Consider the following 90,983-nt stretch of genomic DNA (forward strand, 5'->3'; position numbering starts at 1 on the left):
CACGACGACACCGTGCGAACGGACGCCCGCACGCATGCGGGCCAGCCGGTGTACCTGGTGGCGCTGCCCTTCTACCACGACCGGACACAGGAGACATCGGGCGCCGTGGTCGTGGTCGGCGACCCCACGAAGGGGCAGGCCGAGCACCGTCGGCTGGTGCTGGCGGTGCTGTCGGGTTCCGGTCTCCTGGTGCTGCTGGCGGCCGTGACCGGACATGTACTGTCCGGACGGAGCCTGCGTCTCGCGGCGGAGGCGCTCGACGCCCAGGAACGACTGCTCGCGGACGCGGCACATGAACTGCGCACACCGGTGGCCGTGATGCGCGGCTCGGTGGACCTCGCGGACGCCCACCCGGAGCGGCTGCACGCGCACCTGCCGCGCCTGCGGAGAGCCACGGACCGGATGACGGACGTCGTCGACAACATCCTCACCCGCGGCCGACTTCAGGCGGGGAACCCGTTCCGTCCCGTCCCGCTGCGCCTGGACCAGCTCGTCGAGCAGGTCTGTGAGGAACTGCCGCCCTCCCGGCACACGGTGACGCCGCACCTCGACCCCTCGGTGGTGACCGCCGACCCGGAACTGGTGCGGACAGCGGTGCGCAACCTGCTCGCCAACGCACTGCGGCACGGCCGAACCCCAGGCGACCCACAAGACCGGGCCGACGTGGACGTCACTGTCAGCGGCGACACGGTGACGGTGGCCGATCGGGGCGTCGGCGTGGATCCGGACTCTCTGCCCGGTCTGCTGGTCCGGTTCCGGTCTCCCGGTGGCGGCACCGGCATCGGGCTGTCGCTGGTGCAGGAGGTCGCGACCGCGCACGGCGGAGACGTCACCGTACGGCGGCGGCCCGACGGCGGTACGGCCTTTGTGCTCACGCTGGGGCAGGCGCGCCGGCCGACAGGACGCCGCCGCACACTGCGCCGGTCCCCTGGCCGGGGTACCGCCTCATGAATTCCTCACGGTTCCCCGCTCAGGATGTGTGTGTCAGTACGTAACTTGCGCAGGAGCCCCTATGTCGAACCACGCGTCCCTACCCTTCCACCGCCGCAAGAGCACCATCGTCGCGGGGGCTGTCGGCGCGGTAATCGCCGTGGGAGCCGGTGTGACCTTGTCCAACGTCTTCGCGGCAACGACGGACGCGAAGACGGCCCCGAAGGTGGTGCTCCCCACGGCCGACGCCACGTTCGACTATCAGATCGGCGGCGCCTACAGCCCGGCGAAGGGCGTGACCGCAGTTTCACGCGACCGGTCCGCCAAGCCCGTGAAGGGTCTGTACAACGTCTGCTACATCAACGCGTTCCAGGCACAGCCCGACGCACTGAGCTGGTGGCAGAAGAACCACCCCGACCTGATCCTGCGCGACAAGGACAAGCGTCCGGTGATCGACGAGGACTGGAACGAAGCGCTCCTGGACACGTCGACCGCGGACAAGCGCACCCGGCTCGCCGCAGTGATCGGGCCGTGGGTGGACGGCTGCGCCAAGAGCGGCTTCCAGGCCGTGGAGCCGGACAACCTCGACTCCTACGAACGTTCGGGCGGCCGCCTGACCAAGGCGCACAACGCGGCTTTCGCCAAGCTCCTGGCCGGCCGGGCGCACGCTGCGAGCCTCGCCATCGGGCAGAAGAACACCGTCGACATGCTCACGGACCGCACGAAGATCGGTTTCGACTTCGCCGTCGCCGAGGAGTGCGGTGAGTACAACGAGTGCGGCGACTACGCCAAGGCCTACACGAATCGCGTCTTCGTGATCGAGTACGGCAACGGCGGCTTCAGCAAGGCCTGTTCGGGCTTCGGCACCAAGCTCGGCATCGTCCAGCGCGACCGCGACGTCGCCCCGCGCGGATCCGGTGGCTACACCTTCCGGACCTGCTGAGGCGGGAACTCGCACCTACGAGTCCGTCTGCATATCCGGCCCGGGGCGGCACTGCACCTCTGCACACGGACAAGCGGACCCGCACACCCCATCCCCACTGATGAATCCACACGGCGCGAGGATGTCTCCGCCCCGCGGTACGAGTGTGAAAGGTACGGAAATCCGAGCATGAGCAGTGATCTTCGTCTTGCCGGCGGCCGGAACGAAGTGAATGGTGAACCGGGGCTGATGTCGTCCGACTCCAGCTATTCACTCTCGATCGCCACCCCCGACGAAGTCCTCGAGGCACAGCAGTTGCGCCATGACGTGTTCGCCGCCGAATTCGGCACCCAGATGTCCAGCCTGGCCGGCGGGCTCGACGCAGACGCCTTCGACGAACACGCTGACCATCTGATCGTGCGCGAAAACCGCAGCCGTAAGGTCGTCGGGACGTACCGCATGATGCCCCCTCGATGCGCGGCGCTGGTGGGCGAGCGGTTCGGAGACCGGACTTTCGATCTCGACCCCCTGCGCCCCATTGCCGCGGATCTGGTGGAGACCGGACGCTCGTGTGTGCATCCCGACCATCGAAACGGTGCCGTTATCACTCTGATCTGGAGCGGTATCGGCCGATACATGCGAAACACCGGGCATCGGTGGCTGGGCGGCTGCGCTTGGGTCTCTCTCCGAGGCAACACGGACGCCAACCCGGCCACCTGGAAAACCGTGCGCGAGAAGTACATGGCCCCGCCCGAGTTCCGGGTCGCCGCGCTCGAGCTGCCGGCGGGCCAGGGCCTCGTTGACATCGACGTCGACGGTCTGGTCGTACCGCCGTTGTTGCGCGGCTACTTGCGGTTGGGTAGCTGGGTCTGTGGCGAGCCCGCGTGGGACCCGGATGCGAAAGTCGCTTCCTTCTATGTACTGCTTTCCCTTGACCGGATGAATCCGCGTTATCGCCGCCACTTTTTCGAGTAGCACGCCGACCGGAGACGCCCTTTAACGTGCTCCGTGTCTGTGCTGAGCTCGGCCCGCCGGATGCGCATCCGGCGGTAGGAGCGGCCGCTGCACGCGGTGCTCTCAGCCACTTCCGTCGCTGATCTCGCGCAGAAGGTCTCCGTACTCCGATGGCCCACGCACAGAACGAGGACGACCGCTCTTCGCCTCGACGACAATTCCGGGGCTGCCACCGAATCTTGGCCTGCCGTTCGGAGTTGCTGGAGCCACGGTAATGGAAAAAAGATAGAGACCGGACCTTGAGAGGCCTCGAAACCGCAACCCCCACCGCAGGTCACCATGTGTGGGAAGGTTCCAGGATTCCAATTCTTGCGCAGCGAGTAGGGCAGCAGCCTCCAGGTTGATCATGGCGCCGTCACTTACGTTGATCGCCCGCTTCCTCAGGCCACCCCAAGTCGGGCGTCTTCGGTTCGGCGTGCCACCAGTTTTCCCGGCGCGAGCCGTTCCCCACTCTCGGTGATGAAGGCGAGTTCCGCGACGGTTTCGTCGTCGAGGGTCGTGAAGCGGGGTGAGGTGCCGTCGGTTTGGGGGCGGTGGGTGCGGCCCCAGTCCGCCAGAGCGGCGATGACGACGTTCAGTGCGCGGCCCTCCTCGGTGAGGACGTATTCGTGCCTGCTCCGCTCACCCAGCTCCTGGTAGACACGGCGCTCGAAGATCCCTTTCTCGACGAGGGGCTCCAGCCGGTTGGACAGGATGTTGGGCGCGATCCCCAGGGCATCGCGGAACTCCTGGAACCGCGTCGACCCGGCCACCAACGCCTCGCGGATGATCAGTACGGTCCAGGCGTCACCCAGGACTTCGAGTGTGCGGGCGATGGAGCACGTCGAGTCTTTGCCGAGCGTCTTGGGCATGCCAGTCAGTCTACTGGATGAGTTGCACACCGCTACTCAGATCGAAGGGCGGCGCGACCCTCGCGCGGACCAGCGTCGGCCCGGTCCGCTGAGCTGGCGGTGCTCGCCGGACCGTCCCCTCCCCCCAGCCAGCAGGCCGTGGCCGACCTCAGACCGATGACCGCGGCACTCGCTCCGTCGTAGACCCGAGCAGACGGACCACCGGACAGCCCCACCGACTTCGCGGGCTCAGCGAGCCCCTACCCGACGTCGACTCCGATCCGAGCGACGCGCCACCCGTGTCCGGAATCGTGGGATGGCGGTCCGTTCACGCGGTGGGCGACGGGTCCGGTCACCCGAACACTGGAATCGCTCCAGTCAGCGCGAGGTCGTGGACACCTGGTGCCTGATGTCGTGGCAGGGAGGTGAGGTGGTGCCTGGTGTCGGTCGAGGACATGGCGAAGCGACTGCGGGACGCGTCCCTTCGTGTCACCGCGCAGCGCACAGCCGTGTTGGACGTACTGGAACGGCACCCGCACTCCGACGCCGGGTTCATCGCCCGCGCCGTACGGAACGTGATCGGGGCTGTGTCGCTCCAGGCCGTCTACGACGTGCTGGCCGCACTGGGAGAGGCCGGACTCGTGCGCAGGTTCCAGCCCGCCGGATCGTCCGCCCTGTTCGAGCTGGGTCCCGCTGACAACCATCACCACCTGGTGTGCCGCGTATGCGGTGCCGTCGCCGATGCCGAGTGCGTGACGGGGACACAGCCCTGTCTGACGCCGTCGGTCACCGCGGGTTTCACAGTCTCCGAAGCCGAAGTGGTGTTTTGGGGGCGGTGTTCGTCATGTGTCGGCACCGGCGCCGTCACCGACGACGCGTGACTTGAGCACCCGCTCCGCCCGTCAACTCAAGGAAACGACATGCCCTTTGAAGAGAACACCGAACCGCTGACCACAGCCGCGGGTGCGCCCGTCACGGACAACCAGAACAGCATGAGCGCCGGCCCCCGGGGCCCGCTGCTGCTGCAGGACCTGTGGCTGATCGAGAAGCTCGCCCACTTCGACCGCGAGGTCATCCCCGAGCGGCGCATGCACGCGAAGGGATCCGGAGCGTTCGGCACGTTCCGGGTCACGCACGACATCTCCCGGTACACGAAGGCGGCGATCTTCGGCGAGGTCGGCAACACGTGTGAGATGTTCGCCCGTTTCTCCACCGTCGCGGGCGAGCGTGGCGCCGCCGACGCGGAGCGCGACATCCGTGGTTTCGCGCTCCGCTTCTACACCGAGGAAGGCAACTGGGACGTCGTCGGCAACAACACACCCGTCTTCTTCCACCGCGACCCGCTGAAGTTCCCGGACCTCAACCGCGCCGTCAAGCGGGACCCCCGTACCAATCTGCGCGACCCCGAGAACAACTGGGGGTTCTGGACGAACCTGCCCGAGTCGCTGCACCAGGTCACCATCGTCATGAGCGATCGCGGAATCCCCAGGTCCTATCGGCACATGCACGGTTTCGGCTCGCACACCTACAGCCTGATCAGCGCCGCCGGTGAACGGCACTGGGTCAAGTTCCACTTCCGCACGCAGCAGGGCATCGAGAACCTGACGGACGAGGAGGCGGCTCAGGTCATCGCCCACGACCGCGAGTCGCACGGACGTGACCTGTACGAGGCGATCGAACGCGGCGACTTCCCGAAGTGGACCCTCTTCGTCCAGATCATGCCGGAGTCCGACGCGCACACCTATCGCTTCCACCCCTTCGACCTCACCAAGGTGTGGAGCAAGAAGGACTACCCGCTGCTGGAGGTCGGCGAGTTCGAGCTCGACCGCAACCCGGAGAACTACTTCGCCGACGTCGAGCAGGCGGCCTTCACCCCGGCCAACCTCGTCCCCGGCATCTCCTTCAGCCCGGACAAGATGCTCCAGGGACGGCTGTTCGCCTACGGTGACGCCGCCCGTTACCGGGTCGGCGTCAACCACCACCAGATCCCGGTCAACGCTCCGCGCGCCGCCAAGCTGGTCAACACGTATCACCGCGACGGGGCGATGCGCGTCGACGGAAACCAAGGTGGCGTCCCGGGTGTGGAGCCCAACAACTTCGGCCGGTGGGCCGAGCAGCCGGGCTACGCCGATCCTGCCCAGGCCGTCGGTTCGACGGCCGACCGATTCGACTTCCGGGCGGACGACGACGACTACTTCACCCAGCCCGGCGACCTGTTCCGGTCGATGACCGCCGAGCAGCAGCAAGCGCTCTTCGACAACACCGCACGCGCGATCAAGGGCGCACGAGCCACGACCGTGCTGAAGCACATCGAGAACTGCACCAAGGCCGACCCCGCCTACGGCGAAGGTGTGCGCAAAGCCTGCGAGGCCCTCGGGGCGCTCTGACGCCCTCAAAAAACGCAGTCGCCACAGCGAAGGACGGCCGGCCGTGCCCTCGCACGTGGCCCTCATGTCCGTATCTGTGGGCTACCCGTCCGTTCGGACACTTTCCGAAGCGGGACAAATGGGCGACGGTGGAGGTGAGCCGGAATGAACGATTCGTACTTCGGCCTTTCACATCGGGAGACGCCAATGACCGAGACAATCGCCGGGATCACCGTCCCGGACACCCGCCTGGTCCGTGAGGCCACCGCGCTGGTGCGCCAGTCGGCCGACGACACGCTGTTCCACCACTCCCGCCGGGTGTTCCTGTGGGGGATGCTCAAGACCGCGGTCCGCGGACGCGAGGTGGACCCCGAGCTCGCCTACGTCGGCGGTCTCTTCCATGATCTCGGGCTGACGGCCGACCACCGCACGAAGGACCGCCGCTTCGAGCTCGACGGCGCCGAGGCGGCGTACGGCTTCCTGCGCGACCACGGCCGCAGCGAGGAGGAGGCGCGCAACGTGTGGCTGGCGATCGCCCTGCACACCACGCCGGAGGTCCCCCTGCACCTCGCGCCGGAGGTCGCCGTCGTGACGCTCGGCGTCGAGACCGACGTGCTCGGCCTGGAGCTGGAGCAGATCACCCCGGAGCAGCGAGCGGAGGTCGTCGCCGCCCACCCGCGGCCGGATTTCAAGAACCGCATTCTCCAGGCCTTCTACGACGGTATGGCCGATCGGCCCGACACCACGTTCGGCACCATGAACGACGATGTCCTCGCGCACTTCGACCCCGGTTTCCAGCGCAAGGACTTCGTGACCGTCATCCGGGCGAACGCCTGGCCCGAATGACCTGGCCCGAATGAGATGATCGCCGACCGGCTCGGCACTGTCGCGGGGTCCGGGCGTCGAGGGATGCCACAGCCAGGGAAAGGAGCGGGTAACAGCATGACCGTCCATCGCGTCGCCTTCCTCGTGTTCGACGGCATGAAGATGCTCGACGTCTCCGGCCCGGCGGAGGTCTTCGCCGAGGCGAACACGCTCGGCGCCCGCTACTCGCTGCGGTACGCCTCGCCGTCCGGCGATCCGGTACGCACATCGATCGGTACGTACCTGCCCGTGGACTCGGCCGCGGCGGACCTCGACGTCGACACACTCGTCGTCTCGGGTGGTGATCTGCTCGTCACGGAGCCCATTCCGCCGGATCTGACCGAGGCCGTCCGCAAGGTGCAGGCCCGCACGCCCCGGGTCGTGTCCATCTGCACCGGCTCGTTCGTGCTCGCGGCCGCGGGCCTGCTGTCGGGGCGCCGGGCGACCACGCACTGGCGCCACGCCCGTCTGCTCGCGCGGGCCTACCCCGACATCCAGGTCGATCCCGACGCGCTCTTCGTCGAGGACGGCGGCATCTTCACCTCGGCGGGTGTCACCGCCGGCATCGACCTCGCGCTCTCCCTCGTCGAACGCGACCACGGCGCGGACCTGGCCCGTGAGGTCGCCCGCGGCTTGGTGATGTTCATGCAGCGCCCCGGCGGGCAGTCCCAGTTCTCCGCGTCGCTGAAGGGCAGCGTGCCGCGCACGCCCGCGCTGCGCGGGGTCACCGACCTGATCTCGGCGCAGCCCGCGTTGGAGCACACCGCGGATTCGCTGGCAGCCCTGGTCGGTGTCAGCACGCGGCATCTCACCCGGCTTTTCCACACCGAACTCGGCACGACACCCGCCAAGTACGTCGAGCAGGTACGGCTCGATCATGCAAAGGCACTGCTCGACGTGGGGCACAGCGTCACAGAGAGCGCCCGCGCGGCCGGCTTCGGCAGTGCGGAGACGCTCCGACGAACCTTCGTGACCCGGCTCGGCGTGTCACCCGCTCAGTACAAGGCCCGGTTCGCGACGACGCGCTCGACTCGGCAGGACCCTCGGTCGAAGGAGCGGCCAGGGCACGAGGGCGAGGTCTGAGACCCGGTCACGCGGGGAGAGAGTGCCCCGTTCAGGCAGGCGGGGACGACGCGACCCCGTCGAGCACGTTGGAGACCAGCGCGACGACGAAGTCCTCCGTCACGGGCTCGTCCGGGATGAGCATGCGGTGGTACACGGCACCCCAGAGCTGGTCGACGAGAACCTGCACGTCGACATCGGCCCGGATCTGGCCCTGTTCCCTGGCGCGCAGCAGTCGCTCCCCCGCCAGCCGCCGGCGCTCGGAGGAGTAGAGGGAGCGGAAGGCGGTGGCCAGGTCCTCGTCGGTCTGGGACTGGCCGATCAGCTCGGTGACCACCCGGCCGGCGGGCGTACGGGTCATGATGCGGGCGAACGCACGCAACTGGCTCGTGAGGTCGGCACGGATGTCACCGGTGTCCTCGAAGGCGAGGGTGTCCTCGACGGCGTGGAAGTAGCCGTCCAGGGCGAGGGCTCCCTTGGACGGCCACCACTTGTACAGCGTCGTCTTGCTGACACCGGACAGACGGGCCACCCGTTCGAAGGTCAGGTCGGAGATGCCCTGCTCCAGGAGGATCTCCCCGACCACCCTGAAGACGTCCGCGCGGACCTCGTCGGCCGGTCGGCGGCCACGCCCTCGCGCCGGACGCTCCTCGGTGCCCTCGGCCTGCTTCGTCACGTTCTCTCTCCCTCGCCCGTTCCGGGATCGGCCCCGTCCAGGAAACCGTACGGTCTCGGCGTGGTCCGGCCGCTCGCTCACCCGATGCGCAGGTCGGCGATCAGGCCGTCGCTCAGGCGGAAGACCATCGGGCCGGTGCCGTTGTAGCCGTTGCCGCTCACTCGCAGGTTCACGACGTAGGTGTCCGGATCGTCGCCCGGGTTCAGGCCGAGCAGTTCGAACCGGCTCTGGACGCCGATGTTGTCGGTGCGGTCCCAGTCCCGGATGCCGTCGTGGCCGTGGTACTCACGGCCCCAGTCGTTCAGACGGGCGTCGGCGGTGAACGCCGCGACGAAGGCCTCGGAGTCGGCGCTGTTGGTCGCGTCGATGAACGTGCGGATCGCGGAGGGCAGTTCTGTGCTGGACATGGCTTCTCTCTCTGCAATGGTCCGGATCATCGGGTGGTGGCCGGCCGCGCTTTCGCGCTGACCCGAGGACGGCGCGGCCGGATGGACACCATGGTCCTCGTCGCGCCTCAGGACTGCGATTCCTTGACGTGGAGGAGCTCTCCGAAGCCGAGACGGGTGACGAACTGCTCCTGGGCCCGGCGCAGGACCTCGTTGACCTCCTCCACCCCGGCCTGGCTGAAGTCGACCACGGTGCGGAAGGGGCGGGTGCCGGCCGGGAGGGCGAGAACGCGGACGATCTCGTCGGCCACGGCACGCGGGTGGGCGTCCACCCCGGGCGGGAACAGTCCCTCCGTGGCCTCCTCGTTGCGGGCCACCATCGCGTCCAGCGCGGCATAGGCGCGGGTGCGTTCCGCGTCACCGGCCCGGCTGGCGTTGGGGAAGTGCTCCGTTCCCTGGGTGAAGGGCCCCGGCATCACGATGGTGGTCTCGATGCCGAACTGGCCGACCTCGTACGCGGTCACCTGGGCCAGCGCGTCAGCGGCGAACTTCGACGCGACGTAGGGACCGAGGAAGGGCGGTACGACCACGGAGGTGGTGCTGCCGACGTACAGGAGGGTGCCGGAGCGGCGGGCGCGCATGTGTGGCAGGGCCGCCCGGTTGACGCGCTGGATGCCGACCGCGTTGATGTCCAGCAGCCGCTGGATGTCCTCGGGTGTGAAGGCCTCGACGTAGCCGACGTAGAGGTGTCCGGCGTTGTGGACGACGGTGTCGAGTCGGCCGGCTTCGTCCAGGACCGTCGCGACGGCTGCCTCGGCGGAGGTGTCGGACTGCACGTCGAGCTCGACGACACGGATGTCCTGTCCCTCGCGGCGGCCGAGTTCCAGCAGCTCCTCGGCGTGGCCGGCGTTGCGCCCCCGGGGGTCGCGCATGCTGGCGTAGACGGTGTGGCCGGCGGCGGCGAGCGCGCGGGCGGTGAGGTTGCCGATGCCCGTGGCGGCACCGGTGATCAGAACGACGGATGACATGGGTCTCTCCCTTAGGGATGGTTTCGGGGGGTTGGCAGGGGCGTGGTTGCGGCCGTCAGGCGAGGCCGCCGTTGGTGTAGAGGACCTGGCCGTTGACCCAGCGGGCGGGGCCGGCCAGGAAGGCGACCGACTCGGCGACGTCCTCGGGCTCGCCCAGTCGTTCCAGCGGCGTGGCCTTGGCGAAGTTGGCGACGGTGGCCTCGTCCTTGCCCTCGAAGAAGAGGGGGGTGGCGATCGGACCGGGCGCGACCGTGTTGACGGTGATGTCCTTGCCGCGCAGTTCACGGGCGAGGATCAGCGCGATGCCCTGTACGGCGGCCTTGCTGGCGACGTAGCCGCCGTACGAGGGCAGTTGGGTGCGGGTGACCGAAGTCGAGACGTTGATGATCGCGCCGCCCCGGCGGACGCGGCGAGCGGCCTGCTGGGAGACGACGAAGGTGCCGCGGATGTTCGTGCGGTGCATGCGGTCGAGGTCGTCGAGGTCCAGCGTGGCGATCGGGGCGAGGATCATGATCCCGGCGCCGTTGACTACGACGTCGATGCCGCCGAAGACACTCTCGACGGCGTCGAAGGCGGCTTCCATCTCCCGCTCGTCGGCCACGTCCCCGCTGACGGCGATGGCCTGGCCCCCGGACGCGGTGATCTTCTCGACGATGGCTTCCGCCTTGTCCCTGTTGCCGGCGTAGTGCACCGCGACGGCGAATCCGTCCTGCGCGAGCCGCTCGACGACGGCCTTGCCGATGCCGCCGGATCCGCCGGTGACGAGCGCGACACGGGTGGGGGTGTTCGGGGTGCTGGGGGTGGTGGTCATGGGTCTCTCTCCTCCGCGCGAAATGAACGCTGAGTTCATATAAGCAGAATATGAACGGCTCGTCCACATCTCTGGGTAGATTCACTCCGGCGCAGGGCTGGGGTAGGTGGTCCACGCGGCCGACCGACGCAGCGGCCCGATCGCCGCCGTACCGCCGTGGTGGACCGGGTGAACGGGCCCTTGAGTCGGGCGATGGTGCGCACCCGTTCAGCGTGTGGCCACTCAGGGGCTTCGTCTGTCGAACGGCGCAACCGCTGACCGAAGCACAGCGGCCTCCCAGCGGGCCGCTGTGCCGGTCGCGGCAGTCGGCATCCGCCCTGTCACGCCTCGAAGGTCTGCTCTCCGAGCACCTGCAGGAACTCGAAGTGCTCGGCGGTGCCCGACCCGGGCTGCGGACGGAAGATCACCATCCGATGGCCCGTCGCGGAGCCGAGAACCACGTCGCACTGGACGTCGAGCGCCCCCACATGCGGGTGCACCAGCCGCTTCCGCGTGGAACTCAGCGGCTTGACGGCCATCTCCTCCCAGTAGCCGGCGAACTCGTCGCTGGCCTGGAGGAGGTCGGCCACGAGGCTGTCCGCCGCCGCGTCCCTGCCGCGCCGTGCGACCGCGCTCCGCAGGTCCGCGACATAGTCGCGACCGATCGACTCGTGCTCCTCGGGAACGTTCAGCGCACGCGAGGCCGGGTCGGTGAACCAGCGCCACGTCACGTTGCCGGCCCGCGCCTCCCCCACGGCCCATGAGCCGAACAGCGCCTGGCTGAGCCTGTTCTGGGCGAGCATCGTGGACAGGTCGTCCATGACCTGGGCCGGCACCGTCGTCAGGGCGTCGAGCAGGAACATCATGGCCGGGTCGACGTACCGGCCGGCTCCCCCGCCGCGCGGCGGGGTGTGACCGGCAAGCCGGTAGAGGTGGTCGCGCTCGTCCACCGACAGACGCAGCGCCCCAGCCAGACTCGCCAGCATCGCCGGCGAGGGGTGGGCGTTGCGGGACTGCTCCAGGCGCTCGTAGTAGTCGACCGAGACGTTCGCCAGCAGCGCGACCTCGGAGCGCCGCAGCCCGGGGGTCCTGCGGCGGCCGCCCGCGACCAGCCCGACATCGGCCGGCCGCAGTGCCTCACGCCGGGCCCGCAGGAAGTCCCCGAGGTCGTTGTGGTCGCCGTTCATTCCTGGATGGCCTTCATTCCTTCCGAGATGTACCGCTCACCGGCCACCTCCTCGGACCGGATCGCCTCGCTGAGGTCGCTCAGCGTCCCCGCATCCAGTGTGAGCGCTGCGGCCGCCACGTTCTCCTCCAGGTAGCTGCGCCGCTTGGTGCCGGGGATGGCGGTGACACCCTGGGCCAGCACCCAGGCTAGAGCCAGTTGTCCCGGGGTGATGTCGTGCTTCTCGGCGATCGCGCGTACCCGGTCGGCCAGGGCGAGGTTGTGCGCGAAGTTCTCACCGCTGAAGCGAGGTGCGGTGCGCCGCCAGTCGTTCTGGGGCAGTTCGTCGAGCGAGCGCAGCCGACCCGTGAGGAACCCGCGGCCCAGGGGCGCGTACGCCACGAAGCCGATGCCGAGCTCGCGCACCGCATCGAGCACCCCGTTGCCCTCCACCGTCCTGGTGAACAGCGAGTACTCGGTCTGCACGGCCGACAGCGGCGCGACGGCGTGGGCGGCGCGGATCGTCTCGACGGACGCCTCGCTGACGCCGAGGTAGCGCACCTTGCCCTCGGCGACCAGCTCGCCCAGCGCGCCGAAGGTCTCGGCCACCGGCACGTTCGGGTCGACGCGGTGCTGGTAGTACAGGTCGATGCGGTCCGTGCCCAGTCGGCGCAGTGAACCCTCCACCGCGCTCCGCACGTAACTCGGCCGTCCGTTCGGGCCGCCGACGACCTTTCCGGACTCGTCCAGGGTCAGCCCGCCGAACTTCGTCGCCAGCAGGACCCGGTCCCGGTAGGGCGCGACGGCGCGTCCGAGCAGTTCCTCCCCGGTGAACGGACCGTACATGTCGGCCGTGTCGAAGAGGGTGACTCCGAGTTCGATCGCCCGGTGGATCGTCTCCACCGACCCGGCGTCGTCCCGGGTGCCGTACATGGCGGTCATCCCCATGGTGCCCAGACCCTCGACCGACGCCGTCAGTCCCTGGCTGCCGATCGTGTGTGTCCTGATGCTCATACGTGTCTCCTGTTCGGGCGGTCCCCGCCGTTCGGCGACCGCCCTGCCAGCGTGCGTCACCGGGACGCGGCTTCCAGCGTCCGGCTCAGCCCCGTCTTGCGAGGACGACGCTGGGGCGATGACGGGCATCGGCGTACCCGTCCATCACAGCTAGGAGCTGCCCGGCCGATCGGGGTCGTGGGCGGTCCGGCATGATGTCGAGGTGAGCATCATCGTCGAGTTTTTCGCGGCCCAGGATGACGAGTCAGCGGCTCTGGCTCTTCAGGCAGGGCCACGACACGCATTCGAGTCGCTCTCTTTCGGCAACTTCGACCCCGAAGAAGCTGTGGTCGAATGGGAGTGCCTGCTTGCCGGCGGTAGCTTCGAGGCACTCGTCGAAGCTGGTGAGCCTCGTCTCGTCGCCGGGCAGGACGATGACGGAGGCGTCGTGTTCGTGATCTCGCCTCGCCTGTCCGCCGCACTCGCCGAGGCCGAGGTATCCGATGTGAAGGATGCCGCTGTCGCGTGGTCCTTGCTGCGGGCGGAGGACGGTGAGGTCATCGGCACGGAGATCGCCGAAGTGATCCTGAGTGATCTCGCCGCCTTGGTCAGCAGCGCCCGACGCGAGGGCCGAGATGTCTATTGCCGGGTCACATAGGAATGCACCGGTGGAGCCGGATCGCGATGGACGCCGCGGTGGCGGTACCGAGGAAGACATAGCCCCGCTTGCCAGCGCGTGACGACCGCGCGGGACTGTTTCAGATGGTTGATCGCCCTTTCTACGGTGTTGCGTTTCTTGTAGCGGTCCTCGTCGAACCCGGGCGGCCGTCCGCCGCGTGAGCCCTTCCGCAGACGGGCAGCCTGGCTGTCGGGCTTCACGCGTGGTCTTCCCGGTCCGGACCGAGGGAAGCGGATCTTCTCCAACACGGCAACGAACTGGGTGCAGTCCGCCCGCTGCCCTGGGGTGACGAGCAGGGACAGGGGGCGGCACCGGCCGTTCGCGCTCAGGTGGAGCTTGCCCGTGAACCCGCCCCGCGAGCGGCCCAGGCCTTCACCAGCACCGGGCCACCAGGCTCTGCCATGGCGTCTCGCCCTGGTGTTCACCTTCTTCGGCCCCCCTTGATGCGGGTGCCGACGGATGAAGCGGTTGGGCCGCGGCGCCCTGGAGCTGTTGAAGGTCGCCGAGGAACTGCGGGACGCCGAGATCGAGTTGGAGTTCCTCACTGGTCCCTTAGCAGGGAAGCACGACCCATCTGGCCACGGCGCCGCCCTGTTCGCTTTCTTTGCCGGCATGGCGGAGTCCGAACGCGACTACAGCCGCGACAAGACCCTCGAAGGCCAGGAAGCCGCCCGCACGAAAGGCCAGGCGATCGGAGGCGTCAAGGTCTCCGACAAGGACATGCTTGCCACCGCCTTACGCCTGCGCGACGAGGAGCATCTCTCGCCGCGTGAGATCGCCACCCGGTTCGTGATCCGCACCGGCAAGAAGCGCGGCCGGCACCCCGCCCCGGCCACCGTGATGCGAATGCTCCGCGAGCATGACGAACGGACAGCTTCTCTGGAGCCCACGGCCTGACCTGCGGCTCGGTTCTCACCGTGTTTATTCGGCGAGAACTTCATCTACTGCCCCAACACCCGTTCCAGCGCCCGGCTGAGGAAGTCCCTGAGCCTCGGCGGCCGTCCACGGCACGTCCTCGTTCCACGGTGCTGCTTCGATCTTCACACGGGCGACGTCGACCCCTTCGGCACGTAGCCGCTCGGTCCAGACCAGCGCCGCTTCCCGCTGTGCTTGCAGGACACCATGGCCGTGCACCGTCAACATCGGCTGGTCGGGGGTCGCGCCCCGGTCGAGCACGATCCGTGTGTATTCCACATGGTGGCGCTCCGCCCAACGCCGTATGTGACCCTCATCGCCGACCACGGAGGTGCACCCCACCGTGAGATGGGTCTCGAACTCCCCTGCGAAATCTTTCACTATCGCCCCGTACTCACCTGTCTGCTCAGCAGTGACCAATCTACTGACCGCCACTGACAGAGACGGAGGCTACGGCGGCGCCGACCTGCGCTTCGTTGGCCACGTGCGTGGCTGCCGATCGGGGAGGGGTATCAGCCTGGGTGCAGAACTCTGCAACCTTGTCCTCGCACTCCTCCCAGCTCATCAACTGGGCGTGAAGGTTCGCGCAGGAGTCCGAGCCGACCACCACCGCCCCAGCCGCTCGGGCGCGCCGACAGGAATGCTTACGGCGTCTTACAGCCCGTCGAAAATGTGCGATCAGCGAAAACCCTCGCACCTTCGCGCTGACGTCCCGCCGGTCACGCTACCCGCCGACACTCCTCCCCTCACACCACCGTCAGGCTGCGCCACCCGACTCGGCACGTCAGGCATGCCCACAAGAGGTTGAGTTGCAGAACGCTACTTAGCTAGCTAAGTTGTTTTGCGATATCCAGCCATCAAGGGGACCCAACCCCCCTAACACCCCGGAGGCCCCGTGCCGCTCCTCGGAAGACGCGCCAGCTTTTGGACCGCCGGCGCGGTGGTGGCACTCGCGCTGTGGACCAGCGCCTGCCCGACCATGACCTATCCGCTCTACCAGGCCGAGTGGGGTGTCTCGACGACCACCATCACCTGGATCTTCGCCGCGTACCCGCTCACCCTGATCCCGGTTCTGATCGTTTTCGGTGACCTCTCCGACCACATCGGCAGACGTGCCTCCATCCTGATCGGGCTCGCCGCGGAGCTGATCGGTGCCCTGCTCTTCGCAGTTGCCGGCGACGTCCCATGGCTGCTGATCGGCCGCGCCTTCATGGGCATCGGTGTCGGCCTGTCGATCAGTCCCGCGAGTGTGGCCATGGTCGAGTTCAGCGCACCCGGCAAGGAGAAGCGCGCAGGCGCCATCAGCACGGCGGTATCGGCGCTCGGTATCGGCCTGGCGATGCTGGTGGGCGGCGCCCTGACCGAGTACGCGCCCTTCCCCCTGCACCTCAACTTCTTCGTCCTGGCCGTCACGATCGCTGCCGTGGCGTGCCTGGTCCTGGGCATGCCCCGCCACACCCCGGACGAGACCCGGGAGCCGTGGCGCATCCGGCCGATCGTCATTCCCCGTGGGAGTCGGGTCGTCTTCATGGCCGGCTCGATCGCGTTCGCGTCGTCGTTCCTGCTCGGGGCGATCGTGCTGCCGCTCGGCGCCAAGATCGCCCAGCAGCTCGCCGGTTCGAGCAACGCCCTGGTCACCGGCGGACTCCTGTCGGTCTTCGCGGTGTCCATCACGGTGTTCGCCCTCTTGGCACGGCGCCTGCCGGTCTGGCTCCTGGTCGTCCTCGGGGCGGCGGGGTCGCTTGCGGCGGTCTGGCTGTTCGTCCTCACCGGCGTAGTTCACTCGCTGGCGCTGTTCTTCCTCGCCTCGGCGGTGGCCGGTGCCGCCTACGCGTTCGACTTCGCCGGCGGCTTGACGGTCTTCAGCCGGTACGCCGCTCCGCATCACCGGGCCGGCATGGTCTCTGGCGGATACCTCGCCGGCTACATCGCGCAAGGTGTCGGGGCGCCCGCCCTCGGTGCCGTGGTGACCGCGCACGGGCTGATGCCCGGGCTGCTGACCGGGGCCACCGCGTTCGGTGCCTTCTTCGTCGTCGTCCTCGTCGCAGGTCTGACCGTGCTCGCTCCCCTGCACCGGCGCGGCCCGCACGCCGCCCAGCGGACCGTGGCGGCGTCGGTGGCCCAGGGAGCCGCGCCCGCCACGGACCTGGAGGTCGGCCGCCAGTGACGGCAGCATCCTGGAACGCCGAGTCGCTGCCGAGTGCTGACACCGCGCAGGAGTCCAGACGGCGCCCACGACACCCCTCCGCCGCGCGGCCCGCCGTGCCTGGCTGGGACAAAGACCCCCTTGCGCGCCGGACCCCATCACCGTCCCGCGGGGCCCAGAAGCAGGGACGGGACCCTCAAGTCGAGGCAGATCCCCGTCACTCACGCCCCGCCCACGACGGCGTCCACCCGTGTCTCCGATGACGTCCGGACGGCCACCCTCCCCCTTTGGTATAATGGTATGACATTAATCGGGCGGTAGAGAGGGGTCGGGCAATGGCGGGCGGAACGCTCATCGTCGGTGCCAGTCAGGCGGGTCTCCAACTGGCCGCGTCCCTGCGGAAGTTGGGGGACACGGAGCCGATCGTTCTCGTCGGTGAGGAGCCTCATCCGCCCTATCAGCGGCCGCCGCTGTCCAAGGAGGTCCTCTCCGGGCAGGCGGACTTCGCGTCCTTGGCCTTCCGTACTCCGTCGTACTACTCGGACGCCCGGATCGATCTCGTCAGCGGCGAGCGTGTCACCGACGTGGCACTGTCCCTCTCGGGGCAGCCGGGTTCCGGCGTGGCGACGACCGCGAGTGGGCGCACCCTGTCCTTCGACCGTCTGGCCCTCACCGTGGGTGCCGGGCCCCGGCGCCTGGGCATCCCGGGGGCGGATCTCGACGGCATCTGCTACCTGCGCGACCGTGACGACGCGGCCCACCTGCGGGGCCGGCTCGGCACCGCGTCCCGGGTCGTGGTCGTCGGCGGCGGCTTCATCGGGCTGGAGGCGGCGGCCGTGGCCCGTGCGATGGGCAAGGACGTCACCGTCGTCGAGGCCGCCGAGCGGCTGATCCCCCGGGCCGTGGCGCCCGTCGTCTCCGAGTTCTACCGCCGGGCCCACATGCGGCGCGGCGTCCGGGTGCTGCTCTCGACGGCCGTGTCCGGCTTCGAGGGTGTGTCGGGGCGGGTCGGGGCGGTATGCCTCGCTGACGGCACCAGGCTGCCGGCCGATCTGGTGCTCGTCGGGGTCGGCGTGGTCCCCCGTACCGAACTCGCCGAGCAGTTGGGGCTGGAGTGCGACCGGGGCATCGTCGTCGACGCGTGCGCCCGTACGAGCAATCCCCTGGTCTGTGCCGCCGGGGACTGCACCGTGCAGCCGCACCCCACGACGGGTCTGGGCCGGGTGCGGCTGGAGTCCGTGCAGAACGCCGTCGCCCAGGCCACGGTCGCCGCCGCCTCGCTCCTGGGCATGCCCGCGTGGACGAGGACGGTGCCCTGGTTCTGGTCGTACCAGGGCGACCTGAAACTGCAGATCGCGGGGCTGTCGACGGGCTATGACGACTACGTCGTACGGGGTGAGCCCGACAGCGAGCGGTTCTCCGTCCTGTACTACCGGCAGGGCGGTCTCATCGCCGTGGACGCCGTCAACAACCCCGCCGACTACATGACCGTACGCAAGGTGCTCACCCAGGGAGCGACCATCCCGTCGGGTGCGGCGGGTGACTTCGGAACGCCACTGAAGTCCCTCGTGGTCGCCGGAACGGACGTGGTCGCCACCCCCTGACGGGCCTTGTACGAGTGAGGTGTGAGGCCCCCGGCCTCACACCTCACTCGTTCTCCGTCGCCGCCGCCCGTCAGATGACCGCGGCTTCCAGGGACTCGGGGGCGAACAGTTCCTCGGGCTCCAACAGCCGCTCGGACAGACCTTGTTCGTGGTGGTACCGAAGGAACGTGCCGAGCGCGTCACGGTTGTCGTCGACGCCGTAGGACCAGTAGTCCCTGCCCAGCAGGTTGCGCGCCTCCTCCAGTTGCGGGGTCAGCCAGGGCAGCATGAAGCGCAGGGCAGAGGTGTCGTAGAGGTTGTCGTAGGCGGCGTTCTTGGCGGCGAGCAGCGCCTTGTAGAGCGACTGCGCGACCCAGCGGTGACGGTCGTACACGTCCCGTCTGACGACCACCACATGCATGATCGGGAAGATCCTCGTCGCCGCGTAGTACTCCTTCTCGGCGGCCACGACGTCCGGGAAGACCCGGCGTACCCGGGGGTCCCCCGCGGCGAACGGGCTGGGGACCCGGGGCGTGCACAGCGCGTCGATCTCGCCCTCGGCGAGCATGTGGGCGAGGGTCCTGTCCTCGGGAATGCGGCTGATGCGCAACGAGTCGGGCAGGTCGACGCCCGCCTTCTCGATGCGCCCGGGCGTCTCCTGCCCGCCGGTGAGGTAGCTGACCGAGTCGAACGGCACCCCGTGCCGGTCCCCCAGGATGCCCCGCATCCAGACACACGCGGTGAGTTGGTACTCCGGAGTGCCGATCCGCTTGCCCCGCAGGTCCTCCGGGCCCGCGATGCCCGAGTCGGCGTGGCAGTAGAGCGCGCCGTGCCGGAACATGCGCGAGGTGAAGACGGGCAGGGCCACGAAGGGCGAGGGGTCGGTGCGCAGGGACAGGACGTACGAGGACAGCGACATCTCCGCCACCTCGAACTCCTGGTGCCGCATCATCCTGAAGAAGGTCTCCTCGACGGGCAGCCGCAGGTACGTCAGCTCGATGCCGTCGGGGCGTACGGTGCCCTCGTCGAGGGCGCGCGTGCGGTCGTAGTCGCCGCAGGCGAAGGTGAGTTGCAGTCGTGCCATGGGGTGCGGTCACTTGCCTTTCGCCGTGAGGAGGGCGTCCAGGCGCGGGTAGACACGCCGGGCGTTGGCCTCGAAGACCTTGTGTCGCTGCTCCTTGGTGAGCCCTGCCCGGTCGACGTAGCGCTTGGTGTCGTCCCAGGCGATGCCCGTGTCGGGGTCGGCGCCCCGCACGGCGCCCAGCATCTCGGAGGCGAAGAGGATGTTGTCGGTGTCGACGACCCGGTGCAGCAGGTCGATGCCCGGCTGGTGGTAGACGCAGGTGTCGAAGAAGACGTTCTTCATGACGTGCTCGGCCGGGTCGGGCCGGCCCAGCCGCACGGCCAGTCCGCGGTAGCGGCCCCAGTGGTAGGGCACCGCCCCGCCGCCGTGCGGGATCACGAACCGCAGCGTCGGGAAGCGGGCGAACAGGTCTCCTTCGACGAGTTGCATGAACGCCGACGTGTCCGCGTTCAGGTAATGCGCGCCCAGTGCGTGGAAGTTGGGGTTGCAGGAGGCCGACACGTGGATCATCGCGGGCACGTCCAGCTCGACCATCGTCTCGTACAACGGGAACCAGTACGGGTCGGTCAGCGGCGGTGAGGTCCAGTGGCCGCCGGACGGGTCCGGGTTGAGGTTGCAGCCGACGAAACCGAGGCTCCGCACGCAGCGGCGCAGTTCGGCGCACGCCGCGTCAAGGGTGCCGCCGGGGGTCTGCGGGAGCTGGCACACGGCCGCGAAATGCTCGGGGAACAGTCCCACCACCCGGTGCACGAGGTCGTTGTTGGCGCGTGCCCACTCCTGCGCGGTGTGCGGGTCGGGCACGTGGTGCTCCATCGCGGACGCCTTCGGCGAGAAGAGCATGAAGTCGCCGCCGCGCTCGCGCAGCAGTTTGAGCTGGTTGCTCTCGACGCTCTCGCGGATCGTGTCGTCGCCGAGTTCCGCGGGTGCGGGCGCCGGCCGGGCCGGGTCCGCCAGTCGGGCCAACTGCGCGTCGCGGAAGGACCGGTGCTGCGGTGGTGCCGTCGTGTAGTGGCCGTGGATGTCAATGATCACCGAGGGACTCCGTGTGGTCGACGTAGGCGAGCCCCTTGCGTGCGAGCCGTTCGCGCATCGCGTTGACGTCGAGGCCCAGTTCACCGTCGGCGTAGCGCTTGCGCGACGCCGCCTCCTTCTCCTCCCGGGCGCGCGCTGCCTCCAGTACGTCGGCGGCGCGCAGCCGGGGCACCACCACGGCACCGTCGTCGTCGGCGACGATCACGTCGCCCGGCTCGATGTGCTGACCTGCGCACACGATCGGGGTGTTGACGTCGCCGAGGGTCTCCTTCACCGTCCCGAACGCGCTGACATGACGTGCCCAGACGGGGAAGCCCATGCGCTGGAGGTCGGCGACGTCACGGCAGCCGGCGTCGATGACCAGTCCCCGTACGGCACGGGCGGCGAGTGCGGTGGCGAGCAGGTCGCCGAAGTAGCCCGCCTCGGACGGGGAGGTGGGGGCCACGACGAGCACGTCGCCCTCGCGGCACTGTTCCACGGCGACATGGATCATCCAGTTGTCCCCGGGCGGCACGCTGACGGTGACCGCGGTGCCGGCGATGCGGGCTCCCGGCCAGACGGGGCGCAGTGCGGGGTCGAGGAGTCCGGTGCGGCCCTGGGCCTCGTGGACGGTGGCCACGCCGTGGCCGGCGAGGGCGTCGGTGGTCGCGCGGTCGGCGCGGGGCGGGTTGCGGACGACGATGCTCATGCCGCCGCCCAGGGCAGCAGGGACACGTGCACGGCGTCCTCGCCGCTCTCGCCGCCGACGGTCCGGATGGCGCGGTCGGCCTCGGCGAGGGGGAAGCTGTGCGTGCTCAGTTTCTCCAGCGGGAAGCGGCCCGACGCGAGCTGGTCCAGGGCGAGTTCACAGGAGCGGTAGCTGTGGCCGCGGGCACTCTTGAGGGCGATCGACTTCTCCGTGAGCTTCTTCAGCGGGAAGTCGGGGAACGCGGCCAGTTCGCCCTGGACGACCATCGTGCCCTCGCGTCGCTTGAGCGCGTCGATGCCCAGCAGGACGGGCGCGGTGCCGGCGCCCGCGGTGCAGTCCAGGACGACGTCGACGCCTTTGCCACCGGTGAGTTCCAGGATGCGGGCGAGCGGGTCCTCCTGTGTCACGTCGATGACGTGGTCGGCGCCCAGTTCCTTGGCAAGGGACAGGCGGGCGGCGTCCTTCGTGGTGCCGGTGACGACGATGAGGGAGGCGCCCGCCTGCTTGCAGGCGACGACCTGGGACAGGCCCTGCTGTCCCGGGCCCTGGATGAGCACGGTCGAGGCGTATCCGACGCCCGCGGTCACCAGCGCCCACTCGATGCCGTTGGACAACGGCGTGACCAGACCGGCGAGTTCGGCGGAGACCCCGTCGGGCACACGGTGGGTGACCGAGTTCCACGGCAGGTAGAGGTACTGCGCGAACCCTCCCCACAGGTGGTGTTCGTTCTCCGCCGAGGTGTAGCCGTAGCGGCGGGCGTCGGGGTTGGTGCGCCAGTCGGTGGCCTCGCAGTGGCGGTACTCGCCCTGGTGGCACCACTCGCAGCGGTAGCAGCCGACATAGTGCTCGACGAAGACGCGGTCGCCCTCGACCAGTCCCTTGCGCTCGGAGAAGGTACGGCCCGCCTTGGCGATCACGCCCACGTTCTCGTGTCCCATGATCACCGGGTCGGGGAAGGGCGGCTTCGCGTACATCTTCACGTCGGTGCCGCAGATACCGGCGACCTCGACCTTCAGCAGGGCGCCGTCGTCGGGTATGTCCGGCATCGGGAGCTCCCGTAGTTCGGTGCGGCCGGGTGCCGTCCGTACCGCCGCCAGCACGTGCTCCGCCATGACTTCTCCTGACGTTCGGGGCTGTCCACTCCGCCGACAGCATATGGACTGATGGTCTAACCATGCTACCTTTCGAGCATGGTCGTACCTCATCTCAGGACAGTGACCCGCACCCAGGGCGCCAACGAGGCCCTCAAGACCGGGGCCGTGAGACCCCGCGGCTTCCGGTTCGACTTCGAGGAAGTCCCGGTCCTCGTCCACGCGTTCCGGCGCATGGTCCGCGGGCTGGAGTTCGACGTCAGCGAGATGGCGCTGACCACCTATCTGGTGGCGAAGGCGCACGGCGCACGCTTCACGGCCGTGCCCGCGTTCCTGGTCCGCGGCTTCCACCACGGCGCGATCTTCCACGACGCCTCGTCGGACATCCGCTCCCCCAAGGACCTGGAGGGCCGCAAGGTCGGGGTCAGCCGCGGCTACACGGTGACCACCGGCGTCTGGGCCCGGGCCGTGCTCCAGGAGGAGTACGGCGTCGACCTCGACCAGGTGACGTGGGTGCTCTCGGGCGACGAGCACGTGAGCGCCTACCGGCCGCCGGCGAACGTCGTGCCGATGCCGTCCGGCGCCTCCCTCGAACGGATGCTTGCCGGGGGCGAGTTGGCCGCCGTCATCGGGCCGAAGCCCGACCTGCCCTCCGTGGCACCGCTCATCCCCGATCCGCGGGAGGCCGCCCTCACCGCGCTGCGCGAACGCGGCTTCTACCCGATCAACCACCTGGTCGTGATCCGGGACGAACTACTGGAACGGCGACCGGAGTTGGCGACCGACGTCTTCGACGCCTTCGCGCGCGCCAAGCGTCTGTACGTGGAGCGGCTGCGCGCCGGCGGCATCGACTCCCCGAGCCCCACCGACGTCATGTACCGCCAGGTCATGGAAGCGACCGGCGCGGATCCACTGCCGTACGGGATCGAGCCCAACCGGGCCGTTCTGGAGGAGCTCATGCGGCACGCCGTGGACCAGCACATCCTCCAACGGCCGCTGCCGGTGGACGAGTTGTTCGCCGAGGGCACGCGCACGCTGACCGCCTGACGGTACCGGCGCACCGCCGCACGCCGTACCGGAACCGGAACCGCCTGACCGTACCGCCGTACCGCCGTTCCACAGCCGCCCGCGCCGAAGGGACCCGCATGCGCATCGCCATCGCCGCCGACCACAACGGTCTCGCCCTCAGGACCCGGCTCACCGCCTGGCTGACGGAGCACGGGCACACCGTCGACGACCGCGGCAGCCACAGCAAGGAGACGGTCGACTACCCGCCGCTGTGCGCGGACGTCTGCCGACAGGTGACCGAGGGCCTCGCCGACCGCGGCATCGTCCTCGGCGGCAGCGGGCTCGGGGAGACCATCGCCTGCAACAAGATCCGCGGTATCCGCGCCGGCCTCTGCCACGACGTGTGGAGTGCGGAGATATCGCGCGGCAACAACGACTCCAACGTCCTGGTCCTCGCGGCGAAGGTCCTGTCGTGGGAGAGGACCGAGGAGATCGTGGCCACATGGCTGACGACCCCGTTCAAGGGCGGGGTGCACGAGCTGCGGTTGCGGCAGATCGCCGTACTGGAAGAAGGGGAACGGGCGCGGCGGTCCTGAGCCGGGACCGCATGGCTCCCGGCTCAGGACAAGGGACAGGCGTGGCCGCGTACTTCCCCGCGCGGCTACGCCTCCTCTTCGTCTGGTGCCGTCCCCCGACGTCTAAGGCACCGCCGACAAGAACTCCATGATGCGTGCCGGTGCCGACGTCTCGGTCTGTTCCGCCACCGGCACGTCCCAGTACTCGCTGTGCGGGAGGCACTCCTGCAGGTACCGGGCGGCCGAGGGCGCGTGCGAGGTGTCCTGCCCGGGGACGACGAGGGCCGGTACGTCGAGCAGGAGCAGGTCCTCCGGCTCGGGTCCCGGAACGGTGTCCCGGTCGAACAGCAGCCGGGCCGTGCCGCTCACCATCGTCCGGTAACGACCGGGATCGGTGCGCGCGTACGCGGCGGCGAACTCCGGGTCGCGACGGATCACCTGGGCCCAGGGCCCGACCCGGGGGTCCTTGGTGAAGCCCGCCTCGGATTCCCGTACCAGGGTCACGACCTGGTCGAGGCCGTGCTCGTCCACGTGGGCGAGGTGGCGCTGGAACCGCTCGTGCTGCTTCATCCGGTACCGCACACCCCCGGCCGGCGAGTACAGCACCATGCTCATCACACGCTCGGGGTGGGCCACCGCGACGGCCGCGACGGTGGAGCATCCGACGCAGCCGCCCATCAGGTGTGCCCGTTCGATGCCGAGGTGGTCGAGGAGGCCGATCCCCTGCCGGACGTAGTCCGCCCAGGAGATCCGCTCCAGCCGGCCGCCGGAACCGCCGGACTCGCGCCGGTCGAAGGTGACACAGGTGAACTTCTCGGTGAGGTGGTCCAGCAGCCGCAGCCGCCGGTAGACACCCACCGTCCGCCAGCTCTCCAGGCTGGAGTCGAACCCGCCGGGCGAGAACATCAGCAGGGGTGGTCCCGAACCGGCGACCTCGTACCGGGTGGGTATCGCGTCGATGACGGCGGTGGGCATGCGGGTGGCTCCTCTCGTGGGGCGCCGGCGGTGGCGGGTCAGGTCGCCGGCGGGACGGGTACACCGCCGGCGACCTGGCGTGCGGCCCGCACGTCGGTGGCGTAGGCCGTGATCGCGTCGAGCGTGATCCGGGCGACGTTGGCGTAGGTGTCGGGCGGGTCGTCCAGGGCCGACGCCGCGTAGCCGATGGCCGCGTGGGCCATGCGCATCCGTCCGTCGAGCCAGGGGCCGCCGCCGAAGCCGCCGACCACGGGGATGGAGACGGCCTCGGCGACGGCGGCGCCCACCACCGGACCGGAGTTGGTGAAGTTCAGCAGGGCGGCGCCGGCCTCTTCGAGTTGTCTGGCCTGGGTGATCAGGGCCTCCCGCATCGCGGCGGGCACCTGGTCGGCGGCGGAGGGCACGGCGTTGTACTCGACGCCGTAGCGCAGTGCCGTCTGCGGGGTGATCCCGAACTGGGCGAACACCGGGACGCCCGCGCGGGTGATCGCGGTGACGGCCTCGGGGAAGTCGGCGGCCCCGTCCAGCTTGACCAGGTCGACCCCGGTCTCCTTGACGAACCGGACGGCCGCCCGCACCGCGCTGTCCGTGCCCTCCTGCAAAGGGCCGAACGGGAAGTCGACGCAGACCAGGGCCCGTTCGACGCCCCGGCGTACCGCCCGGGCGACGACGATCATCTCGTCCATCGTCACCTCGAACGGGTGGGAGTGCCCCCACAGGTTCACGCCCACCGTGTCGCCGACCGAGACGAGGTCGACGCCGGCCCGGTCCACGATGCGCGCGATCTGGTGGTCCCAGGCCACCACACCGACGATCTTCCTCCCTTCGTCCTTCATCCGCTGGAGATCGCGCAGCGTGACCCTGTCGGACATGTGTGGTCCTCCTAGACCCTGAGCGCCGTGAGGAGTTCGAAGGCGTCGCTCTCGTCGGCGGTGAGCAGCAGTACGCGGGCGTACGGTCGCAGCGCCGCGACGGCGTCGTCGGCCTCGAATCCGTCGCCCAGGACCACCCCCGCGGTGGTGATGCTGCGTTGCCAGCAGATCCGGCCGATGGCGGCCGCGGCGGCCCGGCCGCCGTCCTCGGTGGCGAGGACGACGACCACGTCGGTGCCGGTCAGCGCGTCTTCGAGGGGGGTGATGCCGCCGTGCAGGCCGTGCAGGAGTCCGTCGGTGTCCCGCAGGCCCGTCGCCGTGTAGAAGCGGGCGTGGGCCCAGGGGCGTTCGGCGAGTCGGTGCGCGACCGCGACCGCCCTGTCGTCCAGGGCGATGACGCGGGCGGCGCGGGCCGGGGCGATCGGTACGTCGATCCGGAACCGGGATTCGCTCGCGGAGGCCGCCCGGGCGCTCTCGCTGAGCGTCGTCGTGGCTGGGGTCGTCATGTCAGACCGACGCCTGCGGGACACCGGGGTTCACCTTGACCGCGTCGCGGCAGGAGTCCAGGAACGACTCGGCCTGCGGCAGGACGACGGCCGCGGAACGCACCCGGTGGTGCTCCGGGTTCACACCGGGAGGCGTGACGCCCTCGTCGCGCAGCGCCAGCGCGGACCTGCGCAGCTTCTGGCGGGCCTTGATGATCCCGCTGTCGGCGGGCACGAGCCGCTCCTTGCTGCGGTCCACGACGGGCCCCATGCTCTCCTGGAGCGAGGCGTCCTGCATGGCGATGCCGGCCACGCCGGAGTAGGTCTCGCCGCGCTTCTGCGCCTCACGGTCGATCAGGTAGTCGTTGTCCATGTTGGCGACCGGCCTGAAGGTGCCCGGGATGGTCCGGGTGTGCACACCGTGGCCGTCGATCATGGCCTGTCGCTCGGTGTCGGTGAGGGCGCGCACGGGGTGGTAGTCGAAGGAGTACGTCCAGCAGTTCTCGTCGTCGATCGGCACCCAGAAGTGGCCGTGCACGGGGTGGTCGCCGCGGGGCGGGACCATCGTGAAGGCCGGCATCACCCAGGGTGTGATGCGCCAGTAGTAGGTGCCCTCCTCGGCGTTGCGGCGGGCGCCGACGAAGAGTCCGCCGTCGCTGTCGGCGACCTCGAAGAAGGGCTTGGTGTCCTTCATGTTGTATTCGTTGCCCTTGGCGCCCTTGAAGAGGGGGTCGGTCTTCAGGCCGCCGGAGTGCAGGAACGTCACATGGCTGGAGTCGATGCCGCCCTCGAAGGCCTGGAGCCAGTTGCACTGCTGCCAGCGCTTGGAGGTGTAGGTCTGCTCGGCGGGGACGTGCACCCATTCGAACTGCGGCAGCGGCGGCTGGGTGGCCCGGTCCCCCATGTAGGTCCACAGCACGTCGCCGATCTTGACCAGCGGGTACGACGTGAGCTGCACGTTCTGGCAGAAGCTGCTGTTGTCGGCCTCCGAGGGGACCTCGGTGCACTGGCCGGTGACGTCGTACTTCCAGCCGTGGTACGGGCAGCGCAGACCGGAGCCCTCGTTGCGTCCGAACCACAGGGACGCGCCGCGGTGGGCGCAGAACTCGTCGATCAGGCCGTAGCGTCCCTCGCTGTCACGGAAGGCGATCATGCGTTCCGACAGGAGCTTCACCCGCACGGGCGGGCAGTCGTTCTCGGGCAGCTCCTCGGCCAGCAGCGCGGGGATCCAGTACTGGCGGAACAGCTCGCCCATCGGCGTGCCCGGACCGGTCTGGGTGAGCAGCTCGTTGATGTCTTTTCTGAGCACAGCCGTTTCCCTTTCGGATACCGACCCTCCGGCGGGTCGTGAGCATCGGTGCCGGACGGTTCGTCGTCGTCCGGGTTGCCTGTTGTCAGGGCTGGTCCGGGGGGATCTCGACGGTCAGGCCGCCGAGTTCCGGGGTGACGCCGATCTGGCAGGACAGACGGCTGGTGCCGCGGCGTTCGGCCACGGCGAGGTCGAGCAGGTCGTCCTCCATGTCGCCGGGCGGGCCGACGAGCGGCGCGAACTCCTCGCGCACCCAGACGTGGCAGGTGGCGCAGGACAGGTTGCCGCCGCACTCCGCGACGATCCCGGGGACACCGTTCTTCACCGCGGCCGCCATGACCGAGTCCCCGACCGTCGCATCGACGGTGTACTCGGGACCGTCGGCGCCGACGAAGATCACCTTGGGCAAGATCCCAACTTCCTCTCGCGATCGGCGGAATCCATCGCGACCTGGCATGCCGAGGAAGCCATGTCCGCGCTGATGGTCTGTCCATTAGACCAGAATCTCGGAAGTCGAAACAAGAGACCGGACGCGGGTTCACAATCAGCGGCATGCGCACCCTGATCCTGCTTCGCCACGGCGAGAGCGAATGGAACTCCCGGAACCTGTTCACCGGCTGGATCGACGTCGACCTGACCGCGCACGGCGAGGAACAGGCCCGGCTCAGCGGGAAAGCCCTCAGCGCCGCCGGCCTCCTCCCCGCCCGCGTGCACACCTCCGTGCTCACCCGCGCGGTCCGCACGGCCGCGCTCGCCCTGGAGGGCGCCGGCCGCCCCCAGGTGCCGACATCACGCCACTGGCGACTCAACGAGCGGCACTACGGCGCGCTCCAGGGCCGCGAGAAGGCGGAGGTCCTGCGCGAGTTCGGCGAGGAACGGTTCCACCGGTGGCGCCGCTCGTACGACGCCGCCCCACCCCCGGTCGCCGAGGGATCAGCGGGAGACGTCTCGAACGACCCCCGCTACGCGGGCCTGCCCCTCGGCCTCCTGCCCCGCACCGAGTCGCTCGCGGACGTCACCGCACGGCTGCTGCCCCACTGGCAGGACGTGATCGTTCCCGATCTGCGCCCGGGGCGTACCGTCCTGGTCGTGGCACACAGCAACTCGCTCAGAGCCCTCGTCGCACACCTCGACCGACTGACCCACGAGGAGCTGCCGAAGCTGAACATCCCCACCGGCCTGCCCCTGCGCTACGACCTCGACGAACACCTGGTCCCGCTGGTCCGGGGCGGCCGGTACCTGGACCCGCAGACGGCGGCCGCGGCAGCCGACGCGGTGGCCCGGCAGGGCGGCGGACGGCTCCGCACACGTCGTTGACGCCCACCAGGGGTGGACTTATGGTTCTACCAATTCCAACCCCCTCCGGACGCATCCACCTGGTGCGTCACAGAGCCGACCAGGAAGGGCCCCATGGCCAAGGATGCGATCGTCAACGACAACCTGGCGGCGAAGTTCGCCACCGAGAAGGACTCCCCCTACACGCGCTGGGTCGCCGCCGAGGGGCTGGACATCATCGCCGCGCACTACGTGCCCGACCTGCGCACGGTCGAACTGAAGCCGTGGGAGCGGCGCGGTGGCCGGGGCGTGTTCATCAACCACGAGGCCACCCGCACCTCGAACGACTGCTACGTCTGTGAGATACCGGCGGGCGGGAAGCTCGCTCCGCAGCGGCAGTTGTTCGAGGAGATGATCCTCGTCCTCGACGGCCAGGGATCGACGAGGGTCTGGAACGACGCCGGCGCCGAGACCACCTTCGAGTGGCAGGCCGGCTCGATGTTCGCCATCCCGCTCAACGCCAACCACCAGCACTTCAACGGCTCCGGCAACAAGACCGCGCGCTTCGTGTCGTCGACGAACATGCCGCCCGTCATCAACCTCTACGAAGACCCCGACTTCGTCTTCAACACCCCGCGCGACTTCCCCGACCGATTCAACGGCGAGCCCGAGTACTTCTCCCCCAGGGGCGAGCAGAAGGGCCTGCTGCTCGACACCAACTTCGTCGCCGACGCGGTCAACCTGCCGCTGATCGAGGCCAAGGAGCGCGGCGCGGGCGGCGGCCACATCCGCTTCGCCATGGCCAAGGGGTCGATGAACAGCCACATCTCGCAGTTCCCCACGGCCACCTACAAGAAGGGGCACCGGCACGGGCCGGGCGCCCACGTCATCATCCTCTCCGGCGAGGGCTACAGCCTGATGTGGCCCGAGGGCGAGGAGCCGCGCCGCTACGAGTGGGGCCCCGGCACCCTGATCGTGCCGCCGAACATGTGGTTCCACCAGCACTTCAACACCGGGGCCGAACCCGGCCGCTACCTCGCCTTCAAGCACGAGGTGGTCTCCGTGCGCAACGCCCAGGGCGTGCCGAAGGCCTGGATCAGCCGGCGCATCGGCGGTGACCAGATCGACTACGCCGACGAGTCGCCGTACGTGCGGGAGACGTTCCGCGACGCGCTCGCCAAGAACGGCATGCAGCCGCAGATGGACGCCGTCTACGAGGCGGAGCTCGAGACGCTGCCCCCGGAGCCGGGCAGGACCGACTCCGTCTGACATCCGTCGTCCGCAAAGGAGCGGGACCGTGCGGCACACCGAAGAACACATCCACGACGGCGGGGCGCGCACGGTCTACTCGGCCCACACCCCCGACCACGACCACACCCACGACGACGAGCCGACCGGGACGTTGCGGGACAACCCGATCTGGCAGCAGGACAACGTGACGCTGCACAGTGTCGGGATGGACATCGGCTCCTCCGGCACCCAGGTCGTCTTCTCCCGGCTGCATCTGCGCCGCCTGGGCGAGGACCTGACGAGCCGCTACCACGTGGTGCGCCGCGAGACGCTGCACCGCTCCCCGGTCGAGCTCACCCCGTACGCCGACGACGAGTACATCGACGCGGGCGCGCTCGGTTCGATCATCGACACCGCCTACCGCGAGGCAGCCGTGGCGGCGGCCGACGTGGACACCGGCGTCGTCATCCTCACCGGGGAGGCACTGCGCCGCCGCAACGCCGAGGTGATCGCGGGCATCCTGGCCGAGCGCGGCGGCGAGCTGGTGACCGCGAGCGCGGGGCACCACATGGAGGCCATGCTCGCCGCTTACGGGTCGGGGGCGGCGAAGGCGTCGTACGACACCGGGCAGCGCATCCTGAACGTCGACATTGGGGGCGGGACCACCAAGCTCGCGGTCCTGGACGGCGGCCGGGTGGTGGCGACCGCCGCCCTGCACATCGGCGGCCGGCTCCAGGTGGTGGACGACAGCGGGCGCATCGTCCGTCTGGACCCGGCGGGCGCCGCGCACGCCGCCCGCGCCGGGTTCACCTGGAAGGTCGGCGACAGCGCCCGGGACGACGAGGTGGAGCTGGTCGCGCAGTCGATGGCGAACGCCCTGATGGACGCCCTCACCGCCGACCCGCTGCCCCCGCACGTACGGGACCTCTTCCTCACCGACCCCCTGGGTGACACCGGTCCGATCGACGCGGTGATGTTCTCGGGCGGGGTGGCGGAGTACGTGTACGACCCGGAGCGCACGCACTTCGGTGACCTCGGCCGGCCTCTCGGGCGTGCCCTGCGTCGGCGGGTGGACGCGGGCCGGTTGCCGTACCCCCTGCTGCCCGCCGGGGAGCGCATCCGCGCCACGGCACTGGGTGCGTCGGAGTTCAGCGTCCAGCTCAGCGGCAACACCGGGTACATCTCCGATCCCGACGCGCTGCTGCCGCGGCGCAACCTCCAGGTCGTCCGGCCGGTCCACGAACTCCCGGAGACGGTACGGGCGCGGGACGTCGAGGCGGCCGTACGCAGCCGCCTGCTCGCCCTCGACGTGGCACAGACGGGCGTGGACGTAGCCCTGGCCCTGTCGTGGAGCGGTCTCCCCAGCCACGAGCGGCTGCTGCCCTTCGCGCAGGGTGTGAGGGACGCGCTCGCCGACCGCACGGCCCTGGGCAACCCCCTGTACGTCGTGCTGGACGGGGACGTGGCCATGACGCTCGGCAGGCTGCTGCGCGAGGAGTTGGGGGTCACCGCGGACCTCCTCGTCATCGACGGGCTGAGCCTGCGGGACTTCGACTACGTGGACATCGGGCGGGTGCGTTTCCCCTCGAACACGGTCCCCGTCACCATCAAGTCCCTCGTCTTCGGGGACGACCCCCGCTGAGCGCTCCGCCGCTGGTCAGCGGCACCGGTTACGGTGCCTCCTGAGCCGGCCGGGTGAACCGGCCGAACCCGCGAAGTAACAATGAAGTAAAGCTCTTGTCCGATGGTTAGACCATAAGACCACACCTGCTGTTCTATGCAGGGTACGAGCCGACGGAAGGTGTTCACCGATGTGCGATCACCGTCCGTCGAGCACCTGGACGGAAGCGAACCCCGGTCACTTACCCGCCGGCTGACACCTGGCCGACCCTCCCCCGGTGACCACGCGTCGCCACCCGGGCGAACGCACCCTCCCCCACAGCCGCGCTCCTCCGTCCGCCCTCCGACCCGTCCGCTTCCTCCAAGGAGTGTGCGATGCGTCATGGTGTTCACCCCGCCGGCCTGCTGGCCGCCGGTCTCCTCCTCACCGCCTGCGGCGCCTCACCGACGACGGACGCAGCCGGATCCGCCCCCGACAAGAACCCCTACGCCGCGTACGAGTCCCTCACCGGCACGGAACGCACCGACAAGCTGGTCGCCGACGCCAAGGACGAGGGCGGTGTCCTCGACCTCTACACCTCCAACACCGACATCCAGGACCTCGTCGACGGCTTCCAGAAGGCCTACCCCGGCATCAAGGTGCACGCCTTCCGCGCCAACTCCGAGACGGTCCTGCAACGCGCCCTCCAGGAGAACCAGGCCGGCAAGCCCCAGAACGACGTCATCGACACCAACGACCTCGAACTGCGGGCACTCGACTCCCAGCACCTGCTCCACCCCTACGACGGCCCCGCCGCGGCCGGACTGAGGGACGCCGCGAAGCACCTCGGCGGCTGGACGGCCGAACGCTTCAACGCCTTCGTCGTCGGCTGGAACACCGACGAGGTCGGCAAGGGCGAGGAGCCCAGGGACTTCGCCGACTTCGCGGACCCGAAGTGGAAGGGCAAGCTGGCCGTCGAGGTCGGCGACTGGGACTGGTACGCCTCGATGCACACGTATCTGACCGAGGAGAAGAAGATGAGCTCCTCGGACGTGGACGCCCTGTTCAAGAAGATCGCCGCCAACGTCAAGGTGACCAAGGGCCACACCGTGCAGGGCGAACTGCTCAGCGCGGGACAGTTCGCCGTAGCCCTGTCGGTGTACAGCCACACCATCGACAAGGCGGCGGCCAAGGGCGCGCCGGTGGCCTGGCGGCCCGTCGTCGAGCCGGTGATCCTGCGCCCCAACGGCATCGGACTGATGGCCAACCCGCGCCACCCCGCCGCGGCCATGCTGTGGACCGACTGGGTCCTCAGCGACGGCCAGAGGATCATCGCGGACTCCCTGCGCATCCCCGCCGCCACATCGGTGCCGGGCTACAAGGATCCGATCCCCGCCGGCACCACCACCTACAGCCTTTCCAAGAGCGCCGAGACCGACACCAAGAAGTGGAACGCCGCCTACGACGCCCTGCTGCGCGGCGTCCCGGCGGCGGGCTGACCCGCACATCCCCTTTTCGCCTCTTTCAGGAGAGCACCGCATGAGGACCCGTATCACCACCCTCGCCGTGGCCGGACTGCTGGTCGCATCCGTCACCGGCTGCGGGGGCGCCATCTCGACCGCCGCGTCCAACAGCAAGGCGGACGGCGTCTACGCGCAGATCGCGAAGCTGCCCCAGGACCAGCAAGTGGCCAAGGCCAAGGAGCTGGCCGGCAAGGAGGGCAGGACCCTCTCCCTGTACACCTCGATGACCGCGGACATCGCGACGCCGGTGGCCAAGGCCTTCCAGCAGAAGTACGGCATCCGGGTCAGTGTCTTTCGCGGCAACTCCGAGACGGTGCTCCAACGAGCGCTCCAGGAGGGGCAGGCCGGCAAACCGGGCGCCGACGCGGTGGAGACCAACTTCCTCGAGATGACCGCGCTCTCCGGCAACGGCATGCTGGTGCCCTTCAACGGCTCCGCGCTCGACAAGGTCGAGAAGACCGGCCGGTTCAAGGACTGGACCGCGAGCCGGCTCAACGTCTTCCAGCCCGCCTGGAACACCGACCTGATCAAGCCCGGTGACGAGCCGCAGAGCTGGGAGGACCTGGCCCTGCCCAAGTACAAGGGCAAGCTCACCCTCGAGATCAGCGACAGCGACTGGTACCAGAGCGTCACCGAGTGGTGGCTCGACCACGGCAAGAGCCAGGCCGAGGTGGACAGGCTGTGGAAGGCCATCGCCGCCAACGGCAAGGTGGCCAAGGGCCACACGACGATGATGCAGTTCCTCACGGCGGGCCAGACACCGCTGGAGGCCATGAACTACACCTACATCACCGACCGGGCCGAGGCGGCGGGCGCTCCCGTCACGCACCTCCCCCCGAACGGCGTGTCGAAGATACCCGCCTTCGCCCGGCCCAACGGCGTCGGCATGATCAAGGGCGCCCAACACCCGGCCGCGGCCTGGCTGTTCTACCACTGGCTCCTCACCGACGGGCAGAAGGAGCTGGTCAAGCTCAAGCTCACCCCCTCGACGAAGGTCCCCGGCGACAAGAGCCTGAACGGACTCACGCTCGCCCCCTTCGACGTCAAGGCCCTCAGCTCGAAGTCCGGCACCTGGGACAAGAAGTACGACGCGCTGCTGCGCGGCGTCGGCACGGTGGGGAACTGACCGCCCATGACACTCGTACCCACTCCCACCAGGTCCCAGGGCGACGGCCCCGGGCCCGGACCGGGACCTGCCCTCGGCCTCGCACCGGCCGAACGGACCGCGCCCGCACGCCTCCTGCGGATGGTGCGGGGCCTGCTCTCCTTCCAGGGCCTGCTGGTCGGCGGCGCCGTCCTCGTCGTCGGCTACCTCGCGGTCGTGCCGCTGGGCTATCTGATCCACGACACGTTCCTCAGCTCCGACGGCACCGGTGTCTCCTTCGGCGCGTTCTCCCGGGCCTACGGCGGCAACGCGCAGGCCGGCGAGATGCTGCTGAACTCGATGTGGTTCGCCCTCGGTTCGGCGGCACTGGCCCTCGTCCTCGGTACCACCCTGGCGTATGTGCAGGTCCGCACGGACACCCCGTTCAAGGGCCTGTTCTTCGCGGCGTCGCTGGTGCCGCTCATCGTGCCCGGCATCCTGTACGCCACCTCGTGGATCTTCCTCGGCGACCCCTCGACGGGCATCCTCAACTCCCTTTTCTTCAAGCCCCTGTTCGGCGCGACACCGATCAACATCTACAGCGTCTGGGGCATGATCTGGGTCCAGGGACTGCACCTGGCGCCGGTCGCGTTCCTGCTCATGGTCGCCGCCTTCCGGGCCATGGACCCCTCGCTTGAGGAGTCCGCCGCCATGTCGGGGGCGAACCGGCTCACCGTCCTGCGGCGCGTGACGGTACCGCTGCTGCGGCCGGCGATGATCTCCGCCGCGCTGCTGATGTTCGTGCAGTCCCTGGAGAGCTTCGAGGTACCGGGCCTGCTCGGCCTGCAGAACGGCATCTACGTCTTCACCAGCCGCATCTACTTCGTGCTGCGGGCCTACCCGGTCGACTACGGCGCGGCCGGCGCCTACGCCATCGGCCTGCTGCTGATCGCGGCGGCCGGCGTGCTGCTCTCGAGCTGGCTCCAGCGCTCCTCGCGCAACTTCCAGACCGTCACGGGCAAGGCGTTCCGGCCCCGCCCGGTCGAGCTGGGCCGGGCCCGTCCGTTCGTCGGGGTCGCCGTGATCCTCTACTTCCTGATCACGGTGGTCCTGCCGGTCGCGGTCCTCGTGTACGCCTCGATGCTGAAGTACTACGCGGCGCCGTCGCGCAAGGCGCTCAGCTCGATGACGCTGGACAACTACCGTGCGGTCCTCGACATGCCGCTGGCGTTCACCGCGCTGAAGAACTCGCTCCTGCTCGGCGTGGGCGCGGCGACCGCGGTGATGGTCCTGACAGCCGTGGTCTCCTGGGTCGTCCTGCGGACGAAGGCCCCGGGCAGGCGGCTGCTCGACCTCGTCGCCTTCACCCCGATCGTCATCCCCGGCCTGGTCCTCGGTCTGGCGCTGTCCTTCGTGTACCTGCGGATGCCGCTGCCGATCTACGGCACCCTGCTCATCCTGCTGATCTCGTACTGCACCCGCTATCTGCCGTACGGCATGCGGTACTCGTCGGCGGCGATGGCCCAGATGTCACCGGAGCTGGAGGAGTCGGCCCAGGTGTCCGGCGCCTCCTGGTTCCAGACCTTCCGGCGGGTCCTGCTGCCCCTCATGAGCAGCGGCATCCTCGCCGGCTGGGTCTACATCCTCGTCGTGTCCTTCCGTGAACTGTCCAGCACGATCCTGCTCTACAGCCCCGGCAAGGAGGTCCTGTCGGTGCTGATCTGGGAGCAGTTCGAGAACGGCCAGTTCACCACCCTCGCCGCCCTGGGGGTCCTGATGGTCCTCCTGCTGGTCCTGCTCGTCTCCATTGCCTACCGCCTGGGCGCCCGCTTCGGGTTGCAGGGCGACTCCGCGAACTGATCGAAGGGACCTTCAGCGATGTTGACGGTCGAATCCCTGAAGAAGAGCTACGACGAGACAGCGGGACGCAGAGCCAGGCGCCGCGCCGACGACACACGCACGTATGCCGTCGGCGGGGTCGACTTCGAAGTCCAGGACGGCGAGCTGTTCACCCTGCTCGGCCCCTCCGGCTGCGGCAAGACCACCACCCTGCGTTCGGTCGCCGGCCTGGAACGGCCCACGGACGGACGCGTCACGCTGGGCGGGCGCGTGCTGTTCGACGCCGCCCGGGGCGTCAACATGCGGGCCAACCAGCGCGGTTTCGGCATGGTCTTCCAGTCGTACGCCATCTGGCCGCACATGTCGGTCTTCAAGAACGTGTCCTTCCCCCTCGATGTCATGCCGCGCGCCAAACGGCCCGGCCGCAAGGAGATCGAGGAACGCGTCGGGCAGGTCCTCGACGTCACCGAGCTCGGCGCCTACGCCTCCCGCCCCGCCACCAAGCTCTCCGGCGGCCAGCAGCAGCGTCTGGCCCTGGCCCGCGCCCTGGTGACCCATCCCGAGCTGATGCTCCTCGACGAGCCCCTGTCCAACCTGGACGCCAAGCTGCGCGAGACGATGCGCTTCGAACTCAAGCGCCTGCAAAGGGAGTTGCACCTGACGGCGATCTACGTGACGCACGACCAGTCCGAGGCACTGGTGATGTCGAGCCGGATCGCCGTGATGAACCAGGGGCGCATCGAGCAGATCGGCAAGCCCCGCGAGATCTACACCAAGCCCGCCACCCGCTTCGTCGCCGAGTTCATCGGCACCTCCAACTTCCTGGAGGGGACGGTCGCCTCGGTGCACGGGCAGGAGGTCCAGGTCGACACCGAGCACGGCCGGCTGGTGGCCCACGAGGTCGACACGGCGCCCGTGGTCGGGGAGAGCGTGCTGGTCTCGATCCGGCCCGAGTGCGTGGAGCTGTCCCGCGAGCCGCGCGGCAACGTGCCCAACGAGTGGTCCGGCAAGGTCCTCACCCGTGCCTTCATGGGCGATGTCGTCGACCACATCGTGGGCGTCGGCAAGCTGGAGATCCGCAACCGCTCCAACCCCAACCTGTCGATACCGCCCGGGACGGAGGTCCATTTCTCCATCGCCCCGGACAAGGTGACCCTGGTCCCCGTCGACTGACCGATGCCGATACCCCGAGTACTGCGCAATCGCGACTTCGACCTCTACTGGGGTGGTGTCGTCCTGTCCCAGATCGGGACCCGGGGCGCCGTCGCCGCGAACCTCTACCAGGTCTACCAGCTCACCGGCTCGACCGCGCAGGTCGGGCTCGTCGGCCTCGCCCAGGCGGTGGCCCTGCTGGTCCTGTCCCCGGTCGGCGGGATCTACGCCGACCGGCTGGACCGGCGCCGGCTGCTCCAGGTGACCCAGGCCGTCGCACTGCTGGTGTCGGCGGGGCTCGCCGCCGTGACCCTCGCGGACGCCGCGACGGTGTGGACGGTGGTCGTCTCCTCGCTGCTGGCGACGGCGGCCGCCACCTTCGACCAGCCGGCCCGGCAGGCACTGATTCCGGCACTGGTGCCGCGCGAACGGCTCGTCGAGGCGTTCGCGCTGCTCAACCCCTCCCGCGAACTAGCGATCCTGGTGGGCCCCGCGTTCGCGGGCGTGTTGATCGCCCTCGGCGGACCGGGCGCCGTCTATGTCTTCGACGCCGTCACCTACGCCGTCCTCGTCGTCGTCCTCGCCCTGCTGCGGGTGCCGCCCCTCGTCTCCGAGGACAAGCACCGGTCGCTGGTGGAGAGCCTGCGCGAAGGCGTGCACTACGTGGCACACCGGCCCGTCATCTGGCAGTTGATGGGCCTGGACCTGACCGCCACGGTCTTCGGCGCCTACCGGGTGCTGCTGCCGGCCTTCGCCGCGGACGTCCTCCATGTGGGGGCGACCGGGTACGGACTCCTGTCCGCGACCCCCTCGGCCGGCGCGCTGATCGGATCGGCGTGGGTGTTCCGGCTCGTGCGCACCGCGCGTGCGGGACACATCGTGCTGTGGGGAACGGCCGCCTACGGCCTGGCCGTGGTGGGGCTCGCCCAGTCACGTGTCTTCGTCGTGGCGGTCCTCATGGCCCTCGCGCTGGGGGCGGCGGACGCGGTCGCCACCACCGTCCGGCACGCCGCCGTGCAGGTCGAGACGCCGGACGGGCTGCGCGGACGTGTCTCGGCGATCTACCAGATGTCCTCCCGTGGCGGACCCGCGATCGGCGACTCCGCGATGGGACTGCTGGCGGGTGCGCTCGGACCGGTCGCGGCCCTCACCCTCGGCGGTCTGGTGCCCGCAGCCGTGTCCGCGGCGAGCGCACTGCGCAGCCGCACCGTGCGCGAGTACAGCGTCCCCGGCCCCGAGCCCGCCACCCCCTGACCGCTCCGACTGCTCCCGCGTTCCCCTACCGCTTGTTGGGAGACACATTGAGTACGCGTACGACAACCGAGGTCACCCACTACCACGTGCAGAAACGGCGCCGCGCCGCCTTCATCGAGGAGTGGCGTGCCAACCACCGCACGGTCGTCGCCCACGAGGACGTCGTGATGCACCCGACCGAACGCGGCAGCCGCGTGGGGGTGTTCGTCGGTGCCGACGGCGACCGGCCGACCCGCACCATGGACGCGCTGGCGCACGAGATGGACCCGGGCACGACGACCACCGTGCACCGGCACTCGTGGGACGCCATGGTGTTCGTCGTGGCGGGCTGGGGCTGGACCGAGATCGACGGCGAACGCGTCGAATGGGGCCCGGGCGACTCGCTGCACCTGCCGGCCTGGTCCTGGCACCGCAGTGGCAACGACGGAGACACGACGACGCGTTACCTCACCTTCTCCAGCGAGCCGCTGCTGGAGACGATGGGCCTGTCCGTCCTCGAGGACGCCGGTCACACGGCCGTGTCCGAACTGCCGCCACGCCCGGCCTTCTCGGCGGGCCGCGACGGCTCCGACCCGTACGCGGCGCGCCTGCGCCGACTGGCACGCGAGCAGGAGTCCCGCCGCTCGGGCCGACTGCACACGAGCTGGGACGAGCTCGAACTGCGCAACACCCCCCGCGGCACCCGCACGACGTTCCTGCTCGACCGGGCCATCGGCTACCAGGCATCCGGCATCACCATGGCCATGTTCGAGATCGGGCCGGGCCGCGCGCAGTCGATGCACCGGCATCCGGGCGAGGCCTGGCTGTACGTCGTGGAGGGCTCCGGCGAGAGCTACCTCGGCACCGAGCCCGAGGGCGGCGAGCGGCACCCGTGGAAGAAGGGCGACCTCATCGTCGTCGACCACTTCCTGTGGCACCAGCACATCAACACGGCCCCGGAGCACACCGCGAAGGTGGTGCGCATCCATATGTTCGACAGTTTGCTGGAGACGATGCGCGCGCTGTGCGACCCGCTGGTGCTCTTCGAGGAGCCGCCGGAGCACATCCGCGACGCGCAGGCCGGCGACCCGTCGACGATCCGGTGGCCTGCGCTGACGCGGCCCACGTGGCCGTGAGCGGAGGGAAGAAACGGTGAGCCCCGCACTGCCGCACGGCGTCTCGGGGATCCACGCCCTGCCGGCCGACCATCACGACGGCCCCTGGGACTCCGTGATCATCGATCCCCGCGTCAAGGAACGCCTGCTCGCGACCGCTGTCCTCGTGCAACGGCACGGGCGGCGGCTCGCGGGCTCGCCCCTGGCACCGCACGGTCTGGTGGTACTGGCCGGGCCGCCCGGCACCGGCAAGACCACCCTGGCCCAGGGACTGGCCCAGGCCGCCGCGCGTGCCCTGGCCCCGCACGGCGCGAGCACCCTGGTGGAGGTCGACCCGCACGCCTTCCCCAGCGAGATGCTGGGCGAGAGCCAGCGGGCGGTCTCCCGGCTGTTCCGCGAGACCCTGCCCGAACTGGCCGCGCGCCGTCCGCACACCACGGTCCTCGTCGACGAGGTCGAGGCGCTCGCGGTACGGCGGCACTCGGCGTCCTTCGACACCAACCCGGTGGACGTGCACCGGGCGACGGACGCCGTGCTCAGCGGTCTGGACGCGCTGCGCGCCGAGCGTCCCGGCACCCTGCTCGTCGTCACGACGAACTTCGCCGAAGCCGTCGACGAGGCGTTCCTGTCCCGCGCCGACCTCGTCGTCCGCACCGAGCTGCCGGACGAGTCGGTGGTCCCGCGGATCGTCGCCGATTCGCTGCGCGGCCTGGCCGCGCAATGGCCCGAACTGGCCCCGCTGGCCGAGGACGCGGCCGTGCACCGGCGCGTCGGCCAACTGCTCACCGGGCTGGACGGCCGGCGCATCCGCAAGACGGTGCACGCGGCGCTCGCCCTGCGCCTGGCGACGGCACAGGAACCGTCGCTGCTCCGCCTCGACGATCTCGTGTCGGCGGCGGAGGAAGCCGCGGCCGGCCGCACCTAGCACGCAGGCCGCGACGGCCGGGGCCCCACACCGCGTCCACGGTGTGGGGCCCCGGCCGTTGCGGGCCGTACCCGATCAAGCCTCGACCGCCTGGTACTCGGGGGCGTCCTCCATGAAGTGCACCGTGTCGTAGCCGAGGTGCTTGAAGACACGGTTCTGCGCCGAGAGCACGCGCAGCGGTGTGCCGTCGTAGGCGAAGAGCTGGCAGACGTGATTCTGCGGCACGTACAGCGTGTCGCCCTTGGTGATCTCGTGCCGCGTGGGCTCCTTGGCGATCCGCGCGTAGTACTTCTCGGCGATCTCCGCCTCGACCTCCCACTGGAGGGCGTAGCCGCTGCCGTCGAGGACGTAGTGGACCTCGTCGGCCATCTTCCAGTACTTGCCCGAGCGGCTGCCCGCGGGGATGTCGAGCTCGAACGCGTCGACGGAGAAGATGCGGGCGTCGGTGCGCTGCGGTGAGGACATCACACGGACGCGGCCGAGCGGGGTGTTCTCCCAGGTGGTGTCGCCGACGCTGATGACCTTCTTGCGGTCCCCGACCCCGGGCGTCCAGATCCGCGACCAGTCCTCGCGCGGCCCGAACCTCTCCTCCTCCTCGACGGGGCCGCTGCGCCCCTGCTGGAGCAGGCCCATGAACATCCAGGTGCTCTTGGCCTTCACCACCAGCGCGGTGGCGGTCTCGTCGTAGGGGTTGAAGTGGCGGTGCACCGAGTCGGTGTGGACGAAGACCAGGTCGTCCTTGGTCCAGTCGTACCGCTGGTCGTCGTGGATCTCGTAGCCGCGGCCCTCGAGGATGTAGAAGGCCGCCTCGTTCTGGTGCCCATGCCCGTGGTTGCTGGACTGCGGCGGCAGTTCGACGAAGTGGACCTGGATCGTCTGGGTGAGGAACTCCTCGTCCCCCGGGCCCACCCGCCACCAGGTGCGGGACTTCTCGCTGTCGCCCGAGTGGGCCACCTTGGCGTCGTCGACGACCACGGAGTCGTCTCGTACCCGTTCCACGGCCAACTGCTTGCGCCGGAACTCGCCGAGCCCGTACGTCTCCGAGGTCAGGCCGCGGACGAACACTCGCCCCTTCTTGCCCATGCTGCCTCCTGTGCCGGCCGAAGCCATGCCTTGGTGACCATCTGATGGTCTAACCATAATGCCTTAACGGCGGGCATAAAAGAGTCCCGGGTCCAACAGGACCCGGGACCGGTACCGCTGCGGTCACTTCCCGGCGTTGTCGGCCTTCACGCGCGAGGCCGTCCGCCCCACGTGGGTGCGCATGATCTTCGTGGCCGCCTCCGCGTCCCGCGCGGCGATCGCGTCGACGAACTGGCGGTGCTCCTTCGAGCCGTACTGGCCCATCTTCGGCTCCACGCTCTGCGCCTCGCGCAGGCTCATCAGCAGCGGACCGTGGAAGGACTGTACGAGCATCTCGATCGCGGCGTTGTGCGTGCACGCGGCCACGCGCGTGTGGAACGCGGCGGACATCTCCATGTCGTACGTGCCCTGCTTCACCGCCTCCGCGTGCTCGTCGCACATCGCGCGCAGGGCGTCGAGGTCCTCGTCCGTGGCCCGCTCGACGATCAGGGGAATGATGCCGAGCTCGAAGACCAGCCGCGCCTCGGTGACCTCCGACGCGGACAGCGGCGACAGGGTCAGCAGATCGGCCAGCCCCTCGCCCACCCGGCGTGACGACGGCGCCGTCACGAACGCGCCACCCCGGGCGCCGACCCGGATCTCGACGAGCCCGCTGGTCTCCAGGCTGCGCAGCGCCTCACGCACGGTCACCCGACTGACGCCGAACTGCACGCACAGGTCACGCTCACTGGGCAGCCGGTCACCGGGCTGCAGGCGCTGCTCCTTCAGCAGCAGCCGGATCTGCTCGACGATCAACTGCGAGACGCGACTTGAAGAGACCGTCTTGAACAGACCGTCGGAGGACGCGGTCCGCTTGGCGGCGGCCCCGCCTTCGGTCGCGGCGGGCTGGGACTGACTCGGTCGCGATGGCATGGCGGCATTCTCCCATGGTCAGAGGCTTCATTGACCGTCTCTCTCGCAATGGCTTAAAGTCATACCAACAGACCAATAGCTCGTTTGATTCCGGGCGTCGCCCACCCAGGGCCACCGCCCTGCGGTGCGAACGCAGCGGTTTCGGGTGAATCCAGGCGAGGAGGCCGCCCCGGCCATGACACTCCATCACCGTCCGGCAGACACTCCGTGCTTTCCGATCGCCGTCCCTCGCCGGGGGCACCGATGACCGAACCGCCCCAGGGGCCGTACGAAGCGCTGCGTGAGCGTGTCGCCCTCGCGTGCCGGGTGCTCGCGGTCACGGGACTGGTCGAGCACATCCTCGGCCATGTCAGTGCCAGGACCGGCCCCGACACCTTTCTCGTGCGCGGTCGCGGGCCCGAGGAGCGCGGGCTCGCGTTCACCGTGGTCGAGGACGTGCAGCAGGTCTCTCTCGACGGGGTGGGCGACATTGCGCCGGGCTGGGCCGCGCCGACGGAACTGCCCATCCACAGCGAAATCCTGCGCGCTCGCCCCGAGGTCACGGCGGTGGTGCACGCCCACCCCCCGTCGGTCGTCGCCGCGTCCCTCACGGACCTGCCCTGGCTTCCGCTCGTCGGGGCGTACGACATCCCGGCCGCCCGGCTCGCCCACGACGGCATCCCCGTATGGCCCCGTTCGGCGCTGATCCGCCGCCGCGAACTGGCGGAGGCCATGGTGGCCGCGCTCGGCGACCGCCCCGTCGTCGTCCTGCGCGGCCACGGCCTGGTCACCGTGGGCACGGGCGACCCGGCCGACGCCGTCGCGGAGGCCGTCACCCGGGCGCTGGCCGTCGACTCCCTGGCCCGCATCGCGCTCGCCGTGGCCGCCACCGGCGCGCCGCTGCGCCCGATCCCTGACGAGGACCTCGCCGAACTGCCCGACCTGGGCGCGGCGTTCAACGTGTCGACGATGTGGCGCCACCTCGCGGCCAGGGCCGAGACCGAGGGCCCCAAAACCCCGCTGCGCCCCTGACCGCCGAGACGACCCCGCGAGAACCCGACCCAGGGAGGATCGTGCTCGTCATCGACAACGAGGTCACGGCCGGCCTGCTCACCATGCCCGACGTCGTGCAGGCCCTTGAACAGTCCTATCGGGACCTGACCGCGGGCGTCGCCGTCTGCCGTCCGCGCATCGACCTGGCCCTGCCGGTGGACGACGAGCGTGTCTACCAGTGGGGAACGATGGAGGGCGGATCGGCGCGCACCGGCTATGTCGCGATCCGCATGAAGTCCGATCTGCTCACCGAGGTCAGCGCCGGGGGCAACCGGACCCAGGAGAAGTACTGCGTGGAACCGGGCACCTTCTGTGGCCTGGTGCTCCTGCTCGACACCCGCACCGGCGAACCCGTCGCGCTGCTCAACGACGGAGTCATGCAGCATCTGCGGGTCGGTGCCGACTCCGCGATCGGCGCGCGCTTCGGCGCACGCGCGGACGCCCGCGTGCTGGGACTGCTCGGCTCCGGCGGCATGGCACGAAGCCACGTCGAGGCGTTCCGCACCGTCCGCCCGCTCGAACGGGTCCAGGTCTACAGCCCCACCCGAGCGAACCGGGAGCGCTTCGCCGCGGAGATGCGCGAACGGCACGGCCTGGAAGCGGTCGCGGTCGACTCCCCCGAGAAGGCTCACCAAGGCGCCGACATCCTGGCCGGTTGCACCGACGCCGTCGACAGGGTCGTCCTCGGCAGCCGGCTGCGACCCGGAACACACGTCACCTGCATCGGCGGGCGCCTGGACGCCGACGCACTGCGACGCATCGACGTGTGGCTGCGCCTGGGCAGTGCCAGCGTGCCCACGTCGACGCCTGCCTGGGCGACCGACGACGAGTACGTGACCTACCGGGCCCGCCCCGACGCCCCCGTCTGGCAACGCCACCGCCGCGGCTCCCAGGCACACCGACCACCGCACACAGCCAGGCCGGTACGCCTGGACGCCGTCCTGGAAGGCCGCGCCCGTGCCCGAGACGACGAGACCCAGGTGACCTTCTCGGAACGCGGCAACATCCAGGGAGCGCAGTTCCACGCCCTGGCGGCCCTCGTCTACGAACGGGCTCGGGAGCGGGGGCTGGGGCGGGAGATTCCGCGTGAGTGGTTGATGCAGGATGTACGTGACTGACGAGGGTGGGGACTGCGCACCGGGCACCGGGCGGCAGCGCGGGGTGGCATGGGGGGTGCTGGACGAGCGTGTCACCGCCATGTCGTTGCCGCAGCCGACATGGCGGTGACGTGTGACTGGGCGGCAGTCACGGATCAGTTGGTAGCTGCCCCGTGCGGGCGGTTGCGGATAAGCAGGAGTGAGACGAGGGCCGCGCACAGGAAGACCACGGAGACGACTCCCATGCCGAGGTGGACGCCGGAGGTGAAGGCGTCGCCGAGGGCGGCGGTCACGTTGCGCGGCGCCGACCCGCCGCTCTTGCCGGTCGCCACGGCGTGTTCGATCGCCGGCCACTGGGACCGGGGCACGTGGTGGGCGTCGAGACGGTCGGGCAGGTGGTCCTGGAGTCGGCGGGCGAGGAGCGCGCCGAGGATGGACGAGCCCATGACCGAGCCGACCTGTCGGAAGGCGTTCACGGCTCCCGACGCCATGCCGGCCCGCTCGGCGGAGACACTGACCAGTGCGGCCGCCGTACTGGGCGCGGCAACCAGTCCCGACGCCGCGCCGAAGAGGGCGAACAGCCACCAGACCTGGCCGTAGGAGGCGTCCGGCCCCATGGTGGCGAGCCCGGCGGTCGCGGCCGCGCCGGCCAGGAAGCCCACGGTCAGGGGGAGTTTGAAGCCCGTTCGGCGGATGACCCGGCCCGTGGCGTAGGCGACGACGACGTAGACGCCGAAGAGCGCGAGCAGTCGCCAGCCCACCGCGAGGGCCGTCAGGTGCTGGACCCGCTGGTAGTAGAGGACGGACAGGATGGCGACTCCTGTGAAGCCGAACAGCGAGACGCCGGCGACGAACATCACGGCGCTGAAGGACGCGGAACGGAACAGGGACATGTCCAACAGCGGCGCCACCGCGGCGCGTTCCACGAGCACGAAGCCGATGAGTGCGGCGGCGGCGACGAACCAGGCGGTGAGGATGCGGGGGCTGGTGTAGCCGTCGTGTCCGCCTTCGATCAGGGCGTACACGAGTGCCGCGATGCCGACGACGGCGAGTAGTTGGCCGGGGATGTCGAGCCGGCCGCCCGGACCGCGCGACTCGGCGACGAAGGCGCCCACGAGCATGCTGAGCGCGGCCAGGACGACGGTCGACAGGAAGACGCTGTTCCAGTGGTAGTGCTTCAGCAGGACGCCGGCGATCAGCGGGCCGACCGCGAGGCCTATGCCGGACGACGCGGCCCAGGCGGTGACGACCTCGGTCCGGCGGTGCGGGTCGGTGAAGGTCGTGCCCAGGATCGCCAGGCTGTTGGGCAGGATGAGCGCTCCACCGATGCCGGAGACGAGCTGGCCGACGATGACGCCCTCGGTGGAATCGGAGGCGAACACGGTCAGCGAGCCGGCGATCATCACCGCGGCGCCGATGAGGAAGGCGCGCTTGCGGCCGTACAGGTTGCCGATGGTGCCCGCCGAGATGACGGTGCTCGCCACGACCAGGGTGTAGGCGGAGGGGATCCACACCAGGCCGCTGGGCGAGACGTGCAGGTCGTCCTGGATGGCCGACATGGCGGAGACCGACGCCGTGATGAGCAGGAAGGTCGTCATCGCGCCGAGACACATGGCGAGGAGTGTCAGGGCCGGTGAGGGGTGGTGGGCCGGTCGCCGACGGGGTGCTGCGGTGCCGGGCTGGTCGGCGGTGTCGGCATGTGGTGTCGCGGCGGATGAGGGGGTCGGTGGCATGTGTGTGTCCTTGTGTCGCCTGGGCGGCGGGTCCCGCCGCTGGTGTTCGACGGCGCGCGGCGGACTGTCCCGGTCGCGCGCCCGGCGCCGGTAGGGGTCGGTGTCAGAGGCAGCAGCCGGCCGTACGGGTGCGGTGCCAAGCGGTGGCCCACCGTGGCCCGGTGCGCCGCAACACCCCCTGACTTTCCTTGAGGCAAGTCAGAACCTAGACCCTGACTTCACTTGAAGCAAGTCAGGGTAGAGTGGAGCCATGACGGATCTCCTGAAGGAACGCGACGCCTGGTCGATGGACAACTGCTCGATCGCCCGCGCGCTCGACGTCGTCGGGACCAGGTCGGCGTTGCTGATCATGCGGGAGGCGTTCTTCGGCACCCGCCGGTTCGACGACTTCGCCCGGCGCGTCGGCATCGGCGAGCCCGCGGCGGCCGCCCGCCTGAAGGAACTCACCCAGGCAGGAATGCTGGAGAAGACGCCCTACCGGGAAAACGGCCAGCGCACGCGCTACGCGTACGAACTCACCGAGAAGGGCCGCGCCCTCCTGCCCGTTCTCCAGGCTCTGCGGCAGTGGGGAGACACCTGGGCCGCGGACGAGCCGGGCCCTCCGGTGATCGTCCGGCACAAGAACTGCGGCGCCCGGGTCCGCGTGATGCAACGCTGCGACGAGGGGCACGAGGTGGCCGCGGGCGAGTCGGTCGTCGAAGCGGGCCCTGGCCTTATTCGCGCCGGGGCCGACACGGTCTGACCAGCCGGCGTCCTGCGGGCGGCAGGCGGCAGGCGGCAGGCGGCAGGCAGGACTTAAGCGGGGGTGGTGGTCTGTGGGCCGCGGTGCCGGAGCCGCGATGATTAAGGCGCCGCGATGACCGAGACCGCAGCGTCCGAGGCTCCGCGGAGTCCAACGCGCGGCACCGACGGCCCGCCTTTCGGTCAGGTCACCGATTACGGCGCCCCCTTTCGGGGAGCTCGCCGATTACGGCACCTCCCCGCTCCACTCAGACGCCGAGGGCAGGGAATCCGCCGTCAACTGTCAGGGTGACGCCCGTGATGTAGTTGGCGCGGGGCGAGGCAAGGACGACGACGGCCCCGGCGATCTCCCGCACGAATGCGAGTCGCGCCAGGGGCACGCGGGCGCCAAGGGCCTCGCAGTCGTCCTCCCCGATCACGTCGACCGCGTTGCCCGTCCGCGTGTGTCCCAGTGCCACCGCGTTGAATCGGACGCCTCCTGGTTCGGTGACCGGCGTCACACCCAGCTCCTGTCAGTAATCGGGCCGCCATCTCGTCCAGAGGGCACGCGAACGAGACAGGAGCAACGCCATGAAGCACCGCATCGTGGTACTCGGAGCCGGATACGCCGGGGCCTTCGCCGCCGGAAACCTCGGCCGGCGGCTCTCTCCGGCCGACACCGAGATCACCGTCGTCAACGCCGTGCCCGACTTCGTTGAAAGGATGCGGCTCCACCAGCTCGCCATCGGCCAGGACCTCACGTTCCAAAAGCTCACCGACGTATTCGCGGGCACCGGGGTGTGCCTGCGCCTGGCCCGCGTCGCCGGCGTCGACCCCGAGCGCCGGACCGTCGCCGTGACCGGCGAGGACTGCGATGGCGAGGTCGTGTACGACACGCTTCTCTACGCGCTCGGCAGCTCCGTAGCCCACCATGACGTGCCGGGCGTGGCCGAGTACGCCTTCGACGTGACCGGTCTGTCCTCGGCGCTGCGTCTGCGCGAGCGTCTGACTGGACTGGGTGCGGGCGGCTCCGTGCTGGTCGTCGGTGAGGGGCTGACGGGCATCGAGACCGCTACCGAGTTCGCCGAGTCCCGGCCCGACCTCTCGGTTGCGCTCGCCGCCCGTGGCGAGCTGGGAGCCTGGCTCTCCCCGAAGGCCCGCCATCACTTGCGCCAGGCATTCGGTCGGCTCGGCATCACCGTGCACGAGCACACCGGCGTCGAAGCCGTCGAGCCGACACGGGCGATCGTTGCCGACGGCACGTCCGTCCCGGCCGATGTGACCGTGTGGGCCGCCGGATTCGCTGTGGACCCCATCGCGGCCGGCAGCGGTCTGAAGGTCGCCGAGACCGGTCAGATCGTCGTCGACCGGAGCATGCGTTCGGTCTCCCATCCGGACGTCTACGCCGCCGGTGACTGCGCCTACGCGATCGGGGACAACGGCTGGCCGCTGCCGATGTCCTGCGCCTCGGCCGGCGTCACCAACATGCAGGCGACCGCCGCCATCATCGCGCGCCTGACAGGCCGGGAGGTCCCGACCACCGGGCTGAAGTACTACGGCAACCACATCAGCCTCGGGCGGCGGGACGCGATCTTCCAGATGGTGGACGAAAACGTCCAGGCGAAGTCCTGGTATCTGGGCGGCCGGAGCGCTGCGCGGCTCAAGTCGGGCGTGCTCAAGGGGGCCAGGTGGGGCATCGCCCACCCGACCTTCGGCATGCCCAAGCGCAGGCACCGCCTGGCCCACTCATCGGACCGGGCTGGTGTGAGGGCCGCCGCATAGGCTGCTCCGCATGGACAGCGCAGCCATCGATCGGTTCGAGGCCAGCCGGGGCCGGCTGGCCTCGCTCGCGTACCGTTTGCTCGGCTCGGCCGCCGACGCCGAGGACGCCGTGCAGGACGCGTTCCTGCGCTGGCAGGCCACGGACCGGGAACGCATCGAGGTACCAGAAGCGTGGCTGACCAAGGTCGTCACCCATCTCTGTGTCGACCGGCTCCGTTCGGCGCAGGCTCGCCACGAGCGAGCGGCCGGGGCATGGATGCCCGAGCCGCTCCTCGAGGGCGACCCGATGCTCGGTCCGGCCGATACTTTCGAGCAGCGCGAATCGGTGTCCTTGGCCGTACTGATCCTCATGGAGCGCCTCTCGCCGGTCGAGCGGGCCGCATACGTCCTGCGCGAGGCCTTCTCTTACCCCCACGCCGAGATCGCCGGGATCCTCGACATCACCGAGTCCGCGAGCCAGCAGCATGTCCACCGGGCCCGACACCGGGTCACCGGCGGGCACCGCGGCGGCGAAGTGGACCCCGCGTCCGCGCGCCTGGTCGTCGAGGAGTTCCTCGCCGCCGCCACGTCGGGGCGCACGGAACGTCTGGTGGCGATGCTCACCGAGGACGCGACCGCGTTTTCGGACGGGTACGGACTGGCCCGGCGGCTGCTGCGGTACGACACCCGCGAGCGCATCGCGGCCTACGTGCGGGCCGGTTTCAAGCCCACTCCGGCGAAGCGGCGGCTGGCCGGCGGTTCCCCGGCGTTCCACGTCGCGCTGGTCAACGGCTCCCCAGCCGTCCTCGCCGTGGTCGACGACAGGGTCGTGGGTGCCGTGGCGTTCGAAGTCAGCGAGGGCAAGGTCGCGTCTCTGCACGGCATCGCCGCGGCTGACCGGCTCATGCGCCTCAACGAGGCCTGGCGGCAGTACGGCCCCGAGGCGCCGCTCATCACCGCATGGTGACCGGAGCGCCCGGAATCCAGTGACCCCAGTCGGAGCAAGGACGGCCGGCTGTGACGTCGCTCGTGGCCCTCCGGGGCGGGGACGGACAACGGGCTGCCGGATCAGTTCACGCTCTGTCCCCCGTCGATCATGAGCGACTGACCGGTGACGAAGGAGGCACGGTCGGACAGGAGGAAGAGAACGACCTGGGCCACCTCGTCCGCTTCGCCGATACGCCCCAGCGGGATGTTCTGACCGTGGGGGTGGTCCTCGGTGCCGTCCTCGCGCCGGGCGATCCCGCCTTCGGTCAAGGGAGTGCGGATGATGGTCGGGTTGACGGTGTTGACACGGATGGCGTCGGGACCGAGCTCGACGGCGGCGGCGCGCGCCAGGGCGGCCACGCCTCCCTTGGTGGCGCTGTAGATGGAGATGCCGGGGGTGCCGAGTTCAGCGAAGACGGAACCGTTGATGACGATGGCCCCGCCCTGACCCTGGCGTTTCATCTGCGCCGCCTGGGCTTGCAGGGCGAAGAAGGTGCCTTTGAGGTTGGCGTCGACGAGGTGGTGCCAGGTGCTCTCGTCGAGTTCGGTGAGCGGGCCGACCGCGGCGGTTCCGGCGTTGTCGAAGGCGACGTCGAGCCGCCCGAAGCGGTCGACGACCTGAGCCACGACGTCGGCGGCGCCCTGGACGTCGGTGGAGTCGGCCCTGATGAACAAGGCATCCCCGCCCAGTTCCGTGATCTCGTCCGCGACTTCCTTGCCGGCATTCTCACGTCGCCCGGTGAAAGCCACCTTCGCGCCCTCCCGGGCGAACAAAAGAGCTGCGGCACGGCCGATTCCGGAAGTCCCCCCGGTGATCAGGGCGACCTTTCCTTCCAGCAGGCCCATCATTTCTCCTCCGTTGTTTCTCGATGCAAGGTCCGGACTGCCGTGGAGGTGTCCGGATCGCTGCCACTGTGCGGCGACGTCCGTCCACAGCACCGCCGCCCTTTCCGTCATTCCGGACCGGCCATTACGAGAGTCGATGGCCGCCAAAAGGAAAAGCACCGGCCGCCTTGTCGACCGTACGCGGCATTCGCTGAACGACCGCGGCCATCGGCCGGGGCGGGCACCGCCATCGGTCTGGCTTCTGGCGAGACGATGACCAGCCGGTGGGCCCTGTGCTGGTATGGAGAAATGGAACTGCGGGAACTCCGAGCCTTCGTCGCCGTCGCCGAGGAGCGCGGCATGTCCGCCGCCGCCCGTCGGCTGCACATGAGCCAGTCGGCGCTGTCGCAGACGGTGAGCGGCCTGGAGCGGCAACTAGGACTGAAACTGCTGATCCGCACAAACACCGGCGCCCGCCCGACCGAGGAGGGGGAAGTCCTGCTGGCGGAGGCCCGGGCCGTGATCGCCCGTCACGACCAGGCGATGCGCACCATGGCGGGCCTGACGAATCCGGGATGCGGGCTGCTGCGCATCGGCATCCCTCTGGAGTTGCCGTCGGAGCTGCTCCGACCGGCGATGGAGCAGGTGGCGGTCACCTGCCCCGACACCCGCGTACAGGCCCGCCACCTGTCGTCCGCGGCTCAACTGGAAGCCCTGCGCGCCGGTGAACTCGACATCGGTCTGCTCCGGGAACGCCCCGCGGATCCCGACCTCGACGCCATGCTGGTCGTCACGGAGAGGCTGGGCGTGCTGCTGGCGGCAAGCGTCGCCGCTGAACTGGCGGACGACACGGGAGTGCGCCTGGAGACCCTCCGGGGGCTGCAGTGGGTGAGCTTCCCCCGCTCCGGCAGTCCCGCGTGGTACGACGAAGTCACGTCCGTGCTGCGCAGTTTCGGCCTCGACCTGGGACCGGAGCCACCGCAGGACCAGTCGTTGATCGCCGAGGTCAAACTGGCGGCCGTCGGCACGGAGAAGGCGTTCGCTCTGGCCCCGCCCCACTGGTCCCAGCCACTGCCCGAGAACGTGGTCTGGAAGCCGCTGCACCAGCATCCCCTGGTCCGGCGCACCTGGGCGGCCTGGCCGACCCACTCCCGGCGACGCGACCTGGCCTCTTTCATCACGGCACTTCCGACGACGGATCTTTGACCGGCTCGCTCGCCGTCCGAAACTCCTTCGAACCACTTGACTGCCGCGACGGCATCGCGACTCCCGCCATCGGAATTAATGGACGCGGCTATTAGCTAATTCGATTGCCGCGCTTTCCAGCAAGCGAGAGTTCGAAGCCATCAACAGGCCTCTGAACTGGGATAATGACAGCATACGAACCGTGAGCGCCCGCCTCTACGAGCAGTGAGCAACGGGAAAATCGGGCCCCCGAGAAAAACGCAGCAACGCACTCCACGGAAACCTTGCGTACGTTGTGTCACGCAACCCGACTTTCCAATGGAGTGTTTACCGTGAATTCTTCCTACCTCGCCGGCAACGTCGCACTGGTCACCGGGGCGACCAGCGGTATCGGTGCGGCGACCGCGGCCCTCCTCGCCGAGCGTGGAGCGCATGTGCTGGTCGCCGGACGGGACGCCTCGCGCGGCGAGTCCGTGGCCGACGCGATCCGTTCGCGCGGCGGCAAGGCCGACTTCCTGGCCGCCGACCTGACGACGGCCGAGGCCGCACGCGATCTCGCGCGGCGCGCGACCGACATCGGCGGCGCGATCGACATCCTGGTGAACAACGCCGGCATCTACCCCTTCGGCCCCACCGCCGACACCGCGGAGGAGCAGTTCGACGCGGTGTACGCACTGAACGTGAAGGCGCCCTACTACCTCGTGGCCGAGCTCGCGCCTGCCATGGCGGAGCGCGGCCGCGGCTCCGTCATCAACCTGAGCACCATGGTGGCCGATTTCGGTATGGCGGGCATGGCCCTGTACGGGTCGAGCAAGGCCGCCGTGAACCTGCTGACCAAGTCCTGGGCGGCCGAGTACGGTCCGCGGGGCGTGCGGGTCAACGCCGTCGGGGTAGGGCCGACGCGGACCGAGGGAACGGCCGGACTGGGTGACGGCCTGGGCGATCTCGCCGCCCAGGCTCCTGCGGGCCGGCCGGCGAGTCCGGAGGAGATCGCTTCCGTGATCGCGTTCCTGGCAAGCGAAGCGGCTAGCTTCGTGCACGGTGCGATCGTCCCCGTCGACGGCGGTCGCGTCGCCGTCTGAGCCGTACGGCGGCAGTGCGGACAGCAGGGACGGGAAGGGCCCGGCGCAGCGGACGAGTGGTCGCTGCGCCGGGCCCTTCCCGGTTTGCCGGGGCGACGGTGCGGCGCGGCGGCGCGCCCGATGAGGTGTCGTGAGCCGGAGGACCTAGGCGTCCCGCCGATCCCCCTTAGGTCAGCCGTTGTTCGCCGCGTGGTGCCGTCGGTAGTGGCGGGCGACGCGCACGCGGTTGCCGCACGCCGGGGAGCACCACTCCTGGCGTGCGGCCTTCTTGGCGAAGAAGAGCAGGCAGTTGGGCGCCAGGCAGGGGCGCAGGCGGTCGAGGTCGGGTCCGGTGAACAGTTGGACACCCTGGTGCGCGATGAGCTGTACGGCCAGGAGCGCCGAGGTCTCCGAACCGCGGTACGTGCGTGAGGGCTTCCCGGCGGCCGGCCAGACGAGCTCGGGCCACGCCTGGGCCAGAGCGTTCAGCGTGCTGATCGCCTCCGGCCGCGCCAGCTCCGGTGCGGTGGCCGGCGGACGAGGATCGTCGGTGGTCTCCGCCGCCAGCAGGCGCAGTGCGTCGCGCAGCGCACGGAGCGGTCCGGCGGCCGAGCGCGCGGAGGCTTCGTCGAGCGGGTGGGCCGGAAGTCCGGTCTCGGCCGTGACGCGGTCCGCAACCGCACGCAACCAGCCGGCGGCGTCGGCATCGTCGGCGAGGGCGTCGCGGGTGCGGCCTCGGTCGACCGTGACGGTGTTCATCAACTCGACCGGCAGCGGCTCCCCCAGCAGCACCGCGCTTGTGCTCGCTCCCTCGGACATCATGCCTTCGATGATACCGGGCTAATGGGCGAAGGCCACTCCAGCCATTTGACAGTCACCGATTGCCGCGCGATAGTCCTAACGGCCAGCAGTCTTTGCGACCATTAGGATCGCATCCCATCAAAGGAGACCGCCATGTCGGCGCTGCCCCAGATCAGCCCCACCGAAGCCAGCGGCGATGCCGCGCACCTGCTCGCCGAACTCAAGAAGAGCGTCGGGTCCGTCCCGAACATGGCCAAGGCGATGGCGAACAGCCCGGCTCTCCTCAAGGGGTGGATGGGCCTGTCCGACGCCCTCGCCGGAGGCGTCCTGCCGACCGCCATCCGTGAGCGCCTCGCCCTGGCCACCGCGGAGCACAACGGCTGCACCTACTGCCTCTCCGCCCACACCTATCTCGGCACGAACGTCGCCAAGCTCGGCAAGGACGAAATCGAGCGCGCACGCCAAGCCGAATCCGCCGACCCGCACGCCGCGGCCCTGCTCGCCCTCTCGGAGGCCATCGCCCGAGGTCACGGCACCATCGACGCGACCGTCCTCGAGTCGGCCCGAGCCGCAGGCGTCACCGACGCCGAGATAGCGGAGGTCGTCGGCAATCTCGCCCTCAACATCCTCACCAACTACTTCAACCTCGTCGCCGACACCGACAACGACTTCCCTCCCGTGACCCCCCGCGCGCGCTCCTGACGACCGCGAGAACGGCAAAAGCTGCGCGGGACTCCCGACGGTTGTTCCGTTGAAATACGGCCGAACGCCCTACGGCCCAGTGAAGTACGACCAAGCGCCCTACGGCCCAGGAGGGCGCTGCCGCATCACCCCGTCGCCTCAGGTGACACCGGCATGGGGTCCAGAACCCGGCCGGACACGGACGCCCGGCGATGCGACACAGCTCAACAGCTCCGATGACGAAGCGAGGCAGCAATGACCCAAGCAACCCCGACCCCGGGAAACGGCACCTACGACGTGATCGTCCTCGGGGCCGGTCCCGTCGGGCAGAACGTCGCCGACCGCGCCCGTGCCGCCGGGCTGAGCGTGGCGGTGGTGGAACGCGAACTCGTCGGCGGTGAGTGCTCGTACTGGGCGTGCGTCCCCAGCAAGGCGCTGCTCCGCCCGGTGATCGCCGTCGCCGACGCCCGGAATGTGGAGGGTGCGCGCCAGGCGGTCACCGGCCGGATCGACGCCGACGCGGTGTTCGCCCGCCGCAATCGCTACGTCACCGACTGGGACGACAGCGGACAGGCCCACTGGGTGAAGTCCATCGGCGCCGAACTGTTCCGCGGCCAGGGCCGTCTCGACGGACCTCGGCGCGTGACCGTCACCCGGGACGACGGCACGCGTCAGACACTCACCGCCCGGCACGCGGTGGCCCTGGCCACCGGCAGCCGGCCGGCCCTGCCTGACCTGCCCGGCATCGACGAGGCCCGGCCCTGGACCAACCGGCAGGGCACGGACTCCAGCACCGTGCCCGGGCGACTGGTCGTCATCGGCGGCGGAGGCGTCGGCGTGGAGATGGCCACCCTCTGGCAGGGCCTGGGGTCCCACGTCACCCTGCTCGCCCGTCGGGCCCTGCTGCCCCGCATGGAACCCTTCGTCGGCGAGCTGGTCGGCCAGGGCCTCACCGAGGCGGGAACCGACGTGCGGATCGGCACCCAGGTCACCGCCCTGCGCCGGCCGGACCCCGAGGGCCCGGTCACCCTGACCCTCGACGACGGCAGCGAACTGGAGGCGGACGAGGTCCTGTTCGCCACCGGACGCACCCCCGCCACCGACGACATCGGACTGGACACGGTGGGGCTCACCCCGGGCTCCTGGCTGGACGTGGACACCACCGGTCTCGTCCGCGGTGTGGACGACGAGTGGCTCTACGCCCTCGGCGACATCAATCACCGCGCCCTCCTCACCCACCAGGGCAAGTACCAGGCCCGCACCGCGGGCGACGCCATCGGCGCCCGCGCCGCCGGCCGCCCACTGGACGACGGCCCCTGGGGCGACCACGCCACCACCGCCGACCAGCACGCCGTCCCCCAGGTCTTCTTCACCACTCCCGAAGCCGCCGCGGTGGGGCTCACCGCCGAGCAGGCGGAACGGGCCGGGCACCGCACCCGCACCATCGACCTGGACCTCAACGCCGCCCAAGGGGCCAACCTCTTCGCCGACGACTACCAGGGCCACGCCCGCATGGTCGTCGACCTCGACCGGGACATCCTGCTCGGCGTCACCTTCGTCGGCCCCGGAGTGAGTGAACTGCTGCACTCCGCCACGATCGCCGTGGCGGGCGAGGTACCGCTCAAACGCCTGCGGCACGCCATCGCACCCTTCCCGACGGTCAGCGAGATCTGGCTGTTCCTCCTCGCCGCGTATCAGAAGGCCGCGACCTGACGTCTCTCACCTGGAACCCTTCAGTTCCCCCCTGCCGGACCGGTCCGGGCCATCCCACCGCGGCGCGTGCTTCGGCGGGCGACTCTCCGACTCGCCCGTGCGGTACCCGTCTACGTCCGGTGGCCCGCCAGACCCCGACTGCGAGCTGCGAAGTCCCGCGCTGGTCCCTCAGCCGTCGGAGATCAGTCCCGCCGGCCCCAGTCCAGACGGTCGGCCAGACCGGCGGCGGTGAAGGCGGCGACCAACTCGTCGCGACCCTCGGTGAAGTGGGCCCAACTGTTGTAGTGGACGGGTACCACGCGGCGGGCGCCGAGGAGTTGGGCGGCCTCGGCGGCCTGGGCGCTGCTCAGGACGATCAACTGGTTGTCGAAGAGTTCGGGGAAGCGGGGGGCGCCGGCGAAGAGGAGCGCGGTGTCTACGGGGGCGAAGCGCTCGGCGATCTCCTTGACGACGTCGAGGGAGGCGTTGTCGCCGCTGACGTAGACGGTCGGCAGGTCCTCTCCGGTCAGGACGAAGCCGACGACCTGTCCGGTCACCCGCTCGACCTGCTCACGCGGGCCGGGACCGTGGATGGCGGGGACGCCGGTCACGGTGACCGTGCCGCCGTCGGGGCGGTTCAGCTCGACGGATTCCCAGTCGGCCAGCCCCTTGGCCCCGCCCTTGAGGCGCTGTCCGCCGCCGGGGGTGGTGAGGATGAGCTCGATGTCGGCAAGCAGGGCCCGGCCGGACCTGTCCAGGTTGTCAGGGTGCTCGTCGTGCGAGAGCAGAACCACGTCCACGGAGCCCAGATCGGCGGGTGCCCCGCTGGAGGGGGCGGTCTTGGTGAGGAACCGGCCGTCGGGACGGACGTAGTCGCCCGGGGCGTCGAAGGTCGGATCGGTCAGGAAGCGCAGACCGCCGTACTCGAACAGGGCCGTCGGACCGCCGAAGACCCGGACGGGAAACGGGTGCGTTGCCGCGGGAAGGGAGGACATGAAACACCTCACGGATGAGAGTCTTTTAACCGTGAGATGACCGTAGTCGCTTCTCACGGATACACGCAAGCCTTACCATGAGATACATGAAGGAGACCGTGATCGACCAGCCCGGCCTGCCGCCCGCTCAGGGCGAGGAGGAGCACCTCTCTCTCGCCCTCGCCAACAGCGCAATGGCGCTGACGGGCGGACACACGGTCGATCTCCTGGGCACTCCCGCGCAGGCGAACCACTGGCTGACAGAACGCGGGCTCGCACCGGTCGACGCCGGCATGCGGGAGATGTGCGCGACACAACTGCGCTCGCTGCGCGAACAGATCAGGTCACTGTTCGCCGCCCGCGCCGAAGGGCTGCCGGCCCTCCCCGCCGCCGTCAGGGCCGTAAACGACGCGATGACCCGCGTTCCCACCGCCCCGCTGCTGCAGTGGGACGACAAGACCGGCCCCTACCGCTCCACCCCGCACCCGACCACTGCGATCGTCGACCACGCCCTGGCCACCCTCGCCGCCGACGCCGCCGACCTGCTCACGGGCCCCGACGCGGACCGTCTCACCGCCTGCGGCTCCGCCCCCTGCAACCGCTACCTGCTCCGCCACGGCCGCCGCCACTGGTGCTCCACCCGCTGCGGCGACCGTGCACGCGCCGCCCGCGCCTACGCCCGCCGCACCGCCTCCCCATGACCCCGCGCGCCCTCTCCGGCATCGGCCCTCGCGGCCGTCCGTCCGGACCATACGCACACTCCGGCTGACCGGGCGCCAGCAGCCCTCCGCCGACATGCGCCTCGCGGACCAGGGCACGGCTGCCGGGAAACGGCTTCTCCTACGCAAGCGACTCTGAACCGACGTCCGCCACGCCCAACGCCCGCCCGGCGCCGACGAGTTCACAATCGCCCCCGGACAGTGGAACACCCAGCTCCGCCCCGCTCCCGGCGCCTCGCGTCACCCAGGGACGGCCGTCCGAGTGCGCCCGCGTACCCCTGGTGTGAGACTGCTGAGGCATGGGCGCCAGACGGCACGCGACCTGAGGGAGGCGGAACGAGGTGACGATGCCCGAGGCCGGTGACGACCAGTTGCACCAGTTCCTGGCCGACTCGGCCAACCGGACCGTCGACCTCACCACCGCCATGGCCCGGTGCACCAAGGCACTCGGGCTGCATCACTCGGTGGCCTACCTCGCCGACATCCAGCAACGCCACCTGGTCCCGCTCACCGATGTCACCGCGACGCTCCCCATCGACGACTCCCTGGCCGGCTGGACCTACCGCACCCAGTCCCTGCGGGTCGAGGCCGCGGAGTCCGGCGCGATGATGGCCTGGTTCCCCCTGCTGGACGGTGCCGAACGACTGGGAGTGCTGGCCGTCTACGGCCCCTCCCTCACCGCCGCCTCCCTGAACCGCGGCAAGGCCCTGGCCACCCTCGTGGCGATGATGGTCACCTCCCGGCGCACCTTCAAGGACTCCTACGTCCAGCGCACCCGCACCAAACGCATGCAACTGCCCTCCGAGATGCTGCGGGCCTTCCTGCCGCCCCGGACGATCGGCAACACGCGCGTGGTCTCCACGGCCGTCCTCGAACCCGCCTACGAGATCGGTGGCGACGCCTTCGACCACGCCCTCACCGAGACGACCCTGCACGCCACCGTCCTCGACGCCATGGGACACAACCTCGCCTCCGGCCTGACCAGTGCCCTCTCCCTAGCGGCCTGCCGCAACGCCCGCCGGGTCGGAGCCGAACTGCCGGAACTGGCCCGGACCGTGGACGAGGCCCTGGCCCAATGGCTGCCCGACCAGTTCTGCACCGGCGTCCTCGCCCAACTGGATCTCTCCTCGGGCGTTCTGCGATGGTGCAACTGCGGACACCCCGCACCCCTGCTCATCCGCGACCAGCGGCTGATGGAGGGCGCCCTGGAAAGAGACGCCGCCCCCCCGCTGGGACTGCCGTTCCTGCTGAGCGACCGCGGCCGCAGGATCCACGAGGTGACCCTGCGGCCGGGCGACCGGGTACTGCTCTACACCGACGGTGTCACCGAGGCCCGTACCCACGACGGGGAGTTGTTCGGGCTCCAGCGGTTCGCCGACTACGTCATCCGCGCGACCGCCGCGGGGGAACTGGCCCCGGAGAGCCTGCGGCGGCTGATCCACTCGATCCTGGACGTGGAGACCAGCCGCCTCCGGGACGACGCGACCATCATGATGCTGGAGTGGCAGCCGCGCACCCAGTGACCCCCACCGGGCAACCTGTGCAGGAAGCCGCCTGCGTGTGTCTCGTGGCTCAGCGGACCGTGCGGCTCACCCGGTGTGGATCTCCAAGGCGGCACGCACGGCGGACTCCACGGCCCCCTCGATCCACGCCGGCTTGACGGACGTATGGTCACCCGCGAAGTGCAACGGGCCTTCGCGCACGGGGATGACGGGCAGCAACTCCGTGTGCTGTCCGGGCAGGAGCACCGACGCCTCCCCGTAGGCGTACGGGTCACGCAGCCAGCTCTGCGTGCGGCCCCCGCCGGTGTAGAAGACCTCGATGCGCTGGCCGTACACCTGCTGGAGGCCGCACAGCGCGTGCGGGTAGCGTGCCTCGTCGTCCAGGGAGTCCCAGCGCAGCGCGTCGTCCGCCCAGCTATAGGAAGCCAGGACCACTCCCCCCGCGCTGCCCGGCACGGGATGGGAGGGATGGAACATGAACCGGTTGGCGTTGTCCGACACCGAGCCGCCGCCCACGACGTCGACCGCTTCCGGCTGGTCGCGGGCGATCGCCCGGTTGGCCGCGTAGTGGGTGCGCTGCCCCGCTGTGATGTGCCCGGCGGGCACGGAGGGGTGGGCGCCGAGCAGGCTGCCGTCGGTGGCGGCGCGGCCCGTGCGGTAGGCGTCGTACAGACCTCGGTCGACGGCGTTCAGCTCGCGCTTCCAGTCGGCCTCGTCGAACTCCCACCAGCGGCGGCTGAACTCCAGCAGCACCTTGGTCGCGCTGTCGTAGTGCAGTTCGCAGACCGCGCGGCGTTTGCCGTACGACATGGGCGGGGCGATCTGCACGTGGCGCAGTCCGGAGAACGGCACCGTGACCACGGCGACGTCCGCAGTGAACTGCTCGCGTACGACGGGTCCGTCGCGGCCCTCGGACACGGTGTCCACCCACACGTGCCGGCCCTTGCTCCGGACGTGCCCGGCGTCCGGTGAAGGGCGGTCGGGGTGGTGGTACTCGATGCGCGTGACCCGCCGGTCGAACCGCACGTCCTCGCGCACGCGTTCCAGGAGGGCGTCCGGCAGCACGGCCGTGCCGCCCTGCAACTCGTAGAAGGGTGTGTCGGGGCTGATGAGGGAGGAGCCGATGAAGCTGTGGATGAAGGACAGGGGAAGGCGTGAGGTGAGGTTCTCCAGGGTGCCGATCAGATCGATGGTCCGCTCGTCGAAGCCGGCGTGCTCGGTCAGGAAGCGGAACATCGACCAGTCACCGAACCGCTGCACGACGCGGGCCCAGCCGCGCACCCGCTCGGGCAGCGGCTTGTCGACCCGCTTGCCGTCGCCATTGACGTAGCTGAACTCGTCGCGCACCGGGTCCAGGACGGAGCGCAGGATGGCGGCGGCAGGGGTGTCCCAGAGGGCCCGGGGAACGCCGAAGGACCGGTTGATGCGCCGGGGTGCGCGGGCGTAGTCGGCGCGCCGCACGCGGATCCCGTTCACGTGGATCCAGGTCCGGTTGGCGGGACGCCCGTCGTGGTCGACGTCCACGTAGTGGAAGCGCCGCTTCTTCAGGCCGAACTGGTCGATCAGTTCCATCACCAGGGGATGGCTGCCGGGGATGCGCATCGCGCCCGCTTCGGCGTACTGGAGCGGATCGACGAAGGGCTGCTTCGCCTGTTCGTGGCCGCCGTTGCGGAAGGTCTTGATGCGTCCGCCCGCGCGGTTGCCGTTGGCCTCCAGGACCGTCACACGGTGACCTGCCTTCTTCAGCAGCCAGGCACTCACCAGCCCGGCCGGACCGGCTCCGATGACCAGGACGTCCTTCGGACGGGCCCGCCGCTGGGTCGGCAGCCCCTGCTTGAGGATGCTCTCGTAGCGCGGGACGAGAGGGCGGTTGTCGGGGTCCAGCACCAGCAGGGCGCGAGCCACGGCCAGGCATCGGTCGAAGTCGGCGCCTCGGGGGGCGCTCGGAGCGGTCGGTGCGGGCAGGGCCGCGGAGACGCCGCCGGTCAGGGACGTCGCCACCGTGGCCGTGCCGGCCACCGCCGCGAAGCCGCGCCGGGACAAGCTGCGGCCTGAGTGCACCACCGCGTGATCTTCAGTCATGCCGGTTTTGTACCGGTGGCCGTGACCTGGCGTCCGCCCTCCGCAGTCGCGTTGACTCGAAGGAGCGAAAACCACGACAAACCCTGACGTCGGGCACGTCAGTCGGCGTGGGCGGCTCGGGAACCCCGAAGGGATGAATGCGGAGCAAACTCCCTTTGCCGCCACGACAAGTCCCCCACACTGCCACTGCGTATTCGCATCCGTGCGCTTCGGCGAACCCACGGTCGCGCGGCCAGGCGGCGTGCCGCGCAGACCTCCCGGGAGTGCGGGTCGGTGGAGGGGGAAGGGTGGCGCAGCGGCCCACTTGGTTCGGTGACAGAGCCCGTTACTGGTTCGACAGGACGCTGGCCCGCGGTGCTCCCGCTCTCGTCGGCTGGATGGCGTTGTTGTGTCTGGCCATCGTCGTCCCGGCCAGCGCGGTGCTGGTGTGGACCGACCCCGACGCCCCGGTGCCGCTGGCGGACCGGCTCGCGGAGGTGTGGCGCCTCACCGGGGAGACACTGCGGCTGGGCGGTGCCACGGGGGCGCCGTTGCGCGTGACCATGTCGGTGCTGCTCGCACTGGTCGCCCTGCTGTACGTCTCGACGCTCGTCGGCCTGATCACGACGGCGCTCACGGAGCGGCTCACCGAGTTGCGACGGGGCCGTTCCACCGTGCTCGAACACGGGCACGCCGTGGTCCTGGGGTGGTCGGAGCAGGTGTTCACCGTGGTGAGCGAGCTGGTGGCCGCCAACGCCAACCAGCGACGCGCGGCGGTGGCCGTTCTGGCCGAGCGGGACAAGACGGCCATGGAGGAGGCCCTGTGCACGAAGACCGGCCCGTCCGGCGGTACGCGGCTGATCTGCCGCAGCGGTCCCACCACCGACCCTGCCGTGCTCAGCCTGACCAGCCCGGCCACGGCCGGTGTCGTGCTGGTCCTGCCCCAGGACGAGCCGGACGCCGACGCCGAGGTGGTCAAGACGCTGCTGGCGCTCCGGGCAGCCCTGGCCGGGGAGGCGACTCGTCCGCCTGTCGTCGCCGCCGTCCGGGACGACCGCTACCGTCTGGCCGCCTGTCTCGCCGCCGGACCGGGGGGCATCGTCCTGGAGAGCGACACCGTCACGGCCCGGCTGATCGTGCAGGCCACCCGCCGGCCCGGACTCTCCCTCGTCCACCAGGAACTGCTGGACTTCGCCGGGGACGAGTTCTACCTGATCTCCGAACCGGCCCTGGCAGGCCGGCCGTTCGGCGACGCGCTGCTGTCCTACCCGACGTCGAGCGTCGTCGGGATGATGCGAGACGGCACCCCCCTCCTCAACCCGCCGCCGCAGACGCCCGTCTCCTCCGACGGCGTACTCATCGTCATCACTCGTGACGACGACACGGCCTGGTCGGACGACTGCGAGAAATTGGTCGAGAAGGCGGCGATGGCATCCGGCCCTGCGACGCCCCCGCGGCCGGAGCGCGTTCTCCTGCTCGGCTGGAATCGCCGGGCACCGCTCATGGTCGACCAGTTACGCCGCCGCGCCCGCCCGGGATCAGCCGTCGACGTCGTGACGGACGGTCGTGAAGTGGCACTCGAGCAGGCGGGCGAGGCGGACACGCACAATGCCGACCTGACCCTGACAGTGCACCACGGGGACATCACCCGCCCCGAGACCCTGAAGCGTTTCGACGTGCACTCCTACGACAGCGTGATCGTGGTCGGCCAGGACCCCGCTCCCGGACAGCCGCAGGACGACCCCGACAACCGCACGCTCGTCACCCTGTTGCTCCTGCGCCAACTGGAGGAAGCCTCCGGGCGCGGACTGCCGGTGGTCACCGAACTGATCGACGACCGCAACCGGGCGCTGGCCCCCATCAGCCCCGGAGCCGACGTCATCATCAGCGGCAAGCTCATCGGCCTGCTCATGGCGCAGATCTCCCAGAACCGCCATCTCGCAGCGGTGTTCGAGGAACTGTTCTCCGCCGACGGCACCGGGGTGCGCATGCGTCCCGCCACCGACTACGTGCTGCCGGGACGCGAGGCCTCCTTCGCCACGGTCGTGGCCGCGGCGCGTCGGCGTGGGGAATGCGCCATCGGTTACCGGAGTCACGATGACTCGTCCACGTGTCCCGGCTACGGCGTGCGGATCAACCCGCCCAAGGCCGAGCGGCGCCGCTGGTCGGTCCGGGACGCGGTGGTCGTGATCGGCAAGAACTGACGGGCTGCTGCGGCTGGGGGCGCAGGGGTTGTCCGGCCGCGGCAAATGCGTCCTGCACCGCACCCAGCCCGCCGCGCGCGAAGCCTCCTCGGCGCGCTGCTCACGTGCCTGCACCGACGGCCGCCTGCCCTCCTTGACGAGGGGCCGCCGTCAGGGGGTCGCGGGCGTGAAGCAGCGCAGCAGTTCGTCCACAGCGCGGCGCGCGGTGCCGGCGCTCGCCGCGGGATGGAAGAGCAGGCTCCTGAGGAAGCCGATGACGAGGGTCGCGGCCGCTTCGGGGTCGAGGTCGGCACGGAAGTGGCCGCCGTCCCGGCCGGCGCGCAGGATCTCCACGAGGTAGTTCCGCCACGCGATGTCGCTGGCCTCCAGCGTCTCGCGCACCGTCTCGTCGCGCACCGCGCGGGTGTTGAGCTCGTTGAGGACCACGAACTGCTGCCGGTTGGCGTTGAACTGGTCCAGTACGACGCCCATGTGCCGCGACAGGTGCGTACCCGGGTCGAGGTCGGCGCTCTCCCGCAGGGACGGCACCTGGTCGAGGTGTCCGACGATCCTGTCCACGACGGCTGCGACGAGCGCCTCCTTGGACGGGAAGTGGTAGTGCAGGGTGGCGATGTTGATGCCGACGACGTCGGCGACCTCCCGCACCCGAAAGCCCTCGAAGCCCTTCTGCGCGATCAGTTCCTCGGCCGCCGCCACGATCTGCAGACGCCGCTGGTCACCGGCGCTTCCACCTCGCTGCTGCCTGCGCTCGCCCTGCATGATCACTCTTCCCTCGGTTGTCCATCAAGTGATTGATGGGTAGTCTGCCGGACACCGTTATCCAGCACCTGCTGGAGAGCCTATTCGGTTCGTGGAGGATCCATGGCTTCCCCGTCCCTCGCACCCGACCGGCAGGCCCCGGCCCGTGCCGGCTGGCTGGTCCTGCTGATCGTCGGGGCGGCACAGTTCATGGTGGTGCTCGACGGCACCGTCGTGAACGTAGCGCTGCCCGCGATCGAGAAGGACCTCGGCTTCGCCGGCTCCGACCTGCAGTGGGTCATCAACGCCTATGTGCTGGCGTTCGGCGGCCTGCTGCTCCTGGGCGGCCGACTCACGGACGTCGTCGCGGGCCGGACGGTGTTCCTGGCCGGCCTGCTCCTGTTCTGCCTCGCCTCCCTGGCCTGCGGCCTGGCGACGTCCCCGGGCATGCTGCTCGCCGCCCGCGCGGTCCAGGGTGTCGGGGGCGCCCTGCTCTCGCCCGCCGGACTGTCACTGGTCACCCGCGCCTTCACCGGCGGCCGCCGGGCCGTCGCCCTGGGCGTGTGGGGAGCGATCGCCGGGGTCGCCGGAGCGGCCGGAGTACTCCTGGGAGGCTTCCTCACCGACGGCCCCGGCTGGCCGTGGATCTTCTACATCAACCTGTTCGTCGGAGCCCTGGTGCTGCCCGGCGTCCTGCTCCGCGTCCCCCGCACGGCCGCGAGCGGCACCACCCGCCTCGACCTGCCCGGCGCCACACTGATCACCCTCGCCCTGGTGACCCTCGTCCTGGCCGTCGTACGCAGCGAGGACGACGGCTGGAGCGCACCGATCGTCCTGACCGGGTTCTTCAGCAGCGCCGTACTGCTGGCCGCGTTCGTCCTCCTCGAACGACGCGTGCAGCAGCCGCTGGTACCGCTGACCGTCTTCCGCCTGCGCAACCTCGCCGTCGGCAACGCCGTCAACCTGCTCCTCGGCGTGGTCATGCTGGCCACCTTCTTCCTGCTGACCCTCTACCTGCAGCAGGTCCACGGCGACAGCGCACGTGAGGCAGGCCTGGTCTACCTCCCCCTGGCCGTCGCCATCATGCTCGCCAGTGCCGTGTGCTCGCAGTTGCTCCCGCGGACCGGCCCACGGCCGCTGCTGACGGTCGGCGCCCTGCTGCTCAGCGGGAGTCTCGTCTGGTTCGCGCAGCTCGAAGTGGACTCCTCGGTGGGCGCCTACTTCATTGCCCCAAGCATCGTCTGGGGCGCCGGCATGGGCCTGGCCGCCGTGGCCGCGCTGTCGGCGGCCACCCAGGATCTGGGCGGCGAGGGCGAGTCGGGCCTGGCGTCCGGTCTGGTCAACACCACGCTGCAGATCGGCGGCGCGATCGGTCTCGCCGCACTGAGCACCTTCGCCTTCGACCGGCTCGACGACCGCCTCGCCCGTCACCAGCCTTACCCCGTCGCCCTGTTGGACGGACTGACCTTCGCCCTGCGGATCGCCGCCGTCGTCGCCCTCGCCGCCGCGGCTCTCGCCCTGGCCGTCACGCGACCCGGCCCGGCACGCGCGCCGGTCGAGGCCGCCGCGGTACGCCCCGGCGCCTGACGCAAGAAGACGTATCTGCTCCGAGCGGCAACAGCACCGGCAGGGTGTCCCCGTCGACGCAGTTCCCCCCTCTCATCTGCTTGATCAAAAGCGAGTGCATGGCGCTCACCGCACCTGGAAACGGACTGCTCATGACCTCTACCCCGCCGCTCGACGGCCCGAAGACCTGCGACGCGAGCGCGATGACGGAGATCCACCGCATGCTGCTGCAATCCTTCGACGAGGCGACCGAGCTCGTCGAAGGTGTGCGGGAAGGTGACACGGCCCATGCCGAAGTCGTCGCCGTGCAACTGCACTTGATCTCCACCGCGCTGCACGCGCACCACGAGGGTGAGGACTCCCGCCTGTGGGACATGATCGACACACGGGCGCCCGCGTGCTTCCTGCACGTGGAGCGGATGAAGGTGCAGCACTCCGAGATGCTCGTGCACCTTGAGGCCTTCGACCGGGCGGTGCCGGCCTGGCGGGCCTCGGCCGGGGCGGCCGAGGCCGAGCCGGTCAAGGCCGCGCTCGCGGGTGTGTGCGCCGCACTCGCCGCGCACTTCCCTGACGAGGAGGCCCACATCGTGCCGGTCATGGAGCACGTGATGACCCAGCCCGAGGAGAAGTGGTTCAGCAAGCACGGCCGCAGGGCGACACCCCAGGGCCAGGGCTGGAACATGCTCGGCGCCATCCTGGCCGCCCAACCCGACGGCGGCGAGGCCTGGCTGCGGAAGAACATGCCCGGCCCCGTGGGCCTGGCGTGGCGGTACATCGGCGCGCCCCGATACGCCCGCTTCCGCGCTGCGCTCGCAGGACGCCGCCCCTGACACGGTCCGCCGATCAGGCCGGGGGCGGGTGGGGCGTCGTCCGACGAGAGATGTCCTGGGCCGTGTTTCACAAGTCCCGCACTGGGCGTTCGGGGTGGTGCGGGTGGCCGGCCAGAGGGTGAGGTCGCTTGCGATCCTGCCGATGTCGTGGGTCGTACGCACGGTGTGCTCCCGGTGGCTGGTGTCACGACGGACGATCTCGAAGCCGCCTTCTTCCAGCACCGCCACGGAGGCGAACCACGGGGGATCATCTTCGTCAGGTTGGACCACGATGAAGGTGTTGTCGGCGTCGTTCAACCCGCCGATCAGTTCAAAAAGGCAGTCTTCGGAGGGGTCCTCATAGCCTTCGCCGTTTTCCGCCTCCGCGCGGCAGAAAGTAGCCCGCATCGTTGCCCCATGCCTGCCGGATGTCTTGGTCAGCAGGGGGCAGCATGGCATGACGGAGTGACGTTCCCGCCGGGTCATGGCCGTTCGCTGATCGTGACGACGTGGAAGGTGGCCTCATGGTGCAGGGCGAGCTTCGTACCGGGTGACAAGCGACCGGTTCGACTTCAGCCGGTTGCGGTGTCCCCGGCAACGCGTGCAGGCAGGTGGGCCCCGGCCTCCGGGGACGAATTCGTCCGGCACACATCTTGTCGAGACACGAGAAGCTATGTCAGGCTCCCTGACATAACACGCCGCCGAAGGCCGAGATCACGCGTGCGGCACCACCCTCTGCCGCCGCGATAGTTCCTCAGCACGCCGCCACCCAACGCCGCGACGTCAACACCCTTCATCCGCGGGGACTTTGACATCAGCCTCATGGCCCGCAAGCACCCGGCGCTGCCGAAGATCCCCAGTTCGGCGTGCGTTTACCAGGCCGCCCCGGCCGGCCTCCACCACCGCGACAGCGACGGTGACTCGACATGGAGAAGCACCCGCACCCCAAGGAATCAACGATGATCCCGTCCGACGAAACGCCTGCCGCCGCCGTAGAGCCGCCCGGCTCCGAACCCACGTCCTGCTGCGCCTGCCTCACACACCTCGATGCCGGGCATCGCCCGAGGGCGGCATCCGCTGCCCTGACCAGTGGCCTGATCGGTGGTGTCATCGGTGCCGTGATGAGCGCCCTGGCCAACTACATCGTCGTCGGCATGCCGTCCGGCCCCACAGCCAACGCGGCCCATCACGCTGTCTCCGGTCTGATCAGCGGTTTCCTCGCGGGCTTTCTCGGTCTTCTGGCATTTCAACGCAGAATGCGACGACGCGACAGCGAGGCCGGCCACGTCCTGCCTGCCGAGGGTCCGACCTTGATCGCGCCGCCGGAAGCCTCCGCCCGCTGAAGCAGCGACGGCCGCACCGGCAAGCCATTCCCACATCTGCCCACGACTACCCCGTGTCCGACGACACCACAGCCACCTGTTCCGCTCCGTCGCTTCTCGCGTCCGAACGTGAGGGCTGCCCGTCATGGCCGCCTTCGCAGCCGCAGCCACTCACGAGTTCCTGTCTCCTTCCGCGCCCGTTGCAGACTCCCTCCGAAAGAGCCGACATGTGCACTGACCCCTCCCTCCAGCCCGCCTCGTCCGCACGCTCACCCGAAGGCGCGAAGACCGGACCCGACACACCGACGGTGTCAGGCGCCGCATCGTGCAGACCGGACTGGCGGTGGCCGGCGGCTTGACGGCGTCTGGCGTGTGGTCCGCGGCGCCCGCCGCCGCGGACACGGCGGCCACCGCCTACTCCGGTGCCGACCGACTCGTCATGCTGGGCGTCGACGGCGGGCCCGTGATCAACGCCGGACACGCCAAGCCCGCCCTGGCCCTGGTGGCCGGCGGCAGCGTCTACCTCGTGGACTGCGGACTCGACACGGCCCGGCAACTGGTGGCGTCGGGCCTGGGCTTCGCGAATGTCAGGCACCTGTTCCTCACCCACCAGCACGTGGACCACACTTCCGGCCTTCCCGACCTGGTCCTGCACGGATGGACCTACGCGCGCAGCGCGCTGAGCCACCTCGCCCTGTGGGGACCGCCTGGCACCAAGCAGAAGGTCACCGGGCTCCGGACCATGTTCGATCAGGACGTACGGCTTTACGAAGCCGCCGGTGGCTTAGCCGAGTACCCCACCCTGCGTGCGCACGACGTGAAGGTACCGGGCTCCTCGGCGATCGTCCGGGTCATGGAGGACGACAACGTCATCGTGGACGCCACCCGCGTCTTCCACGGCCCCGAGGTGAAGGACGCGTACGCCTACCGTTTCACCGTCAAGGCAAGCGGCAAGGTCGTTGTGTTCTCCGGCGACACCGCCGCGCCCGACGCCAACCTGATACGCCTCGCGCGCAACAGCGACGTCCTCGTGCACGAGGCCATGGACAGCTCACTCATCGACAAGATCACTGCGTCGCTGCCGCAGGCACAAGCGGAGGAACTGCGCACTCACATGCTCCAGGCCCACTCCGACGTGTCGGACCTGCCCGGTGTGGCGAAGGCCGCCGGTGCGCAGCGTCTTGTCCTGTGCCACTACACGCCGGCTCCCCAGGCTCCCACCGTGTTCGCGGCGAAGACGCGGGCAGCAGCCGATACGGTCGGCTATCGGGGATCGATCACCGCCCCCTCGGACCTGGACGTCATCACCCTGTGACCGTCATCGGCCAGCAGGGCGCCGGCGGGTCTGTCTGGTTCTCGGCGGACACACCCGCACGGCAGCTCTCCACGGTGACGTCGCGGGAGTTGGGGAACTCGGCGCGCGCGGCGAGACGGATGTGTCCCGGTCCGGTGCCGGTGCCCCCCTTGGCGCTGGTCTCGTAACCGTTCCCGATGCGGCCGTTGCGGTTGGCCATGCGGAACGCGGCGTAGCCGCAGGCCGTGTGACAGGGACGAGGAACTGAGCCGGAACGGCCGGGTCGTCAGCTCTTCCCGAGTGCCGTGCGCAGAGCCAACGGTGTGGCGGCCGCCCATGCCTGTGGGGTGCAGGCGTGCGGGTAGGGCACGGGGCCGCCGGTCGCGGATCGGGCGTAGCCGGCGATCACCTCGGGCAGACGATGACCGTGGAGGGTCGCCGCGGCGACGAGGCCCTCGGTGACGGCCTCGACTTCCGCGTGCAGTCCGTACCGGGCGAGGCCCAGCGCGATGATGGCGTTGTCGTGGGGCCAGGCGCTGCCGCGGTGGTACGACAGCGGGTGGTAGGGCCGCTGTCCGGCGGCCAGGGTGCGGATCGCCCAGCCGGAGAAGAAGTCCGGTTCCATGAGGCGTCTGCCCGTCCGCCGGGCGTGGTCCTCGGGGAGGATGCCCGACCACAGCAGGTGCCCGGCGTCCGATGCGAGGACGTCGACCTGGCGGCCGTCCCCGTCCAGGGCGAGGGCCGGGAAGTCGGCCCGGGGCATCCAGAAGTCCGCGAGGAAACGGGCTCGCAGTCGGTCGGCTGCCTGGCGCAGGCGCTGTGCGTACGGGGCGTCCTGCCAGACGTCACGGGCCAGATCCGCCGTGCGCACGAGTGCGTCGTAGGCGTATCCCTGGGCCTCCGAGACGGCGATGGGGCCCTTGGCCTGGGTGCCGTCGGTGAAGCAGACGGCTCCGTCGGAGTCCTTCCAGTTCTGGTTGATCAGTCCGTCGGGATCGGGCTGGTAGACGAGGTAGCCGTGCCGGTCGAGGCCGCCGTCGGTGAGCATCCAGTCGACGGCGCGCCGGGCGTGCTGCTCCAGGCGGACTGCCGGGGAGCGGTCGCCGGTCGCTTCGTGGTGGGCGTGCAGCAGGATGAGGAAGAGCGGGGTGGAGTCGACGGAGCCGTAGTAGCGGCCGTAGGGGATCTGCCGGAAGTGGGCGAGCTCGCCGTGGCGGGTTTCGTGGACGATGCGTCCGGGCTGCTCACCGCTGAAGGCGTCGTGGCGCTCCCCCTGGACCGCGGCGAGCGCGCTGAGCGTGGCGGCGGCTGTGTCGGGCCGGTAGGGAAGCAGGAAGTACGAGGTCAGCAGGGAGTCACGGCCGAAGAGGGTGAGGAACCACGGGATTCCCGCGGCCGGAACATGCACCTGCTCGCCGTCGACGCCGGTGACGGGGATGGTCAGCAGGTCCAGGTCGGCGAGGCCGCGCTCGCAGGCGCGGCCGAGGTCGTCGGTCGCCGTGGACGGCTGCCGTCGCGGCTGCGGCACGGTTGCGGGGCCCTCCGGCAGGCCGGGCGGGTGGGCGCGGACGGTGAGGTGCAGGTCCGTCTCGCCGTGGCCGTCGAGTTCCAAGTGCCAGGTCAGGGTGCGCAGGGTGGAGCGCGGGGCGTCCTCGGCCGGGGCGACCGCGTGGGGGGCCGGGTCGCAGGCGAGGGCCGTGCGGGCGTGCCAGTCGGCGCGCCGGTAGTCGAACTCCAGGCCGTCGCTGGTGGGACGGACCTCGTGGCGGCTGTCGGCCTTGGCGTAGTGACGGTTGTCGGCGCGCAGTTCGAACAGGTCGGCGAAGTCGGCGTCGACCGTGAGGTCGATGCGGGCTGTGACCGGGTCGGGCCGGTTGCTGAGCAGACGCAGGTGTTCGGTCAGGGTGCCGGCGCTGACGGTCTGGCGTCGGAAGACGGTGTAGGCGGGCGGGTGGTCGCGGGTGCCCTCGGGCGTCAGGACGCTGGTGGCCGTGTCGTCCGCCTGGACTGTGGCGGGCACGAGGGGTACGGGGCTGGTGGAGTCCACGGTGAGCTGCCAGCGGCTGAGGTGGCGGCCGTCGTGCAGGAAGAGCCCGTCGGGGGCGGTGCCGTGGGTGCCGGTGATGCCGCCGTCGGTGCGCAGCCGGACGAACGTCGCGTCGCGCACGAGCTGGATGCGGGTGTCGGCCGAGGTCATGATGTGGGCTCCTCGGGGGCGTGGTTGAGCAGATCGAGGGCGAGCGCGGCCGTCCAGGAGAAGTGGCTCGCGCCGCGGGCCGCTCCCGTCACGGGGTCGAGGTACTCGGCGAAACCGGACGTGCCGGCCCGCGTGAGGTACTCCCGCTTCAAGCGGTGGGCGTCCTGGTGGAGGCCGTGGGTCCGCAGTCCGCGGTGGATCAGCCACGCCGTGTTGAACCAGGCCGGGCCGCGCCAGTAGCGGGTGGGGTCGAAGGCGGGGGCCAGCAGGTCGTAACTGGGGACCAACCGGGTTCCCGGCGCCTTGAAGTGCGGTCCGTCGAGGGTGCGGCGCAGGCCGGCGACCACGTGGTCCGGCAGGTCGGGCACGATGAGCGGGATCAGGCCGGTGACACTGCGTTCGTCCACCAGTGCGTCGTCGTGGAGGTCGCGCACGCGGAACAGGCCGGCGTCCTCGTCCCACAGCCGGGTCACCATCCGGTGGGTCAGCTCCGCGGCGCGTGTCGTGTGCGGTGCGCTTCTCCCGCCCAGTTCTTCGGTCAGGGCGGCCAGCGCGAGTTCGCTGACGACGAGCAACGCGTTGAAGGTGGGGTCCTCCACGGCGAAGGCGCGGGGTGCGCAGGTGTCGTCGTAGCCCGCGTCCCGGTAGTCGGCGGCGAGGCGGACGTAGCGGCCGTAGTCCAGGTCGGTCGGTCGCTCGGCGGGGTGGCCGTGGTCCAGGTCGGCGCGCTGGAAGGTGTCGGGCGGGGCGGGGGCGACTCGTCGGAGGGCCGCGTCCCAGCAGGGGCTGTTGTCCATGCCCGGTTCCCAGGGGTGGACGACGGCGGCCAGTCCCGCGCCGCCGAGGTCGCGACGCGTCAGGAGGTAGTCGTGCCAGGCGGCGAGCCGGGGCTGGACGCGGGCCAGGAAGCCCCGGCGCCTCGACTCCTCGGGGTCCGCCTGATGCACGAGCCAGGCGGCGAGCGCGTGCACGGGGGGCTGGACGATGCCCGAGGTTTCCTGGCCCGCCGGTGCGCCGGCCGCGAGGCCTGCCCGGGAGGACTGCCAGAAGTCGGGGCTGGGGAAGTACGCGTCGTGGGGCACGGCCGAGTTGAACACGATGTGCGGGATGCGTCCGTCGGCCCACTGTCCGGCGAGCAGGGATTCCAGTTCCTGCTGGGCCCGGCGGACCGAGAGGTGGCGCAGCCCGATGGCGATGAAGGCGGAGTCCCAGCTCCACTGGTGCGGGTAGAGGGTGCGGGAGGGCACGGTGGAGGTGCCGGTCCAGTTGTCGAAGAGGACCCGCGCCGCACCGCTCCGCAGTGTCAGGGCTGCGGAGGCGGTGGGCGCGGGCCGGTTCAGGAGGGTCGTCACGCGCCGGACCTCTTGAGGAAGGCGGGGACCGAGCGGACGGCTTCGACGGGGTCGCCGGTCAGGCGGCATTCGAGGGCGAGGTAGCCGTCGTAGCCGATGGTGTGCAGTGCGCCGAGCCAGGCGGGCCAGTCGAGGTGGCCGGCGCCGGGCTGGAAGCGGTTGGAGTCGGAGACCTGGGCGTGGCCGATGACGTCGGCATGGGCGAGGATCGCGGCCGCGGGGTCGGCCTCCTCGATGTTCATGTGGTAGCTGTCGATGCCGATGCGCACCGAGTCCAGGCCGGTGGCGCGGATGAGGTCCGCGGCCTGTTCCAGCCGGTTGACCATGTGGTCCTCGTACCGGTTGAGCGGCTCGAGGAAGAGGGTGACGCCCTGCGCGCGGGCGTGCTCGCCCAGTTCGGTGAGGCCTTCGAGGAGGATCTCGCGGTCCTCGTCGTCGCTGCGGGGCGGTTCGAAGGGCGGCAGCCGGCGCGAGAACATGCCGTACGAGGCGGGGGTCTGGGCGCCGAGTCCGCCGATCTCGGCGATGACGGTGAGCTGGGACTTCATCTGGTCGAGGGCGTCGCGGCGCTGTCCGGCGTCGAAGGCCGCGAAGAAGTGCAGCATGTCGACGCAGACGGTGGGCATGACCACGCCGTCCTTGCGGGCCTGGCGCAGTTCGTCCAGGCGGGAGGCGAAGTGGAGGTCGCCCTTGCCGCGCAGTTCGATGCCGTCGTAGCCGGCCTGCTGGGCGAAGTCCCATTTGGCTTGCAGGGTGTCTCCGGGCAGGAGTTGTTCCTGCGCTGCGGTCTTGAGCATGAGGGGCCTTTCGAGACTTTCAGAATTCCAGTACGACCTGGAGCGCCTCGGCGGGGCGCTCGTCCAGCAGGACGTAGGCGTCGGCGGCGGAGTCAGCGGGTACGACGTGGCTGACGAGGGAGGCGACGTCGATCCGGCCCTCGGCGACCAGGCGCAGGAAGGTCTGCTGGAGGCGCTCGACGGTCCAGCGGTGGGCCAGGTGCGGGGGGACGCCGCCGATCTGGGAGCAGATCAGTTGGACGCGGTTGTGGTGGAACTCGTCGCCCAGTCGCAGTCCGACGCCGTCGCCCTGGTAGAAGCCGGAGGCCACCACACGGCCGCCGACGGCGACCGAGCGCAGGGCCTCGTGCAGCGCCGGATAGGCACCGCTGATCTCGATGGCGAGATCGGCGCCGAGGCCCGCGGTGGCCTCGCGGATGCGTTCGGCGACGGGATCGGTGCGGGCGTTGAGGGTGTGCTGGGCGCCGTGCTGCCTGGCGGTCTCCAGGCGGCCGTCGAGGGCGTCCACGGCGGTGACGCGGGCGCCGTTGAGCTGGGCGAGGCGGGTGGTGAGCAGTCCGATGACGCCCTGGCCGAAGACGGCGACGTCCTCGCCGACGTGGATGTCGCCCGCCAGGACGGCGTTGTAGGCGATGGCGCCGACGCGGGCGAACGCGCCGGCCAGCGGTTCGAGTCCGGCGGGAAGCGTGTGGCCGATCATGCGCTCGGCCGGGACGATGCCCTCGCTGCGGTGGCCCCAGATGCCCCAGACCAGGTCGCCGGGCTCGGGCAGGCCGGGGGTGCCGTCGAGGTCGGGGGCGACCTCGACGACCTCGCCGACCTCGGAGTAGCCCCAGCCTGCGACCGGGTACTGGATGCCCGCCGCGCCGTCGCGGAAGAGGCGTGCCTCGGGGTCCCAGGTGCGCGTCAGGTAAGGATTCGTGCCGCGGTAGGCCGTGAGTTCGGTACCGGCCGAGATGCCCGAGTAGCGGGTGCGGACTCTCAGGTGACCGGCTGGTAGATCGGCTCTGACCTGCTCGGTTACCTCGACCTGGCGAGGGCCGGTGAATTGGACGACGCGTTCCACGGATGGCTCCGGAAGGGTTGCTGGTGCGGTTGCGTCGACAATAACCGCAACTTATGTCTTGTCAACAAGCAAAAGTGATGCTGAGATGCCTGCGCAGTAGACGTAAGTCGGAACGAGGACACGCAATGCGCACCAAGAGCCGGCGATCCAGCGCGATCGCGGTGGGCATCACCGCAGCCCTGACACTCGGGCTGCTCACCAGTTGCTCCAGCAGCACGGGACCGGGAAAGCCCGACCGGGAGATCACCGTCTGGTCCCAGGAGAACCTTCCCGACCGCGTCGCGGTCACCGAGAAGATCATCAAGGGGTTCGAGAAGAAGACCGGCATCAAGGTCCATCTCGTCGGCGTCGACGAGGGCCAGATGCCCCAACTGATCATGTCGGCCGCCGCCTCGGGCACGCTGCCCGACGTCATCGGCGCCGCCCCGATGGGCCAGGTCTGGCAGATGTACAGCAACGGCCTGCTCAACACCGACATCCCGCACCGCATCATCGGTGAACTGGGACGCAAGACCTTCAACGCGAACGCCCTGGAGCTGACCTCCGACGGCGCCACCAGCCTCGGCGTGCCCTCCGACGCCTGGCTCCAACTGCTGGTCTACCGCAAGGACCAGCTCGGCGAGAAGGGCCTGCCCGCCCCGGACACCTACGCCAGGGCGACCGCCGCCGCCAAGGCGCTCACCACCAAGGGCCGCTACGGAATGTCCGCGGCCACCGACCCCAGCGACGTCTTCACCTCGCAGAGCTTCGAGAGCCTTGCCCTGGCCGACGACTGCCAGCTCGTCGACGACCAGCACACGGTCGCCCTGGACTCCCCCCGGTGCCGCACCGCGTTCTCCACCTACGACGAGCTCGCGCGCACCTACGGCGCACCGGGCACCCAGACCGTCGACTCCACCCGCGCCACCTACTTCGCCGGCCAGTCCTCGATGATCATCTGGTCCTCGTTCCTGCTGGACGAACTCGCCGGGCTGCGCAAGGACGCCCTGCCGAGCTGCCCGCAGTGCAAGAAGGACCCGCAGTACCTGTCGCACAACAGCGGCATCGTCACCGCGATGAAGGGCCCCGACGCCGCCGAACCGGCGCAGTTCGGCGAGATCACCTCATGGGTGACCACGAAGACCGCCGAGACCGCGGCCTCGCGCGCGTTCATCGAGTACATGATGGGCACGGGCTACGAGTCCTGGTTCGGCATGGCACCCGAGGGCAAGATCCCCGTCCGCAACGGCACCGCGGCCCAGCCCGACCGCTACCTCGACACCTGGCGGCACAGCACGATCGGCGTCGACACCAAGAAGCCCTTCGACCAGGTCTACCCGCCCGGCCTGCTCAACCAGCTCGCCGCCGGCGTCAGCCACATGCGGCGCTGGGGCATCACCCAGGGCGAGGGCGCCCTCGTCGGCGCCACCAACGGCGAACTGCCCGTCCCGAAGGCCATCGGCGCGATGACCAGCGGCCAGATCTCCCCCTCCGAGGCGGCCCACGAAGCCGACGACGACGTCGCCGCCCTGCAGAAGTCCCTCCAGTAGCCGCCCGCATGCACGTCACAAAGGTCCCTTCATGACTACAGCACCAGCCGGCGCACCGCAGCGCCGGGACACCAGCACCAGGTCCACGGACCGGCCCGCCGAGCGCCGCCGCCCGATGACCGCGAGCCGCCGCGCCAACCGCGCGGGCCTGGCGTTCGTCTCCCCCACCTTCGTGGTGGTCCTCGTGGTGGTGATCCTGCCCATCGCCTGGACCGTGCTGCTCGCCTTCCAGCACGCCAAACTGGTCGACATCCAGGGCATGGGCCTGTTCGGCAACTGGACCCTGGAGAACTTCAGCCAGGTCTTCGACTCGGCCGGCTTCTGGCAGAGCCTGACCACCACCCTGATCTACACCGTCGGCTCCACCCTCGGCTCGGTCCTCCTCGGGCTGATCGCCGCGCTCGCCCTGCGCAAGCCGTTCAAGGGCCGCGGACTGCTGCGCGCGGCGATGCTGCTGCCCTACGTCGCACCCGTCGTCGCCGTCGCCTTCGTCTGGGAGGTCGCCCTCAGCCCGCAGTACGGCGTGGTCAACGACTGGGGCCGGCGCCTGTTCGGCTGGGACGACCCGATCGCCTTCCTGTCCACCCGCCAGTACGAAGTCCACCTGCTGGGCGTGCACTTCGACATTCCGCTGGCACTGCTGACCGTCATCGCCTTCGAGTGCTGGCGCTACTTCCCCTTCGCGTTCCTGTTCATCCTGGCGCGCCTGCAGGCCGTCCCCGACGGGCTGGAGGAGGCCGCGCTGGTCGACGGCGCCACCCCCACCCAGCGCTTCCGCCACATCCTGCTGCCGCAGCTCATGCCTGTGATCGCCCTGTTGTGCGTGCTGCGCTTCATCATGACCTTCAACAAGTTCGACGACGTCTACCTGCTCACCGGCGGCGGAGCCGGCACCGACGTCGCGGCCGTACGCGTCTACGACTTCCTCACCGCCCGCTACGACGTGGGAGCGGCCGCCGCACAGGCCCTGGTCCTCGCCGTCTCGCTCATGATCCTTCTGGGCTTCTACTTCAAGTTCTTCGCCAACAAGGTTCAGGAGGAGTCGTGATGACCCGCGCTCAGTTCGAGGACCGCCTCTTCGGCGTACTGCGCTGGGTCGTCATCGCCTTCCTCGCGGTGATCACCCTGCTGCCCTTCTACTACATGCTGCTGCTGTCGCTGAAGCCCATCGACGCCCTGCTGCTCGACCCGGGCTCGCTGTGGTTGTCGGCGAAGGACTTCACCCTGACCACCTACCGCGACGTGCTGCGCTCCACCGACGACGGCGGCCAGGGCTTCGTGAAGTTCCTGATCAACTCCGCGCTGGTGTCGCTCGGCACGGTCGCCCTGACCCTGCTGGCCGCGGTGCCCGGCGCCTACGCGATCAGCCGGCTGAAGTTCTTCGGCCACCGCCAGGTCAGCGCGCTCTTCCTGGCCGTCTACCTGTTCCCGGCCACCCTGCTGGCCGTCCCGCTGTTCGTCATCTTCGCCAAGCTGCACCTCTCCTCCAGCCTGGTCGGACTCGCCATCGTCTACGTCGCCCAGACCGTGCCGGTGTCGATCTACATGCTGAAGAACTACCTCGTCACCATCCCCTACTCCATCGAGGAGGCGGCGGCGCTCGACGGCTGCAGCCGCCTGCAGACGGTGCGCAAGGTGATCCTGCCGCTGGCCCTGCCCTCCCTCATGGCCACCGGCCTGTACGTCTTCATGATCGCCTGGAACGAGTTCCTCTTCGCGCTGCTCTTCCTGGCCGCGGACCCCGACAAGTGGACCGTCTCCCTGGGCCTCGCCCAGTTGTCCAACGGTGTCGAGGTGCCCAAGACCGTGCTGATGGCCGGTTCCGTGGTGCTGACGATTCCCGTGGTACTCCTGTTCTTCGCGGCCGAACGCCTGCTCACCGAAGGTTTGACCAGTGGTGCCGACAAGAGCTGAGAACACGGGGGACCAGATGCTGCCAGCGAATCAGGTCAGTGCGGGGGAGGTGCTTCAGCTCATCCGCAGCGGACGCGCCAACACCCGCGCCGATCTTCTGCAGGTCACCAAGCTGTCGCGGTCGACCATCGGTCAGCGTCTGGACGTCCTGAACCGCGCGGGGTGGCTCAAGCACACCACCGGCTCCTCCACCGGCGGCCGGCCCTCCCAGAAGATCGTTTTCGACCCGTCCCACGCCGCCGTCATCGCCGTGGACCTGGAGACCCGCCATGCCCGGGCCGCCGTCCTCGACCTCGCCGGAACGATTCTCGCCGAGCAGACACGGCCGATGCTCATCACTGACGGTCCGGACGACGTGCTGGACCGGCTGGCCGGCTGGTTCCCCGAGCTGATCACCGCGGCCGGGGTGGACGCCGAGCACATCTGCGGCATCGGCGTCTCCGTCCCCGGCCCCGTCGAGTGGGCGACCGGCCGCGTCGTACAACCGCCGATCATGCCCGGCTGGGATCAGTACCTCATCCGGGAGCGGCTGCAGAAGGCGTACGCCGAGCACGTCGGCCCCAGCATGGAGAGCGGCCCGGTCCCCGTGTTCGTCGACAACGACGCCAACCTCATGGCGCTCGCCGAGCACCAGGCCAACCACCGGGACTGCACGGCGTTCGTCCTCGTCAAGGTGTCCACCGGCATCGGCGCGGGCGTCGTCGTCGGGGACCAGGTGTACCGCGGCATAGACGGCGGAGCGGGCGACATCGGCCACATCCGCCTGCACGACCGGCCCGACGCGCTCTGCATGTGCGGTTCGCACGGTTGTCTGGCCGCCGTGGCCAGCGGCCGTGCGATCGCCGGACACCTGTCGGACCTGGGCATCGACGCGGCCTCGGCCTCCGACGTCAAACGACTGCTCGCCGAAGGCCAACCGGACGCCATCCGGCTCGCCCGCGAGGCGGGCCGTCGAGCCGGGGAAGTCCTCGTTACCGTCGTCAGCCTGCTCAATCCCGGAGTCCTCATGATCGCCGGAGAGCTCTCCGGGGCACCCTTCATGACCGGCGTCCGCGAGCTGCTCTACCAGCGGGCCTTCCCCCGGGCGACCGCCAACCTCCAGGTCGTCACCTCACGCCTGGGCGACCACGCGGGCGTCATCGGCGCGGCCGCCATGGTCGTGGAGATCCTCTACTCCCCCGCCCGCGCCGACTCCCGCCTGGCCGCCCTCGCCCCGTGAATGCCACCGGGCACCCCTCTCAGCACCCTCCGAGCACCACCAGGCCGCCCGCCCGCGGACCTGAGACAGGACACCTCGTGACCACCCTTGCCACTACCTGGACGCACAAGCCCGTCGAGGTCGGCCTCGTGGGCGCCGGGCCCTGGGCCCGTGCCATGCACGCCCGCATGCTCGCCGCCGGACCCGAGACCCGCCTCGCCGCCGTGTGGGCCCGGCGCCCCGAGGCCGCACAGGAGACCGCGGCCCCCTACCGCGCGCGCGTCGCCGCCTCCTTCGACGACCTCCTCGACCGCTGCGAGGCCGTCGCCTTCGCCGTGCCGCCGGCCGTCCAGGCCGAACTCGCCCCGCGAGCCGCCCGCGCGGGCAAGGCCCTGCTCCTGGAGAAGCCCCTGGGCCCCGACCTGACCGCCGCCGAACGTGTCGCCGACGCCGTACAGGAGGCAGGGGTCGTCTCCCAACTGGTGCTGACCAAGCGGTTCCACCCGGCCACCGATGCCTTCCTCCAGGCCGCTCGCACCTTCCCTGTCACAGGTGCGCGCTCCTGCTACCTGCACGGCGCCTTCCTGGGCGGGGAGTTCGCCACCGGCTGGCGCCTGGAGCACGGGGCCCTGCTCGATCTGGGCCCGCACCTGCTGGACCTCCTCGACGCCGCCGTCGGCCCCATCACGACCGTGCGCAGCACCGGCGACTCGCGCCGCTGGATCGAACTCACCTGTGAGCACGAGAACGGCGCGGTCAGCCAGGCGTCCCTCTCCGGTGCGGTCGCGGTACCGCGCGCCGTCACCCGCGTCGAACTCTACGGAGGACAACAGCCCCTGGCCTACGACACCGCAGACATCGACCACGAGGAGTGCTGGCCCGTCCTGCGCCGCGCGTTCGCCACAGCGGTACGCACCGGCCGCTCCGGCTCACTCGACGCGGCGCGCGGACTGTACCTGCAACGACTCATCGAGCAGGCCGCGCGCCCGCACACGAACCTCGTCCGGCCGACGTAGCGGTCCGGCTCGGCGGGTGTCCGGCGGAGCCGGAACGTGTCACCGGGTGCCGGACCGCTCCGACGGTTCGAGCGGATGCCACGGCGCGTCCGAGCGGGTGCCGACGGCGCCGGCGACGAGCTCCAGGGCGTACACCGGCCGTGCCCCCGGGACGGGGCCGACGTAGGTGTGGCCGGTCAGGTGGCACCAGGCGGGCAGGTCGAGCGGTGCCGCCGGGTCGGTGGCGACGACGTGGACGACCGTGCCCGGCGGCGCGCCGTCGATCTGCCGGCGCAGGCGGAGCAGCAGGGTGACACAGAGCAGGCCCGTCCCGTCGACCGTCAGGTCGGGCCCGGTCGGCGGGGGTGTGCGTGTCATCGGTTGTCGAGGGCGGGCCCGGTGGGCGCGTCGAACGGCAGGTCCAGGCCGCGGGCGGTGACCGTACGTACCGTGCCCTCGGCCAGGCGGTAGGTCAGGCCGACGACCGCTGTGCGGCCCGCGGCCACCTGGTCGGCCAGCTCCTGGGAGCGGTCCATGAGGAGGTCGACGGTGTGCCGGACGTGCGTGGCGATGAACTCGTCCTCCTCGCGCACCCCGGCGGCCTGCGCGGCCAGCACGCTGGGAGTGACCCGCTCGATGACGTCCCGCAGGTAACCGGGAGCGGGCGTGCCGTCCTGCACGGCGGTGCGGGTGGCCGCGACGGCACCGCAGGCGTCGTGGCCGAGGACCACGACGAGCGGGCAGCCCAGCACGCTCACCCCGTACTCGATGCTGCCGAGCACCTCGGCTCCCACGGCGTGCCCGGCGGTGCGCACCACGAACAGGTCCCCGAGGCCCTGGTCGAAGATGATCTCGGCGGCCAGCCGGGAGTCGGAGCAGCCGAGCAGTACGGCGTGCGGATGCTGGGCGGACGCCGTCCCGGCGCGCCGCACGGCGTCCTGGTTGGGGTGCTCGGGGATGGCCGCGGCAAAGCGTCGGTTGCCGGCAACGAGCAGGTCGAAGGCTTCGCGCGGGGTGGCCGGGGTCATCGCGGTGGTCTCACTCATGGCCCGCAGGTTACGTGCGAAGCCGCCGAGCGGCGGCATCGGGGGTGCGCAGGACGGCCGCGGACCGTCGGCACATGGAATGAGCGAGGACTCGTGGAGGCGCCCAGGCCGCCTAGCCGAGGCCGCGATGGGCGGCCCACAGTGTTGCGGCGCGGCCGGCCCCGTCGGCAACCAGAGCCGCCAGCTCCGGTTCGTCGGGGACCGGGAACGCAACGTATGCGCCCCGACCACCGGCGACGGGTCGGCCATAGGCTTTCACGGCCAGGTGGCCGTCCGGGAGAAGCCGGATGTTGAGTGTGGTCAGTTGGAACTCCTCACCGCGTCGCGTGTCCGTCCAGCGCAGCGCCGGCGGGATCGTGACGTTGATCGCGAGCGCACTCACTTCCAGGTCGCTGCTCATGGACGGATGATCTCACGCGGGTCGCACAAGTGGCGGTCGCGGAAGGCGGGTTGACCATGACCGCACCCTTGTCGGCCACCGTCCGTCGGGCCTCAGCGTGCCCGTGCGCTGCCCAGGACGCGTGGCAGCGCACGGCGTGAGCTGATGCCGAGCTTCGTGTAGACCTTCCGCAGGTGCCATTCCACGGTGTGCGGGCTGATGAACAGCTCCGCGCCGATCCGCGCGTTCGTCATGCCGTCGGCCGCGAGGGTGGCGACCTGCGACTCCTGAGGGGTCAGAGCCCCTGTCGGCTTGGTGTCCCGTGCGGTCACCTGCTCGCCGGTGGCGATGAGCTCGCGGCGGGCCCGTTCGGCGAAGGCGCGCGCCGGCATCGCGTCGAACATGTCGTGGGCCGTGCGGAGGTGTTCGCGCGCCTGCGCCCGGCGCTGACCGCGCCGCAGCCACTCGCCGTAGAGCAGGTGGGTGCGTGCCACCTCCACGACGACCCCGCCGCGGCCGAATTCGTCGATGGCCGTGCGGTAGAGGCGATCGGCCGCGTCACCCTCGGTGAGAAGGGCCTGGCTGCGGGCGCTCGCACCCCGCGCCCAACCGGAGTCGGCGGCGCGGGTGAGTTCGGTCAGCCGGGCCAACGAGGCGCGGGCCTGGTCGAGTTCACCGCAGCGCGTCGCGGCCTCGACATGTTCGACCAGCGACAGACCGGTGAAGTTGAAGCCGTCGTGGTCGACACCGGTGCGTGCGGCCTCCATCGCCTCCTCGTAGCGGGCCAGCCCGTTGAAGAGCACACCCTGGATGTAGCCCATGGCGCCGAGCAAGGACACCTCGCCCCGTTGCACGGCCCGCTCCTTGGCCTCCGTGATGATGCCGGCGACGACGTCCGCCTCGCCCCGCCAGGCGGACAGCACGAGCGTGGCGTACTTGTGCGGGGCGTGCCCGGTGGCCGTGGCGATCGCGTCGGCCTCGTCGATCATCCGGGCCGCCTCGGCGAAGCCGCCGTAGTGGATGTGCACCCCGCCCGCGTAGATCAGGGCCGGCGGCAGTGTGCCGAGCGCCCCGATGTCGCGGGCCACACGCACCGCGCGGCTCGACAGCGCGTCCCAGGCGTGCAGGTCCCAGGCGTAGTGGATGAACGCCTCCAGCGCGACCGGGGCCAGCAGCAGCCATCGTACGGTCGCCTCGCGGGTGCGCAGCTCCTCGTGTTCGAGCAGGTCGAGCGCGTCGCGCAGGGCCGGGACGCCCGTCTCGCAACCGTCCGCGAGCAGTGCCGCCACACCGTCCAGGAGGGCGTCCGCGGCCTTGGAGCCCGAGGAGGGCGCCCCGGACGCCCGGGCCGCGACGGCGGCGGCGCGGGCACCCGTCGGGCCGTGCACCCGGCCGGCGAAGATGGTCGCGCTGATCGCCTCCAGGTACGTCTCCCGGGCCAGCGGCGATCCGGCCAAGGTGAACTGCGCGGCCGCGTCGAGGAGCAGCGGTGCCGCCTCGTCGCTGCGGCTGCGGGCGAACAGGATCCTCGCCCGCAGCCGGGCCAGACGGGCCCGGTCCAGGGCACTGAGGGGATAGAGGTCGGCGACCGCGGCCAGTTCCGTGGCCCGTTCCGGAGCGGCGGCCGAGAAGTGCGCCTCCGCCGCCGCGAGAGCCCGGCGCCCCCGTGGCCAGGGGGCGGGCGTCACCTCCACCGCGCGTTCCAGCAGGACGGCTTCGGCCGCGATGCCGCCGCGCTGCCGGGCGCGATCGGCGGCCTGTTCCAGTCCTGCGGCGACCTCCTCGTCCGGCCCGTCCGCCGCCTGCGCGGCGTGCCAGGCACGCCGGTCGGGGTCCAGGAGGGGGTCCGTGGCCTCGGCCAGGGCCCGGTGCACCGCGCGCCGGTCCTCCGGCTCGGCACCGTGGTAGACAGCCGAACGGACCAGCGGGTGCCGGAATCGCACGGGCTCACCGAACTCGATCAGGCCCGCGGCCTTGGCCGGCGCGGTGTCCGGAGTGATGGCGAGGGAAGCGGCCGCGCGGATCAACAGGCGTACGTCGCCGACCGGTTCCGCCGCCGCGATCAGGAGCAGGATACGGGTAGCCGCCGGAAGCGCACCGAGCCGCTCGGCGAAGTCCCGTTCGACACGGCCGGCCACCGGCCCCTGGACGCCGGGGGAAGCCGACGCGTCCACCCCGTAGGCCAGTTCGGCGGCGCTGCGGCCGCGGGAGAACTCCAGGAGCGCCAGCGGGTTGCCGTGCATCTCGGCCACGAACCGGTCCCGGACGCGTTCCTCCAAGCGTCCCCCGACAGCGCTTTCCAGGAGCTCTCCGGCCGCGGCGGGGTCAAGTCCCTTGACCTGGAGCGTCGGCAGACCCGCGAGCGCCGACCGGCCCTCGGGATCGCGGACGGTGAACGCCATGGCGACCGGTTCCGCGAGCAGCCGCCGGGCCACGAACTCCAGTGTGTGCAAGGACACTTGGTCCAGCCACTGGGCATCGTCGACCAGCACGAGCACCGGCCGGGTCTCCGAGGCGCGGGTGAGCAGGGTCAGCACGGCGAGGCCGACCAGGAAGCGGTCGGGCGGATCGCCGACCGCAGTCCCGAACGCCACGCGCAGGGCGTCCCGTTGCGGCTGTGGCAGCTCCTCCACGCCGTCCAGGAACGGCGCGCACACCTGGTGCAGGCTCGCGTAGGGCAGCTCCATGTCGGCCTCGACGCCGTACGCCCGGGTCACCTTCGCCCGGGACGCCCGCGCGGCCACGTACTCCAGCAGCACCGACTTGCCGATGCCCGCCTCGCCACGGATCACCAGGACACGGGAACCGCCGTCCCGCAGGCCGGTCAGCAGACCGTCCAGCGCCGCGCACTCACGCTGCCGACCGACCAGATCAGGAAGCGGGCTGGCGATCATGCGACTCAGCTCCTCGGCGGAATCCGGAGGGGACAGCGCTCCCACAGCGGTGTTCGGAAGGATCCTCGCCACGATAACCGGGACCTCGCGCTCCCTGCCCGCGCAAACGCTGTGACTACTTCCACGCGTGAAAACACGCTGAGGTTGTCACAAATCGTGGGGCTGTCCGGTCTCACCCCACCACAGGTCGTCTCCGTCCGCGGTCGCGGGACGCTTGCGTGCGGGCCGCTCGACGACGCGGGGAAATCTCTGCGGACAGCCCTGTCACACATACCGCCCCCGTCCGGTCAGGAGGGTACGAGCCATCGCGGCCGGTGCCCAGGGCGAGCTCCTCGCAGGCCCACCGGGCACCGGGCGGGAAACAGTGAAAGGGAAAGTCCATGAAGGTCGTAGTGATCGGCGGAACCGGACTCATCGGTTCCAAGGTTGTCTCCAAGCTCAACGAACACGGCCACGAGGCGGTGGCCGCCTCCCCGAACACCGGGGTCAACACGGTCACCGGCGAAGGCCTGGCCGAGGCGCTCAAGGGTGCCTCCGTCGTCGTCGACGTCTCCAACTCCCCCTCCTTCGCGGACGACGCCGTCATGGAGTTCTTCCGCGCCTCGACGACCAACCTGCTCGCCGCGGAGGCCGACGCCGGTGTGACGCACCACGTGGCTCTGTCCGTCGTGGGCACCGACCGCCTCCAGCAGGCCGGCTACTTCCGCGCCAAGCAGGCCCAGGAGGACATGATCCGGGACTCCGGGATCCCGTTCTCGATCGTCCACGCCACGCAGTTCTTCGAGTTCGCCAAGACCCTCGCGGACTCGGCGACCAGCGGTGATACGGTCTCCGTCGCCCCCATCAAGATCCAGCCCATCTTCTCCGGCGACGTGGCGGCGGCCGTCGGGCGCACGGCGGCCGGCTCCCCGGTCAACGGGATCGTCGAGGTCGCAGGCCCGGACACCTTCATGCTGGAGGACTTCATCCGCCAGGGTCTCGCCGTCCACGGCGACCCCCGCACGGTCGTGACGGACCCGAAGGCCCTCTACTGGGGTGCCGACCTGAAGGAGTCCGACCTGCTGCCCGGCCCCGACGCACAGCTCGGCGAGACTCACTTCGCCGACTGGAGCCAGCAGCAGTAACGACGACCGCGGGGCTGCGGTCCCCCGATACTGCGGCCCCCCGATGCTCCGGCCCGCCGGACACCCACCGTCCGTCTCCCGCTCGCCCCGGCCCACCGAGCGGGAGACGGGCCTGCGGCAGCCCGCGTCCCCGCGCAAGGGTTTGCGGCAGCCCGCGTCCCCCAAGGGCCTGCGGCAGCCCACGTCCCGCGTAAGGGTTTGCGGCAGCCCACGTCCCCGCACAGGTTTGCGGCAGTTCACGTCCCCGCGAGCGCCCACCCGCCGGGCCTGCGGTCGCCGTATCCCCCGATCCGACCCGCGCCCACCGGCAGCCTTCTCGCCCGCCGTCCCAAGGAGACGACATGCGCCCCTCCCCTCCCCCGGGCGACCAGGCCTTCCTCCGCATCTCCGAAGCCCGCGGCCGATGGACCCTCCTGGCCACCGTGCTCGGCTCCAGCGTGGTCCTGCTCGGCTCGACCGTCACCAACGTCGCGCTGCCGCACATCGGCGAGGACTTCGACGCCGACCTCGCCGTACTGCAATGGACCGTCAACGCCTACATGCTGACCCTGGCGGGACTCATCCTGCTGGGCGGCTCACTGGGCGACCGCTTCGGACGACGCCGGATCTTCGTCCTGGGCATCGTCTGGTTCGCGACGGCGTCCCTGCTGTGCGGACTGGCTCCTGACACCACCACCCTCATCGCGGCCCGCGCACTCCAGGGCATCGGCGGTGCTTTGCTCACCCCCGGCTCACTGGCGATCATCGAAGCCTCCTTCCACCCCGACGACCGGCCGCGCGCCATCGGCCTGTGGTCCGGCTTCGGCGGCATCGGCGCGGCACTCGGCCCCTTCCTCGGAGGATGGCTCGTCGACGGCCCCGGCTGGCGCTGGACCTTCCTGCTGACGATCCCCCCGGCGCTGCTGTGCGTGCCCCTGGCGCTGTGCCACGTCCCGGAGTCCGTCGGCAGGCCCCCGCAGTCCGCCGTCGCGGCCGACACCCGCGCCGGCTCCCGACGGGGCTTCGACGTCGCCGGTGCGGCCTTGGGTGCGCTGACGCTCGCCCTGGCCACCTACGCGCTGACCGAGGCCCGGGCGAACGGGCCGGTCGCCCTCGCCGCGGGAGTGGGCAGTCTCGCGGCCGGGGCCGCCTTCCTGCTGGTGGAGCGGCGCAGCAGCGACCCGATGATGCCCCTGTCGATCTTCGAGTCCCGGGCCTTCACGGCCATCAACGTGATCACGTTGTGCGTCTATGCGGGGCTGGGCGGGTTCTTCTTTCTGACCGCCCTGCAACTGCAGATCGTCGCCGGGTACTCGGCCCTGGCGGCCGGCGCCGCCATGCTGCCGAGCACGGTGCTGATGCTCCTGTTCTCCTCCCGGTCCGGGATGCTCGCCCAGCGCCTGGGACCGCGGATCCCGCTCACCGTCGGCCCTCTCGTGTGCGGCGCGGGGATGCTCATGACGGTACGGGTCGGAGCGCACGCCTCCTATGTCTCCGACGTCCTGCCCGCCCTGGTGGTGATGGGCACCGGCATGGTCGTCATGGTCGCTCCGCTGAGCGTGACGCTGCTGGCCTCGGTCGAGGCCGCCGACGCGGGCCTTGCCAGCGGTATCAACAACGCGGCCGCGCGGGCGGCCGGGCTGGTCTCCGTGGCGGCGTTGCCGCTGCTGGTGGGGATGGGCCCGGACGCCTACCGTTCACCGGCCTCCTTCGACACGGCGTTCAGCCGGGCCATGCCGCTGTGCGCGGGCCTGCTGGCCGTCGGCGCGGTGGTGTCCTTCGCCCTGCTGCGCGAGACCGCGAGCTCCGCTCATCCGAGGCACGCCAGGGCGCACGGCTGGTTGATGGAACCGCCCCTGGTGTCGCGCTTCGTCCATCACCGGGTCCTCGACTAGGCACCCCGGCAAATCCGAGTCGGGGTAGGGACGCCCGGGCCCCAGGGCAGCGCGGCGGTGATGTCGTCGGCCGGTTCCTGTTCCTACGGCTCCTGCCGGCGAGGCTGTCGCGCCGCCACGCGAAATCGGGCCGCACTGGGGGTTCCAGTCCCGTCGGCATCCGTCGGCAAGGCCGCCGCGCCGCCACCGAAAGCGTGCTGCACGGGGGGTTTCAGTTCCTCCGGCGCCCGCCAGCAAAGCCGCCGCGCCGCCGCCAAAAGCGGACCGCACGGGGGTTCCAGTCCCTTCAGCACCCGTCGGCGAGGCCGCCGCACCGCCACCAATAGCGGGCCGCAGGGGGCCATTTCCATCGGCACCCGCCAGCAAAGCCGCCGCGCCGCCACCCGAAAGCGGGCCGCACAGGGGGTTCCAGCTCCTTCAGCACCCGCCGCCGCGGCGCCCCGCAACAGAGCACACTGCACAGACGTAAGCCACCGGACCACGGCCTGCGAACCCGCCACACAGTACGTCGCCTCCCGCGCCGCCATCCGTTCCCGAACACCGCCTCCCTCCCCGCCACCCAAGCGCCAGGTCCTCAAAAGCCGCCTCGGCCGTCGCAGGTCAGGTGAAGGACCGCCACGTCGTCCCGGAGCCCCCCGAACGGTGCTGCCAGCAGCGACACACCGCGTACCAGGGCATCGACGAAGGGCTGTGCCTCCAGATGCGCGAGGCGGGTCGCAAGCCTCAGCAGGCCCTCCTCACCGAGCCGCCCGCCGGCCGTACGGCCTTCATAGAGGCCGTCGGTGAACACGACCACCCCGTCCCCGTGCGACAACGCCGTCTCGCTCTCGCACCAGTCCCCCTGCCCGGGGAAGAGGCCCAGCGGCAGCCCCGGTGGCGGCTCCACCCAACGGACCCGGTCCCCCTGCCGGTGCAGAAAGCCCGGATGGCCGGCGTTGACCACCCGCAGCGACCGCCCGTGCGGCGGCAGGACCAGGGACACCACGGTCGCGTAGACCTCCTCCTGCGCTCGCTCCTCGGTCAGGATCCTTTCGAGCAGTCGCAGTTGTTCCGTCTGGCTCTGACCGCACAGCACTGCCGTACGCCAGGCCAGGCGCAGGTGGACCCCGAGGGCGGCCGCGGCGGGACCGTGCCCGGACACGTCGCCCATCACCACGTGGACGCTGCCGTCCTCGCCGCGCACCAGGTCACAGAAGTCACCGCCCAGCAACGTGTGCGCCTGGCCGGGCGCATAGTGGAACGCGGTGGTGAGGCCCAGGCCATGCAACGCCAGGTCGGGCAACAGGCCCCGCTCGAACTCGTCGGGTGCACTCAAGAAAGAGGAATCCCCATGGAGGCGGGCCTGTTCACCTCCGCAGCGCTCGTCGGCCGACACCCGCGGCCACGGAATGGGGCTGCTCATATGTGGTCGTTCCTGCGACGAGAGGAGACGGTGGCTCCGTGCACATGTGTCTGCGTTCGCGAAGGGCGCACCCTTTTCTCTCCTGCCTGGCCGGGTCCGTTCGCCCATGAGACAGGGCCCACCGTGGATCTGTGACACCACGACACTCATGCGCACGCTGTGACACGGCAGTTGGAGGACGGCAGCGACAAGGACCGACTCGCTGTCACGAAATCGGCCGCTGCACAGTCAAGAGAGAAAGGCCAGAACTCTTCGCGGAGCCCGCGCCGGTGGCCCCGCCGTCGCCGCCCACACCGGCTGAGAACGGAGCTGGAACCCATGCTCAGCACACCCAGAGAGTCGCTCACCTGGCTGGTGGGCCTGCCGTTCCGGTCGGACGGCTCCCGGATCGTCTGGCTCTACTACGTCGTGGGCGAGGCACCGGACTGCGCCGAAGCCGTGTGCGCGGCCGTGCGCAGGGCCAACAGTGCCCCGGAGCGGAACGCCCGCGGGCAGGTGCCCGTCGAACCCGATCGTGCCGAGGTCCAGCGCATCCGGCAGCACGTCCTGGGCGACTTCGTCCTGGAAGCCTGCTGACCTGACGACCGCACGACCTCACGACCGCACGCGGACGCGGCCCGACCCGCTCCGACCGTCGCCTCCGCGCTGCGCGACGCCACCTCGGCTGTCACAGGTGTGCGGGCCATCCGGTCAATACGGGGACTGGAGTCCGACACGATCCGAGGAGGACCGGGAAGATGTCCCGAGGCACTGATCCACAGACGGACCCCGCCACTGTCGCGGCGGCGCTGACGGCGGAGGCGACGGCCCTCGAAGGGCGGCTGCGCCAGCTCCGGGAAGCCGTGCACGCCGTGAACGCGCATATCGCGTCGATCGCCGATTCCCTCCAGACCTTGCACGGCACGACGCCGGCACAGGGCGGGGGAGGGCGTGGCTCCGTCTCCGCGAACGACGCCCTCCCCCGCAACTGATCGAGCAACTGCTCGCGTAACGATCGCCGCACAAGCCGCACAAGCCGTACAGGCCCTCTCAGGCCCGGGACGGTACCTCCTGCAACACCCATCCGTTGCCGTCCGGATCGCTGAACTCGGCGTAGGAGTGGTAGTCACGACGCCGCGGGTCGGGACCCTCGACCCGCTTCTCGTCGGTGCAGCGGTGGAACACACCGCTCGTGTCGTGGAAGACCCCGCTGGTTGCCACGCCCCTCGCGTCGAGTTCCCGGCAAGCCTTCTCGATGTCGGGGACGACGAGGTGAAGGCCCCGCACCGAGCCCGGCTCCGCCGCGGTGACCCCGGTCCCGAACAGGACCGAGCACGCGGATCCCGGAGGCGTCATGTGCACCACGCGATACGAGGCGTCCACGGCATGGTCCGCATCGAGCCGGAAGCCGACCGCCTCGTAGAACGCCTTGGCCCGGTCGACGTCCGAGACGGGCAGCACCAGGAGTCCCAGCTCGAACCGCATACCGCCCGGCCCCTCACCAACGGGCGTGTGGTCGGGCCCGGTTGACACGCCCTCCCCCGCGGAGCGGGTGTCTGCGCGCCGGCGGTCCTCGACCTCTTCGAGTTCCACCCGGTACAGGTCGATCCCCGGCCGTGGTCCGTGGGAGACGACGGTCCAGCCCTCCACCACGCGCCACGTCGTGTCGGTGCCCTTCAGGGGCGTCCCGTCCGGCGCGGCGGCGGCTCGCAGTTCGGCCGTCAGTTCCTCGTGCCGTTCGTGCGGAACGTGAAGGTCCAAGGTGTAGCGGCGCAGCGGCCGGCTGCCGTCCGCGCTGTGCGTGGAGGGCAGTTGGGCGGCGGTTATCTCGCGGAGGCCGCCGAGCAGGGTGACATGCAGTGTCGTCATGGCGTCATCACCGGTTCGCGTCCGTGCCGGCCCGGGAGGTCACGCTCGCTCCTCGTCGTCGTCGACCCAACTCATCAGCTTGCGGAGCTGCTTGCCGGTGGTCTCCAGCAGGTGCTCGGAGTCCTGCTGCTTGTACTCGTTGTACTTCTTCAGACCGCCGTGGTA

The 90,983-nt window shown here is 70.2% G+C and carries 85 protein-coding genes and 2 pseudogenes (1 of these 87 cut by a window edge); 48 read left to right on the top strand and 39 right to left on the bottom strand.

The window, feature by feature from the left end:
• The 3 genes from ACZ66S_RS36630 to ACZ66S_RS36640 form a co-directional block, all read left to right on the top strand.
• A protein-coding gene (locus tag ACZ66S_RS36630; protein WP_469905892.1) for a sensor histidine kinase crosses the window boundary here: on the top strand, positions 1–951 show its 3' portion. The gene continues 381 nt to the left of window position 1, outside the view; the window shows 951 of its 1,332 coding nt (coding positions 382–1,332); the start codon falls outside the window, past its left edge; the stop codon is at positions 949–951.
• 61 nt (positions 952–1,012) lie between these two features.
• Complete coding sequence (locus ACZ66S_RS36635; RefSeq protein ID WP_469905893.1) at positions 1,013–1,873, top strand: endo alpha-1,4 polygalactosaminidase; 861 nt, start codon at positions 1,013–1,015, stop codon at positions 1,871–1,873.
• Positions 1,874–2,101: 228 nt separating this feature from the next.
• The gene (locus ACZ66S_RS36640) at positions 2,102–2,827 is read left to right on the top strand and encodes a GNAT family N-acetyltransferase (protein WP_469905978.1); all 726 of its coding nucleotides are present in this window, start codon (positions 2,102–2,104) and stop codon (positions 2,825–2,827) included.
• 419 nt (positions 2,828–3,246) lie between these two features.
• Here the strand turns inward: ACZ66S_RS36640 and ACZ66S_RS36645 are convergent, their stop codons facing one another.
• Positions 3,247–3,717, bottom strand: a complete 471-nt coding sequence (locus ACZ66S_RS36645; protein WP_469905894.1) for a winged helix-turn-helix transcriptional regulator — start codon at positions 3,715–3,717, stop codon at positions 3,247–3,249.
• Between the two features lie 419 nt (positions 3,718–4,136).
• Here ACZ66S_RS36645 and ACZ66S_RS36650 point away from each other — a divergent pair, with 419 nt between their 5' ends.
• From ACZ66S_RS36650 to ACZ66S_RS36665, 4 genes are all read left to right on the top strand, one after another.
• Positions 4,137–4,577: a Fur family transcriptional regulator gene (locus tag ACZ66S_RS36650; protein WP_469905895.1), complete on the top strand. Its 441-nt coding sequence runs from the start codon at positions 4,137–4,139 to the stop codon at positions 4,575–4,577.
• A 39-nt stretch (positions 4,578–4,616) separates the two neighbouring features.
• The gene (locus ACZ66S_RS36655) at positions 4,617–6,083 is read left to right on the top strand and encodes a catalase (RefSeq protein ID WP_469905896.1); all 1,467 of its coding nucleotides are present in this window, start codon (positions 4,617–4,619) and stop codon (positions 6,081–6,083) included.
• Positions 6,084–6,269: 186 nt separating this feature from the next.
• Complete coding sequence (locus ACZ66S_RS36660; RefSeq protein ID WP_469905897.1) at positions 6,270–6,908, top strand: HD domain-containing protein; 639 nt, start codon at positions 6,270–6,272, stop codon at positions 6,906–6,908.
• Between the two features lie 96 nt (positions 6,909–7,004).
• Positions 7,005–8,009: a GlxA family transcriptional regulator gene (locus tag ACZ66S_RS36665; protein ID WP_469905898.1), complete on the top strand. Its 1,005-nt coding sequence runs from the start codon at positions 7,005–7,007 to the stop codon at positions 8,007–8,009.
• A 31-nt stretch (positions 8,010–8,040) separates the two neighbouring features.
• Here ACZ66S_RS36665 and ACZ66S_RS36670 read toward each other — a convergent pair whose 3' ends face one another.
• From ACZ66S_RS36670 to ACZ66S_RS36695, 6 genes are all read right to left on the bottom strand, one after another.
• Positions 8,041–8,664, bottom strand: coding sequence for a TetR/AcrR family transcriptional regulator (locus tag ACZ66S_RS36670; protein ID WP_469905899.1), 624 nt, complete (start codon positions 8,662–8,664; stop codon positions 8,041–8,043).
• Positions 8,665–8,741: 77 nt separating this feature from the next.
• Positions 8,742–9,071 (bottom strand): nuclear transport factor 2 family protein, encoded by a 330-nt coding sequence (locus ACZ66S_RS36675; protein WP_469905900.1) that lies wholly within the window; start codon positions 9,069–9,071, stop codon positions 8,742–8,744.
• A 107-nt stretch (positions 9,072–9,178) separates the two neighbouring features.
• Positions 9,179–10,078, bottom strand: a complete 900-nt coding sequence (locus ACZ66S_RS36680; protein ID WP_469905901.1) for an SDR family oxidoreductase — start codon at positions 10,076–10,078, stop codon at positions 9,179–9,181.
• A 55-nt stretch (positions 10,079–10,133) separates the two neighbouring features.
• Positions 10,134–10,889, bottom strand: a complete 756-nt coding sequence (locus tag ACZ66S_RS36685) for an SDR family oxidoreductase (RefSeq protein WP_469905902.1) — start codon at positions 10,887–10,889, stop codon at positions 10,134–10,136.
• Between the two features lie 320 nt (positions 10,890–11,209).
• Positions 11,210–12,055: a helix-turn-helix domain-containing protein gene (locus tag ACZ66S_RS36690; RefSeq protein ID WP_469905903.1), complete on the bottom strand. Its 846-nt coding sequence runs from the start codon at positions 12,053–12,055 to the stop codon at positions 11,210–11,212.
• Positions 12,052–13,041 carry an aldo/keto reductase gene (locus ACZ66S_RS36695; protein WP_469905979.1) on the bottom strand — a complete coding sequence of 330 codons (990 nt, stop codon included), beginning with the start codon at positions 13,039–13,041 and terminating at the stop codon, positions 12,052–12,054. The genes ACZ66S_RS36690 and ACZ66S_RS36695 overlap by 4 nt, the downstream gene beginning before the upstream one ends.
• 208 nt (positions 13,042–13,249) lie before the next feature.
• Here ACZ66S_RS36695 and ACZ66S_RS36700 point away from each other — a divergent pair, with 208 nt between their 5' ends.
• Both ACZ66S_RS36700 and ACZ66S_RS36705 read left to right on the top strand, forming a co-directional pair.
• Positions 13,250–13,684, top strand: coding sequence for a hypothetical protein (locus ACZ66S_RS36700; RefSeq protein WP_469905904.1), 435 nt, complete (start codon positions 13,250–13,252; stop codon positions 13,682–13,684).
• Between the two features lie 480 nt (positions 13,685–14,164).
• Entirely contained in the window at positions 14,165–14,602 is a 438-nt protein-coding gene (locus tag ACZ66S_RS36705; protein ID WP_469905905.1) for a recombinase family protein, read from the top strand.
• Positions 14,603–14,626: 24 nt separating this feature from the next.
• Here the strand turns inward: ACZ66S_RS36705 and ACZ66S_RS36710 are convergent, their stop codons facing one another.
• Entirely contained in the window at positions 14,627–15,001 is a 375-nt protein-coding gene (locus ACZ66S_RS36710; RefSeq protein WP_469905906.1) for a hypothetical protein, read from the bottom strand.
• 559 nt (positions 15,002–15,560) lie between these two features.
• Here ACZ66S_RS36710 and ACZ66S_RS36715 point away from each other — a divergent pair.
• A complete protein-coding gene (locus ACZ66S_RS36715) occupies positions 15,561–16,787 on the top strand; it encodes an MFS transporter (protein WP_469905907.1) in 1,227 nt (408 codons plus the stop codon).
• A gap of 314 nt (positions 16,788–17,101) precedes the next feature.
• Positions 17,102–18,370, top strand: a complete 1,269-nt coding sequence (locus tag ACZ66S_RS36720; RefSeq protein WP_469905908.1) for an NAD(P)/FAD-dependent oxidoreductase — start codon at positions 17,102–17,104, stop codon at positions 18,368–18,370.
• A gap of 70 nt (positions 18,371–18,440) precedes the next feature.
• On the opposite strand, the gene ACZ66S_RS36725 is transcribed toward ACZ66S_RS36720, so the two are convergent.
• Genes ACZ66S_RS36725 through ACZ66S_RS36740 form a run of 4 tightly spaced genes read right to left on the bottom strand, consistent with a single transcriptional unit; the run spans position 18,441 to position 22,265 of the window.
• Positions 18,441–19,433: a substrate-binding domain-containing protein gene (locus ACZ66S_RS36725; protein WP_469905909.1), complete on the bottom strand. Its 993-nt coding sequence runs from the start codon at positions 19,431–19,433 to the stop codon at positions 18,441–18,443.
• A 9-nt stretch (positions 19,434–19,442) separates the two neighbouring features.
• Positions 19,443–20,465, bottom strand: a complete 1,023-nt coding sequence (locus ACZ66S_RS36730; RefSeq protein WP_469905910.1) for an amidohydrolase family protein — start codon at positions 20,463–20,465, stop codon at positions 19,443–19,445.
• Positions 20,455–21,153, bottom strand: a complete 699-nt coding sequence (locus ACZ66S_RS36735) for a 4-carboxy-4-hydroxy-2-oxoadipate aldolase/oxaloacetate decarboxylase (RefSeq protein ID WP_469905911.1) — start codon at positions 21,151–21,153, stop codon at positions 20,455–20,457. The genes ACZ66S_RS36730 and ACZ66S_RS36735 overlap by 11 nt, the downstream gene beginning before the upstream one ends.
• Positions 21,150–22,265, bottom strand: a complete 1,116-nt coding sequence (locus ACZ66S_RS36740) for a zinc-dependent alcohol dehydrogenase (RefSeq protein WP_469905912.1) — start codon at positions 22,263–22,265, stop codon at positions 21,150–21,152. Before ACZ66S_RS36740 ends, ACZ66S_RS36735 begins: the two co-directional genes overlap by 4 nt.
• Positions 22,266–22,343: 78 nt before the next feature.
• Here ACZ66S_RS36740 and ACZ66S_RS36745 point away from each other — a divergent pair, with 78 nt between their 5' ends.
• Positions 22,344–23,291 (top strand): ABC transporter substrate-binding protein, encoded by a 948-nt coding sequence (locus tag ACZ66S_RS36745; RefSeq protein ID WP_469905913.1) that lies wholly within the window; start codon positions 22,344–22,346, stop codon positions 23,289–23,291.
• A gap of 98 nt (positions 23,292–23,389) precedes the next feature.
• Positions 23,390–23,848: an RpiB/LacA/LacB family sugar-phosphate isomerase gene (locus ACZ66S_RS36750; protein ID WP_469905914.1), complete on the top strand. Its 459-nt coding sequence runs from the start codon at positions 23,390–23,392 to the stop codon at positions 23,846–23,848.
• 102 nt (positions 23,849–23,950) lie between these two features.
• Here ACZ66S_RS36750 and ACZ66S_RS36755 read toward each other — a convergent pair whose 3' ends face one another.
• The 5 genes from ACZ66S_RS36755 to ACZ66S_RS36775 all read right to left on the bottom strand — a co-directional run bounded on the left by ACZ66S_RS36755 (position 23,951) and on the right by ACZ66S_RS36775 (position 27,868).
• Positions 23,951–24,802, bottom strand: a complete 852-nt coding sequence (locus tag ACZ66S_RS36755; RefSeq protein WP_469905915.1) for an alpha/beta fold hydrolase — start codon at positions 24,800–24,802, stop codon at positions 23,951–23,953.
• A 38-nt stretch (positions 24,803–24,840) separates the two neighbouring features.
• The gene (locus ACZ66S_RS36760; RefSeq protein WP_469905916.1) at positions 24,841–25,674 is read right to left on the bottom strand and encodes a 3-methyl-2-oxobutanoate hydroxymethyltransferase; all 834 of its coding nucleotides are present in this window, start codon (positions 25,672–25,674) and stop codon (positions 24,841–24,843) included.
• A gap of 11 nt (positions 25,675–25,685) precedes the next feature.
• Positions 25,686–26,180: a 3-methyl-2-oxobutanoate hydroxymethyltransferase gene (locus tag ACZ66S_RS36765; RefSeq protein WP_469905917.1), complete on the bottom strand. Its 495-nt coding sequence runs from the start codon at positions 26,178–26,180 to the stop codon at positions 25,686–25,688.
• Between the two features lies 1 nt (position 26,181).
• Positions 26,182–27,468: an aromatic ring-hydroxylating dioxygenase subunit alpha gene (locus tag ACZ66S_RS36770; protein ID WP_469905918.1), complete on the bottom strand. Its 1,287-nt coding sequence runs from the start codon at positions 27,466–27,468 to the stop codon at positions 26,182–26,184.
• An 85-nt stretch (positions 27,469–27,553) separates the two neighbouring features.
• Positions 27,554–27,868 carry a 2Fe-2S iron-sulfur cluster-binding protein gene (locus ACZ66S_RS36775; protein WP_469905980.1) on the bottom strand — a complete coding sequence of 105 codons (315 nt, stop codon included), beginning with the start codon at positions 27,866–27,868 and terminating at the stop codon, positions 27,554–27,556.
• Between the two features lie 152 nt (positions 27,869–28,020).
• Here ACZ66S_RS36775 and ACZ66S_RS36780 point away from each other — a divergent pair, with 152 nt between their 5' ends.
• From ACZ66S_RS36780 to ACZ66S_RS36825, 10 genes are all read left to right on the top strand, one after another.
• A complete protein-coding gene (locus ACZ66S_RS36780) occupies positions 28,021–28,785 on the top strand; it encodes a 2,3-bisphosphoglycerate-dependent phosphoglycerate mutase (RefSeq protein ID WP_469905919.1) in 765 nt (254 codons plus the stop codon).
• A 93-nt stretch (positions 28,786–28,878) separates the two neighbouring features.
• Entirely contained in the window at positions 28,879–30,012 is a 1,134-nt protein-coding gene (locus tag ACZ66S_RS36785) for a cupin domain-containing protein (RefSeq protein WP_469905920.1), read from the top strand.
• A gap of 28 nt (positions 30,013–30,040) precedes the next feature.
• Positions 30,041–31,615 (top strand): ethanolamine ammonia-lyase reactivating factor EutA, encoded by a 1,575-nt coding sequence (locus ACZ66S_RS36790; protein ID WP_469905921.1) that lies wholly within the window; start codon positions 30,041–30,043, stop codon positions 31,613–31,615.
• Positions 31,616–31,968: 353 nt separating this feature from the next.
• On the top strand, positions 31,969–33,072 hold the full coding sequence (locus tag ACZ66S_RS36795) for an ABC transporter substrate-binding protein (protein WP_469905922.1): 1,104 nt from the start codon (positions 31,969–31,971) through the stop codon (positions 33,070–33,072).
• Between the two features lie 40 nt (positions 33,073–33,112).
• Entirely contained in the window at positions 33,113–34,222 is a 1,110-nt protein-coding gene (locus ACZ66S_RS36800; RefSeq protein ID WP_469905923.1) for an ABC transporter substrate-binding protein, read from the top strand.
• A gap of 6 nt (positions 34,223–34,228) precedes the next feature.
• The gene (locus ACZ66S_RS36805; protein ID WP_469905924.1) at positions 34,229–36,040 is read left to right on the top strand and encodes an ABC transporter permease; all 1,812 of its coding nucleotides are present in this window, start codon (positions 34,229–34,231) and stop codon (positions 36,038–36,040) included.
• A gap of 18 nt (positions 36,041–36,058) precedes the next feature.
• On the top strand, positions 36,059–37,192 hold the full coding sequence (locus ACZ66S_RS36810) for an ABC transporter ATP-binding protein (RefSeq protein ID WP_469905925.1): 1,134 nt from the start codon (positions 36,059–36,061) through the stop codon (positions 37,190–37,192).
• Positions 37,193–37,195: 3 nt separating this feature from the next.
• The gene (locus ACZ66S_RS36815; protein ID WP_469905926.1) at positions 37,196–38,425 is read left to right on the top strand and encodes an MFS transporter; all 1,230 of its coding nucleotides are present in this window, start codon (positions 37,196–37,198) and stop codon (positions 38,423–38,425) included.
• A gap of 47 nt (positions 38,426–38,472) precedes the next feature.
• On the top strand, positions 38,473–39,540 hold the full coding sequence (locus tag ACZ66S_RS36820; RefSeq protein WP_469905927.1) for a cupin domain-containing protein: 1,068 nt from the start codon (positions 38,473–38,475) through the stop codon (positions 39,538–39,540).
• Positions 39,541–39,556: 16 nt separating this feature from the next.
• Positions 39,557–40,444 (top strand): AAA family ATPase, encoded by an 888-nt coding sequence (locus tag ACZ66S_RS36825; RefSeq protein ID WP_469905928.1) that lies wholly within the window; start codon positions 39,557–39,559, stop codon positions 40,442–40,444.
• 75 nt (positions 40,445–40,519) lie between these two features.
• Here the strand turns inward: ACZ66S_RS36825 and ACZ66S_RS36830 are convergent, their stop codons facing one another.
• Together ACZ66S_RS36830 and ACZ66S_RS36835 are read right to left on the bottom strand one after the other, a co-directional pair.
• On the bottom strand, positions 40,520–41,527 hold the full coding sequence (locus ACZ66S_RS36830; protein WP_469905929.1) for a cupin domain-containing protein: 1,008 nt from the start codon (positions 41,525–41,527) through the stop codon (positions 40,520–40,522).
• Between the two features lie 123 nt (positions 41,528–41,650).
• The gene (locus ACZ66S_RS36835; RefSeq protein WP_469905930.1) at positions 41,651–42,439 is read right to left on the bottom strand and encodes a FadR/GntR family transcriptional regulator; all 789 of its coding nucleotides are present in this window, start codon (positions 42,437–42,439) and stop codon (positions 41,651–41,653) included.
• A gap of 243 nt (positions 42,440–42,682) precedes the next feature.
• Between ACZ66S_RS36835 and phtC the strand changes: the two genes are divergently transcribed.
• Complete coding sequence (gene phtC, locus ACZ66S_RS36840; protein WP_469905931.1) at positions 42,683–43,450, top strand: 3,4-dihydroxyphthalate decarboxylase; 768 nt, start codon at positions 42,683–42,685, stop codon at positions 43,448–43,450.
• Positions 43,451–43,491: 41 nt separating this feature from the next.
• Complete coding sequence (locus ACZ66S_RS36845; protein ID WP_469905932.1) at positions 43,492–44,589, top strand: ornithine cyclodeaminase family protein; 1,098 nt, start codon at positions 43,492–43,494, stop codon at positions 44,587–44,589.
• Positions 44,590–44,723: 134 nt separating this feature from the next.
• Here the strand turns inward: ACZ66S_RS36845 and ACZ66S_RS36850 are convergent, their stop codons facing one another.
• Positions 44,724–46,181, bottom strand: a complete 1,458-nt coding sequence (locus ACZ66S_RS36850) for an MFS transporter (RefSeq protein ID WP_469905933.1) — start codon at positions 46,179–46,181, stop codon at positions 44,724–44,726.
• A 370-nt stretch (positions 46,182–46,551) separates the two neighbouring features.
• On the opposite strand from ACZ66S_RS36850, the gene ACZ66S_RS36855 reads away from it, so the two are divergent.
• Complete coding sequence (locus ACZ66S_RS36855; protein ID WP_469905934.1) at positions 46,552–47,043, top strand: winged helix-turn-helix transcriptional regulator; 492 nt, start codon at positions 46,552–46,554, stop codon at positions 47,041–47,043.
• 247 nt (positions 47,044–47,290) lie between these two features.
• On the opposite strand, the gene ACZ66S_RS36860 is transcribed toward ACZ66S_RS36855, so the two are convergent.
• Positions 47,291–47,542, bottom strand: coding sequence for an SDR family oxidoreductase (locus ACZ66S_RS36860; RefSeq protein ID WP_469905935.1), 252 nt, complete (start codon positions 47,540–47,542; stop codon positions 47,291–47,293).
• Between the two features lie 70 nt (positions 47,543–47,612).
• On the opposite strand from ACZ66S_RS36860, the gene ACZ66S_RS36865 reads away from it, so the two are divergent.
• Both ACZ66S_RS36865 and ACZ66S_RS36870 read left to right on the top strand, forming a co-directional pair.
• Positions 47,613–48,803 carry an NAD(P)/FAD-dependent oxidoreductase gene (locus ACZ66S_RS36865; protein WP_469905936.1) on the top strand — a complete coding sequence of 397 codons (1,191 nt, stop codon included), beginning with the start codon at positions 47,613–47,615 and terminating at the stop codon, positions 48,801–48,803.
• 10 nt (positions 48,804–48,813) lie between these two features.
• Complete coding sequence (locus ACZ66S_RS36870; RefSeq protein WP_469905937.1) at positions 48,814–49,749, top strand: sigma-70 family RNA polymerase sigma factor; 936 nt, start codon at positions 48,814–48,816, stop codon at positions 49,747–49,749.
• A 101-nt stretch (positions 49,750–49,850) separates the two neighbouring features.
• On the opposite strand, the gene ACZ66S_RS36875 is transcribed toward ACZ66S_RS36870, so the two are convergent.
• Positions 49,851–50,618, bottom strand: a complete 768-nt coding sequence (locus tag ACZ66S_RS36875; protein ID WP_469905938.1) for an SDR family NAD(P)-dependent oxidoreductase — start codon at positions 50,616–50,618, stop codon at positions 49,851–49,853.
• Between the two features lie 285 nt (positions 50,619–50,903).
• Here ACZ66S_RS36875 and ACZ66S_RS36880 point away from each other — a divergent pair, with 285 nt between their 5' ends.
• Positions 50,904–51,800 (top strand): LysR family transcriptional regulator, encoded by an 897-nt coding sequence (locus ACZ66S_RS36880; RefSeq protein ID WP_469905939.1) that lies wholly within the window; start codon positions 50,904–50,906, stop codon positions 51,798–51,800.
• Positions 51,801–52,111: 311 nt separating this feature from the next.
• Positions 52,112–52,861, top strand: coding sequence for an SDR family NAD(P)-dependent oxidoreductase (locus ACZ66S_RS36885; RefSeq protein WP_469905940.1), 750 nt, complete (start codon positions 52,112–52,114; stop codon positions 52,859–52,861).
• A gap of 171 nt (positions 52,862–53,032) precedes the next feature.
• Here ACZ66S_RS36885 and ACZ66S_RS36890 read toward each other — a convergent pair whose 3' ends face one another.
• Complete coding sequence (locus ACZ66S_RS36890) at positions 53,033–53,662, bottom strand: CGNR zinc finger domain-containing protein (RefSeq protein WP_469905941.1); 630 nt, start codon at positions 53,660–53,662, stop codon at positions 53,033–53,035.
• 132 nt (positions 53,663–53,794) lie between these two features.
• On the opposite strand from ACZ66S_RS36890, the gene ACZ66S_RS36895 reads away from it, so the two are divergent.
• Positions 53,795–54,343, top strand: coding sequence for a carboxymuconolactone decarboxylase family protein (locus ACZ66S_RS36895; protein WP_469905942.1), 549 nt, complete (start codon positions 53,795–53,797; stop codon positions 54,341–54,343).
• Positions 54,344–54,577: 234 nt separating this feature from the next.
• Entirely contained in the window at positions 54,578–56,035 is a 1,458-nt protein-coding gene (locus ACZ66S_RS36900; protein WP_469905943.1) for a dihydrolipoyl dehydrogenase family protein, read from the top strand.
• Positions 56,036–56,217: 182 nt separating this feature from the next.
• Here ACZ66S_RS36900 and ACZ66S_RS36905 read toward each other — a convergent pair whose 3' ends face one another.
• Positions 56,218–57,009 (bottom strand): MBL fold metallo-hydrolase, encoded by a 792-nt coding sequence (locus tag ACZ66S_RS36905; RefSeq protein ID WP_469905944.1) that lies wholly within the window; start codon positions 57,007–57,009, stop codon positions 56,218–56,220.
• Between the two features lie 86 nt (positions 57,010–57,095).
• Here ACZ66S_RS36905 and ACZ66S_RS36910 point away from each other — a divergent pair, with 86 nt between their 5' ends.
• Positions 57,096–57,689 (top strand): CGNR zinc finger domain-containing protein, encoded by a 594-nt coding sequence (locus ACZ66S_RS36910; protein ID WP_469905945.1) that lies wholly within the window; start codon positions 57,096–57,098, stop codon positions 57,687–57,689.
• A 365-nt stretch (positions 57,690–58,054) separates the two neighbouring features.
• On the top strand, positions 58,055–59,230 hold the full coding sequence (locus ACZ66S_RS36915; RefSeq protein ID WP_469905981.1) for a PP2C family protein-serine/threonine phosphatase: 1,176 nt from the start codon (positions 58,055–58,057) through the stop codon (positions 59,228–59,230).
• A gap of 66 nt (positions 59,231–59,296) precedes the next feature.
• On the opposite strand, the gene ACZ66S_RS36920 is transcribed toward ACZ66S_RS36915, so the two are convergent.
• Entirely contained in the window at positions 59,297–61,291 is a 1,995-nt protein-coding gene (locus ACZ66S_RS36920; protein ID WP_469905946.1) for a flavin monoamine oxidase family protein, read from the bottom strand.
• Between the two features lie 287 nt (positions 61,292–61,578).
• On the opposite strand from ACZ66S_RS36920, the gene ACZ66S_RS36925 reads away from it, so the two are divergent.
• Entirely contained in the window at positions 61,579–63,474 is a 1,896-nt protein-coding gene (locus ACZ66S_RS36925; protein ID WP_469905947.1) for a CASTOR/POLLUX-related putative ion channel, read from the top strand.
• A gap of 150 nt (positions 63,475–63,624) precedes the next feature.
• Here ACZ66S_RS36925 and ACZ66S_RS36930 read toward each other — a convergent pair whose 3' ends face one another.
• Complete coding sequence (locus ACZ66S_RS36930; protein WP_469905948.1) at positions 63,625–64,233, bottom strand: TetR/AcrR family transcriptional regulator; 609 nt, start codon at positions 64,231–64,233, stop codon at positions 63,625–63,627.
• A 102-nt stretch (positions 64,234–64,335) separates the two neighbouring features.
• Between ACZ66S_RS36930 and ACZ66S_RS36935 the strand changes: the two genes are divergently transcribed.
• Together ACZ66S_RS36935 and ACZ66S_RS36940 are read left to right on the top strand one after the other, a co-directional pair.
• Positions 64,336–65,799, top strand: coding sequence for a DHA2 family efflux MFS transporter permease subunit (locus ACZ66S_RS36935; RefSeq protein WP_469905949.1), 1,464 nt, complete (start codon positions 64,336–64,338; stop codon positions 65,797–65,799).
• A 131-nt stretch (positions 65,800–65,930) separates the two neighbouring features.
• A complete protein-coding gene (locus tag ACZ66S_RS36940) occupies positions 65,931–66,608 on the top strand; it encodes a hemerythrin domain-containing protein (RefSeq protein WP_469905950.1) in 678 nt (225 codons plus the stop codon).
• A gap of 90 nt (positions 66,609–66,698) precedes the next feature.
• Here ACZ66S_RS36940 and ACZ66S_RS36945 read toward each other — a convergent pair.
• Positions 66,699–66,995 (bottom strand): annotated as a pseudogene (locus ACZ66S_RS36945) (hypothetical protein); the annotation flags it as partial.
• Positions 66,996–67,513: 518 nt separating this feature from the next.
• Here ACZ66S_RS36945 and ACZ66S_RS36950 point away from each other — a divergent pair.
• On the top strand, positions 67,514–67,930 hold the full coding sequence (locus ACZ66S_RS36950; RefSeq protein ID WP_469905951.1) for a hypothetical protein: 417 nt from the start codon (positions 67,514–67,516) through the stop codon (positions 67,928–67,930).
• 304 nt (positions 67,931–68,234) lie between these two features.
• Positions 68,235–69,224, top strand: a complete 990-nt coding sequence (locus ACZ66S_RS36955; RefSeq protein WP_469905952.1) for an MBL fold metallo-hydrolase — start codon at positions 68,235–68,237, stop codon at positions 69,222–69,224.
• Here ACZ66S_RS36955 and ACZ66S_RS36960 read toward each other — a convergent pair.
• The 5 genes from ACZ66S_RS36960 to ACZ66S_RS36980 all read right to left on the bottom strand — a co-directional run bounded on the left by ACZ66S_RS36960 (position 69,214) and on the right by ACZ66S_RS36980 (position 74,615).
• Positions 69,214–69,423: a hypothetical protein gene (locus tag ACZ66S_RS36960; RefSeq protein WP_469905953.1), complete on the bottom strand. Its 210-nt coding sequence runs from the start codon at positions 69,421–69,423 to the stop codon at positions 69,214–69,216. The genes ACZ66S_RS36955 and ACZ66S_RS36960 overlap by 11 nt on opposite strands.
• 66 nt (positions 69,424–69,489) lie before the next feature.
• Positions 69,490–71,400 carry an amylo-alpha-1,6-glucosidase gene (locus ACZ66S_RS36965; protein WP_469905954.1) on the bottom strand — a complete coding sequence of 637 codons (1,911 nt, stop codon included), beginning with the start codon at positions 71,398–71,400 and terminating at the stop codon, positions 69,490–69,492.
• A complete protein-coding gene (locus ACZ66S_RS36970) occupies positions 71,397–72,752 on the bottom strand; it encodes an MGH1-like glycoside hydrolase domain-containing protein (RefSeq protein WP_469905955.1) in 1,356 nt (451 codons plus the stop codon). Before ACZ66S_RS36970 ends, ACZ66S_RS36965 begins: the two co-directional genes overlap by 4 nt.
• The gene (locus ACZ66S_RS36975) at positions 72,749–73,549 is read right to left on the bottom strand and encodes a sugar phosphate isomerase/epimerase family protein (RefSeq protein ID WP_469905956.1); all 801 of its coding nucleotides are present in this window, start codon (positions 73,547–73,549) and stop codon (positions 72,749–72,751) included. Before ACZ66S_RS36975 ends, ACZ66S_RS36970 begins: the two co-directional genes overlap by 4 nt.
• Positions 73,550–73,568: 19 nt before the next feature.
• Complete coding sequence (locus tag ACZ66S_RS36980) at positions 73,569–74,615, bottom strand: zinc-dependent alcohol dehydrogenase (RefSeq protein ID WP_469905957.1); 1,047 nt, start codon at positions 74,613–74,615, stop codon at positions 73,569–73,571.
• A 125-nt stretch (positions 74,616–74,740) separates the two neighbouring features.
• On the opposite strand from ACZ66S_RS36980, the gene ACZ66S_RS36985 reads away from it, so the two are divergent.
• The 5 genes from ACZ66S_RS36985 (at position 74,741) to ACZ66S_RS37005 (ending at position 80,272) form a co-directional block, all read left to right on the top strand.
• Positions 74,741–76,144, top strand: coding sequence for an ABC transporter substrate-binding protein (locus ACZ66S_RS36985; RefSeq protein WP_469905958.1), 1,404 nt, complete (start codon positions 74,741–74,743; stop codon positions 76,142–76,144).
• A gap of 31 nt (positions 76,145–76,175) precedes the next feature.
• Positions 76,176–77,192, top strand: coding sequence for a carbohydrate ABC transporter permease (locus ACZ66S_RS36990; RefSeq protein WP_469905959.1), 1,017 nt, complete (start codon positions 76,176–76,178; stop codon positions 77,190–77,192).
• Positions 77,192–78,058 (top strand): carbohydrate ABC transporter permease, encoded by an 867-nt coding sequence (locus tag ACZ66S_RS36995; protein WP_469905960.1) that lies wholly within the window; start codon positions 77,192–77,194, stop codon positions 78,056–78,058. The genes ACZ66S_RS36990 and ACZ66S_RS36995 overlap by 1 nt, the downstream gene beginning before the upstream one ends.
• Before the next feature lie 16 nt (positions 78,059–78,074).
• A complete protein-coding gene (locus ACZ66S_RS37000; protein WP_469905961.1) occupies positions 78,075–79,277 on the top strand; it encodes an ROK family protein in 1,203 nt (400 codons plus the stop codon).
• A 77-nt stretch (positions 79,278–79,354) separates the two neighbouring features.
• On the top strand, positions 79,355–80,272 hold the full coding sequence (locus ACZ66S_RS37005) for a Gfo/Idh/MocA family protein (RefSeq protein ID WP_469905962.1): 918 nt from the start codon (positions 79,355–79,357) through the stop codon (positions 80,270–80,272).
• Between the two features lie 39 nt (positions 80,273–80,311).
• Here ACZ66S_RS37005 and ACZ66S_RS37010 read toward each other — a convergent pair whose 3' ends face one another.
• The 4 genes from ACZ66S_RS37010 to ACZ66S_RS37025 form a co-directional block, all read right to left on the bottom strand.
• Positions 80,312–80,629 (bottom strand): sulfurtransferase TusA family protein, encoded by a 318-nt coding sequence (locus ACZ66S_RS37010; RefSeq protein WP_469905963.1) that lies wholly within the window; start codon positions 80,627–80,629, stop codon positions 80,312–80,314.
• Positions 80,626–81,297 (bottom strand): carbonic anhydrase, encoded by a 672-nt coding sequence (locus ACZ66S_RS37015; protein ID WP_469905964.1) that lies wholly within the window; start codon positions 81,295–81,297, stop codon positions 80,626–80,628. Before ACZ66S_RS37015 ends, ACZ66S_RS37010 begins: the two co-directional genes overlap by 4 nt.
• Positions 81,298–81,409: 112 nt before the next feature.
• Positions 81,410–81,697, bottom strand: coding sequence for a hypothetical protein (locus tag ACZ66S_RS37020; protein WP_469905965.1), 288 nt, complete (start codon positions 81,695–81,697; stop codon positions 81,410–81,412).
• A 92-nt stretch (positions 81,698–81,789) separates the two neighbouring features.
• Positions 81,790–84,570 (bottom strand): helix-turn-helix transcriptional regulator, encoded by a 2,781-nt coding sequence (locus ACZ66S_RS37025; RefSeq protein ID WP_469905966.1) that lies wholly within the window; start codon positions 84,568–84,570, stop codon positions 81,790–81,792.
• Positions 84,571–84,950: 380 nt separating this feature from the next.
• Here ACZ66S_RS37025 and ACZ66S_RS37030 point away from each other — a divergent pair, with 380 nt between their 5' ends.
• Together ACZ66S_RS37030 and ACZ66S_RS37035 are read left to right on the top strand one after the other, a co-directional pair.
• On the top strand, positions 84,951–85,694 hold the full coding sequence (locus tag ACZ66S_RS37030) for an SDR family oxidoreductase (RefSeq protein WP_469905967.1): 744 nt from the start codon (positions 84,951–84,953) through the stop codon (positions 85,692–85,694).
• Positions 85,695–86,035: 341 nt separating this feature from the next.
• Positions 86,036–87,568, top strand: coding sequence for an MFS transporter (locus ACZ66S_RS37035; RefSeq protein ID WP_469905968.1), 1,533 nt, complete (start codon positions 86,036–86,038; stop codon positions 87,566–87,568).
• Between the two features lie 574 nt (positions 87,569–88,142).
• On the opposite strand, the gene ACZ66S_RS37040 is transcribed toward ACZ66S_RS37035, so the two are convergent.
• A complete protein-coding gene (locus tag ACZ66S_RS37040; protein WP_469905969.1) occupies positions 88,143–88,883 on the bottom strand; it encodes a PP2C family protein-serine/threonine phosphatase in 741 nt (246 codons plus the stop codon).
• 405 nt (positions 88,884–89,288) lie between these two features.
• On the opposite strand from ACZ66S_RS37040, the gene ACZ66S_RS37045 reads away from it, so the two are divergent.
• Both ACZ66S_RS37045 and ACZ66S_RS37050 read left to right on the top strand, forming a co-directional pair.
• Positions 89,289–89,546, top strand: coding sequence for a hypothetical protein (locus tag ACZ66S_RS37045; protein ID WP_469905970.1), 258 nt, complete (start codon positions 89,289–89,291; stop codon positions 89,544–89,546).
• A 161-nt stretch (positions 89,547–89,707) separates the two neighbouring features.
• Entirely contained in the window at positions 89,708–89,941 is a 234-nt protein-coding gene (locus tag ACZ66S_RS37050) for a hypothetical protein (protein ID WP_469905971.1), read from the top strand.
• A gap of 58 nt (positions 89,942–89,999) precedes the next feature.
• On the opposite strand, the gene ACZ66S_RS37055 is transcribed toward ACZ66S_RS37050, so the two are convergent.
• Both ACZ66S_RS37055 and ACZ66S_RS37060 read right to left on the bottom strand, forming a co-directional pair.
• Complete coding sequence (locus ACZ66S_RS37055) at positions 90,000–90,434, bottom strand: VOC family protein (protein WP_469905982.1); 435 nt, start codon at positions 90,432–90,434, stop codon at positions 90,000–90,002.
• Between the two features lie 423 nt (positions 90,435–90,857).
• A pseudogene (locus ACZ66S_RS37060) lies at positions 90,858–90,983 on the bottom strand (ketol-acid reductoisomerase); the annotation flags it as partial.

This window comes from Streptomyces sp. NPDC107471, from assembly GCF_055582845.1.

Excerpts from the sequence above, each read along its gene's own strand:
- ACZ66S_RS36635 (WP_469905893.1), top strand. The coding sequence starts at position 1,013 with ATGTCGAACCACGCGTCCCTACCCTTCCACCGCCGCAAGAGCACCATC.
- ACZ66S_RS36640 (WP_469905978.1), top strand. The coding sequence starts at position 2,102 with ATGTCGTCCGACTCCAGCTATTCACTCTCGATCGCCACCCCCGACGAA.
- ACZ66S_RS36645 (WP_469905894.1), bottom strand. The coding sequence starts at position 3,717 with ATGCCCAAGACGCTCGGCAAAGACTCGACGTGCTCCATCGCCCGCACA.
- ACZ66S_RS36655 (WP_469905896.1), top strand. The coding sequence starts at position 4,617 with ATGCCCTTTGAAGAGAACACCGAACCGCTGACCACAGCCGCGGGTGCG.
- ACZ66S_RS36660 (WP_469905897.1), top strand. The coding sequence starts at position 6,270 with ATGACCGAGACAATCGCCGGGATCACCGTCCCGGACACCCGCCTGGTC.
- ACZ66S_RS36665 (WP_469905898.1), top strand. The coding sequence starts at position 7,005 with ATGACCGTCCATCGCGTCGCCTTCCTCGTGTTCGACGGCATGAAGATG.
- ACZ66S_RS36675 (WP_469905900.1), bottom strand. The coding sequence starts at position 9,071 with ATGTCCAGCACAGAACTGCCCTCCGCGATCCGCACGTTCATCGACGCG.
- ACZ66S_RS36680 (WP_469905901.1), bottom strand. The coding sequence starts at position 10,078 with ATGTCATCCGTCGTTCTGATCACCGGTGCCGCCACGGGCATCGGCAAC.
- ACZ66S_RS36685 (WP_469905902.1), bottom strand. The coding sequence starts at position 10,889 with ATGACCACCACCCCCAGCACCCCGAACACCCCCACCCGTGTCGCGCTC.
- ACZ66S_RS36690 (WP_469905903.1), bottom strand. The coding sequence starts at position 12,055 with ATGAACGGCGACCACAACGACCTCGGGGACTTCCTGCGGGCCCGGCGT.
- ACZ66S_RS36705 (WP_469905905.1), top strand. The coding sequence starts at position 14,165 with ATGAAGCGGTTGGGCCGCGGCGCCCTGGAGCTGTTGAAGGTCGCCGAG.
- ACZ66S_RS36720 (WP_469905908.1), top strand. The coding sequence starts at position 17,102 with ATGGCGGGCGGAACGCTCATCGTCGGTGCCAGTCAGGCGGGTCTCCAA.
- ACZ66S_RS36725 (WP_469905909.1), bottom strand. The coding sequence starts at position 19,433 with ATGGCACGACTGCAACTCACCTTCGCCTGCGGCGACTACGACCGCACG.
- ACZ66S_RS36735 (WP_469905911.1), bottom strand. The coding sequence starts at position 21,153 with ATGAGCATCGTCGTCCGCAACCCGCCCCGCGCCGACCGCGCGACCACC.
- ACZ66S_RS36740 (WP_469905912.1), bottom strand. The coding sequence starts at position 22,265 with ATGGCGGAGCACGTGCTGGCGGCGGTACGGACGGCACCCGGCCGCACC.
- ACZ66S_RS36745 (WP_469905913.1), top strand. The coding sequence starts at position 22,344 with ATGGTCGTACCTCATCTCAGGACAGTGACCCGCACCCAGGGCGCCAAC.
- ACZ66S_RS36750 (WP_469905914.1), top strand. The coding sequence starts at position 23,390 with ATGCGCATCGCCATCGCCGCCGACCACAACGGTCTCGCCCTCAGGACC.
- ACZ66S_RS36755 (WP_469905915.1), bottom strand. The coding sequence starts at position 24,802 with ATGCCCACCGCCGTCATCGACGCGATACCCACCCGGTACGAGGTCGCC.
- ACZ66S_RS36760 (WP_469905916.1), bottom strand. The coding sequence starts at position 25,674 with ATGTCCGACAGGGTCACGCTGCGCGATCTCCAGCGGATGAAGGACGAA.
- ACZ66S_RS36765 (WP_469905917.1), bottom strand. The coding sequence starts at position 26,180 with ATGACGACCCCAGCCACGACGACGCTCAGCGAGAGCGCCCGGGCGGCC.
- ACZ66S_RS36780 (WP_469905919.1), top strand. The coding sequence starts at position 28,021 with ATGCGCACCCTGATCCTGCTTCGCCACGGCGAGAGCGAATGGAACTCC.
- ACZ66S_RS36785 (WP_469905920.1), top strand. The coding sequence starts at position 28,879 with ATGGCCAAGGATGCGATCGTCAACGACAACCTGGCGGCGAAGTTCGCC.
- ACZ66S_RS36795 (WP_469905922.1), top strand. The coding sequence starts at position 31,969 with ATGCGTCATGGTGTTCACCCCGCCGGCCTGCTGGCCGCCGGTCTCCTC.
- ACZ66S_RS36800 (WP_469905923.1), top strand. The coding sequence starts at position 33,113 with ATGAGGACCCGTATCACCACCCTCGCCGTGGCCGGACTGCTGGTCGCA.
- ACZ66S_RS36805 (WP_469905924.1), top strand. The coding sequence starts at position 34,229 with ATGACACTCGTACCCACTCCCACCAGGTCCCAGGGCGACGGCCCCGGG.
- ACZ66S_RS36810 (WP_469905925.1), top strand. The coding sequence starts at position 36,059 with ATGTTGACGGTCGAATCCCTGAAGAAGAGCTACGACGAGACAGCGGGA.
- ACZ66S_RS36815 (WP_469905926.1), top strand. The coding sequence starts at position 37,196 with ATGCCGATACCCCGAGTACTGCGCAATCGCGACTTCGACCTCTACTGG.
- ACZ66S_RS36830 (WP_469905929.1), bottom strand. The coding sequence starts at position 41,527 with ATGGGCAAGAAGGGGCGAGTGTTCGTCCGCGGCCTGACCTCGGAGACG.
- ACZ66S_RS36835 (WP_469905930.1), bottom strand. The coding sequence starts at position 42,439 with ATGCCATCGCGACCGAGTCAGTCCCAGCCCGCCGCGACCGAAGGCGGG.
- phtC (WP_469905931.1), top strand. The coding sequence starts at position 42,683 with ATGACCGAACCGCCCCAGGGGCCGTACGAAGCGCTGCGTGAGCGTGTC.
- ACZ66S_RS36850 (WP_469905933.1), bottom strand. The coding sequence starts at position 46,181 with ATGTGTCTCGGCGCGATGACGACCTTCCTGCTCATCACGGCGTCGGTC.
- ACZ66S_RS36855 (WP_469905934.1), top strand. The coding sequence starts at position 46,552 with ATGACGGATCTCCTGAAGGAACGCGACGCCTGGTCGATGGACAACTGC.
- ACZ66S_RS36865 (WP_469905936.1), top strand. The coding sequence starts at position 47,613 with ATGAAGCACCGCATCGTGGTACTCGGAGCCGGATACGCCGGGGCCTTC.
- ACZ66S_RS36870 (WP_469905937.1), top strand. The coding sequence starts at position 48,814 with ATGGACAGCGCAGCCATCGATCGGTTCGAGGCCAGCCGGGGCCGGCTG.
- ACZ66S_RS36875 (WP_469905938.1), bottom strand. The coding sequence starts at position 50,618 with ATGATGGGCCTGCTGGAAGGAAAGGTCGCCCTGATCACCGGGGGGACT.
- ACZ66S_RS36880 (WP_469905939.1), top strand. The coding sequence starts at position 50,904 with ATGGAACTGCGGGAACTCCGAGCCTTCGTCGCCGTCGCCGAGGAGCGC.
- ACZ66S_RS36890 (WP_469905941.1), bottom strand. The coding sequence starts at position 53,662 with ATGATGTCCGAGGGAGCGAGCACAAGCGCGGTGCTGCTGGGGGAGCCG.
- ACZ66S_RS36895 (WP_469905942.1), top strand. The coding sequence starts at position 53,795 with ATGTCGGCGCTGCCCCAGATCAGCCCCACCGAAGCCAGCGGCGATGCC.
- ACZ66S_RS36900 (WP_469905943.1), top strand. The coding sequence starts at position 54,578 with ATGACCCAAGCAACCCCGACCCCGGGAAACGGCACCTACGACGTGATC.
- ACZ66S_RS36905 (WP_469905944.1), bottom strand. The coding sequence starts at position 57,009 with ATGTCCTCCCTTCCCGCGGCAACGCACCCGTTTCCCGTCCGGGTCTTC.
- ACZ66S_RS36910 (WP_469905945.1), top strand. The coding sequence starts at position 57,096 with ATGAAGGAGACCGTGATCGACCAGCCCGGCCTGCCGCCCGCTCAGGGC.
- ACZ66S_RS36915 (WP_469905981.1), top strand. The coding sequence starts at position 58,055 with ATGCCCGAGGCCGGTGACGACCAGTTGCACCAGTTCCTGGCCGACTCG.
- ACZ66S_RS36920 (WP_469905946.1), bottom strand. The coding sequence starts at position 61,291 with ATGACTGAAGATCACGCGGTGGTGCACTCAGGCCGCAGCTTGTCCCGG.
- ACZ66S_RS36930 (WP_469905948.1), bottom strand. The coding sequence starts at position 64,233 with ATGCAGGGCGAGCGCAGGCAGCAGCGAGGTGGAAGCGCCGGTGACCAG.
- ACZ66S_RS36935 (WP_469905949.1), top strand. The coding sequence starts at position 64,336 with ATGGCTTCCCCGTCCCTCGCACCCGACCGGCAGGCCCCGGCCCGTGCC.
- ACZ66S_RS36940 (WP_469905950.1), top strand. The coding sequence starts at position 65,931 with ATGACCTCTACCCCGCCGCTCGACGGCCCGAAGACCTGCGACGCGAGC.
- ACZ66S_RS36950 (WP_469905951.1), top strand. The coding sequence starts at position 67,514 with ATGGAGAAGCACCCGCACCCCAAGGAATCAACGATGATCCCGTCCGAC.
- ACZ66S_RS36960 (WP_469905953.1), bottom strand. The coding sequence starts at position 69,423 with ATGGCCAACCGCAACGGCCGCATCGGGAACGGTTACGAGACCAGCGCC.
- ACZ66S_RS36965 (WP_469905954.1), bottom strand. The coding sequence starts at position 71,400 with ATGACCTCGGCCGACACCCGCATCCAGCTCGTGCGCGACGCGACGTTC.
- ACZ66S_RS36975 (WP_469905956.1), bottom strand. The coding sequence starts at position 73,549 with ATGCTCAAGACCGCAGCGCAGGAACAACTCCTGCCCGGAGACACCCTG.
- ACZ66S_RS36985 (WP_469905958.1), top strand. The coding sequence starts at position 74,741 with ATGCGCACCAAGAGCCGGCGATCCAGCGCGATCGCGGTGGGCATCACC.
- ACZ66S_RS36990 (WP_469905959.1), top strand. The coding sequence starts at position 76,176 with ATGACTACAGCACCAGCCGGCGCACCGCAGCGCCGGGACACCAGCACC.
- ACZ66S_RS36995 (WP_469905960.1), top strand. The coding sequence starts at position 77,192 with ATGACCCGCGCTCAGTTCGAGGACCGCCTCTTCGGCGTACTGCGCTGG.
- ACZ66S_RS37000 (WP_469905961.1), top strand. The coding sequence starts at position 78,075 with ATGCTGCCAGCGAATCAGGTCAGTGCGGGGGAGGTGCTTCAGCTCATC.
- ACZ66S_RS37010 (WP_469905963.1), bottom strand. The coding sequence starts at position 80,629 with ATGACACGCACACCCCCGCCGACCGGGCCCGACCTGACGGTCGACGGG.
- ACZ66S_RS37015 (WP_469905964.1), bottom strand. The coding sequence starts at position 81,297 with ATGAGTGAGACCACCGCGATGACCCCGGCCACCCCGCGCGAAGCCTTC.
- ACZ66S_RS37020 (WP_469905965.1), bottom strand. The coding sequence starts at position 81,697 with ATGAGCAGCGACCTGGAAGTGAGTGCGCTCGCGATCAACGTCACGATC.
- ACZ66S_RS37025 (WP_469905966.1), bottom strand. The coding sequence starts at position 84,570 with ATGATCGCCAGCCCGCTTCCTGATCTGGTCGGTCGGCAGCGTGAGTGC.
- ACZ66S_RS37030 (WP_469905967.1), top strand. The coding sequence starts at position 84,951 with ATGAAGGTCGTAGTGATCGGCGGAACCGGACTCATCGGTTCCAAGGTT.
- ACZ66S_RS37035 (WP_469905968.1), top strand. The coding sequence starts at position 86,036 with ATGCGCCCCTCCCCTCCCCCGGGCGACCAGGCCTTCCTCCGCATCTCC.
- ACZ66S_RS37045 (WP_469905970.1), top strand. The coding sequence starts at position 89,289 with ATGCTCAGCACACCCAGAGAGTCGCTCACCTGGCTGGTGGGCCTGCCG.
- ACZ66S_RS37050 (WP_469905971.1), top strand. The coding sequence starts at position 89,708 with ATGTCCCGAGGCACTGATCCACAGACGGACCCCGCCACTGTCGCGGCG.
- ACZ66S_RS37055 (WP_469905982.1), bottom strand. The coding sequence starts at position 90,434 with ATGCGGTTCGAGCTGGGACTCCTGGTGCTGCCCGTCTCGGACGTCGAC.